The sequence below is a fragment of the Alkalihalobacillus sp. NPDC127517 genome, from assembly GCF_050276055.1.
GTDB lineage: Bacteria > Bacillota > Bacilli > Bacillales > Bacillaceae_D > Alkalicoccobacillus.
In genome coordinates this window covers 1-93802 of record NZ_JBNNQX010000013.1, presented here as the reverse complement: position 1 = coordinate 93802, position 93802 = coordinate 1, and the positions used below count along the sequence as shown (strand labels likewise).

Genomic DNA, 93802 nt, shown 5'->3' with positions numbered 1-93802 from the left:
TGCGTACGCAAGATATTGAACCGCCGTATACGGAACCGTACGTACGGTGGTGTGAGAGGTCGGATAATCAATTAATGATTATCCTCCTACTCGATGGGGTTGGGGTGTTGGAACGGGGATTGGTGTGTTAGGCGCGGGATTCATGTGATCGAGGACAGGAATGATGCGATAGGAGCGTGATCCGTGTGATAGAGGTCAGGATCCATGCGATAGGAGCGTGATCCATGTGATAGAGGTCAGGATTCATGCGATAGGGGTGGGATTCATGTGATAGAGGTCAGGATCCATGCGATAGGGGTGGGATTCATGTGATAGAAGGCAGGATCCATGCGATAGGCGAAGGATTCATGTGATAGAGGTCAGGATTCATGCGATAGGAGCGTGATCCATGTGATAGAAGGCGTGATTCATGCGATAGGAGCGTGATCCATGTGATAGAAGGCAGGATCCATACGATGGGAGCGTGATCCATGTGATAGAAGGCGTGATTCATGCGATAGGGGTGGGATTCATGTGATAGAGGTCAGGATCCATGCGATAAGCACGTGATCCGTGTGATAGAGGAAAGGATCCATGCGATAGGAGCGTGATCCATGTGATAGAGGTCAGGATCCATGCGATAGGGGTGGGATTCATGTGATAGAAGGCAGGATCCATGCGATAGGCGCGTAATCCATGTGATAGAAGGCAGGATCCATGCGATAGGAGCGTGATCCATGCGATAGAAGGCAGGATCCATACGTTAGGCGGGAAATCGTATGGATAGAAAGAGAAATGAAAGAATAAAACGTAAAAGAGCTAAACCAATTGAATTGATTCAGCTCAGTTCCCATAGTTATTATTCAACTACAATTAATTTAGCTTGCTCATAATCCTTGTCATACCTAATTGGGACCTCATTCGATTTTTTCCCGTCTGCTAGTTCAAAGGTGGATATTTCACCATTGATTTCAGAATTTGAGTTGTCATACGTTAGGAAAAATAGTTGATTTTCACCTACATATAAGTCCACAAATTTATCAAAATCGGCATCTATAGTAAACTCGTTTACCTCGCTGTAGTCATCATCCAATACTTTGGCACTGCCAGACTCGTTGATGATCATTAATGTATCTTGATAAGGAATAAGAGCGATTGGACGAAATGAGAGGGGAAAGGTTTTGACCACTTCTACCGTGCCTGTTCGCCAATCAAAGGATACCAGTTGAGTGTCTTTACTTTGATCCCCGTCAGAGAAAGACATCATGATTTGATCATTAAAAATCGAATAGATTTTATTAGATGTGTTAGTTGGAAATATATTTTCGTCAATGTCTAAAACCATTTTATCCTTAACTTCACCTGTTTCTTTATTGATGATAAAAAAGTTATGGAAATATTCGGCTTCTAAATGATCATCGTCTCCGCTGATTTTTTCCGACTCTGTATACACATAAAATTCATCTTCTATTAAAAAAGCAGTATGAATAGTTCCTTCCACCTCGGTTACAATTCGATCCTCTTGATTTTCCTCGCCAAAAACGAAATAGCTAATATACTTCCCGTTACTGTCCTCAGTGGCACCTGCATTTACATCATAAAACAAATATCCACTATCAACATTCATTTGGTAGGCTCCACCCCATCCATCTGCTTTTTCTGGATGCTTAAGGACAGAAAGGATACCTGTTGAACGCTCAATTTCTGCATGTTGATACCCTCTATGACCAGCGATGTAAAGTCTATCTTCTGACGCCACACTGTCAGAGAGGTTTAATCCAGGAAATTTCAGATCCTCTAACAAATCTCCTTCTTCATTAAAAAGAGCGATTTTACTTCCAGGATCAATAATGTCAGAAAAACCGATTACATATTTACTGTTGCCAAGTTCGGAAAATGTACCGATCTCCTCTCCGGAAAGGGGTTTGGAGCAAGAGGCTAGAAATAGTAAACAACTGAAAATGACTAGATTTCTTTTAATCATACGATCCCTCCAAAACGGCTTAAACAGTACTTATGAAATTCGTCTTCATGATCATGAATCCTCCCGCTATTTTTGTTTGTGCACCACCACACTTTTACACCACCACGTCACAGAAATAAAGTATCATTTAAATTATCGTAACAAATCCTGATAGATCAAGGGTTTCTCACTTCATTCCATCAGCAAACATCTGCAACCCTCTGTTGCTTGCCCGTCTTTAATTTGGTATAGTTTAAAGTATTGTCAACATGCGATTTTGGAGGTGTAATGAGATGTCTCGAATCTCAACAGATCAAGTGAAACACGTGGCACATTTGGCACGTCTTGCGATTACGGAAGAGGAAGCTCAAATGTTCACAAAGCAGCTGGATGATATTATTTCATTTGCAGAGCAGTTAAATGAATTAGATACAGAAGGTGTAGAGCCAACAACTCATGTTCTTAACATGAAGAATGTTCTGCGCGAGGACAAGCCTGACGCTGGTTTACCAGTTGAGGAAGTCTTGAAAAACGCTCCTGACCATGAGGATGGTCAAGTGCGAGTGCCGTCTATAATGGAATAGCAGGGAGGATCCAGAATGTCTTTATTTGATCATTCAATGAAAGAGCTTCACACGAAGCTTGCGCAAAAAGAAATAAAGGTAACTGACCTTGTAGATGAATCCTACAAGCGTATTGCAGAGGTCGATGGAAAAGTTCAATCATTCCTGACACTTGATGAAGAAAAAGCTCGTGCGTATGCAAAAGAGCTAGATGAGGTAGCAACACCTGAAGGCTTACTTTTCGGTATGCCAATTGGTGTAAAAGATAATATTGTAACGAAAGACCTTCGTACAACGTGTTCAAGTCGTATCCTTGAAAACTTTAATCCGATCTATGATGCAACAGTTGTTCAAAAGCTGCGTCAAGACCAAGCGGTAACAATCGGTAAGTTAAACATGGACGAATTTGCAATGGGTTCTTCGACTGAGAATGCAGCCCTTGCAAAAACAAAGAACCCATGGAATCTTGACTATGTACCAGGTGGATCAAGTGGTGGTTCAGCAGCCGCAGTTGCAGCTGGAGAAGTACTCTTTTCACTAGGTTCTGATACAGGTGGTTCCATTCGTCAACCTGCAGCTTACTGTGGTGTGGTTGGATTAAAACCTACATATGGTCGTGTGTCTCGTTTCGGATTAGTCGCATTCGCTTCTTCTCTTGATCAAATCGGACCCGTTACACGTCGTGTAGAAGATAATGCGTATCTACTACAATCGATCTCAGGCGTAGATCCAATGGATTCAACGTCCGCTCAAGTGGATGTTCCTGATTTCTTATCTGGTCTTACTGGCGATGTAAAAGGGCTTAAGATTGCCGTTCCTAAAGAATACTTAGGTGAAGGTGTTCAACCTGAAGTGAAACAATCGGTTCTTGATGCGCTTAAAGTGCTAGAAGCACAAGGAGCGACATGGGATGAGGTCTCTCTTCCACATTCTAAATACGCGCTTGCAACGTACTACCTTATCTCTTCATCTGAGGCTTCAGCTAACCTGTCTCGCTTTGATGGAGTACGTTATGGTTACCGTAAAGATAATGCAGACAATCTGCTTGAGATGTACAAGCAAACACGCGCGGAAGGCTTTGGTAATGAAGTCAAACGTCGTATTATGCTTGGTACGTTTGCTCTTAGCTCAGGCTACTATGATGCGTACTACAAGAAAGCACAACAAGTTCGTACATTAATTAAAAAAGACTTTGAAGATGTCTTTGAAAACTACGACGTCATTGTTGGACCAACCACTCCTACACCAGCATTTAAGATCGGTGAAAAGACGGATGATCCATTAACGATGTATGCAAATGATATTTTAACCATTCCAGTAAACCTTGCAGGGGTACCAGCGATCAGTGTACCGTGTGGATTCCAAGATGGACTTCCACTAGGCCTACAAATTATTGGAAAGCACTTTGATGAAAAGACTGTGTATCGTGTAGCCCACGCCTATGAGCAGGCAGCGGATTTTGCCGATGCGAAGCCAGCGTTGTAAAGGGGGTCCATTGACATGACAAATTTTGAAACGGTAATTGGACTAGAGGTTCACGTAGAATTAAAAACGGACTCAAAGATTTTCTCAGCGAGCCCAAATCACTTTGGAGCAGAGCCAAATGCGAACACAAGTGTAATCGATCTTGGTTACCCTGGGGTGCTTCCAGTTTTAAATAAAAAAGCAGTGGAATTCGCAATGAAGGCTTCTATGGCATTGAATTGTGAAGTCGCAACAGATACAAAGTTCGACCGCAAAAACTACTTTTACCCAGATAACCCGAAGGCTTACCAGATTTCTCAATTTGATAAGCCAATCGGTGAAAACGGCTGGATTGAAATTGAAGTAGAAGGTAAGAAAAAGCGTATCGGTATTACACGCTTGCACCTTGAAGAGGATGCAGGGAAGCTAACTCACTCAGCTGGTGGCTATTCACTTGTTGACTACAACCGTCAAGGAACGCCACTTGTTGAGATCGTATCTGAGCCGGACATTCGTACGCCAGAAGAAGCGTATGCATATCTTGAAAAGCTCAAAGCGATCATTCAATACACAGGCGTTTCTGATTGTAAAATGGAAGAAGGATCGCTTCGTTGTGATGCAAACATCTCTCTTCGTCCAGTTGGACAAGAAGAGTTTGGGACAAAAGCTGAGCTGAAAAACTTGAACTCCTTTAACTTTGTTCGCAAAGGATTGGAGTACGAGGAAAAACGTCAAGAACAAGTTCTTCTTTCTGGTGGGATCATCGAACAGGAAACTCGCCGTTTTGATGAAGCAGGTGGAAAAACCCTTCTGATGCGTGTAAAAGAAGGATCTGATGACTATCGTTATTTCCCAGAGCCAGATTTAACAGCTTTACACATTGACGATGAGTGGAAAGAACGCATCCGTGCGGAGATTCCAGAGCTTCCAGATGCTCGTAAACAACGTTATGTGGAAGAGCTTGGCTTACCAGCATATGATGCGAAGGTTCTAACGCTGACAAAAGAAATGTCTGATTTCTTTGAAGCAACGATTGAACTTGGAGCAGATCAAAAGCTTGTTTCAAACTGGTTAATGGGTGGCGTATCCGAGTATCTGAATGCTGAGCAGAAGGAGCTTGCTGAAACAGCCATCACACCTGAATCATTAGCCGGCATGATTAAGCTAATTGAAAAAGGAACGATCTCTTCTAAAATTGCGAAGAAGGTATTCAAAGACCTGATCGAAAAAGGCGGAGACGCAGAGAAAATTGTTCAAGACAAAGGGCTTGTTCAAATCTCTGATGAAGGCGAAATCCGTAAAATGGTCGTTGATGTATTGGATCAAAACGAACAATCCATCATTGATTTCAAAAACGGAAAAGATCGTGCCGTTGGCTTCCTTGTAGGTCAAATCATGAAAGCTTCCAGAGGAAAAGCGAACCCGCAACTGGTGAACCAATTCCTAATGGAAGAAATCAATAAGCGCTAATACAGATAAGGAGCTTGCCCCAAGTGGCAGCTCCTTTTTACATGCATACGAAGACTATCAGAAGGGTACAGTTTAGAGTAGGAGGGGTTTGATGTGGCGTTTTAGTACAAGCGAAGTCAGTCTCGGGATACTAGCGATTCTACTCTTTGTAGCTAGCCTGTTTCAGCCATGGTTTATCATTGGGATGAATGCGGTGTTTGTCCTACTCCTAACAGTAGGAGTGATTGCGGGCTTTAAAGGGAAGGAAAGCAAATATAATCGAGTGGTACTTATTTTAATGATTGCCGTTGTGGCAAATGGATTGATTCGTGCCGTTCTTTAATAGAAAAGCCAAATTCCTGCGTAGAGGAATTTGGCTTTTTTTATAGGGCTGGAATGAGTATTTCATTGTCCGAGCCATTAATGATACTTTTAAATGAATAGACGGGTTGATAGAAGCCTTTTGAATCTAGGAAGTAAGTAAGCTCGACGTCTTTCACTTCAATCTTCTGAATAGCTTCCAGTGCCCAGTCAAATGATCCATCCATTAGTTGATTAAATGCTTGTTGCTTAGTCTTAATTGGTTTGTCAGTCACTTTTTCGTATGTAATCATGGAATGGTTTATTGTTTTGATGGTTTCATCTGAGAAATATTCAACAGATAATGTGCCATCAATTAGTTGATTACCCGTTTCATATAAATGAGTTTTCCATTCATATTCACCTGGTCCTAGATGGACGAGTTCAACAGTTTCTGGAAGGGTGATATCAAATCGGTTAAGTTCATTTAATAAATTTGATTCGTCTGTATCTATAGGGTGTATATTATCTTGAGAAAAGTAATTGTTTAACCAGTAACTACCATTCTTAAACTCAAACCAAAGTGAGTAACCTGGATCCCCTTGAACGTAAAAAAAGCCGGTCTCAGCATCTCTGTTTACATCCATGTCACTTGTGTCTAGATCTATTTGTTCAAAGAAGGTTTCAGCAAATGCTTTTGCTTCCTGCACCGAGTATGGCGTGACTTTATAAACAGGAACAGGAAAAGTACCTTCCCCCTCAAACACCACATCAAGAATCACAGTCACCTCATTCATATCCACCTTGTGATTTGGCACAATACTAAGGTTTCCAAATTCTTTTAAGGAATATGTGCCAAAGATGATGCCAAATGCGAGTGAAGTCAGGAGTAATGGCGATAGATAACCGACTGCCTGCAAGAGTCTCTTATTCCACAACTTCAGAATACTCATAGTCAATCCATACCCAATGATGGCACCTAACGTGTTATTAAATAAATCATCGAATTCAAACACACCAAATCCAGTGAAATACTGAAAGGTCTCGATCGATAAAGTAAGCAGCAGAGCGCCTGCGATGGTCCAGATGGCCTTCTTAAATCGATCATGAAGCAGAGGTAAAAGAATTCCTAAAGGAAGAAACATGACGATGTTTAAAATGACATATTGCCAGTTCTTTACACTGAAGTTGTTCCAAGCTTCAATATATGATCCGAACAATGTTAAGTCCATGCTCCCTTGCATATAAGGACTTCTATTGAAAATGGTTACACCAGCCACCATCATCAAATAACCGATCAGCATAAAGGTAACAATGGTTGGCTTTATGGATAGGCTTGTCGTTCCCTTTAAAAGCTTTTTGTAAATGATAAAATAAAGGATAGAAAATAATAAAGCTAACAAGATAATAAAAAATAATGCGGTAATGAAGTGATCTTTGATGATAGATAAAACAGTGTCTGCAGTCATAACGCTAATGTGATCTTCCTTTCCTATAAGTTCACATTCTATTATCTACCAATATGGAAAATAAATCTAGATAAGACTGAGAGACGTTTAGGAATTTGTTCGGTTGGTACGATAGGAGAAGGATTAAAGGGATCGAGCGCAGGATCGATGCGATGGGAGAAGGATTAAAGGGATAGCCCGGTGAATCAATGCGATAGAAGAGTGATTGAAGGGATAGAGCGTTGGTACGATAGGAGAAGGATTAAAGGGATAGCCCGGTGGATCAATGCGATAGAAGAAGGATTGAAGGGATAGAGCGCAGGATCGATGCGATGGGAGAAGGATTGAAGGAATAGAACGTAGAATCAATGCGATAGCCCCATACCACTACGCTACCCTTTCACTTAACCAAAGGTTTATCCCATTTTATAAAGGGAAAAAACTACATAGAGCGACTGATTTAATAAGACTTAGACTTTTAATCATTTCTTAACATGAAGTCAAATCGTCCTTAACTTTTGTAACAATTTGAGAAATAGGCAGAAAGGATTGTTTTTCGTCTTTTTTGCGATACAATACAAAGTAGAGATTCTGAACGGTATACCTTTAAGCAAAGTGGGAGAGCCAAATGAAAACAGCACGTTTAATTTATAATCCAACCTCAGGACGCGAGCAGATCCGTAAGAATTTAGCTTATGTGTTAGATCGTTTGGAGAAAGCTGGTTATGAAACGTCAGCACATGCGACAACGCCAGAAGAGGGTTGTGCCAAGCGAGCAGCGAGACGCGCGGGTGAGCAGGGATATGATCTAGTGATTGCAGCCGGTGGAGATGGTACGATTTTTGAAGTCGTAAATGGTTTGGCAGAGCTTGAGAATCGTCCGATGCTTGGAATTATTCCAGCTGGAACAACAAACGATTTTGCGCGGGCTCTGGGGATTTCAAAGGATATTACCAAAGCGTGTGATGTATTATGTGGTGATCACATTGAGCCGATCGATATAGGGAAAATTAATGACAAATACTTTGTGAATATTGCTGCGGCAGGTGCGCTTACTGAACTTACGTATGAAGTTCCAATCAAGCTAAAAACACTTGTTGGTCAGCTTGCTTATTACATTAAAGGTCTTGAAAAGCTACCTCAAATTTCACCGACTTCTGTTCGGATTGAATACGATGGAAAGCTGTTTGAAGGCGATATTATGATGTTCCTGATTGCAAATACGAATTCTGTGGGTGGCTTTGAAAAGCTTGCACCACGAGCGTCACTTCAGGATGGGATGTTTGATTTTCTTATTGTGAAAAAGACGACGTTTGCGGAGTTCATTCAAGTTGGTGGGCTAGCCTTACGTGGTGAACATATTAATCATCCAAAGGTTATGTACATTCAAGCCAATCGAATTAAGGTTGAAGTGCTGGACGGCAATGCCGAAATGAAGCTGAACCTGGACGGCGAACGAGGCGGTAGCTTACCGGCTGAGTTTGTGAACTTATATAGACATTTTCAAATGCTTACGCCAGCTGCGCGTGATCAAAAGAAGCTTGAAAATGGAGAAACCGACCAATAAGTGGCCGGTTTCTTTTTTTATGCTTTTACATGGTAACGTCCTCTTGGAACAACTAATGGAGTATGTGAAACAGGGTCAGGGATCACCGTGCAATCTAATCCGTAGATTTCTTTGACAGACTCACTTGTAATTACATGAGTTGGTGCCCCTTCAGCAATGAGCTGACCTTTTCTGAGGGCAAAGATATAATCTGCGTACCTGGCCGTTAGATTAATATCATGTAAAACCATCACAATTGTCGTACCATGCTTCTGATTCAAATCAGTAAGGAGATCTAAGATTTCAACTTGATAGGTAATATCTAGAAACGTGGTTGGTTCATCAAGGAACAGGATGTCGGTTTGCTGTGCTAAGGCCATGGCGATCCAGACACGTTGTCTTTGTCCACCTGAAAGCTCGTCAATACTTCGGTTTGCAAGTTCCGTTATATTCATCATGTCCATGGCTTCTGCTACGGCCGCATAGTCTTTTTTTGACCAGGTTCCAAGCAGGGACTGGTGCGGATAGCGACCACGTCCAACTAGGTCAGCGACTGTGATCCCTTCTGGAACAGTCGGTGATTGCGGTAGCATACCGATGACTCTTGCAAATTGTTTAGGAGAAAAAGACGCAACAGACTTCCCATCCAGTGTTACCATGCCATCTGAAGGCTTAAGCAAGCGAGCCATCGTCTTCAGTAGGGTGGACTTCCCACAGGCATTCGCACCAATAATGACATTGATCTTGCCATGCGGTATGGACACATTAATCTCATTTAAGATGATTTTATCGTCATAACCCGCACTAATTTGTTCCGCTTGCAATGTATGAGTAGGTTTCATTATAAACTTCCCTTTCGATTCATGCGGATAAGTAAGTAAATTAAATAGGGTGCACCAAGCAACCCAGTGATAATTCCAACAGGGAACCGGACTTCAAAGGCAAATTGACCAATTAAGTCAGCTGCAAGAACGAGGTTTAATCCAACTAAACCAGCAGGCAAGACATTGGAGTAGCCAGGTCCGACTAGACGTTTTGCAATCGGGCCAGAAAGAAACGCAACAAAGGCGATCGGTCCGGTTGTTGCAGTAGCGACAGCAATCATCGCAACAGAGCTTAAGATGAGTAGCATTCTCGTTTGGTTTGTGTTTAGTCCAAGTGAGGTAGCTGACTGTTCGCCAAGTTCTAACAGGCTTAACTGACTACCAAGAAGCATGACGATTGGTGCGCAAATCACAACGGTAATCATTAATGGAGTGATCGCTTGAAGCTGAGCTCCGTTCAAGCTGCCACTTAACCAACGTAAAGCCGTTGCTAGATCCTGCTGTGCTCCTATTAATAGAAGATATGAGATCACAGCACTGAGCATGGCTTGAATGCCGATTCCTACCAAGATGAGTCGACCGACTGAAAAAGACTTCCCTTTTGCCAAAATATAAATGACAACGACCGTAGCTAGACCTGCAAGGACCGAAGCGATCGAGATCGTCGTATTGCTTGTACGAAACACAAGGATACAGATAAGCGCAGCGACACTCGAGCCAGCTGTAATTCCAAGAATATCCGGATTCGCAAGCGGATTACGTAACATGGTCTGAAACGTATTTCCAGCAATACCAAAGGCAATCCCGGCAAAAAGTCCAGCAAGCATCCGTGGAAGACGTATGGTATTCACTGCAAAGGTTGCGCCATCCACTGATTCGCCCAGTAGTACACGAATGACATCACTTGCAGGATAGATGGTATTTCCGATCATTAGCATTGCGATACAAAGAACACAAGCAAGTAGAATCAACGCACTATTAACAAGAATCCAGCGTCTCCGCCGATTACGCCTACCACTTTTAATTTGATTGATTGTATGGTCTCTCATAGTGATCGCACTTTCATTCGAGTGGCAAGATAGATAAGTATTGGAGCGCCTAAGAAGGCTGTTAGTACTCCTGCCTCAAGTTCTCCAGGACTTCCAAGCAATCTTCCGCACACATCGGATATGGTTAAAATGCCTGCCCCTGATAAGGCGGACATTGGGATAATAAATCGTAGATCGGCACCGAGCGTTAATCTCATGAGGTGCGTGGCCAATAACCCAACAAAACCAATTGGGCCAGCAAGTGCTGTGGCAGCCCCACAAAGAATGACACCAGCAAAGGCAGCAACCAGTCTTAATACGCCTGTCCGCACGCCCTGACTTGTCGCAACTTCATCTCCAAGTGCCAGTGCATTAAGGGCAGGCGCTGTAATAATAGCAAAAATCACACCAACAAGTAGGAAAGGGATAAAAAGGGTATTAGAACTCCAATTTGCCGAGCCTAGGCTACCAACCTGCCAAAACCGAAATTGATCCATCACGTCTGAGCGAGGTAGCATAATGGCGCTCACTAAAGAGGAGAGGGCAGCACTTGTCGCTGCACCTGCAAGAACAAGCTTAAGAGGTGTCGGACCTGATCGTCCCATAGACCCAACACCATAAACGAAAATGGCTGTTAGCATCGCACCTGTAATGGCTAGCCAAATATACTCACCAGCTGTGCTAATGTTTAAAAAGGCAAGACCGGCTACCACAAAAAGGGAAGCACCTGTATTTACACCTAAAATACTTGGATCTGCAATCGGATTTCGTGTCACGGCTTGCATTAAAGCACCTGATACGCCGAGAGCAGCCCCGCAGAACAAACTAAAAATGGTTCGCGGAATACGCTCACGAACAACACTTGCCCCGTACGATTCATACTCAGGTTGAAACAATCCAGCGAACAGTTCCTCTCTTGTGACAACCCTTGAACCAAAGACAAGAGAGGCGATCATACAGGCAAAAAGAAGGATAAGAGAAAGAAGGAGCACCTTCCAAAAATGCTTTGGAAGATGCACGTCTGATTTCGTATGTGTACTCACAAAATTAGTCCTCGTTTTTTTGGATCGCTTCATCAATAAGATCAACGTACTGATCAATTGTATAAGAGATAGATAGTGGATTCGGTGTACCCGCAGCAGCTAAATCAGAGTTGCCGTCAATAAACACAACCGCACCACTTTCAATGGCTGGGATTTGCCCTAAACGAGAATCATTTTGAAGAGTTTCAAGCAATGCATCGTCTCCGTACCCAACTATTACATCTGCTTCATTTAGTGCATCCGCATTTTCAGCACTTAGATTAAGAGAGTAAGCCGTATCGTCTTCAATCATGTCCGATACATTATCCGGGAAAACTAAGCCTAACTCTTGTAAAAAGGATACGCGCGTATCTACAGGCGTGTAAAGATGAAGCTGTGATAAATCATTAGCAGAAAAGTTTACCCAGAGAACATTTTTCCCTTCAATCTCAGGATGGTCTGCTACCGTTTCATCAATTAATGCTTCAGTATCTTCAACAAGCTCTTCACCCTCAGCTTCCATGCCCATTCCCTTTGCATTAAATGTCACTTGCTCTCTCCATGTCGTTGTCCAAGGAGATGTAGGATATGCGACAACTGGTGCAATTTGAGTTAACAAATCATAATCCTCTTGTGAAAGACCAGAATAGGCAGCGAGAATGACATCTGGATTTGAATCGGAAATCGCTTCGAAATCAAGACCATCTGTATCCTGATACACATTTGGATCTGATTCTCCTAGCTCTTCCACTTTCTCTGCCGTCCAAGGAAGCATTCCTTTGTCATCAACAATACCAAAGTTTGCAGCAGAGAATCCAACTGGTACTGTATCAAGCGCGAGTGCTATATCCTGGTTACCCCATTGAATCGTAGCCACTCGTTCAGGCTTCTCTTCTAAAACGGTTTCACCAAAAGCATGCTCAATCGTAATTGGGTAGTCAGCACTTGTTTCCTCTGATGCTGTTTGGGTATTCGTCGATTCTGATTTTTCTTTCTCGCTTCCAGAGGTTTCAGAAGACTGACTTCCGCATCCTGCTAAAGCAACCGTTAATGCAGCCGAACCAATTAACCATTTGAATTTCATAAATAACCCCTACCGATCTATTTTTTTATTATGTATCCAATAACAATAATCATTCTCAGTTACTCAGTTAGTGTATAGGTAAATGAGAGTGTTTGTCAATTGAATTTTAGTTTTATTATGACAATTTTAGTGGGGGAGGTAACAAAAAGAATAAAAACGAAGCGATCACTTAAAAGGGTCGCTTCGTTTTTGGTCAGATCACTTTAAATTTTCATCTTAATCGTCATGAATTAGAATTCTTGTTACAGAATGTTGAGTAGGAGGTAAAGATTCTTCTATCACCGATCCGTCATGAAACACTGTTACTTTATCATTTACAGCAAGGTCTCTTTCTAATGTATCCTCAATTGAGCTAATTGGAAAGATGACAGTTGAGTCTTCTTCATTTTCATTACTAGACTCAACTGTAATTCTCGTACCTGGTGTATGATCAGCTTCACCAATCTCAATAATGGTCCCCTCATAACTGTATTCATTCTCAGCACGTTCAACTGGATCTTCAACCGTTTCATTTCCACATCCAAGTAAAATAAAAGAAAGGGGTATGATCATTTGTATTAAACGTTTATACAAGTCTATCCCTCCTATTTGTTTATAAGATTAGCAGTAACATAGCGACATTTTATAAGCTCTTATAATCGGATATTAACATCGAACTTTTCTTGTATAACGTGGTTTAATTTATCTCTTTCTTCTAAAGGGAAATCCTTCGGAAACTTAGGAAACATCACCGATTTTTCACAATCATTTGTGTACATATAAACGTACAAGTCGTCTGTATCCACAATCGTAAACTCAGTCCACTTATATTGCTTTTCATTAATCTTTATCAACTCTTCATTGTATGTAAAAGTACGTTTCCCTACAAAATCCTTATATATGTGTTTTTTATAAGAGGTTCTTTTCTTTGTTTTTACAAGAAATTCATTAATAAGTATATAACCAAGACCCACTACAGTAACGACTACAATATTGGTAAACAAAAGATATAAATATACGCTAGGTACCAGCAGACTTAACAAGATAGTGAAGACTGTATAACCACCCGCAAGTAGTATAGAGAATACTAAACCAATGAGTTTACGTTTCTTATAATGTGGATGGTGCCTTACGAGATTCTCTACCCGTCTTTCAAACGCTTCGTTATCTAAATCAAAAGTAAAAATTCCTTTTCCCTCCTAATTTTTCAATAATCCCAGTGTAACATGAATCAACCACATGAGATTGCCGAGAATGATAGCTCCTAGTAAGGTGTCTAAAAGCTATGTGATACTTGTGTAAATAGACTAAAATAACAACGTTTTTCTGTATGTAATCCTTGCAAAAAAGAACAATGATATAAAAACCATCATTGTCCACACGAATAGGTTCATTTAAATGGGCATAAAAATTACTTAATCCATTCCCATAAACTCGTCACTGTCAACAAACTCTAAATCCAGACTGTCTATAACTTCTATGAATGACCCTGATAAAATTTTGTGATCTTTTCCATCATTAACAAAATGCTCGTCATCATAATTATAGTAATAGCTATCAGAAAAAGTGTGAACGGTCATCATAACCTCTAATTCTCTAGTGCCTCTTCGAAACTGTCTTTGTAAAGAAATGCCCCTCATGTCATCGATTGCATTCTTTATAATAATTGGATCTTCTATTTTCGCCCATAAAAATTCATTACTCTTACTATCTCTTGTCTGTATTGTTATATGTGTGATGTCTTCTACACTACCTATTTTGTTTTTCAGGTTTTCTTCAAATGTAGTCCTCATTAATGATTGGTAAACAATCACGCCTACTATGATAAACAAGATGGCTGAAAAGGAGAAAATACACATTTTCTTTTTCAATAATATCCCTCCTTTTAATAAAATCATATCATACACACATCATATCGCACTCCTTGTGAGTACGAGGATTAAAACCCCCATTACATACACATGTACCCGAAGATATCAAGGAAACGTCATTAGCAAAACCGCCACAATAAATTGCTTTTGCGTCGGTTTTTTTCTTTGAATGAATCCTCTTATTTGTAGGGCTCTATTTTTACGCCGTCATATAAAGGCATGTTCTCCCAAAGCTCAACTGCTTCACTCCATTTTTTATAATAGTGGAGGAGTACGGGGTGCTTTGTGAGCTCATAAAAATGGTGGAGGCGGTTTAGGTGAATATGATGGTACACATTATGCCAGTCGCTTCCGAATTGTTTAAATGTCGTTGCTCTGGCGACGTTTTCTAATGGTTTCCAAGGTAGTTTAACTTTAATTAGATTGATCCCTTTTGTAAGGGGTATGGGTTTTAATTCATGGTAATCCGGTTTCTGTTTGTCTACCTCTCGTTTTGGCGTGTACCGTGGAGCGAGAATGCTTAATTTTAAAAGTGTATCTTTGGGGCTATACACTTCCATGTGAAGTTCATTTTCAACAGGGTATGAGTAACGACTGGTGAGTAAGCTTAGTGTGGCACGTCTATCTTTTGTGAGAATAGCATCATTTCTCTCTTTAATAGTGGAAGCGATTATAATGTTTTCGTATAGGTTCTTTTCAGCGACATGAAACGTTGAATTTCCTTCCTCTGGCACATAAAGTTCTACCTTTTTGAATTCGATGTCTGTGTGCTGAACCTTAAGTTTAATCGTTGCAATGCCGTTAAGCGCATATCTGGAATTAGCTAGAAGGGGAGCGTCGTATAAAGGCAACATCTTAATCAATGTTTCTAAGTTGTCACGCCAAAACACCTCTGCATCAGTATCTGCGGCGATGCTCGCGTATGTGCTAACCGCGGATATCGCAGAGAACCAACCATTTAAAACATAACCGTTTGGAGACATCGGATATTCTTGGATACTCGGTCCTTTTGTGGATAGGTGCATGACACCTCCATTTTGGACAGGGATTTTCAAGCTACGGTATACACGTTTGGCTGCTTTTAAGAAACGGTCTTCTTGAATCGTTTCATACACTTGAGCAAAGACTTCAGCATAATACGATTGCGTTAAAGCGGAATAATAGGATTTACTTGTAGAGTTAAAAACGGAATCATCTTTATACCAGAACACAAGCGTATCTTGAAATTCTTCCATCCGATTTATTGCGGCTTCGGCTACTTGAATAACTGCTTGTTTAAAGCGTTCTTCCTTTGTTTTCTTAAATTGATAGAGATAGTCGCGGATAACATAAATCCCGTAAATGGGATGAAGTTCTACTTTTTCTCCAATTATCTTCCCAGGATATCCGTCGGGCAAAAATGAAATCTTATACCTGTCTTTGCTTATTTTTGATAAGCGTGGGGTAAAGGGCGGCATGTGCATCTTTGAACACTCCTTTAAAAAAATCATTAGTTGGTCCTATTTTATGTTGGAAGGTCAGTGCCCGATAAAGACAAGTAACGGCAGGGATTTGTCTATTATATGCAGATGAAAAGAAGGTAAGGGGAAGGTAGAGACGAGTATGGTAGAGATTATTTGTACTGCGATCTTTATCTTTTTTATCATTACAAGGAAGACCATGCTCGATCATTAGACAATTAGATTCATTGAATGGCGTCACCTGCATTATTGAAGAAGAGTTTATCCTTTTACACCATTTTTCGGATTCCATAGCCCTTGTAACTTCCGAATATAAAGAATTTGCCCAGTATGGTAAGTGGTATGAATTGTAAGATGAGCAAGTTCAGATGCGCTGTCCTCGAGTTTTTGCACTTCAGTCTCCTCTACAACGGTCTTCCATTCAGTCATAATAGTAGTTAACCTCTTTAGATTGTCACTCCAGTTCAAGTCTTCAATATTCTTAAAGGTATTGTTATCAACCGATTGTTCGTTTGATATGTGTTTAAACCTGTTTAAGTAACGTTGATTATAAAATAATAGGTGATTAACTATTTCAGAAATGGAATTGGACGTCTCACTTGGTTTCCAATTCGCTTGCTCTTCAGTAAGTCCATCAATTGAGTTGAGTAATGATACAAACCAAGTATTTTCATGCATAGAATGAAATTGTGCTAATAAAACATCTTTCACATTCATTTTCTTTCCTCCTCTTTGGTAAGTAATCCTTCAATATGACCCTCTTTGTTCAAATAGAAAATTCTTTATTATGGTGATTTTACAGGTGGTAGAAGTGATAAATTGACGGTTTGTTGGTGAATCTCACTGCTTCATTTGTACTACATCCATTTAAATCTTTTGAAGAGGTTATTAACAACCCCATAAAAAAATCCTGCTCCAACTCCTAGTAGGATTAGTTGAAATCCTCTTATAAGCATCTCTACATAAGAAGATTTCTCTATTGATACAGATTCATAAAATATCAAGCCTCCCATAAAAATTAAAGCAAATAGGGTGTGTAAAACAATGGAAAGCCAAGCATACCTAAACTCAAATATCTTCTCTAATACATAATCAATAACTATTGAAGAGACAGTTCCATATATCAGTACAATCGGAGTCATATAAAGAAAGAGGAGCCATATGGTTCCTGCAAAACCCCAAGACGAATCGGAATAGATCAATCCAGCAATAAATAGTACTGTTATGATCGTTAAAATGCCTATTACTAATTTTCTTTTAATGAGCATTTTGTCACTCCTTCTTTTATGTGAGCTACAGCCGACTCCACTAACTTGTCTTCAATCTAACGCGGCCCTCATTTAGTGAGGGGCAGGTTTTATGAATATCCGCTTCCATTTAATTCAGGAACAAAACCAGTCCGATTATAACCAAACCAATAACCAAAATACTTATATCCTTAGGCCAATCATCACGCCACCTTTTTGCATCAACAGAAGAAGAGACGTTTTGGATCAATAGCAGCTTTTGATAAAAGGAGTGATAATAAAGAAGAAAAACAAGCCACAGTAAAAAGTAAAAGCTGAACGTACTCCAATAAATAAAATAGTAGTCAGTGAATTGAAACATAATAGCGAGTGCAACAAATGCAATTATTAAGCCAAATGACGTATCACGAAGTCGTTTAACAACAACCCGATTCCAGCTATCTTCTTGTTGTTCTTTGTCCCACCTAAGAGTGACAAAAAAAGGGATGAGAGTGAGCACAGTAATTAGGCTTACAAAGACAATGGCAAAAAGGTCTGTAATTGAAAATCGTATGATCTGTATGGATGCCATACTTGAAATGAGATATAGCATATGAAGCTTACTTTGCTCATCGTAGTAAGGAATCGAATCATTTTTACCCATATTCTTCACGTCCTCTCATTTAAAAGACCCAATAAAACATCACAAAAATAAAGATGATATACGCACAAGCTGCAGTAATAAGATACCAGTAAAATGTTTTTTTATTATGCTTGTCGTTTAAGGCAGAAGCATTTTGTACGATTAACAGTCGCTTATAGACTATACGACTGACAATGCCAAAGAAAATCCAGAAGCCAACTGAAAGGATTCCAGCCACTAGCCGATCTAAGGTTAGTTCAATCGTTTCATGGAATAAGCCAATGAAGATAGATGTGAAAAGTAAGGCGGCCATTGTAAATGCAACTTCAGATGCTTCCTTTGTAGCCAGACGTCTACGCTGCTCGTGACTTTTGCGAGCATGCCAAATAGAGAGCAGGGGAATCAAACCTGTTATCATGCCGATGATTGTGAAAATAAGTACATCGGATCGGTTACTCTCTAAAATAAATCCATTATTCATAAAAATGGCAATACCTACGATAAGAAAAGTAGACCAGTGCTGTCGTTCTCGAGCCCTCTTTCGATTTTCTTTTCGTTGTTCCTTGTTCGGCCACATCCAATCAACTCCTTAAAATTCCAATACCTTCAAACAGACAGATTTAAACTCAAATTTATAGTTGAAAATAATTCTCATTCTCATTAGAATGAAGATAGCAAAAAAGATAAGGGACGGTGAGTCGATGTCTAAAATTGTATTAGTCTTTGCGAGTATGTCAGGAAATACAGAGGATATCGCTGATTTAATAACGGGGAAATTACGTTCAAACGGGTTTGTTGTTGATCAAGAGGAGATGGAGGAGTATGATCCGGCCAATCTAAGTGAATATGATGGTATCATCATTGGTTCTTATACATGGGGAGATGGAGACTTACCGTATGAGGCAGATGACTTTTATGCAGCAATGGATGATGTGGACTTAACGGGAAAACAAGCTGCTGTATTTGGTTCGGGTGATACGGTCTACCCAGAATTTTGTGAGGCCGTACATACATTTGAAAAGAAGTTAGTTGAACGTGGAGCTGCTCTTATTACTGAAGGATTAAAGATCGAGTTTACACCTGATACAGAGGAAGATTTTCAGGCATGCGACAGATTTGTAGAAGAGTTTATTAAAAAGACGAAGATACACCCTTCATTTTCTAGTTGACGAACCTGTGACTGTCGGGTAATATGCAAGTAACTACTTGCATTTCTTTAAAGGATGGACAGATATGTCAGCAAAGGATAAGACAAAGAAGCGAATTCTCAGTGCTGCACTTGAGCTGTTAAAGGAGCATGGGTACCAGGGAACAACCACTCGTTTAATTGCTGATAAGGCAGGGTGCAATGAGGTCACACTCTTTAGACACTTTGGAAATAAGCAAACAATCCTTGAAAAAGTCGTTGAGGGACAAACGTTTGGTCCGGATCTAAAAGGAAGCATTGATCAGTCGATTGTGTGGGATCTTGAGGCTGATCTTTATAAGATTGCGAAAGGCTATCTTGACTTTATGCGGAGTATTGAGGATTTTGTGATGCTTGGGTTTAAAGAGTTTTATAAGATTGAGGAATTAAATGATGAAATTTCAAAAGGTCCAGTCGAATTTAAACATTACCTAACTCAATACTTTGAAAAGATGAAGGATAGAGAACTTATTATCCCTATTGATTGCGAACAATTGGCGCTTCAATTTATCTGGATGAATTTTGGTTATTTTATCTCAAAGGCAAGATTTGGTGATCGAGTAACGGCTTTGCCTGATGAGGCCTTTCTAAAAGGAAGTGTTCAGCTTTTTGTAAGAGGTATCTCGCCTTAAAAGCATTCAAACGAATGCTTTTTCTTAAGAAAATAAATGCAAGTAAGTACTTGCATTACTAGTTAGGATTGGGGAAACAGAATGAATACGTTTAAACAGTTACTTAAGCTTCCACAAACAAAAGCAGGAATAGTCACAGCACTCGTGTTCCAGCTTGTCTTCTTTTTTGTCTGGTTAACAGCTTATGACGGGGTACAGGAGAGAATCACGGAGCTTAACGTAGCACTCATAAATGAGGATACACAAGCAGGACAGATGGTGGCTGAGCAGATTGAACAGAACTTACCGCTTACCATCGATACATCCATGTCAGCGGACGAGGCAACAGAAGCCTTAAACAATCGTGAGATACAAATGGTTGTTCATATTCCAGACAATTTTACAGACATGTTGAGATCAGACGAGAAAGCTGAAATCACATACTCTATTAACCAAGCATCTGCTACGGTTGGAAAGCAAGCACTCGAGCAGATTGCAACGAAGTTTACAACAACAGTCAATGAGCAAGTCGCAAAACAACAGCTTGTTATGGGTGGAGAGCAATTGGCCACACAGCTTGAAGAAAGCGGGTTTCCGGAGCAAGCAATTGCGGCAATTGGCGGAGAGCTTACAACAGCATTAGAAACAGTTGATGTTGCTCCAATTCAAGCGAACATAAACAAGATTAACGATACAGAAGGTTTTGCAGCTACGATGATTCCGATGATGTTAGTCCTTGCTTCATTTGTAGGGTCGATGACGATGAACATGCAGATCCAGATTGTCGACATCACGCTTAACCGTCAAGGCTTTAAAAAATGGAATGTGTTCTGGTCACGTCAATTATTAAATGTACTTGTAAGTGCAGGACTCGCTTTCTTAACGTACGGACTGATTGCGTTATTTGATATTCAAGTCACCCTTCCATTTTGGACAGTGTGGTTCTATCAATTCTTAGTCTTCTTATCTTTCTTAATCGTTTCGCAGGTCTTCTTAATCTTATTCGGGCCAGCTGGAATGATGGGGAATATTGTTTTACTTTCCATGCAGCTTGTCACATCAGGTGTCATCGTACCGATCGCGATGCTTTCAACCTTTTATCAAACAGTATCTAGTATTCTGCCGGCAACCTATGCAGCCGATGGATACTTCACTGTTATCTTTGGGGGTACGGGTGTGACACAGGAGTTTATGCCTCTAATTCTAATTATGGCAGTGGCCCTTGTGATTTGTATGGCTAGAATCGCATTGAAAAAACAAGCGCCAGTCGCTACAACGAAATAAAAAGTGGACACTGGGACATAACTGAAAATCAACTTGAAAAGGCGAATGATTCGATTGCAGAATCATTCGCCTTTCGTGATTTTATTAGAACAAGCGAGAGATTCTTCTGTAGCGGGTTATTTGCTATATTCGCATGTTATGTCCCGCCCTCTTTATTTGTAGGCCAATTCTGGCGCGATTCCGATGTAATCGACAGAGAATCAGATGTATCCTAGCTCAAACTGGATGTATTCGCATGGAACTCGATGTATTTCAACTCAATTTCTTAGTGTATAGTCTTTCTTTCTTGCTTAGTGAGCCAATAGATCACGAACGATATCATCCCCATCATATTCAGATGGATAGTACGTAGGCCAATGCGTCACTTCATTGAGAAGTTCTGCGCGATCATCACCCCAATATAAGTGATAGTGGGTAGACTCGGTCGGGAAAATGATGTGATCACTAAACTGGATGTATTGAGGGAGGTTATCGGACTCACTACCGTCCTTTAGCTTGTAAATAAAGCGAACACCACGATTTCCTTTTTCATATGTCAATATCTCATAGCCGTCGGATACATACTCTCCTGATGCTTCTTCGCCATTTGTGTAGAATGTGACATTTCCATTATCTATCACAATACGTTCAACATCTGTTTCATATCCTACAGAGTAATAGTCTTTATATTCTTCAGCCGACATGTCTCCATGCTCTGCCTTATGTTCGAATACTTCATCAAGCTCTCCATCCTCAAGATATGGGTAAACAGACTGCCAATCACCTTCCCAATCCGATAACTCACGATCTTCCACTTGATCATCTTCAAAGTATCCTTGATAAATTTGCTTACTTTCCTCGTCATGACCATGGTGATCATCAATAGCGATCGTCACAGGATCTGATTCTGCAAACACCTCATGGTCATTGTCATAAAGAGTTGCTTTGATATGTAAACCATCCGTTGCTGCTTCTCCAGAGTATGTTTGACCTTCTTGACCCGAAGCGGCAACCCAGTCATCTCGATCATCTTCCTTCGTGTACCAATGCCAATGATCATAATCAACGTTCTCACTAAGGGAGGCAGTGAGCTCCACCTGATCTCCGGTATGATAATGATCAGCCAAACCCTCGATGTTAATCTCAGCAGTTTCTGGTGCTTGGGATTCCACAGAGGATGACGTACGATCCTCCTCGGCGGTAGTTGTGGGCTCAGCCTCAGAACCGCAAGCAACAAGAGCTACTTGTAAGGCAAGTACAAATGATACTAAAGATAATTTTTTCATATTAGTCTTCCTTTCTATTTTTTTAATCGTAATGGTTACGATCGTAATGATTACGTTTTATAGATTATAGAGATTATCTCATATTGTCAAGAACTCTTTTTAAGAAGATACAGGTAGCTATTCGTAAAGAGAGGATGGGTGCAACAGAATAGTGTGATATTCTAATAGAAAAATAAAGAATAGAGGAATGTTATGGCAAAGAAGATCTTCTACCTAACGTCTGTTCTTTTTATCATCAGTTGTAGTCTTACCATCTATGCGTACAACACCTGCAATAATGTGTTTCAAAATAAATTATTGGATTCAAGCTTCAGTTCAGTGGTTGTTCATTCAGATCAAGATGAAATGATCATATCCGACTCGGATAAGATAAAAAGATTTATTAAAAAAGTGAATCAATGTCCTAGAAGTGAAACATATGAAATGTCATTTGAAGATCCAGGACTACCGATCATCCTCCTACATGAAGAGAGCCAGTCAACTGAGGAACTCTATTATTTAAACCCTAACAATATGGACCTTTTGTATAAGGATTACATCATTGAAACGGATTTGAATCTTGAGGAATGGTTATTTGATTGATTTATTCGGAACTCATTTACGAAGAAGAAGAAAAGGAGAGGCATTATGAACAGGAATATCTTCATCGTTGAAGACGATACTCAGCTTTTACAAGCATTAACAGAGGGGCTGCGGCAATGGAACTTTACGGTTAGTAGCCCAAGTGATTTCTCGAATGTAATGGAAGACTTTGTTGCGAGTAAGCCGCATCTTGTGATGATTGATATACAGTTACCTCAGTTTGATGGGTTTCATTGGTGCAGAGAGATTCGGGCGGTGTCTAAAGTGCCAATCCTTTTTCTTTCGTCGAGAGACCATCCGATGGACATGATTATGGCTATGAATTCTGGGGCAGATGATTATGTTCAGAAACCCTTTCATATGGACGTTTTTCTTGCAAAGGTGAATGCGATCCTTCGTCGAACGTACACGTATGAAGATGCCCAGACTGATGTCATTGAATGGAATCAAGCAATGATTGATTTAAAAAGAGGCGACATCTATAAGGATGGAACATCTGTTGAATTGACGAAAAATGAGTTTTTTATCCTTGCCGTTCTCGTCAAATCGACGAATCAAATCATTTCGCGTAATGAGCTGATGAAAATGCTTTGGGACGATGATCAATATATTAATGACAATACGCTCACTGCCAATCTAACGCGCCTACGGCAAAAGCTTTCTACGATTCATTTATCTGATGGAATTGTGACTAAAAAAGGGCTTGGCTATATGGCTATAACGCTTTAGGAGGGTGTGTATTGTTTGTTTCTTATCTCATTTATAAGAAGAGTTGGATTGGTTTCGTAGCATTACTGCTTCTACTGACCAATACCCTATTATTCATTGACTCAGGGATTCAAGTAGATTTTCATTCGGTCCTTTATTTAAATGGGTTGTTTCTACTTTTCTCAGGTGTATTCTTGCTCGTTCGATACAAAAAAGAAACGAGCTATTACAAAACCTTGACCTCGCAAATGAATGAGGTAGACGAGGGCTGGTTTGAAGGTATTCCGTATCCTAAAAATCGTTTTCCTGAAGGAGCACTCTATTCCATTCTGCAAAACGTTCATGAGTACGAACATACGAAACGTTACGAAAATGATGCGACAAATCAAGCCAGCCAGACAGATCTTGCAGCTTGGGTTCACGAAATGAAAACACCCTTAACGGCAATGAAAATTACATTGGATGCCCACCAATCAAATGAATTAGCCCAGCGTCTTCAAGCCAATTGGTTGAAGGTGCATTTATTATTAGACAGACAGCTCTACATATCAAGGCTCACAACCTTGGACACGGATCTAATCCCAGAACAGCTTGAAATAAAAACACTGTTACAAATGGAAATTCGTGAGTTATCGAGTTGGTGTCATGATAAAAACTTAGCGATTCAACTAACAGGAGAGTCTTCGTCCAGTGTCTATACGGATAAAAAGTGGTGTGGGTTTGTGATCAGGCAGATTTTAACCAACGCGATAAAATACAGCCCGGTTGGTGGTACAATCACCATGCACACGGAGCAGAGCGATGAACAATCTGTGATTGTCAAAATAAAAGACGCCGGACCAGGGATTAAAGCTCATGACTTACCTCGTATATTTGATCGAGGCTTTACAGGTGAAAATGGACGTGTACAGCACGGGGCGACAGGAATGGGTTTGTATCTTGCACGAGAGATTAGCAAGAAGCTGCAGTTTCAGCTTCACGTTTCGTCCGGTTTAGATGAAGGCACATCTGTCTCCATGATTTTCGCCAAGACACATTCGTTTGATCAGATCAGACGATCATCTATGTAACATACATCTAGCAGGAGTCAGGTCACTCGTATGGCCTGGCTCCTTTTTTATATAACGTCAACGTGACAAAAATATCACATTAGCTTCGTTTTTATCATCTAATTGATGCGATTTCAAGCCAAATTCCATTTACACTGTTTATAGATCAACTTGATTGGAGTGTGTAACATGCATACACAGAAATCACCACAGACTGTTTTACTTGCAGAAGGTGTGCGTAAATCCTTTGGTACAAAGGGCAGTGCACAGCAGGTATTAAAGGGGATAGACCTCCGAGTGTTAGAAGGTGAATTTGTTGGCATTATGGGTCCATCAGGATCAGGTAAAACAACCCTTCTAAATACATTTGCGACAATTGATCGTGCCACAGAAGGACAGATCTTTATCAATGACCATGAGATTTCAAAGTTGAAGGATCGACAACTATCTTCCATTCGTCGACGACACTTAGGCTTTATTTTTCAGGATTATAATTTGCTTGATACATTAACAGTGAAAGAGAATATCCTATTGCCTGTTTCACTTACAAAGATAAGTAAAGATCAGGCAGAGAAAGAGTTTCAAGCAATTGCAGGCTTACTGGGAATCTCAGATCTAGCAGATAAGTATCCTACCGAAATCTCTGGTGGGCAAAAGCAACGAACTTCTGCAGCACGAGCTCTTATTCATTCGCCTTCTCTTGTTTTTGCTGACGAACCAACGGGTGCTCTAGACTCTAAAGCAGCTTCAAACCTACTTGAAAACTTACATGAGATTAATTACGTACGAAAAGTAACGATTGTGATGGTTACACATGATCCACTCGCCTCGAGCTATTGCAACCGAGTGATCTTCTTAAAGGATGGGCAGATCTTTTCAGAACTTTACCGTGGAGAAAAGACAAGGGAATCCTTTTTTAAGGACATCTTAGACATGCAAGCCGTCCTTAGTGGGGGTAAGTAGACATGAATACACAGAAGCTAATCTTTCGAAGCATGCGAAAGAATATCAACATGTATTATCTCTATTTTTTCGCGATGATTATTAGCATCAGCATGTATTACATCTTCTCTACTCTTCAAAATGACCAATTGATTATTGAGATGAATCAAGCAAGTATGAACTTTTCTACAAGCTTTCAGGTAGCAGGAATTTTACTTATCTTGATTACCATTATATTTACGATGTATGCAACGAATATCTTTATCAGGAGGCGTAGTCAGGAAATTGGATTGTATCAACTAATTGGCCTGTCTAAGGCTTGGGTTGCGCGAGTATTCATTACAGAACATGCTATTCTTGGACTGTGTGCCTTAGGTATTGGTTTAATCGTTGGTACAGTTCTCTCAAGACTTTTTATGCTTCTCTTCATGAATATGATTGGTCTTGAAACAGTAATTGGCCTTCCTTTCTCAGGAAGAGCAGTCATACAAACGCTTGCTGTTTTTACTTGTCTGATTTTACTTACCTCCCTGCAGTTGCTTTGGACGATTTATCGTAGTACGTTGCTACAGTTATTTCAGGCGAGTCATAGAAAAGAGAAAGTGGTTAAGCAGCCAAGTTTCATATCCATTCTTCTTGGAATAAGTGGGGTTGTGCTAATTGGGTTTGGCTATTATGTATCTACTTTCATTGTAGAGCATGCAGATCTATTAATGTTTCTCATGCTCATTGTGTTGGCAAGTACCATTCTTGGAACCTATTTGCTCTTTCATACAACCATCAGTTGGTTATTCAACTCATTTCGAAAGAAGAAAAATGGTCACCTTGGCTTGTATCATAGCCTTTCAGTCGCATCTTTTATGCACCGGATAAAAGGACACGCTAATTCGTTAACGCTCATTACGGTGCTTTCTGCTATGACCGTTACGATGATTTCTCTTTCATATTCTTTGTATTATTCAACCGAAAAAGATGTCAGGCTTGCGATGCCATTTGACTTTGCCTTGGAAAATATGCAGGAGGAAGCCGAACGAATATCCGTTCAATTAGAAGAAGCAGGGATTGAATATGAGACCGGTCAATTAGATGCTTTACGGTTCGAAGGTACATGGCTTAACCCGGATTCAACTCTTGATCGAGCATTCATGCTTTTCTCTGCTGAGCAGTTGATACAGGCAGGATTAGATGTTGACATTCCAAACTCAGGGGAGGCCATTCATTATAATACGAGAGCAATTATTGAAGGAAATGACATGTCTTTACCAAAATCTATTGAATACGCAGATGCGAGTCAAATGGTTGTGACTGAATTTAAGCTTGAGAATGTAATGAACTACCGATTTTATGGGGAGCAGATTGTTGTTTCTGAGGAAATGTTTAGAAGCATAGAAAATGAGCTTCAGAAGCAAGCGCCGACCGTTTCATCGAGCTTTGACATATTTCAGTTAGAAGATAAAAAAAAGGCTGAAACCGCATCTTCTATCTTTTTATTAAATGTGGATCCTGACGTATTCATTACAGACTTCTATTCTGCATACGAAGAATCTCGACAAACCTTTGGTCTCCTTATTTTTATTGCAGGGTTACTTGGTTTTGTATTTATTCTTTCAACGGGTAGTATATTGTACTTTAAACAAATGACAGAAGCCGAGCAGGAAACTGGCCACTACCGAACACTCAGGCAACTTGGGTTTCAAGTAAGTGACATCCTTCAAGGGATTATCCGTAAACAGTTCTTTGTTTATGTTATACCTTTAGCTGTTGGATTGGTCCATGCAGCTTTTGCATTAAATGTAGGTTCTGTTCTCATGGCGACAAGCATGATTGCCCCCATTATCATAAGTATGACAGCTTACATTGTAATCTACTTACTCTTTGCACTCTTCACGATCGAGTATTACAAACGAATTGTTAAGCGTGCTCTATAGAAAGGAGAATGTATGATGAGAAAAGTGTTAATAACGGCTTTAATTTTGATTATAGCAGTAGCAAGTGTATACCTTGTCTTTCGCGAAACCTTTGATCGATTTAATCCGCTTATTTCCAAAGAGTATGTCTATGTGGAAATTCAAGAGGCACCAGCAGATGATAATGGACGATACAAATATCATCTGCAAGGTGTAAATGAAGAGGGAGAGACTAAACGAGTGGTGTTTAGCACGAGCGCAATACTTGATCATGGAACCTTTGTTAAGGTGTTGGCTAAAGGATCTTATACTGAGGAATACGAGTTGATCGATAAAGAGAGTATGCCATAAAAGAGTCAAATCTTCCTCTAACAGCGAAGGAAGCACTTTCAAAAATGACTTTTCCACGAAAACAGAAGAATTACTTTGTCTATTCTGTGAGAATACATGGTAGAATGGAATCATAAAATAATTCCATGCTTCTGTGCTAGTCAATTGAGTGTTTAGCCAAGGTTGGAGGAGAATGATGTATGATACGATTTGAAAACGATTATAGTGAAGGTGCCCACGAGAGAATACTTAAACGAATTGTGGAGACAAATGAAGAGCAAACCGCTGGATACGGAACAGATGAGCATTGTGAGAAAGCTAGAAATGATATAAGAAAAGCGTGTAAAGCAAGCGATGCTGATGTTCACTTTTTGGTTGGGGGAACTCAAACAAATACAACAGTCATCTCATCTATTTTACGACCTCATCAAGGTGTGATATCTGCAACAACAGGTCACATTGCCGGTCTCGAGACAGGAGCCATTGAATCGACGGGTCATAAGGTGCTTACTGTACCAAGTGAGGATGGTAAAGTCCGTGCGACTCAGGTGAAAGAGATGTATGATGCACATATGAGTCAAGGGACGCCTGAGCATCGGGTTCAACCAGGGATGGTCTACATTTCACATCCGACTGAAATGGGAACCACCTACAGCAGGACAGAACTTGAGGAATTACAACGAGTATGCCAAGAGTGCGAGCTGCCGTTATTTTTAGATGGAGCAAGGCTTGGTTATGGCTTAGTCTCTGAGGGGACGGATCTCACGTTAGAAGATATCGCGAGACTCTGTGATGTTTTCTACATAGGGGGAACGAAAATAGGCGCATTGTTTGGTGAAGCCGTTGTGATTACAAATGAACGTCTGAAGAAAGATTTTCGTTATTTAATCAAACAACGAGGCGGCCTACTGGCAAAAGGAAGATTACTTGGAATCCAGTTTGCAACCTTGTTTGAAGACGGCTTATATTTAACTATTTCAAAGCACGCTGTTGATATGGCGTTAATGATCCGAGAAGCATTTGTTGAAGCTGGATTCTCTTTAAAGTATGACTCTAAAACGAATCAGCAGTTTCCGATTTTACCAAACGAGGTCATTGCTGAGCTTGGCAATCACTACTCTTTCTCCCTTTGGGAAAGGATTGGGGAGACCCATAGCGTGGTACGGATCTGCACAAGCTACGCGACCAAAAAAGAACATGTTGAAGCATTTATTCAAGATATAAAAAAATCTCAGTTAACTGCGGTTCATTAAGTGAATGCTAAAGGCGGCGAACGATCTGGTTGAACAGATTGTTTGCCGTTTTTAGTGTGATTCGTAAAATAAGAGGGTAAAATGATCTGCATAGCAATAAAAGGGAGTGGGCGTATGAAGATTCTTATCTTAGGTGCAACAGGTCGAGTGGGCGGCGAACTGCTGCAACTAGCATTAAAGGACCAACATGATGTTACAGTACTTGCGCGGGATTTAGAGAAGTTGCAAAGAACAGATGAAAACCTGCACGTTGTCCAGGGAAATGTGTTAAACAAAGAAGACCTTCAGAAAGCTATAGCAGATGCAGAGATCGTAATCAGTGCACTCAGCACAGATGGAACAACTACCTTATCTGCAAGTACGCCGCTGATTCTAGATGCGATGGAGGATGCAGGAATCAAGCGAATCATCACCATTGGCACTGCAGGCATTCTGCAAAGTCGAACTCACCCAGAGCTTTTACGCTATCAATCACCTGAATCAAAGCGTAAAACAACTCGTGCGGCTGAAGAACATCACAAAGCGTATCAGACTCTTGAGCAATCGAATCTTGAATGGACCATTGTGTGCCCAACCTATTTGCCTGATGGAGAACGGATAGGGAAGTACAGAGTAGAAAAGGACTTCCTGCCAAATCAAGGGGTAAAGATTTCAGTTAAGGATACAGCCGAATTTGCGTATGATCAATTGACGGATCCATCGTATCTACGTGCGCGTGTGGGGATTGCTTATTAAGGATGGTTGGGGGAATTCTTACAATGGAGCAGCAGAAGGCATTTTACCTCTTTATAAGTATGATCTTTTACTTTTGCTTTATTGGTGGGGCCTTATTCCTTCTGATAAAGGAAAGGGAAATTTTGGAATACGATGTTAGTGCCGGAGCTGTCCCCTTTATCACCATTTTAAGCTTGATATCTGCCATATTTTATACGTACCGCTATAAGCAATTGCGATAGCAGGTACTTCACGACTTTATCTTGATCAGAAATTGACGAACAGAAATCAGTGCAACGGCTTTTTGTTCCTCTGTGAAGTGATGGCCGGCTCCCTTGATGAGCTGCAGGTGACACTGCTCAGGTGCGTAGGCATCACGAGCTTTGACTGCATATGAATAAGGGACAGTAGCATCGGCTGTTCCATGTATGAGAAGGACGGGTCCAAGATAAGGAGTAATCTCTTTATATGGATCCATCTCTACCACTGTGTCATGAAACACCTTTCCTAGAAGCATCTTGCCACAATCGATCTCCTCTGGCACCTGATTAATATCATAGGACGAGCCGGCGAGTGCACCACTTCTTGCGTGATCAGGAATGCATAAAGCCGGATAAAACAAGATAAGTGATTGAATATCGTTGGGGCGCTTCGCAGCGGCAAGGGCTGAAACAAACCCACCTTGGCTGAATCCTAAAAGAGAAATTTGTTGCTGATCCACATAAGAGTTGGTTTTTATATAATCGATTACACACAACAAATCATCTCTTTCAGTAAGTATAGTCGTATCTGTTGTTTGCCCATCACTGCGACCTTTTCTAGGAACAGACCCACCACAAAAGTCAAAGGAATAAACGACATAGCCTAAAGAAGCTAAATGCGCGCAATCGTTTACTAAATCATCTCCATTTCCACCAAAGCCATGACTGATAATGATGGAGGGAAGATCGTCGCCCTCTGGTTTGAATTCCTTTCCTCTGATGGTTAATCCACCACGCTTACACGAGAAATGACTAACTGTATATATATCCGTTTTCAATTACGTCGTCTCCTTTTAATTAGTGCTCTTTGACATGATTATAAACTGAAGGAAAGAAAGTACATAGAGATATTGCGTACAAATTTTTTAGGTTAGATAATACAGGGAGATTAGGATGACGTTGGGAGTTGGAATGTAATGTTGAAAGGAATATATGAATATGTGAACAACAAGCATTTAGGAGGATATGCAGAGCTAGCTGTACGTTTAGGTGTAAACGTACAGAAGGATCAATTAGTCATCATTCATAGTGATATAGAACACGCTACGTTTGCACGTTTAATTCAACGTTTTGCTTATGAGTCTGGCGCTTCAAATGTCTGGATTGACTGGGCAGACCAACAATCGACAAACGACTTTTATATACATGCAGCAGAGAAAGCGATGGATCATATTCCAAATTGGCAGCTGGATCGCTTTAGTGAGTGGAACGACAAGGGAGCCGTATATATCCACATTCGTTCTGAGAGCTTTGAGTACGTTGTAGATATCCCCTCTGATCGGATAAGCCGATATGAGAAAGCGTATCGTACCAAGCTCCAACATCATTATGCAAAGATTAGGTCACACGAAATACGATGGTGTATTCTTGCTGTACCGTCATTCTCTTGGGCAAATAAAGTATTCCCACACTTACCGAGAGAAGAGGCTTTGCAATTATTATGGCAACAGATGCTACATGGAGCTAGGGCGGATGGAGACAACCCAATTAAGGATTGGGAAAGTCATAATAGAGAAATTGAGCACAGAAAAAACAGTTTAAATAAAAGTCAATTTACAGCCTTGCATTTTAAAAATGCAAGAGGAACTGATCTAACAGTGGGATTACCAGAAAATCACATCTTTTTAGGTGGAAGTGCGATGGATCGAGAAGGCATTCCGTTCTTTCCAAACATACCTACAGAGGAGATCTTCTCCGCTCCACATAAAAATAATGTGAATGGCAAACTGGTTGCAGCAAAACCACTAATCTATGGTGGGAGTATTATTAACGACGTTTCCATCGCCTTTAAAAATGGTCGAATCATCGATTATGATGCTGCTTCGGGGAAAGACGTGTTACAGAGCCTTATAGAAACAGATGAAGGGTCACAATACTTAGGGGAGATCGCCTTGGTTTCTAATCAATCGCCCCTTGCTCAGACAAACACTCTTTTTTATAACACGTTGTTTGATGAAAATACAGCCTGTCATATAGGCATTGGCAATGCTTCTCCTTCTAACCTACATAATGGTCAATATCTATCGTCAGAAGAATTGGAAGCAGTGGGTCTTAATACGTCTATTTTGCATGTCAATGTAGCATTTGGTACGGAAGATATGAATGTGATCGGTGTTTATGATGATGGAAAAGAAGTTCTGCTAATGAAGCAAGGGAAATTTCAAGTTTAATTAAATTGTAGTTAAATATAATCTGATCATATTAAATTGCCATTTTATATGCACGTGTAGGAAAATTAAAAACGCAAGAAAAGCTTCTAAAACCAAATTTTGTTGATATACTATTCTTACAATTAATGAAGGGAGTGATGGCAGAAATGAATAATTTAATGAAGATAACCTTGGAGAATTATCTTTGTTGCCAGGCACTCACACGGATTAAAGTAACTGGGTGATTTTTGAAAGTGCCGGAAATAATGAAATCAGCTTAGGTCTATGAGCCACAGGGTTATGTTTTTAACCTGTGGCTATTTGTGTGGATTTATTACTATATCGCGTAGGAGGGTAACTGGGACATGTTAAAGTTAAAGTTTCTTTTTAATAATGAAGAGCTGGCGAACATGCTTTTGGAAAATTGGTCTTTACCTAACCTGGAACTTGACCTGTTTAAGTATTACAGAATATCTTCAAATGCTATTTATCCATTCCGAACCGATGGTCAAACTCAGTTTCTAAGATATTCTCCTAAAGAAGAAAAATGTAAAGATCATCTATTCGCTGAATTAGATTTTATATCTTTTCTGCGTGCAAAGAAATTTGGTGTGTTAGAGGCCTCTGTATCAAAAGAAAATCAGAAACTAGTTAGTGTTGAAACACCTTGGGGCGACTACTACGCGTCAGTATTTAGGAGAGTAGACGGCGTCCAATTAGATAAAACGGAAGCAAGTGATAAAATCATTTTTAGTTATGGGAAATCACTGGGTAAACTCCATCGACTCTCCAGTGATTATGCCCCCAAAACGTTTAAACGATGGACCTATTACGATGTTTTTAATTGGATTGAGCAAACGCTTGAGAAGTTTCCTCACGAGAAAGCAGCTCAACATGAAACGGTATTACTACGTTCGCTTTTTAATACAATTGCTATTACGGAGAAAAATTATGGTCTTATCCACTATGATTTTGAGTACGATAATATCTTTTATGATAAGGCAACCAATACTTGTAACGTAATTGATTTTGACGATAGTATGTATCATTTGTATGTGATGGATGTGGAGAAGGCATTAGAGAGTATGATCGATTACATTCCAACTGACCAAGTTCAGCATAAAAAGAATTGCTTTTTAGATGGCTATCGTTCTGAATTTGAGATTGAGAATGATATGTTGCAGCTGATGCCTTTATGTAGAAGGTTTGCCAATCTGTACGGATATGTACGGGTATTAAGAGCGATAGATGAGAAGTGGAATCATGAACCACAATGGATGGCTGAATTGAGAATGAATCTAACAAATTTTTTGGAATCTACTGCTTCTGGCTTTGGAAAGGTTCTTTAATTAAGTAAATATGTATGAGCCAAATTGCGGCCGATTACGTAATTTGGCTTTAGGAGTTAACACCTGCCACAACAAAGCACAAATAGACAGGATCCATTTTCTATTCGTTGCTAAGATGACTTTAAGGAGTTGAAAGCCATGGCATGGGTGGAGTCAATACAAAAGGCAATTGAGTATATGGAAGAAAATATATTGGAGGATATGACGATCGACAATATTGCTAAACAAGCCAATGTGTCACCTTTTCATTTCCAACGAACCTTTTCAGTGCTGACTGAATGTTCGGTTGGTGAATACATAAGGCGACGGAGATTAACATTGGTCGGTAAAGAACTACTAACATCAGACACAAAGATTATTGACCTTGCCTATAAGTATGGCTATGACACTCCTGAGGCTTTTTCAAAAGCACTTCGTAGACAGCACGGGGTTACTCCAAGTGAAGTGCGCAATCAAAAGGGGAAACTACAATCCTACAATCGACTGGTCATTCAGGTAACGTTGAAAGGGGCAGAACCAATGAAGTATAGCGTGGTGGAGAAGAATGAGTTTCAAATTATTGGCGTGAAGCGAGAGTTTTCAAGTGTGGGGGAGGAGGAGAACATAAAGGGCATTCCGGAGTTTTGGGAAGAGGTCAATCAAAATGGAACAAGCGACATGCTGTTTCAATTGAATGATGGGGTAGTAAAAGGAGTGTTAGGAGTTTGTGGAGAAGTCAGTGAGGAACAGAAGAAGGATAGTGTGTTTGAATATTGGGTGGCAACCTCTCATGCTGGGAAGGCTCCAGAAGGGATGGCAAGCTTAAGACTTCCTGCTTCCAAATGGGCAGTATTCGAAGTGCATGGACCTATGCCTACTGCGATGCACCATGCATGGAAACAAATCTACTCCGAATGGTTCCCTTCCACTGGATACGTACATGCAGGTATACCAGAATTTGAATGTTATACAGACGAGGATCCGAGTAGCCCGGATTTATACTCTGAGATCTGGATCCCGATTAAATAAGTGCTTTGGCACACGAGCATACGTCATAAAGCCTAATTTCTCACTTATACTGCTGAGAGGTTAGGCTTTTTTACTATTTAGTCGGTCAGTTCACTTCGTGGCTCAATGACCAGAATCTACAACATCGATCAACACTTGAAAACATTCCTTGGTTTGACTCGACTCTTCTTTATTCAATTGAAAAGAACCTAATTCAATGATCTTACTTAAATGTTTATAACGAACAATCACATGATCTTGGAACTCAAGACTCGTATCCAAAAACAGAAGATCTCTGTTGGGATAGCTTATTTTATTTATACCGATTTGATTCGAAAACGAAAAGAGAACGGGAAGCTTTCCTAAAAATGTTGTGTACTCCTCAGTATTGTGACCAATGACTAGAGTTTGGTTCTTGATCCCATTACTAAAATGAAATTCAATCGTAGACATCGTCATACATGTTTCCTCCATTCTTTCACCAGTTACCTTATCATTCTATGATACGCTTATACCATTAACTAAACTGATCTTATTTAGACTAGAAATAGATTCAGCTACTAATTTTCATGAAGGATCATCACGGATAAAGTGGTCTAGAAGAACTGGGGGGAGCCATGAAAGTAAATGAAGAGATCGCAGTGAAAAACAATGTATACGTTTCAAATGTGCACGTAAAACATTTTAAGTTTGGGAGCGAACGCACTTACATGAGGAACATGCATAGTTACTGCATGATCTATATGAAGCAGGGGCGTGGTTATTTTTCAATCAACCATGAGCTGGTTTCAGTGAGAAGTGGCGATTTAATTATCCTTACACCTGGTATGAACGTGAAGTGGGACTCAGATAAGGATACCCTAGTTGAATGTGTAGCCATTTTCTTTCATTGTGCTGAACTAAGTAGAAAGAATAAGGAATGGGTGGTCACTTTACCTACATATCCGATCCTAGTCGATCCTTCTCCTGATATAAGGTTGGCTTCTAATGGGTTGTTTTATCTTTGTACGTATGAAAAGCATAATCTGTTGAAGGTGAAACAGGTCTTAGGTCAGCTTTTATACCATATAAAAAAGAAAGCACAAATGACTACCATTCGATCGATGGAAGATGTCAAAGTCTATATGGACAAACACTTTACAGATAACCTGGCAGTGTCATTCCTAGCATCTTATTCTGGTTACAGCATCACACAATTTAGTAAACAATTTAAACAAACGTATCATATCACTCCCACACGTTATCTAACGGAAAAGAGAATGAAGCTAGCGAAGCAATTATTGTTCTCAAGAGTGAAAGCGAAAGATATTGCAGCTTACTTAGGGTATACCGATGAATATTACTTTAGTAGGGTATTTAAAAAAGTAGAGGGTGTAGCTCCGTCACTTTATATGAAAAAGAAGAACTTGAATATCGCTTCAGTATATTACGGATTTGATGATCATCTTTCTGTACTTGGACTTAATCCGGTATCATCCCTTTCATATAAGCAAAGAGTGTCACAAAGTGTGATCAATAACAGTCAACACGGCATATTAATTGATAGTGTGATCCCAAACTACTTTAAACTAAAAGATGCGAATCCAGATATTATCTTAGCTAGTGAGTCATTTATTCCATCGACTGAGCTAGACCATATTGCTCCAATTATCATTTTGCAAGAAACTAAAAATTATCAAGACGTATTAGTAGAATTGGCTTCTGTTTTTGGCCGCGAAGCTCAAGCTGCGAATTGGATTAATCAATTCGAAAAGAGAAAAGAAAGAGTAAAACATCTAATACATGAGTCATTAGGGAATAAAACGGTTTGTTTCATTAGGGTAGGGTCTCGAGGATATCGAATGTACGGTGAGATGAGTCAAATGGGACATTTATTATACAAAGACTTAGAACTTAATCCTTCTGAGCTAATAACAGGGACGCATATAGAATTTGAATTGGAAGAGCTTAACTCAAGTCTTGCCGATTATATTTTTATAATGGTTGATTCAAATGATGAAGCACATCAGAAAATGAAAGCTTTTAGAAACAGCTTAAATAAAAAGAACCAGGTGATAGAAGCTCACGATTTGTTCTATCAGACCTTGGGACCTAGAGGATATCAGTATTCAATGGAGTTTATCTTTAACCGCTTAATCGAGCCATAATGCATGCAGAAAAAATGTCCATCAAAACATGCAATAAAATCTATTGATTGAAACATATTCTTAGGTCATTATAATGATAATTATTATCATTATGGGGTGGAGAATATGAACAGGAAAACAAATGCAGTTATTTTAACATCGTTAATCGGGTCTCTAGCGATTATTGGTGCGTGTAGTAATCAAGGTGAGGTTGCAGAAGAACAGGGTACAACGGGTTTAGAGGAGACTCAAACAATTACGCATCTTAGAGGAGAGTCAGATGTTCCTTTAGAGATTGAAAAGGCCGTTGTGTTATCAGCATCATACATCGACCATATGTTAACTATTGATGAAAAACCTTATGCAGTAAATGTGGAGGCTCGATATGGTGGAGACTACCCAGCTTATCTCGAAGATCAATTAGATGGAGTGCATCTAGTTGGTTCGGCAGATGAACCTAATCTAGAAGCCATTACAGCATTGGATCCAGACGTCATCCTCGTTGAGAGTAGAACACCAGATGACACCTATAATTTATTAGAGCAAATTGCACCTACGATTGTTCTTGGTAATGAGTGGCTTGATTATGATGATGATCCTGATTTCTGGACAGAAGATTTATTAGCGATTGCTGGTATGTATGACAAAGTGGATCTTGCGCAAAAGAAAATAGAGGAATTAAACCAAAAAACAGAAGATGCGAGAAAGACGATTGAAACATTAGAGGATCGAAAGCTTGCATACCTACGCTTAAGAGATGATATGGTTCAGATATACGCCGAGGGCGGGCACCCCATGAATACACTTTTGTATGAGGATTTAAATTTTGTGCCTTCGCAAATGACGCCGGTTGATCAACGAGAAGATCTTTCCTTGGAAACCATTCCAGAAATTGACGCAGATTATATCTTTTTAGAAGGTGATGTGAACAGCTCTGAAACAGTAGAAGAAATGAAACAAAACGAGCTTTGGAACTCAATTCCCGCATCCAAAAAAAACCAGATTTACGCAACGGATTCATACTGGCTATCAAAAGGGTGGGGAGCCATTGGAAGAGGTCAGATCATTGATGAAATATTGAATGACATTGAGTGATTCACGGAGGGTATCGGAAATGATCGTACCTGATGAGACAAAACATTTTTTGTCACAGTTTTATATATCTGTCACTCGAAATTCTGAAATCGAATATCCATTCACCTTAAGTAATTATTTCGATTCAGCCAAACGAAAAGAAATCCTGGATATACAATCCACTCTTTTAGATACACCTCCTGCAATCGTGGTCGGCTCGTTATTTGCAAAACGGTTCTCAGTATTTGTGACTGCTGCAATGATTACAGTTAGTTTATATGATCTTAAGCTTCCTTTAGCACCTAGCTCTACTCACTTTAATATCATAAGGCAAGCTCAATTTACCTACAGAATGAATGAGAGTGATGTTAAGTCTCTCACCTATAAAAGTTTGTCTGAGAGAGATCGTTTGGTGGACAGTTTTCTTCAGGATTTTATTGTTCAAGTTGAACAAATCATAAAAGCCGTATCATCACATACAGGGTGTAAACCGACAATCATGTGGTCACTGATATGGCATAATGTATTAAATTATTATTTAAATGTCAAAACGAGATACAGCAACGAATTAAGCTGTGATAAACTAAACGTACTCTTACAGGATGAAAAACGTCTCCATGATAGTTTATTTATCCCTAATCAATACAAACGGCTTACCCTTTATAAGTACTCAGATAAAGAAACTTTTTATCTGCGGAAGCATTGTTGCTTAGCATTTAAGCTTTCCACTGGTCACGGGTATTGCACAACCTGTCCGAAACTAACTGAAAGTGAAAGAGATAAGCTGGTAAAGGCTTAGGAAAGAGGAGGAATAGCTTATGGATCTCCGTTATCCAATTGGGCCATTTGTGGAACCAACAGTCATAGATTCAGAGCAGACTTCGAATTGGATTAAAGAAATGGAGATGGCTCCAATCAACGTCAGAAAGGCAGTAGAAGGATTATCTGATGCACAGCTTGATACCCCTTATCGCCCAGATGGATGGACTCTTAGACAGGTTGTCCATCACATACCTGACAGCCATATGAATTCATACATTCGTTTTAAATGGGCTCTCACTGAAGAAGTACCAACGATACGTCCTTATTTTGAAGATAGGTGGGCAGAGTTGCCTGACTCTAAGTTACCGATTGAGTGTTCATTAGGTCTACTCGATTCTCTACATGAACGCTGGACAAAACTGTTGTATTCGCTTGATTCAAATGAATTAAATCGTTCCTTCCTTCATCCTGATAGTGGTGGAGTGAAATTGTCTGCTGCAATTGGAATGTATGCTTGGCATGGCAATCATCATATCGCTCATATTACAGCTTTGCGAAAACGCATGGGCTGGTAGGGGGAAACGTGATGGATCAAAACATGTTTAAGAATTTTATGTACGGTAGTGTTGTCCTGATCATTCTAGGATTAATCTTCATATTAGCCAGTACGAATATAGGACTATGGATGTCAGATACTTGGTTAAATAGTTACGTAGATAGATTTCCAGAAGACGGCGTGGATTTTAGCGAATTTGAATTGCGAAGTTCTACTCACATCCAGCAGATTTTGGTTATTGGGTCAATCCTATTCTTTGTTGGGCTGATGGCTTCGTTTATTACGCTGTTTAAGCGATTTGTTAAATAAGAAAAAGAAGCAATCATGTGGGTTATTCACACGATTGCTTCTTTTTATAAGTTCGGAATCACAAAAAGCTCCTTAAACTTTCGATCGTCGACTTTCCACACGACAATGATCTCGAATTCCTTTACTTCCTTTTGATTACTAACAGGCATACCTGAAAAGGAGAAGGTCGCATCTTCTGCGGCGACTCCGATATCATCGCCAAAACTCAAGCCATAATCATATGATTTATTTGGCTCATTTCTAAAGGAAAAGATTTGCACATCGTTTTTCTCTTTACCAGTATTCAAGAGCTCAATATCAAATAGCCTGTACTTGTCTGATTTTTCATCCTTCACCAATTCATACGTTAAAGACCACTCATCCGTCTTGATTGTCTTTTCTTTTCCAAATGCAATTGGGTTAAGTTGGGGTGAAAGCAAAGCAACGATTAAGGTTAATGCTATCATGATTTTTTTCAAAATAAATCCCTCCGTTTTTACTTAGTATCTTTAAATAGAGAGGAGTTATTCAGAAAAAGAGGCAGTGTTAATAGCATCAATTAATTCATTTCTCACGTTCCAACACCGTTTAGAAAAATATCAATCATTTTTCTAAGAAGAGTATGTGATTCAATCTCGTTTCCGTAGTATTCTTTATAATTTATACTCACAAATTGAGACATTAATATAAATCCTAAGACTTTTGGATCTTCCTTCCGGTCAATCAGATCAGCTTCTTGGCAGTCCTTTACTAATTCTGTATAGAAATTTAGATAAGTCTCATCAATCTCTTTCATTCTCGCTGTTGTTTGTTCCGAGTTAAATGAACTAGCATAGAACTCTTCTGTTGCTTGATGGAAAAAGCTGTTTAGGCTGTTTTTTGAGAAGAATTTGGCGAGTGTATATAATACATTTTTCTCTTCTGATTTGTTGTATTTCTGCCAGTCATTTAACCATTTGTTCAAGTCTTCTTCCAATATGGAGAGGTAGAGTGTCTCTTTATTTTCAAAATGGTAGTATAAATTACCTTTACTTGTGTTTGCTTTTTTGATTATTTCACTCATCGAGGTCTCAGAATACCCTTTTGAGTTAAATAGCTCTCGAGCAGCTAATATGATGTTATCTTTCAAATTCACCTTTTTGTCCATTTAACCTCAGTCCTTCATATATGTCCTTATAAGAACAGCCACATTCTTATCGTATCAAATGTGGCTGCTCATAACTAGACTTTGCGAGTTGTTAGCTAACTAATATGCTTAAACTCTTTTCCTCTCCAGAAGATAATGGCGGTAGCAGTAAGTCCAATGATACTAGACACCAGGAGAACGATCTGTATGTTTAGTCCAGTCGCAACAAATCCACTAACCATTCCATAAGCAATTGGATCAAATCCATTCATCGCGAGAAAGATGAGGCTCATTACCCTACCCATTAAATGCTCCTCCGTATTCTCTTGGGCCAGTGTAAATACAGGAATGAATACAAACGCCATCGAGAAACCAATGACAAACAAGAGGATCGTTAGTAACGTTAAGTTGGGAAGTAAACTAAAAATGAAAAAGAAAGCAAGGGTAGAGAATAAACCGATGAGTGAAGCGAATCCTTTTCTTTTTATTTTTATAAAGCTCAGTATGAGAGTACCAACTACCATGCCTACACCTAAACTAACTTCCATATAGCTTAAATTGATCGGGCTTCCACCATGTACATCGACTAGTAACGGAATTGCAATGTGCAACGACCCAAAAACAAAGAAATTTAAAACGACTAATACAAGAATTCCAGTTACCAAAAATCCCGAAGAGCGTACAAAATGAAATCCCTCTTTTAACTCTTTAAGTGGACTTTGTCTTTGAACCCATTCAACGGCTTTTTCTTTAATTAATGGAGGGAAGACAAAAATAGCTGAAACAAGTATTAAGACCGTTGCTACAAAGTAACTATCAGAAACGCCTCGTGTTTCCATCATTATTCCAGCAAGAATGGGTCCAATGATAAAGGCAATTTGATCCACACCTTGAAAGTAGGCATTCGCTTGTTGCAACTGACTCTTCGGAACAATCTTCGGAACCATCGATGAGCTAGCAGGTCCGAAAAATGCATCCAGCATGCCGAATATGGCAGCAAGAACAAGCAATAAAGATACAGTCATAGAATTATTCGCAATCAGCAAGTAGATCACGAACATAAGGATGGCTTGAATTAAATTTGTGCTGAACATAATCGTTGTTTTCTTATATTGATCTGCTAGCACACCGCCATACGTAATCATAATTAACCTTGGAACAGTGGCTGCTATTAACACAATGCCTAACATACTTGGCATGTTCAGTTCGGTGACGACATACCATGTGGTTGTTGTTAAGAACATGCTAAAGCCCATCACTGCAAAGATCCCTGCCAACAGTATTAATACAAAGGTTCTATTTTTAAATAATGACTGGTTTGTGTTTGTTTCCATATCTATATCCCTTTCAACAAAAACCGACTGATCGGTCTATGAGGTGTAAATTTTTATTAATAGTTTATGATTCAAGCTTTATTTTCTCAATAGCGATACGATCAACTATTTTATATACCTCGGTCCCATTTTTAATTGAGGGAAGGAATAGTCCGTTCTCAAAATCAGTTGAAAGTCTTCTAAAATAAAGTCCAGAATTCTCATTAGGTTTATGCGTGCAAACTAATGTAAGATCACCATTCACCTCTTCATTCAAATAAGCAGTTTTCCCAGATTCAAATTCGTCTTTCTTAAATGGTAGTAGATCAATTGAAAGGAGATGCAAATCACTTTCTGGAAAATGCCTTTGAACCATTTGACTCACAGAACCATAAATCATGGTATCTAGAAAATGTTCTTCCTCGTTTACCGACAGGAGTTGAGAATACGCTTTGAGCTTGTATTTCTCCTTCAAAATCTTTAGATAGTCTGACTCACTCCTTAACTCTTCAAACCAAATATCCTTAGTCACTTGACTAGTAGTTGAGAAGCTTTCTAGTTCACTTTGAATAAATTGTAATTCGTCTTCTTGATCTTCCTCATACACATCAAACATAATCACAATATCTATCGTTGTGTTAAAGGCCTTAGCTAAATTTTCTGCTTTCTTCAACACAAGAGGGTTATAATGATGTTTTTCCAAAAAAACAAGCAGGTTTTTGGTCGTTTTAGTCACTTTAATCATCCTTTTTATATTATACCGACTGATCGGTCTGTATTTCAGATCATACATAAAAAGAAGATCGTTGTAAAGCTTCTAGACTTATATTAATTTAATGTCAAAATTGGCGGTTATTGGACAAATTTCATCGACATACCATAGTGGGAAGGAGGGGGAATGATGTCAAAAAGCAACAAGGATCAAACCGTGTTTTACAGTATAAAAGGTTCAACCATACGAAATTTCATCATTATCGATTGTATTTCTGGAACAGGAATTTATTATGTGGCTAAAATAATGACGACTAGTATTGTTATTGGCATGATAAGTAGTATTGTAGGTACAGTTGAAATGAAGAAGCTCTCAAAAAGGAAACTCCTTAAAAATCCATAAGTTCCCGATTGATGAAATGGAATCCTACGCTATATCAACGGATTTCCATTCATGCTAAAATAACGATACGATCAAATTTAGAAGTAAAGGAATTAACATAGATGAGTAAAATCACACCACCCGTACAAAAGAATCAAACACTAGATGTAACCATAACTGACTTAAGTCACCAAGGAGCAGGGGTTGCCAAGCATGAGGGGTACACATTGTTTATTCCTAAAGCATTGCCCGGTGAAACCTGTGAAGTAAAGGTTACAAAAACAAGTAAAGGCTATGGATTTGCACGTTTGATGCAGATTCATACGCCAAGTCCTGACCGGACCGAAGCACCCTGTCCAATCTACGACCAGTGCGGAGGCTGTCAGCTGCAGCATATGTCCTACGCTGGTCAGCTGCGCTATAAGCAAAAGCAAGTTCAGGATGCTCTTGAACGATTAGGAGGTATCACCGACGTTCCCGTTCTTCCAACACTCGGAATGGACGAGCCTTGGCGCTATCGTAACAAATCACAAGTACCAGTCGGTGAGCGTGACGGAGAAGTTATCGCAGGATTTTACCAGGAGCGAAGCCACCGCATTGTTGATATGGAAGAATGTATCATTCAAAACAAACATAACGATGAGATTGTACAAAAGGTAAAAGAACTAGCTAATCAGTATGGTATCCGTGGATATGACGAAGACAAACACCGTGGCACCTTAAGACATGTGGTTGTTCGCTATGGTCGTCAAAGTGGCGAATTAATGGTGGTTTTTGTGACCCGTGATGAAGCTCTACCAAACAAAAAGAACCTCATCGAAGAAATCCGTTCAGCTTTTCCATCAGTAAGGTCGATTGTGCAAAACATCAATCCAAAACGCACAAACGTTATTTTTGGAGATAAAACAAAAGTTCTTTGGGGCGAAGAATACATCTACGATTCCATTGGAAACATCAAATTCGCGATCTCTGCCAGATCCTTTTATCAGGTCAACCCAGAACAAACCAAAGTCCTTTACGACAAGACCTTAGAGTACGCAAATCTAACCGGATCAGAAACCGTGATCGACGCATACTGCGGCATTGGAACCATCTCGCTGTTCTTAGCCCAGCAAGCAAAGCATGTCTACGGAGTCGAAATTGTTCCTGAAGCCATCAGCGATGCGAAGCGCAACGCCGAACTAAACGGATTCACAAACACCGACTTTGCAGTAGGCGAAGCCGAAAACGTCATCCCATGGTGGGCCGCCCAAGGCATCCGCCCAGACGTCATGGTTGTTGACCCACCACGAAAAGGCTGTGACGAAAAGCTACTCAACACCATGCTTCAAATGAAACCAGAGCGAATTGTCTACGTCAGCTGTAACCCAGCTACACTAGCACGAGATTTGAAAGTGCTTGAAGAAGGTGGATATAAGACAAAGCAAGTGCAGCCGGTGGATATGTTTCCGCAGTCGACGCATGTGGAGTGTGTGGTGGAGATGGAGCTGTCTAACTAGAAACAATTAATTTCATCAAGAATGCCGCTCCCGATTGTAATTCGGAGTGGCGTTTTTTGATTAAAGATGAACAAGAGGAGGATTAAATGAAAAAAATCCACATCATTGGCTCAGTAGGAAGTGGTAAAACAACTTTTGCAAAGAAACTGTCCACGCAAACAGGCATCCAGCATTACGAACTCGATAATATGGTATGGCAACGAGTTGAAGGTAGTGGAGATATAAAAAGAAGCATGGAAGAAAGAGATACGTACCTATCTAACACTTTACAGTTAGATCAATGGATTATAGAAGGTGTCCATCATATATGGGTGAGACCGAGTTTAGATCAGGCGGACCTTGTTATCTTTTTAGACACACCTTACTGGATCAGGAATTACCGAATTATTAAACGGTACATTCGACAAAAAGTAGGAGTCGAGAAAGCAAATTATGATCCTACAGTGAAGATGTTTTTGAATATGTTTAAATGGAATATCTATTTTGAGAAAGAGAGTAAGCCAAATATTTTGATTTTACTAGAGCAGTATAAAGATAAAGTAGTGATTCTTAATAGTAATGCTGATGCGAGGGATCTTATTGAATCGAGGCTAAGGAAATGAGGGATCGTGGATCTGTTGTGCTTATTAATGATAAAAAGGTTGCTCTAATTAAACGAATAAAAGAAAATGATACATATTATGTGTTTCCAGGTGGGGGCATTGAAGAACGTGAGACATCAGAGGAAGCTGCGGTAAGAGAAGCATATGAGGAGCTAGGTTTAGTGGTTCGTATTAAAGAACTTATGGCAACTGTTGAGTGGCAGGGAACGCAGTACTTCTACTTAGCAGAGATGGTTTCAGGTACGTTTGGCACAGGAAGAGGTGTTGAATTCACGAATAAAGTGAAGGACAAAGGTCAATATGTTCCTTTGTGGGTTTCTATAGATGATCTGGATAAACTTGATGTGAGGCCAAGAGAGGTTGCACGAAAGGTTCAATTATTAGGAATTTCATCCGATACTAACAATGATCACTGCTATTGAATATGTGGAAACAATGTTAGATCATTGGAAGGGATGACAGATGACATTAATAGATGAAGAACTTCGCATCACACCTCTGAAACATTTACTAAACATGCCTATAGCAATTCCTACTTATCAGCGCCCATATTCATGGAGCGTAAAATCTACAAATCTATTATTTCAAGATACATATCAAGCATTTAGGAATGGGTTAGAGGAGTATCGGTTGGGCTCCGTCATTTTGCATCAGGATCGTAATCGATACAATATTGTTGATGGGCAGCAAAGGTTAACTACATTATCTATTCTCTTATACTGTCTTACAGAGGAAGGGAAACTGGAACTGAAACTGTTAGACGAGAAATTCAGCGGCTCAGCAAAGTCTATTCATTTAAACTTTCAAATCCTTAAGAATCTAGTGAATGAACTACATTTGAATGAACGAAAGGCTTACAAAAGGTATTTGCTGGATAATGTAACAACCGTGCAAATTGTGACAGATAATGAACAAGAAGCCTTTCAATTTTTTGATTCACAGAACTCTCGCGGGAAAGCGTTAGCCCCTCATGATCTCCTAAAATCGTATCATTTAAGGGAAATGAATGATGTGAGAGTAGTCGAGAAGATCGATATCATTAATCAGTGGGAACAAATGAATCAAGCGGACTTACATATTCTATTCACAAATTATTTATATCCGTTATCTCGGTGGTACAGAGGAAAAAGTGGCTTATATTACTCAACGAATAAGATTAATACATTCAAAGGGACTAAGCCAAACGCTCTGTATCAATACGCAATGTATCATAAATCAAGTCACCTTTTTGTTGAACAGTTTAACTCAAACGGTAGTCGTGAGCTGCTTGCAACAGATGCCTTAAACCAATTCCAACTCACTCAACCGATTCTAGCTGGGAAACGCTTTTTTCACTATGTGAATCATTATAGTAAGTTGCTTGAACAAGTACGTATGCTTATTCGTAAAGAGTTTACAAATGACGAAATTCTTATCGGCGGAACGGGAAATCTCTACATAAAACAATTATTCGAGTGTTCCCTATTGTTTTTCGCAGATCGTTTTGGTTTGGATCATTTAAACAAAGGAGTTATGCGTAAGCTGTATACGTGGTGTTATTCATTAAGAGTGGTGATGACCGCTGTGTCCGTAAAAACGATTAATAAATATGCTCGGGGAAGACATGATGAAGTGAATAAAGGACTTGATCTGTTTGCGAGAATGAACGAGATGGATCAGCCAGGTGAGCTGCAATTGGTCGTGTTGAACCGACCAAAGTGGATCAACGATAAGTATAAAGATCTCTATGAAATACTTAGAAAATGGAATGGGTGGTTGCCTAATGAATAAACAGTTAGAAAAGACACCTGTCTCCGATGTATTCACTAATATACGGTATGTGGTTCCGGTTTATCAGCGCAATTATGCGTGGGGAGCATTGCAAATTGAACAGTTAATAGAAGACATTGTAAATGCTGAAGGCACATACTTTCTTGGAAATCTAATTCTCAACCAAAGGGATCACCAGGAGTATGAGGTCATTGATGGCCAACAAAGGTTGACGACTCTGTATCTATTACAAACCTATCTTGAAATGAAAGTTGCTAAAGGTACATTAAGCTTTGAAGCCCGGGAGCGATCAAATCGTACGTTAAACTTATTGAAATCAGAGGGGGATATACCAGATGAATTAATTTCCTCGGAAATGGTAGAAGGCTATCACGTCATTGAACATTATTTTAAAGTGAATCAGATTAATAAGGATGAATTTATTAAAAGACTGGAAAAGGTCTTTTTAATTCAAATTCAAGTCCCACGAAATATTGATTTGAACCATTATTTCGAAGTGATGAATACACGTGGAGAGCAGTTGGAACTTCACGAAATTGCAAAAGCAAAGGTCCTGGAAGCATTAGATACAGAGGATGAGAAGAATACGGGTGCGATGATTTGGGATCTGTGTTCTGATATGGACTCTTATGTGCAGATGAATGTACGATCAGAGTTACGGAAAAAGATATTTACAGATGATTGGACGAGCCTGAATCATTCAATCAATCAGTTTGGTTCAATCAATGAAATCCTGGCGAGCTCTGACGAGGATCAATCATTCCGTTCACTTAAGGATATCTTAGAGGGCGGTATAGAAACTCATTCTGAGAAAAAAGAAGATATTGATGAAGGAAATGAACGCTTTGAATCAACCGTTTCCTTTCCAAACTTTTTGCTACATGTCAGTAATGTGTTGTATAGACAGAGTGATGGAGACTCATCGCTTGATGACAAGCAATTCTTAGATCATATCTCGACTGCTTGGACAAGTGCCGAACATGCAAGAGCGTTTCTCTTCCACATGCTAAAGCTTCGAGTGCTGTTTGATAAATACATTTTAAAACGAGAATACGCTAGAGACTACAAAGAAACAGGAAGATGGTCGCTTCAAAGGATTAAGAGAAACGGCAAAAAGGCGGCTTATGTTGCGACTTTTGGTGAGGATGATGGCCAGAACAATAAACAATTGCGTACGCTACAATCATGTTTGCGTATTACCTATACATCTCCAAAAGCGATGCATTGGATTTCAGTTGTTTTAGCAGAACTTTTAGAAGATGAATCTGCTGATTTGACTCATCTTTTAGAGTCGTATTGTGATAGAAGAGTTAGGCAGTCAAAGATTATGCAAACAAATGGTTTTGGTTATGATCGTATTGCGTTCTCGTATCTAGATTATCTTTTATATCGAGATGGTTATAAACTAGGTGAAAAGGAAATCATTCAACCGATGCGTGATGACTGGCAGTTTCAGTTTAGAAATTCCATCGAACACTTTTACCCTCAAAATCCATTTGAAGGAGAGCGTTGGGAGAAGGAAGATCTTGATGGGTTCGGAAATCTTGCGTTAATTACGGTTTCGGGGAACTCAAGGTTTTCAAACTTGCCGCCAGGAGGTAAGATCAACTCTTATCCTAAAATGATTGAACAGAGTCTGAAGCTAGTCATAATGAAAGAACTAATTCATCTCAACGATGGAAACTGGACAGAAGAAGTTGCGGCTCAACACAAAAATGGAATGTTCAATATTTTAATGAAGAGTAAAGAGTCGTAAAGACACTTACTATCCAAAAAACACTTGCGAGACACACCCTGATTTCGGTAAAATCGAATTCGGGGTTCTTTTAGTGAAACCCGCTTTGTGATAGGATTATGAGAGTTTGATACAATCGATAAATGCACAGCTTCATAGATGAAAGGATCTGAATGAATCAATGAGTACAAATTTCTGGCGTGACTTACCACGACCATTTTTTATATTAGCACCAATGGAGGATGTGACGGATGTTGTGTTCCGTCATGTTGTCGCACATGCCGCTGCTCCTGATGTGTATTTTACGGAATTCACGAACTCTGAAAGCTACTGTCATCCAGACGGAAAGCAGAGTGTTCGCGGGCGTTTAACGTTTACCGAAGATGAGCAGCCGATTGTTGCGCACATTTGGGGAGACAAGCCTGAGTACTTTAAGCAAATGAGTATCGGTATGGCTGAAATGGGCTTCAAAGGCATCGACTTAAACATGGGTTGTCCAGTGGCAAATGTCGCTGGGAACGGGAAAGGCAGTGGCCTCATCCGTCGTCCTGAGGTAGCAGCAGAGCTGATCCAAGCAGCTAAAGCCGGTGGTCTGCCTGTCAGTGTGAAAACAAGAATTGGCTATACCTATGTAGAAGAGTGGCGTGACTGGTTAACACACATCTTCAAACAAGATATTGCGAACCTGTCTATTCACCTTCGTACGCGCAAAGAGATGAGTAAGGTGGATGCGCACTGGGAGCTTATTCCTGAAATTAAAAAGCTCCGTGACGAGATTGCGCCAGACACATTATTAACGATTAATGGGGATATCCCGAACCGTCAAGTGGGAATGGAGCTTGTTGAGAAGTATGGTGTCGACGGTGTGATGATCGGGCGTGGGATCTTCACCAACCCGTATGCGTTTGAAAAAGAACCGAAAGAGCACACAAGCGAGGAATTGCTAGGGCTTCTTAGAATGCAGTTAGATCTTCATGATCAGTATCATGAAATTGAATCACGCGCGTTTAAGCCGCTGCATCGTTTCTTTAAAATCTACGTTCGCGATTTCCGCGGGGCAGGGGAACTGAGAAATCAGCTTATGAATGCAAAATCTACAGATGAAGTTCGTGTGTTATTGGATGCATTTAAAGTAGAAGAACAGAAGGAAGTCTTACAGGATTAATTGAAACAGCGTACCCAAGTTGAGGGTGCGCTGTTTTTTTTAGGAAGAGGAATAAATACGTTTATGTGGAATAAGAAGTAACATATGTTGATGGGAGGTAGCAAGAGCCATGTTATACGTGATATATGGAATCGTCGTTGTAACGATATTTACGCTTTTACAGGTTGTTTTAACTTATTTCGGTCTCTTCGGAAATATTTTGTTAACGCTTGGAGCGAGTTTCATTATCTGTACACCAATTACTTTGCTTTATCTGATTTGGCTAGAGTTGGTCGAGCTTAAAGAGCTGAAGGAAGAGGAAATACGCGAGAAGCAGAGGCTGTTGAAGAAGGAGAGATTGGAAAGAGGGAGTTGATGGGGTATAGGATGCGCAAAAAAGCTGAGAATGCGCAAAAAAGCATGTGCGATGCTCAAAAAAGCTGAGAATGCGCAAAAAAGCATGGCCGATGCTCGAAAAAGCTGAGAATGCGCAAAAAAGCATGGCCGATGCTCGAAAAAGCCGAGAATGCGCAAAAAGGCATGGCTGATGCTTAAAAAAACTGAGAATGCGCAAAAAAACATGGCCAATGCTCAAAAAAGCTGAGAATGCGCAAAAAAACATGGCCGATGCTCAAAAAAGCTGAGAATGCGCAAAAAGGCATGGCTGATGCTTAAAAAGCTGAGAATGCGCAAAAAAGCATGGCTGATGCTCAAAAAAGCCGAGAATGCGCAAAAAAGCATGGCCGATGCTCAAAAACCACACTCCATGCTCAAAAAAACTCAGAATGCCCAAAGCCCACGATTACTTTCTCAATCCTACTTCTCCCGCTCAACCGACTTCCAGCCATGCGCAGCTAAATGCTCCTGATATTCCTCATACGAAATCTCTTGCAGCTCGATAGCCAACGGCGACAGGGAAACAAGACATTCGTTGTTAGAGTAATCAATGGTAACCTTCGAAACTTCATAGCCATTATGAAACTGCGGGTGGAACCCGGGATCATGTATGATATCTCCTACTACTGGGCGAATGTCTGATTGATACGTTTTGCTCATGAGCTCCTGCTTTGCGTTATCGATCGAGTGAAAAAATACGAGTAATGTAATGTTCATCGTCATTAGCCTCCTCTATTTTTCTGCTTTCTCTATCTTCGCTTCTAGCTTTACTTCTACATTTCCTTGAATGGCACGACTAATCATACAAGAGGTTTCTGCTTTTTCTGCAAGCTTGTGAGCAAGCTGAATGTCTTTATCGGTGGCTTCTGCAGTTAGTACAACTTCTGGTCTATGAATAATAGTTTTGTAGGTAATAACGCCTTTTGTGACATCTACAATTCCCTCGGATTCCATAGTGAGAGAGGCTTTATCCAGCTTACTGCGCTCCAGCATGGCAGCGAGTGTAATAATGTAACATGTGGCTGCGGCACCAAGTAGCATTTCGTCAGGGTTTGTCCCAATTCCGGGGCCATCCATTTCAGGAGGGATAGAGATTTTCGTCACGAGATTTCCTGATTCAATGTCTCCTACATCATTACGTAAGCCTGGCCAGTTGGCTTTTAAGTGAAAGCTATGTTCTGCCATGTTTATGCCTCCTTCATTCTCATCGTTCAGTACGTTCAGTTTATCATATTAGAAATGAAGAGGAAAAAAGGCGAATCCTATCGAATAGTTTATAGATATTGGGGTGAGTGAGCCAATGTAGATTAAGGACTGGATTAGTAAGGAGAGGAAGAGATTGTGGGAGTTGTATCTCCCTTGAGATGATTCAGACCAGTATGAGAATGGGTGGGTGGACGTTAAAGCGGCCAATGGAGTTCTAACCTATGAGGCTGAGATGAAGAAGCGTCGTCTGAAATCAAGACAACGCAATAATTAAGCACAAGATAAACAACAGTCCCGACAAAGGTGTCATAACTACGCGTTCCTTTTTGCTTTGAGAAAATAGGTTACCCATCGTATTTAAGGCAAGAAACCCTGTGAACATCCATGCTAGAACTGTGTTAGGAAGGAAGTTAAGAGTGTCTAAGTCCTTAGCTTTCATCAGAAACACCGCTCCCATAAAGAGTAGCACAATACCGTTTACCACACTCACGATTCGAAGTTTAGTAGGCAAAGTCCGATGATAGCCACCCATAGCATATTCTCCAAGGGGGAATCCAAATGCAAGAAGGAATTGGAAGACGGCAACTAGAATAAATAAGCTCATAACAATAATTGCTAGTGCACTTGATAAATCCAAAGGACAGCTCTCCTTTAATCTACTATTGAAGGGATAAGACAAATGAAAAGAGTACTCTACCTTCCATTTCTCATCTTTATTTTAACTGGATGCCAATTTTCTGACGAGACGCTCCCTAAAAAGATGCCAGATGATTTTGCGTTCTCGTTAAAATATGGGGTCGCTCTTAAGAACGAGCTTAATACGTACGATCATACTTATATAAAGGATCTGATCTCGAATGGAACAGCCGAAACAGAACTTACGTTTACTGAAGAAGAACTACTACAGACATATGATCTATTTAAAGACTCAAATCTTTTTGAACTGTCAAAGGCTATTGGTCCTTTATGTAAAGAACCATATGATAAATATGAGCTAAAGATGACTGTTAATGAGCAAGAGCATCATCTTAGCTGGAATACATCTTGTCATGCAGAAGAATTATTAGAGTGGGAAAAAGTCATGAAAGAATTACATAAGGAAATTATCCATAAAAAACCTGAGTATCAACAGTTACCAGAAGCGAGTGGTGGGTATTTGTAGAAGGAGTGTGGACCATGTTTATTTTAAATATATTAAAAGAAATGACTCTTGATTTGTTCGCCATGGCAAAGGGTTTTCTTTATGGTTTTGTGATGGTTGGTGGTTTTATCTTAATAGCAGGAGCCTTGCTGTATGCCTTCCTCATGTTATTTTAAACAGTTGCACGTTTAATTAACTCAAGCTCAATCTCATGCCTTGTCACTTCAGACTCTAAGGCTTGTTTAATAAGCTGTTCCCCTATTTTGTTAAAAGGAATCTGCACAGTGGTCATATCCAGGGCTTTGGAGATCGATTGATTATCAAATCCAATGATAGCAAGATCTTTTGGAACGTTCCATCCTGCACGAACGATTGCTGTGTAAAGTCCAGCAGCTACTTGGTCATTTGTCACTAAAAAGGCAGTTGGACAAGCAGCAGATTGTATCAGATGATTGGCTAGAGTTGTGCCATCCTCAAGGTACAAACAGTCAGTCACAATATCTTGATCTAAAAGTGGGACCTGATGTGCATCTAGAAAATCAGCAAACGCTTTTTTGCGTTGCAAGCTGCTTGTACTACTCTCTCTATTGAGGCAAATCCCAATTCGTCTATGACCATTTGCATATAGATAGGCTAAGGCAGCATAAAACGATTCATAGTGATTCATGTAGGTACAGCTAACACCCTCCATGTGAATATCCTCTAACAGCACTATTTTCCCACTTTGACTGTAGCTTTCTAATACATCCACCTGAACACTCCGCGAGCAAAAAATTAAACAATCAATTTGCTTTGTTTTTAAGAGCTCTAGCGCTTCAAGCTCTTTTTCTTCAATATATTGAGTTTGAATGATTAATAAATGATAGTCCGTTTTGGAAATAGCTTTGGCAATTCCATCTATAAGCTGGCTGAAATAAATTTGATCCATAAACGGTACGACAATCCCAATGAGATTGGTTCTGCCTTTTTTTAAATGGACCGCATGAATGTTTTTTGTGTAGCCCGTCTCGTTAATGGCTCGTTGCACCGCCTTAACAGTTTCATCATTCACGTGCGGATGATGATTTAATACTCTAGATACCGTTGTAGCAGAAACACCAGCCATCTTAGCAATGTCATGAATGTTCGTCACAAAAAACATCTCCTACGTCCTTTAATAAGCTTTATTTTACCTCAACTAACGACGCAAAAACCACTAGTCGTTACGCTTCTCAAGGAATCTCGCCGACTAGTGGCACCTTGAGCATACGATATGAAATGCATTTCAGGTCAACAGATTTCTGAAAAGGGATTCTCCTTGATTTGTCGAATAGTAGGAGGGAGATGGCATATGGGAAAATTAGCAAGGGGAATGGTAAAGAAATTACGCTAATCTAGCTAGAATAATAATAGATTAGAAACAGCACTAAAAAGATTGGAGAATGAACAACAATGATCACATTTAAAAAAATTACCTGGGAAAACCTTGATCAATGTTTAAAGCTTGAAGTGGCAGAAAATCAGAAAACCTTTGTTGGATCAAATGAATATAGCTTGGCGCAAGCGTATGTGGCTTTAGAAGAAGGGAAGCTAACCGTTATGCCTTTTGCGGTATACGCGGGGGATACGATGATTGGCTTTATCATGATGACGTACAGCGAGAAGCATGAATTTGGAGGAGGCCCGAGTTACACTATTGCGAGACTGATGCTAGATAAACAATTTCAAAGCAGGGGCTACGGAATGCTTGCGACTCATGAAGCGATAGACTACATTCGCACATTTCCAAAAGGCGAAGCGAGTACCATTTATCTTTCTTATGAGGCAGACAATAAAGTAGCGCGAGCATTGTACACCTCGTGTGGGTTTGTTGAAACAGGAGAGATTGATGAAGACGGGGAACTTGTAGCTGTGTTGAACTTAAAAGGGGCTGAATTAACATCAAAATAAGACCATATCAACCATCAGATGAACTGAGCTGGCTTCGTTGCAGAGTACTTGCCTTTCTGGATACTGCGTACTTTGACAATGTCCTAAAGAAGAAAGAAACGTATGAGCATCCCTCGATTGAGTTGGTGGCAGTTAAAGATAATCAAGTCGTGGGTCTCATTGATGTGGAATATGAAGTCGAAGAAAAAACGGTATGCTCTAGAGGGGAAGGATTAGGCGGGATGATCTGGCACATCGCTGTTCACCCGGACTACCGGAGAATGGGCATTGGCAATCAATTGCTAGCAGAAGCAGAGAAACTGGCATTTAAAAAGGGACTTAACCGTTTTGAAGCATGGACAAGAGATGATGTTTGGGTGAGTGAATGGTATGTAGAGAGCGGATTTATGAAAGTAGAATTCTACTATCACGTTTTTGTAGACAAAAACGATCAAGTCTCTTTGAAGACAGAAGGATTACACTTTATTCAAGGGTTCGCACACTATACGGGAGACGATCTTGAGCAGATCAAGAGCAGCTACGAAAGGGTTCATGAATGTAGGTGCTATGAGAAAAAATTAATCTAAAAAGGAGTCGTAATCAATGTCCAGCCATACACATCCTCTTATGTCCTTCTTTGAAGGCTACGTCCGAAATTTTCGTCGTTTAAATCTGTCTTCCTTACATAATCGTTCGATGTTCACAATTAGAGAAATCGATTATTTTGCCTGTTTAGGAGAATGGTTAGGGTTTGATGCGTATGTAGTGGATTCAAAACGAAATGATTTAACCGGTCGTTCAAGACCAATGGACTTATCCTGGTGGAAATGGGATACACGATTCGATAAAGAAAATTATATTTCTCTTTCGCTTCATTTAGAACGTGAGTCATTGCCTCAAAAGGCGGAGGACACGATTGAGAAACTTTTTACTGAGTCAGCTGAAGGCTATCATCCTGAACATGTGATAGGTATTCAATATGTAGATTCATTGGCTGATATTGATCAACTGAATGATAAAATTCTTACTCTAAACAAATATCAGAAATCGCAGGTTCTTATGATTTATCGTGAATTTGATCGTAAAAGTCAATTTGAGAGAATCAAAGCATTTGAAGGGAATAGTGAGGGATGGATCGAAACGAGAAACGCTGTTGCTTTACTTGATCCTTCTTATTATTGGTATATGTGTTTTGAGGAAGAGTGGGAGGGTAAACAGTGAACTTTAGTTACACCGCGCCAACAATAGCCAGATCCTCTGACTCCTTTCCAATCTACCATCATCAATCAAAGATTGGCTCAATGGAGAGGTTTTTTACAAAACAAACACGTAAGCCGATAGATGATGTGAACATTCGTGCATTTGATGAAAGCAATCAGGATACATACACAATTACTCAAATAAAGAGCAAGTTACTGGGTGAGACGAAGTGGGAGATTAGTAAGAACGAAGAGAAAATCGGTGAAGCTGAATACCCAAAAGGTTTTTTTAAAGCGCACCAAGTGGTAGTGAATCTAGCGGGCCATCCAACCTTCACTTTTAAAATTAAAATGGACCGGACTGCAGTTATTCTGAATGATAACGAAGCACAAATCGGGAATACCGAGCGTACGACCAACATCAAACATACTTATGAAGGAGAAGTGGACGATCATTTTTTACAGATGCCGCTTATCCTTTTCTATAGTCTTGTCCATACATTTTGGTGCTCCTCCCACCTTAGTTGACTGGAAAAAGTAAAGTATACTCAGCGCGGAAAAATGAGTAGAATAATGGGAGAGTATGATGCAGAAAGAGGGACACACATGACGATCCTAGTTGTAGAAGATGACCGAGCCATTGCTGAGGGATTAAATTATTCTTTGAAACAAGAAGGCTATGATGTTCGGTTATGTGAGAATACGAAAAGAGCAAAGCAAGTCATTGAGCAGGAGCTTGAGACGATTACACTTTGTTTATTAGATTTAACGCTCCCTGATGGAAGTGGGTATGAGCTTTGTCAGCTTGTCAAAGGCAAAGCAGATCTTCCTGTTATTTTCTTAACAGCGATGGATGAAGAAGTGAATGTGGTAATGGGGCTCGATATGGGAGCTGATGATTATATTACAAAGCCTTTTCGAGTAAGAGAGCTCACTTCACGGATTAAATCTGTGCTTAGACGATATTCCAAGCAAACGAAGTCGCCATCGACACAAACGAACATTGTTTCAATAGGGACAATTGATATCCATACATTAGAAGCCAAGGTATATAAACGTGGTGAGGAAATTGTGCTGACTGCTCTGGAATACAGACTGCTTATGATTTTTGCAGCTCATCCTGGACAGGTCCTTTCACGTGCTCAGCTTCTGGACCGGATTTGGGATGTAGGTGGGGAATTTGTAAATGATAATACGTTAACAGTTTATATAAAGAGACTTAGAGAAAAGCTTGAAGATGATCCGCATCAACCTGAGTTGATTCAAACGGTACGAGGCATTGGTTATAAGGCAGGTGACGGCCATGCTACGTCATAGAGAAGTAAAGGGTTTGCTGGTTTATTTTGCTTTGGTTATGGGTGGTGGTGTGCTTTGCGTTATGTTTCTCCAGGTACCTGCGTTTTTGCTTGTTCTTATTCCTTCTATTCTTATAGTAGGAGGTTTTTTTGTTTTCACGAATAGGCGGTATAAGGATATTGAGCGGTTATCTGAATATGTGCGGAGTATCGCCGCTGGAAGTGAATCGCTTGATATTCGGGATAACGCGGAGGGGGAGCTGAGTATCCTCAAAAATGATATCTATCGTGTAACACGAATGCTCTCAGAGCAAAGCGCTGATTTAGAAGGAGAAAAAAATAAGCTAAGCGACGCGATCTCAGACATTTCACATCAGTTGAAAACACCCCTTACGTCTATGACTGTCATGGCTGATCTTTTGCATGAGCCAAAAGTGAATGATGATAAAAGGCGTGAGTTTGCACGTCATCAGCTTGTCCAGCTTGAACGAATGGAATGGTTAGTGACTTCACTCTTAAAGCTCTCAAAGATGGATGCCGGGGGAATTGTATTTAAAAATGAAGAGGTTTTGGTAGAGGAACTCATTGAGCGCTCGCTTCACCCCTTGCTCATTCCAATTGAGTTAAAAGAAATCCACGTTGATATTAAGGGAAACCCTGATGTTCAGTATGTAGGTGATCTGCATTGGAGTATGGAAGCGGTCGGGAATGTGTTAAAGAATGCGGTGGAGCATACGCAACCGGGTGGAAAGCTAACGATCACCTACACAAGTAACATTCTATTTACTGAAATTCAGATTGCAGATAGCGGAAGTGGCATTCCAAAGCAGGAGCTTCCTTATATCTTTCAGCGATTTTACAAAGGAACACATGCTAAAGAAGGAAGCGTCGGCATTGGTTTGGCCTTAGTTCAGCAAATGATTAAAAGTCAAAATGGAGAGGTTGACGTTCAGAGTAAAGAAGGAGAAGGTACGGTGTTTCGCATTACATTTTATAAGCAAAGCCGAAAGTGACTAGATTGTCACCTGATGAGTCATTAAAGCGTCATCTTTTCTTTGTACACTTAGGATATCAACTGCTGGAGGGAATTATATGGAATTAGTAAAGGTTGAAAACCTGTCAAAAGTGTATGGCAAGGGAGAAACAGCTGTTAAGGCATTGGATAACGTCTCATTTACTGTGAATAAGGGAGAGTTCGTGGCGATTATTGGTCCCTCTGGATCTGGTAAGTCTACACTTTTGCACTTGCTTGGTGGGGTGGATCGTCCTTCAAGTGGGAATGTGTTGATCGATCAAACAAATATTTATGATTTAAACGAGACGCAGCTGGCGATCTTTAGACGACGTCAGATTGGACTCATTTATCAATTTTATAATTTAATCCCGATCTTAACGGTTGAAGAGAACTTAACGTTGCCTCTTTTATTAGATGAGCACAAGGTGGATCAGCAGCATTTCACAGACTTGATTGGACAGCTTGGCCTAGATAATCGGTTAACGCATTTACCAAATCAATTGTCAGGAGGACAACAACAGCGGGTATCTATCGGGCGTGCGTTGATCAGTCACCCTTCGATCATGCTGGCTGATGAACCGACTGGAAATCTTGATAGTAAAAACAGTAAAGAAATTATTGATCTACTTAAACGATTTAACCGAACATATAAACAAACGCTAATTATGATTACCCATGATGATCGGATTGCCCTGCAGGCGGATCGTGTGATTACAATTGAGGATGGCAAGATTGCTAGTGATGAGGTTATCCGGCCATGAACATTGTGAATAAGCTGACGGTTCGTCATTTAAAAGAAAATAAAAAACGAACATTAGTGACAATCCTCGGAACCATTATCTCGGCAGCAATGATTATGGCCGTTGCAACGATTGGTGTGTCTTATGCTGACTTATTGAAAAAGGAAGCGATCGAGAATAATGGAAATTGGCACATTTCCTACAAGGATATAACAACTGATCAAGTTGATAGTCTGCTACAGGATGAACAAACGCGGTCACTCTCACTAATTCAAGATCGTGGATACGCTGAGCTTGATGAACCTTCAACAAACTTTAAGCCGTATTTGTGGGTCAGAGGAATGAACGATGACGCATTTAGCCAATTTGGCGTGCAATTGCTTGAAGGGCGCTTACCTAAGACGCAAAATGAACTGATTGTAAGCTCGTCTCTAGAGGAAGAAGAGGTTACTTGGTCCATTGGTGATGAAGTGACGCTTGCTGCTGGAAAGAGATTCACTGAGGCAGAGTGGGCGGAGGCGCAGGACGGTTTATTAACAAGTGAAGATAGTCTGGAGCGGGATGAAGATGGCGAATCAAACGAAACCCTCATTGATGTCAATGAAACCTCATACACAATCGTCGGTACATTCGAACAGCCTGGCTGGGAACGGATGTGGTATCCAGCTTACATGGCGCTCTCCTATTATGATGAAAGTGATGAGCAATCCCCTTTGGATAGCTTTGTATATGTAGACAAACTGAATCGATCGATTTATGACCATGCGGATGAACTCTCTGAAATGCTTGATATCACAAATGTGCAATACAATAGTGATCTCTTGCGCCATTCAGGAATTACCGCAAGTGACAGTATTGATCGATCGATGAATGGAATGCTAGGTGTCATTATTGTTGTCATTATCGCGGGATCAGTTGCATTAATTTTTAATGCATTTGCGATATCTGTTTCGGAGCGTTCAAGATACCTTGGTATGCTTTCAAGTGTTGGGGCAACGAAACGTCAAAAGCGCAATTCAGTATTCTTTGAAGGATTTATTATTGGGGTAATCAGTGTTCCAATCGGGATTGTCGCTGGTATTGTTGGAATTGGAATTACGTTTTTAGCGATTAATCCGATGCTTGATTCCATTGGACTTGAGCAGCAGCTGAGCTTAACTGTTACGCCTTTTTCCATTCTCATCACCATTGTATTATCTACCTTAACAATCTTTATCTCTACTTGGTTCCCTGCGCTCCGTGCTTCTAGAATTACAGCATTGGACGCAATTAGGCAAACACATGATATCAAGCTTAAAAACAAATCCATACGCACATCTAAATTAGTACGACGACTGTTTGGCATTGAAGCTGAACTCGGACTCAAGAATCTAAAGCGCAATAAAAAGAGATATCACGTGACGGTACTGTCTCTCATTGTGAGTATTGTTCTGTTTTTGAGTGTCTCTTTTTTCACTGATAGTCTAAAACAGTCCTATGAAATTGCAGAGTCTGGAGAGGCTGTGAGTTATGATTTGGAGGTTTACTCAGACGACGCTGAGTCGGTGAGTGAATTAAGAGAGAGTATGGAAAACGCTGAAGAAGTAACAGACGTTTTAACTCAACGAGAAATGAGTGTCTCTTTGTATTTAGATGAATCAGAGGTGGCACCTGAGCTTCTTGAATCTGGTGGTTACGATCGAATGGAGGATGGACAGTATAGGTATTATGCCAAAATCACCTCCTTTGACAAAGATAGTTTAGATGAATATGTGGATGTTGCACAGATTCCTGGTGATTGGGATGATGACCCGATGTCTGCAATTGTTGTTGATACAATCACTTATGAGGATTACGAGCAAAGTAAATATGTTCAGACAAATTCAATTATCACAAACATCAACGATTCGTTAAACATCATAGAAACCAATTGGGAGACAGAAGAGATAAAAGAGTTACCTTCGCTGACAGTCACAGCTTTAACTGACAAAACACCAATGGGAAGTCATAATGCGTACTTAGGATCCGTAGACATCTTTGTGTCCAACGAAACGTTTGAAGCAATATTAAACGAGTCAGATCTAAAAGAAGAGAATAACTTAATGTACGTAAAAAGTGACGACCCAATGGCAACTGAACAAACACTTTCGGACATAACAAATCACTCGATAAATAACATGTATGATTATCGAACACAAGGCGAGCAAATGATTGCCGTTCTATCCGTGTTCACCTATGGATTCGTCACATTAATTACACTGATCTCCCTAGCAAATATCCTGAATACCATTTCAACAGGCGTTGCCTTACGTAAACGAGAATTTGCGATGCTTAGGTCAGTCGGACTGACAAACAAATCATTTAAAAAGATGATGATGTTTGAGAGTGCCTTTTACGGAGTAAAGGCTCTGCTTTACGGGTTACCATTAAGTGTGTTGGTTATGTACATCATCTATCGTCAAACTCAGTATGCTTTCTCATACAGCTTCACGATCCCTTGGCTTCATATTCTTGGAGTCATAGTCGGAGTGTTTGTCATTGTAGGGCTAGCGATGCTGTACTCCTTAGCCAAAACCAAAAATGAAACGATCATTGAAGGCTTAACCCAAGAAAATCAATAAAGGATAAAAACCAGCTGACATTGGAGTGTCAGCTGGTTTATTGAGGGAAACATATCAATCGCATTGTGGTCTTGCTATTTTTTGCTAACTTCTTGCACAATTTTACCGTTTTATGGTCAAAAACGTCTACAGAGATTTTGCTTCGTTCGACACTTCAAAAGAATTCCAGATCCCCTTACCATTTTATGTGTAGATCATTTTTCAAACTTTTTAGGAGGTTTTAAATGATGAACAGGATGAGTTTTCTTTCGGTTATGAGTGCGGTGTTGCTGGTCACCTCTCTTATCTTTCCAGCAGGGCAGGCTTCTGCAGCTTCAGATGATGAGCCGTTGCAATTTTCTCCAGAGGCTCTTGAAGCATTAGAACGTAGTGTGTATGTAGACACAAATGCAAGAACGGCACACATTGATCAGGAAAAAGCACTAGAGCTTTACTCGTTTACGGATGAAGAATTTACGCTTATTCAAGAACGACTTGATCAACTATCAGATGACCAAATTCAAGAGATGATTAACTACGCGACACCTGATTCTGGAGACATTTCAACGCAAGTCGCTCCCGCCATTATTTGGGGTGGCATTGCTATCATTGGAATCTTCACAGGGGCAGCACTGTATTTTTCTTCAAAGTATATGAATCACCAAGAGAAACAAAACTTGATTAATCGCTGCTACGATATGGGAGGTTCACCATCCATTGATTCAGGCGATCTAGGTGGCATGGGGGGAGAACCTCAAAAGGCATGGTGGAAGATGTCAAATGAATACAGTTTTGAATGTGTTCAGTAGCATGAACCCTACAGAAAAGAGGTGATACCATGGATTTACTTGACCTATTTATGTGGCTTATCATGGGCGTCATTGTATTTAGTCTAGGGATGCTGACGTATTCAACATTTAAAGATCAGAAAAACAAATAAGATATAATGGAAGAGTTGAGCATATACTGGTTCAACTCTTTTTTTCTGTATAATTACTTGAAGGATTTTGACGTTCGGAGCGAGAAGTTCTTTAAGGAAGAGGGGGATATAAAAGAATGGAAAGAGAGAACACACAGGAAACACGTGGAAAACGCTTAGCATTAGGCTCTATTGCGTTAATGCTTATTAGTATGACCATTTTTTACACTCAATTAATTGCAGATGCGGGCATTTATACAGAAATTATACTATTTGCTGTACTATCGATTGCTGGTATCACACTCGCTTTTTATTCAGGGAAAGCCTCAAAACGTTCCAAGCTATTTGTTGTTGGTGTCGCTGGAAATAGCTTTATGTTGATGATCAGTGGATTCTTATTTTTAGTTATGTTGATGGTTGAGTCTGGCACGTAAAGAGGGGGACGTCGCATTGAATAAACACGGAGTAGGTAGATTGAGTGGAATCGTGTCACTTATGTGTATTGTTTTATATGTGATTAGTTTCTTTGTGCTAAGAGGCCCAGATGCAAATGTGAATATGATGATCATCATTGGAGTAGCACTCTCACTGATTGGAATGCTTTTAGCCATCGTATCTGCCATTCTCTCAAAAAGGTTTGTTTATCTAATTGTTGGTCTCTTAGGGAATGGAGCTGTACTTGCTTATTCATCCTTGTTATTCTTAGCAATGGGCATTAGTGAGCCTTAAAAATGGTAAAGCGAGGAACTTGAATGAAAAAAAGTATGATGATTGCTATATTGTTTTTAAGCATCGGCGTGTTAGGTGCTTGTAGTCAACAAAAGCAACCCAATCATGGAGTGCAGGAAATTAAGCTGTATGAGTTGGTAAATGGAGAACAAGTTGAAGCAGAATCGATTGAAGAATGGACAGAAAAGGAAGCCATAGATCAGATGATGTCCGTTTTACAATCGGCTAAAAAGATGGATGGGATTCTGGACATTGAACCCGCACAATACCGTTTAGATCTCATCGAACAAGAAATAAATCCAATGTATCTTTGGTTAGATGAAGAGACGACTGAAGCCATTTTAATGGAGCGAACAGAAGACGGGAATGAAGTATACTATACGTTACTTGAAGAAGAAACATCGAGCTTAAAGGAACTGTTTCATGAGAAGGGAGTATTAGATGGAGAATAAACCAGCAATTCATGTCTCTCCCAGGCATGGGTTAATCGATGAATTGACAACGATTACAGTGTCAGGCTGCATGCCAGTTGAGAAGCTTGAGGTTGAATTGAGACTGATTGACCAAAAGAAGAATGAATTTCAGTCATCCGTACATATTGAAGTAAATGAAAAAGGTGAACAAACTCTTCCTCAACCAGATGTGGAAGGGTTGTTTTGGTCTGCAGAAAAAGTGAATACGGCACATGGTGATTATTTTTATAAATCGGATGCGGCTGAGCTTGAAATGGAGTGGACCTTGAAGCGTGAGGGGAAAGAAGTTGGTCAGGCTACAGCCATAAGAGCATTCGATCTTGAGGATGTAAGTAGAGAGGTTGTTCGTGAAGATGGGGTTGTGGGAACACTTTTTTACCATCAGGAAGATATGGCAAGGCCAGTGGTGGTTGTTTTAGGAGGTTCGGATGGGGAGATTCAAGAACATGCCGCCGCACTACTTGCTACTAAAGGGTACAACGTGTTTGCACTAGCTTATTTTGGTCAAGAGGGTGTGCCAAAGGATTTGGACCAAATTCCTTTAGAATATTTTAATGGAGCTTTTCAATGGGTGAAGGAACGATTCAGTGTTGAGAGCGTGACGCTCATCGGTTACTCAAGAGGCGCTGAAGCAGCACTTTTGCTCGCCTCTGTTTATCCTAATGAATGTAAGGCGGTTGTGGCAGGTGCACCAGGTGCCTATGTAACCTCAGGTTTAAAAAATACGATCTATGCCCCTATTCCTTCCTGGACACTCAGAGGAAAGAATGTATCGTATCTTACCTTTAAGTATCGACCTGCACAAATGTTCTCAATGCTTGGAGGGATGATTAAACGTAAGCCTGTTTCCTTTTTATCTATTTGGGAAAATAGCTTATCTAAGCCTGAGAAAGTTGAAGCAAGCCGAATAGAGGTCGAACATATCAAAGCTCCCGTAATGCTTATTGCCGGTGGCCAGGACCAAGTGTGGCCTTCAGAAAGATTTGCGAGACAAATTGCGGAGAAAACGGACGCTGAGACAAGCGAACTATATTTTGAGGAAGCTGGACATTTTCTCGCGTTCCCTTACGCATTACCAGGGATGCCAGCGAATGTACTCATGCATGTGGGCGGCAGGATGATTATGGATTTTGGTGGGACAAAGGCAGCAAATGCAGAAGCTACAAAGAAATCGTGGAAGGAGCTGCTTTGTTTCTTGGAGGAGTTTGCGTGAGTGGAGGGGAACTACTAGAGCGTCGGGATCATAGGGGAGAGTAATCAACATAGAGAGCAGGGAATCAACAAAGAGCTCAAAGCATCAACAAACAAGCTCCCTCATCATCATGAGAGAGCTCACCAAATCCTTACGCTTAAGCCACTTTCCTAAAAGGTGCGTTTGAACATTTTCTCCAAACCCATTCAAGCGGCCCGGTCCCCAGATACTTCACAAACAACTGAGCGACAATCATCATAACGGCTGTAATTCCTACCCAGGCGGCTAGTACTTGATAGACATCTACAATGGGTGCGAGACCAAGGCCCCAGCTGTAAAATAAAATTGAGCCCAAAATGTTTTGCAGGACATAACAGCTTAAGGCTGTTTTGCCGATCATTTCAAAGCGTGCCAGGATCCACTTTAACACATTCTTTTCTAGGATAAAGGCAAGAAGTCCAATGTATCCAAGCGATAGCACCGGGGCGAAGAGATAGCGACTAGCTAGATCAAAGACGTTTCCAGGTACAAAGACAAGAGCATTTAATGGAATACCTAGTCCGAGTCCCCAGATCATTAATCGTCTGCGGATCGCGCGTCCTGTTTCGTTTTGGCTAAATGCGCCCGCACGATATAAACGAATACCTAAAAGATAAAGAAACAAGTTCATACATATAATGGCGATTGCTTCAAAGCGTAATCCGATAAAATCGGAGAGTCTGTACTGAATTTGTTCCAGATATGTACCGGTTGTATACACCGCTTCTGTTTCCTGGAACGAACCAATGAGCTCTTCAAGGATGCCCTCTGCGTTCATGATCCACACCCAGACAACGGAGATTAACATAAGACCAATAATATGAATGGTTGCGGCACCTGCCATAATCCAGTTTAATGTTTGATGGCGAAGACCCACAAGAAATGCGACGATGATTCCGGTGAACGCATAACTCATTAAGACGTCGTACTCAAAGACAAAGACAAAGTGCAGTAACCCGTCTAAGCCAAGCAAGATCATCGTCCAGATATACATGCGGAGCCAGGGACGACCAGTACGTAACGATTTCTGATACTTCAGTTCAAGTCCAATTCCAAACATGATAGTCAGGAGTCCGAGGAATTTCCCATTAGTGAACACGGCAAGAAAGCCATGTACCCATGCGTCGGCTGTGCCCATTCCTTCTTGCATGGTTAACAATGAAAGTGCTGCACCGGGATCGGCAAATAACCAGATGTTTGTTCCGAGTGTGCCAATGATGGCAAAGCCTCGGAGTATGTCTAATAAACGAATTCGACTTCCTTTTGAGTTGGTACTTATGGTTTCCACTCTATCCCCCAATAGTTATGACTTCTTCCATATATTCGGTTGAAACGTAAAAAAGTTTCAACATCTACCCATTGAAATGGTATGCGCCATTTAGATATAATAAAGCTAGAAATATTCGAAAAAAACTGCCCCCACGCTAATGGGAGCAGGCAGCTGATCTTTTTTGAGACTGGCGCAATAGAGCACAAATAAGCTCCGTGAGCGGTCAACTCATATACGGGGCTTATTTTTCATTTCTGAAAGACAGAATGGCAAGCACGAGCATGGAAAATCCGATCATGGTCGTTATTGCCTCATAAACTGTCATGTATGGCCTCACCCCCTTTTTGAAGAGGTGCTGCCAGCCCCGTATGAAAAGATCTGCTAGGGTAAGTATACATAGATGTAGGGTGAAGAAATAGATAACTTTTGTCCCGTTTTCTGAGGGGGAACTTGACTTTTGTTTAAAAAGCCTTCAATGTTAGTCTATTCGATTTAAAAAAGGCAGGTGTCATTCTGCAACTTAGCAGGGTTAACTATGAAAGAACAATGGTCTTCTAAATTAGGATTTATTCTTGCGTCAGCCGGAGCAGCTATAGGGCTTGGTGCCTTATGGAGATTTCCGTATTTAACGGGAACCAATGGTGGTGGCGCCTTTTTCTTGCTCTTTATCTTTTTTACTGTACTTATTGGAATGCCACTGTTAATTGCTGAATTTGTAATTGGTCGTGGGTCAAAAAGGGAGGCAGTTTCGGCATACAAAAAACTATCCGCCACTGGTTTGTGGAAATGGATTGGTCACTTTGGTGTAGTCGGATGCTTTTTGCTACTTACTTTTTATGCCGTCATTGGCGGATGGGTCCTCACATATACATTCCTTTCTCTCACTGGCTCGATTTTGGAATCGGGAAGAGATTACGAAGTCTTATTTGGCTCTATAGTTGGGAGCCCGTTAATTAGTGCGGTCGGTCTCATCGTATTTATCGGATTAAATGTCATTGTCCTTTCGTTTGGAATCAAAAATGGAATTGAACGAGTAAACAAGTATTTAATGCCGCTTTTGTTTGTCTTTTTACTCATTATCATTGTAAGAGGGTTAACGTTAGATGGGGCGATGGAAGGAGTCAAATTCTTCTTAAGTCCAGACTTCTTCAGCATTACAACGGCAGGTACGCTTGAGGCACTTGGACAGTCGTTCTTCTCTCTGGCAGTCGGATTCTCGTGTATGGTGACCTACAGCTCCTATCTTGGAAATGAACAAAGCCTTCCAAGGTCAGCAGGCTCGATTGTGATTTTAAATCTTCTTGTTTCCTTGCTAGCAGGACTTGCCGTTTTTCCGGCAGTTTTTGCGTTTAACCTTAGCCCGGATTCAGGACCAAATCTTTTATTTATTGTTCTGCCTACTGTATTTGAACAACTACCTTTCGGAGGACTATTCTTAAGCTTGTTCTTATTGCTTTTCTTTTTTGCGACACTAACGTCTTCATTTAGTTTGATGGAGATTATGATATCAGCGTTTACGCAGAACAAAAAGCATAAGCGTAATCGTGTGGCACTAATCAGTGGGATCCTGGTGGTCATTGCTGGAATTCCAGCGGCATTATCCAACAATGTTCTGGCTGATGTGCTCATTCTTGATCGAACAGTCTTTGATCTGACAGACTTCTTTGTCTCAAATATCATGCTACCGCTTGGGTGTTTGTTTATTGCTTTATTTGTAGGCTTTAAAGTAAAGAAAAGCCTTTTGATCGAGCAGTACCGGATGGAAAGCGGCAATCTTAGTGGAACCGCAAACTTGTGGTATCTTCTGATGCAAACGATCGTTCCATTGGTTATTGTGATTGTGTTTATATTTGGACTGTTTTAAAACTAAGAATGGTCTGGATATTACATTATTATGGATATCCAAACACGAACATAGCACGATATCCACTGCAGGAGAATCCCTCCCACCCGCCGGGTACGGCCTCAGCCTCTTACGCGGAAAACCGCCGCTACAGAGTCTTCACCGCGTACTTATCCACAGGAGTGTCGGGTTCTCCTTCCGCTCATAGTGTAAAAAATAAAAATGGCGAGTGATTCAATCGTTGAATCACTCGCCATTTTTTATTGATTTTTAGATTCGTCTCTGCCAAGATTAGTCCATTCGCTAACTCGTAAAAAAGTTCTCCGTGTAATAGGGTTGTGATTGTTCGTTAAAGGCAACCCCTACACCAAGGCGCATAAACCGGTCCTGTAGAATGTTTTCCCGATGTCCTTGTGAGTTCATTAATCCTTCATGTGCAAAAATACTACTCATCTGGCCGTAAGCTAAGTTCTCGCCAGCTGTTTTAAACGAAATATCATCCTGCTCCATGCGATCAAACGGAGATTGACCTTGAAGGTTAGTATGACTAAAATACTGATTTTCAGCCATATCCAAGCTGTGATTACGCGCAGTCTCTCGTACTTGCTCATCCCAAGTTAAGACTCCCAGCCCATGGTTTACACGAGATGCATTTGTTAAATCAAACAGTTGATACTCAAAGCCTTCTTTAAGCTCATCACTCGACTGTGTATATAAATCTTTCTTCGCTTGTTCAAGGTTCGCATCTATCAGTTGAATCGCTGTAACCATATTATTCTGATGTTTGTCATAAAAGACAGTCACATAGCTATCTTCTAACTGAAACAAGTCATACTCCTGATCTTGATTCACCTCATAGCGATACAGACCTTTCCTCATATAAGCCTCAGGTTCTCCTAATTGTTCACGTACCTGGTCCTTTGGAGTGCCATATTCAATAGGAGTTGTAGAGCTAATTAGATCCTGATTTGTATAAAGGCCTTTCACTGCATCTTGTGTGTCATACGCAACCATCACAAACTCGTGATAGTCATCATGGTAAGCTACCCAGTCTATGCCATACTCATTTCTTGAGGTTCTCATCGGTTCTCCAAGTTCGTTTTCAACATCTGTCCGAGAATCACCAAGCTCCGTATTATGTACAGAGAATAGTTGGTCTGGCGTATCTAATTCCGGTGCGACTCTTTCTATTTCATCGTCCTCGGCTTGCGAAAGGCTATATTGATTTGGAAGAATCGATTGAACAAGATCAGATAAATGATCAACCGAGCTGTCCATATCACGTTGAATCGGTTCGATAATAGAAGCAGGCAGAAGTTCTTTTGCAGGTTCCATCCATATATGTCGAGTGGTGAATGCAATAATCACCACGGCAATGACTAAAATAAAGCGTCTCATCTGTCACATCCCTTTTTGTTCGGTGTGTCTGTAAATTATACGTGGTCAAGGGGCACAGTCAAATCTTTTAATGTGGAAAATAGTGAAGCTTATGTGTCTGACGTATTAGTCCAGGTTTCATCTAAATGCGCTGCATAAAAGGTTAAAGCCTTCTTGTAAGTCTGTAACCACTCATTTTTTGGCTCTTCCATTAGCACTGTCAAAAGGCGTTGGGTCGATTGACGAGTGTGTCCAAGATTATACTCCGTAATCGCTAGAAAGACGGACAACGCTGCATTTTCGGGAAACTCTTTCAGTCCATTATGGAAGATTTTTTCAGCTTCTGCATATTTACCGATGCAACGTAAGCTACTTCCTAGCTGAATAAACGCTTTTTCATAATGGATGCCAGTTAAACCGAGCTCAATCGCTTGCTGGTAATGAGGAATAGCTTTCGTTTCCTGACCAAGTCCGTCATGAGACGAGGCCAAATAAAAATGTAGGTCGGGATCTTCCGGCTTCTCTTTTATTAAGGCGAGTAAAAGAGTCTGAGCCTTCATGTAATCGCCATGATCCAAGTGAGTTATCGCTTCTCTAAACAATCATACACACCTGCCTTTATTGATATTACGAATCTAGTTGATAGAATGGGGTAAAGAAATCTTGCTTCCTGTCTAATCGTAATGCTTTATACAGCTTTGACATGCATTGGCTAGCTGATACATCGTCCATCCATTGGATATCTATAATGTCTTGATCCGGATCGTTATTTAGCAGGCGGCCGCCTACGATCTCAGCGTAAAATGTGAAGATGGTGGCATGCTGACCTCTTTCTTGAAAGGTTCTCTCACGTACAGAGTGGAGTTCACCCACTTGCACGTGGTAGCCTGTTTCTTCAAACACCTCACGAATAACAGCTTCTTTAATCGTTTCACCCGGTTCAACGGCACCACCAGGAGTACTCCAATATGTCTTTAATTCTTTTTTATTTTCCACTAGCAGAATTCGTCCATCTCTGTCATAGATAATAGCAGAGGCAACATCAACGCGTTTCAAGATCGATCAGCTCGTTTCTCTCTAATATATACAAAGTTTACTAGTTCTAATCAAACAAATCTACAGCAAAAGGATGAGAGGTATGATCATTAGAAATCAACAGCTTCATATTGGCCCCCTTGTAAAAGAGGACGCGCCATTACTTGTAAAATGGTTATCAGACCCGGCTGTTTTAGAATTTTATGAAGGAAGAGACAATCCGTTTGATCTAAACAAAGTCTTAGAAACGTTTTATAAACAAGAAGGTACCACAATCAGGTGCTTAATTAAATGGGAGGATCAAGCAATTGGTTACATTCAGTATTACGAAATTGATGATGAAGAGAGGAGCAAGTACGGACTTCAGGAGGTAGAAGGAACGATATATGGCCTAGACCAATTCATTGGTGAAGAGGGGTACCGTGATAAAGGGATTGGAACCATGTTGATCCAGACAATGATTGAGTATCTAAAGAAGAAAGAACATGTGCATTCCATTGTGATGGAACCTCAGGTACAGAACCATCGTGCATTAGCGTGTTATGAAAAGTGTGGTTTTACTAAACAAAAGCTTCTGCCATCACATGAATGGCATGAAGGAGTATACCGTGATTGCTGGCTTATACAATACACGGTATGATTAATTGGAACAAAAATACGGATCTAATATATAGACTAGGCTAAAAATCACTACTCACCATACTGCTCCTGCAGAAACTCAATTGACTGAGTAATCAGTTTACGTAAAACATCTTCATCTACATCAGCAAGCTTGTTAATATACACGCATGCTTTTCCAGTCGTGTGCTTACCAAATGCATCAAGCAGCTTATCTCGTTCTATTTCGCCAGTTACAAAGTAAAGACTAATCTTTGCTTTTCGTGGAGAGAAACCGACGAGTGGGGCTTCACCTTCATGTCCAGTTTCATATTTATAGTGATAGCGACCAAAACCAATAATAGAGGGGCCCCACATCTTGGCCGAGTATCCGCTCGTCTCTGTGAATAAATCTAAGAGCTTGTATGCATCCTCACGTTTTCGGGGGTGTTCCACTTGTTCAATAAATTCAATGACACTTTGATCCGTTTCCTGTGTTTTTAGCCTGTACATACAATCTCTCCTTTTTATGTTTGAGAACGAATAGAGATGGTAAAGTAAAGTATAAGTTCATTATGAGGGAGTGAGCGCATGAAATCTATTTATTTAATTCGTCATTGTGAAGCGGATGGACAGGAGCCAACTGCCTCATTAACTGCAAAAGGGAAGCAGCAAGCGCTAGAGCTAGCTGAATTTCTCACACATGAAGAAATTGATCGTGTCATAACAAGCCCTTATACACGTGCTGTCGATTCGATTAAGCCATTTTGTGATCAAGAAAAGGTAGAATTAACGCTTGATGAACGGCTAACGGAGCGTGTACTAAGTAAACAACCGTTAGATGATTGGTTAGATAAATTAGAAGCATCTTTTTCTGATATGGAGCAAGTGGTAGGCGATGGAGAATCCAGTCAGATAGCTCAGGACCGAATTGTTACGGTCGTAAAAGAGCTTCTAGCCGATGATTCCTCACAAGGGATTGCGATTGTTTCTCATGGGAACTTGCTCTCATTACTCCTTCATTATGTTGATTCAAGATTTGGGTTTAGAGAGTGGAAGCAGTTGAGTAACCCCGATGTTTACTTAATTACAGCAGAGTCTGATGAATCGTTATCCATGACAAGGCTATGGAACTCGTGAGGAGGAAACAATGAGCAAAAAACATCTTATTTTTTATGATGACACATGTCCATTATGTCAATCCATCAAGTCCATTATTATGAAGTTAGATTGGTTTCACCGATTAGAATGGCTTCCAGTACAGAAAATCCATCAAACAAATTACCGGTTTCTACGCAATCGAAACCTTTATGATGAAATTCATATGATTACGTCCACAAATGAGATCAAGGCTGGCTTCTATACGGTTAGAAAGATCCTTATGAATGTACCGTTAGCGATTCCTTTTGCCTGGATTTTGTTTCTCCCACTGGCAGATAAGCTTGGTGTACCATTGTATCAGTTCGTCTCAGAGAATCGATACGAGTGGTTTGGTCGACTGGAAGAAAATCCATCCTAGCTGATGGATTTTTTCTTTGCAGTCCAACCCTAAAAGGCGTATACTATTAGAAAAATCAGAAAATAACCAAGGGGAGGACTTTTCGATGATGAACCATCTAAAAGGACAGAGAGACCTAGTATCGTTTTCAGGATTTATCCGTGATCAAAACTTACAGCAAGTAGAATGGTCACAAACAAAAGTAAAAGAGAGAGACATTCGTGACGTTGTGTTTGAAAACTGTCGTTTAAATAACGTGGCCATTGAGAATTGCGACATCCAAGGATTAACCATCAACGGGATCGACGTGCAGGATTTATTAACTAACTATTATGAAAACAAAGCACCGTTAATTGATATGGCTCGAGAATTATAAAGAATCTGGGACAAAACTAGAAGTTAATGAAAGATGACGAATGATTCTACCTTCGAATCATTCGTCCTTCGTTTTTTTGTGCTTTTTATTAAGACGAGCGAAAGGAGAACCCGAGACTCCTGCGGAATAGGACGCGGTGAAGACACTGTAGCGGCGACTTTCCCGCGGAAGGGGCTGAGGCCGTCCCCGCGGAAAGCGAGGGATTCTCCTGTAGCGGATATTGTGCTATCTTCATGTTTTGGTATCCGCATTAATGTTAGTCTCAGCTCTTCAAGTTAAAGTTAAATAAATGAACGTAACAAAGAAACAAATACAAACACCACATGAGTAAAGATATGAGCAATCATAGCCGCTTCAAGACCTTTACGCCAATAAAGCCAACCAAAGATAAGACCTCCAAACCCATTTAAAAAGATCATACGTAGAAAAACGAGTGGAGTCATCTCAGTTAATGAGGCTGTTGCTCCGTAGTGACCTAGACCAAAGAGTAGAGCTGAAAGAATAATTCCTGTCCATACAATGGCTGGGGTTGGTTTTGTTTTGCGACGTTGAAAGATCTTCCACATGAGGAATACAAGAAGGGTCATGACTCCGAAGCGGAGCATAAGTTCTTCAGCGACGCCGCCATATAAAAACCGTGTGCCAAGGTCAAAAAATGTAATCGATACGTCTTCAGAGGAAGCATGTAATTCTTTAGGCAGGTAAGGAAGAAGTAAGAAATCAACAAGTAGGATCGTGATACCCGTAAGCATACCAAACCCAACTGCTGATGGAAGCATGAATTTCAAACGACTAAAAAACGGCGTCCCATATCGATCTCTTTCATAAATCAATGATGAAAAACCAGTTTTCTCAGCCAAGAAATGACCGATTGTTAGACCGATAATAATAAAAAGTAGGGGATTGATTAATGACAAAGCTGTTAAAAGCTTTAACGGAAGTTCAATTGAAACCCCAAGATCATTTAATTGCGCACTGATTTGCTCAAGGAGCATCGGATAAAGGGTTAGAACGGCTACGATTCCAATAAATAAGAAACATAAAAATGAACGCCATGCTTTTCGTTTTTGGTGCACTTTATCAACTCCTATACAATTCATTAAATATTATGTAAATAGTTAGCGCATTAATACTCATGGTAAGACAGTAATAATATATAGTCTACCTTTTTCAGGAAAATAATGCAGACAAAAAACAGGCAGCCCCAACACGGAGCTACCTGTTTTTAAATGGAACTAATCAATCAAATCCGTAACGCTCTTTAAAGCTCTTCGCATACACATCAACTGCTTTAATGGCTTGAACCACGTCATCTGCAGTTACTTTTTGAGGAAGGTTGTGGATCGTTTCTCCTTCTTGTGTAGCCAATTCAGCGATCTTCAGTAAGTCTTCATCAGATGCATCTTGAAGGTGCATTTCTTCAAGTGTTACAGGTAAGCCTAGCTGAACATAAAGCTCTAGGTAGCGATCAAGCTCATCTAATGGCTTGTTTTCAAGAATAAGCTGAGCAATTGTACCATAAGCAACCTTTTCACCATGAGTTAGGTTGTGAATGTCACCGTGGATCGCTGTGAAACCATTATGAATAGCATGTGCTGCAGCAAGTCCAGCTGTTTCAAAGCCTAGTCCACTTAAAAGTGTGTTTGCTTCAATCACTGCTTCCAGTGCTGGTGTCACGAGTTTATTCTTATTGGCTTCCACTGCTTGAATGCTGTATTCAAATAGCACTTCTTCAGCTTTTTCAGCGATTGCTTGACCAGCAATCGTTGGTTGACCACCAGACATAATTTGTCCATTAGATTGTTTAACGGCACGAGCTTCAACCCAAGTAGCTAATGCGTCGGCGATACCAGATACTAAGAAACGTGGTGGAGCACCTGCGATAATGGCAGAGTCTACAATGACTAGGTCTGGGTTTTTATCGTAAAAAGAGTACGTTTCAAATACACCTTCATCAGAGTAAATAACAGATAGGCCAGAAGTTGGTGCATCTGTTGAAGCAGTTGTTGGAATGATTACCACTGAATACCCTAGCTTGTCCGCTACCCCTTTTGCAGTATCAAGTGTTTTACCTCCACCTAATCCAATGACAACATCAACAGAGCTTTCTTTACCAAGCTTGATGATCCGATCGATTTCATTTAGTGAAGATTCTCCACCGAATGTGACTTTTTCTGCTTCAATTCCATCTTGTTTTAAAGTGTCGACTAATTGATTTCCTGCCATATCCCATACAAACTCATCTGCAATGAGTAGAGCGTGTTTACCTAACTTCTGTATGTAGCTGCTTGCGCCACTTTTAAGAATGTTTTTTCCTTGTACATAACGGCTTGGACTAATAAATACTTTTTCCACTTTTGTTACCCCCTAAATGATCGTTCCTTTATCTATTCCTCATAGATAAGGACTTAAAACCTACAAACACCCCTTATAACGTCTCCAAAATGAAGGAGTATTATGTGAAAATGTAGACTTCCATTAAAAGTCTTCTGGATTCTAGGCTTCATTTCTGTTAAAATAATGCCGGTCAAGGAATTAAGATTAGAGAGCCTACACACATAGGCAAGCCTAAGATTTGTATCCTGCAAATATAAATGAATAGGTGGTTTATTAAATATGAGTGAAATGAAAGACACTACGTATCAGGTATTACTTTACTATCAATATGTAACAATTGAAGATCCAGAGGCATTTTCTGCCGAGCACCTTGCCTTCTGTAAGGAGATTGGGTTAAAAGGAAGAATCCTTGTAGCGTCAGAAGGGATTAATGGAACGGTTTCTGGTAGCATTGAACAAACAGAGGCATACATGAAAGCCATGCACGCTGATGATCGTTTTAAGGATACGGTTTTCAAAATTGATGAAGCAGACAAGCATGCATTTAAGAAGATGCACGTACGTCCTCGTTCTGAGCTAGTGAACTTATCACTAGAAGACGACATCAATCCGAAAGAGCAAACAGGTAATTACCTGGCTCCAAAAGAATTTTTTGAACAAATGCAGGATGAAAATACAGTGATCATAGATGCACGAAATGATTATGAATATGAGATTGGTCATTTCCGTGGGGCCATTAAGCCAGATATTCGTACATTCCGCGAACTTCCGGAATGGGTTCGTAACAATAAAGAGATGCTTGAAGGTAAGAAGCTATTAACATATTGCACAGGCGGCATTCGTTGTGAAAAGTTCTCTGGCTGGTTAAAACGTGAAGGCTTCGAGGATGTTTCTCAGCTTCATGGAGGGATTGTCAGCTACGGTAAAGACCCTGAAGTACAAGGTGAGCTTTGGGATGGACAGTGTTACGTGTTCGATGAGCGTTTAACGGTTCCAATCAATCAAAAAGAGCATGTTGTTATAGGACGTGATCATTTTGACGGTGAGCCATGTGAGCGTTATGTGAATTGTGCAAACCCAGAGTGTAATAAACAAATTATTGCATCTGAAGAAAATGAACATAAATACATGCGTGGATGCACTCCAGAGTGTCGCGTACACCCACGTAACTTATATATCAATAAAGAACACAATCTTTCTGAAGCGGAGATTGATGCAAGACTTGCAGCAATCGGTGAGAAAAGAGAAGTAAACGCATAGAGCGCACGAGAACGTGGGACTTTCCTTAAGGGGGAGGGACCACGTTTTTTTATGTTCTTAGAGAATTGGATACATAACCTTTTGTAAAGCGGGAATAGGGAAGGGAGGAGGGTCTGACATGGAAAATATGCAAGAAGAAATCCTTGAATATCTAGAGAAGATCATAGAAGAAGAAAAACAGCTTGCACGAAAAGGTGAGATCCCTGATTATATTGAGAATGTGGATAATAATGACCATGGAGCTGTAACGGTTTCACTGACCTCAACGAGTGGAACAACCGTGCGGGCTGGTGATTATGAAGGGCGTTTTTCCTTACAAAGTATTGCTAAGCTCTTTCCGCTAGCAATTGCTTTGATGGATCATGGAAGTGAGGAAGTATTTAAATATACCGGGAAAGCGCCAACCGGTAACGTTTACCACTCCTTGATCCAAATGGAGATGCAGGAGAAGGAAAAGCCGCTGAATCCGTTAGTAAATTCAGGAGCTATTGTTATGTGTGGGTTAATGAAGGGAAAGGACGCCGATGAAAAGGTGGAGCGTATCTTATCCCTCGCTAGAAAGGTGACTGGTAACCCTGAATTATCCTACAACGAAAAAGTGTATCAAGCAGAGGATCAGGACCTAAACCGCGCACTCTTTTATTATAATCGACATAATGGCTTTATCGAAGGTGAGTTTGAAGACACACTCCCTGTTTATTGGAAGATGACTGCGATCGAAGTGACCATTGAAGAGCTTTCAAACATGGCTGCTGTCATCGCTAATCATGGAATCTGTGTGCATTCTGGAGAAGAATTAATACCACCAGATGTTGTAACGACTTTAAAAGCATTTATGACTACGTGCGGTATGTATGATGAGTCAGGCTCCTTTGCTTTAGAAGTTGGAATTCCAGCCAAAAGTGGCGTATCTGGAAGCATCGTAGCCGCTATACCTGGGAAGCTCGGGATCGGAGTTATGGGACCGGATTTAAATCAATACAGTAATAGTATCGCAGGTATCCGGATGTTGAAGAAGATATCAGATAAATGGCAGCTAAGTATCTTTAGTAAAGACGATACAAAATAAGAAAAGGAGAATCCTAGGTTGTTTTAGGATTCTCCTTATTTGTTGATTAAGCTGAAATAGCCCTCTGGTACACGTATTTCGTTAGTAGATAATAAAATACTTGGAATACAAAGTAGATACTAATCACAAGCAGTCCACTTCCCCAAAGCTGGATGGAAAGAATGCTCCCAAGCATGGCATAGGCAAAGGCTGCATGAATTGAACCAACAACAAATGGAACAAAAAACAAGAACTGAACCTGGCGATTAATGATGCGGGCTGATTCTTCTTTTGTAATACCAATTCGGTGAAGGGAACGAAGCTGTTGCTTTGTATCCTCAATTTCTGTGAATAATTTGAGGTAGATCATACTTCCTTGAACGATAAAGAAGAGTAAGCTAATGAATACCCCTATAAAAATGGTCAGAGCAGATGCCTGGATAAGCATTTGATACTCTGGAGCTCTTGTTTGTAACGAATAGGCGAACGCTGGGTTTACTTGTTCTTTGATTTCATGCGATGCGTCTATTGCATCCTTCCAGTTCTTTAGCTCAAAGCCCATAACCCTCATCATCTCAGACTCACTATAGGAGCTTGCCAGTGTGTCGTACATGGAATCATTTACAACGATCGTAGAGCTAGCGGGCCCAGACGAAGAAAAGAATGCTTCTCCAAATATCTCAGAAACAATGTGGACAGGCCAGTCTTGATCTTTAACATAAAGCGTTTCGGTTTGATTGTCATCCCCAATCATAGCCATCGTTGAAAAAGGGGTATTTAATAGGATTTCCTCTTCTTGAAGTGAAATAGGATCTAAACCTTTTTGCTGAGCTGTTTTGTTAAAAACACTTTGTGAAACAATCATCACTTCAGTGTCTTGAACCAAATTTGAATAAGGTACAGGCAAAGACATTTGACCAGGTAAAGCTAATGTATTAACCGTATATTCAATTTCTTGATTAGCTGATGCAAGTGTCGACTTAACGTCTGAAGGATCGATTACTTGATACTGAGTGGCATCCTCTTCAACCCATGAAATCGCCTGAGGTACAATTTTTGTGCCTTGATCGATAAAGGTTTGAAAGAACATATATACAGTCCCACCTGCTGTTAACAGAACCGCACTAATAATGGATGTGAGAAATAGCATTCTTGCATGATCTTTTAAACGAAAAAGAATGTTTGTACGTGTCAGTAAAGTGGTGCCTCTGAATAAGCTGTTTTTATTTGCGTATAGACGTTTAAATAAAGCAAGCATTCCTTGAGTAAACAAGAAATAGGTTCCGATCATCACAAGAATAACAATTGGAATGACTAAGAAGAATGCACTAAATAAGTTAGCCGTTGCAGCAAATGTATAGCCGAACGCTAACGTTGATATGGATAATAACGTTAACCACTTTGAAGCAATTGGCATTGGCTTTGGTTTCTGCTTTGCACGAATCAGATCAATGATGCGTCGACTCTTTAAACGGAATAGACCAAAGAAGGTAAGAGCCTGAAACAAAACAAAAAACAGTAGACCAGTTTCGAGAAAAGCACGTGGAATAAGCTGAAACTGCATAGGTGCATCAACGGCTAGAAGCAAGTTCATCAGCATTAAAAATAGCTTTGAAAATAACAGTCCAAACCCAATCCCTGCGCCAATCGCTGCAAGAGAAAGAATCGTTTGCTCCAGATAAATGAGTTTCCGGAGTTGATTGTTCGTCATACCAAACAAAGAAAGTAAGCCAAATTCTTTTTCTCTTACTTGAAGAAAAGCTGAATTGGAATAAGCGATAAAAAATATCGAAAAGACAATAATTATTAATTGAGCTGCAATCATTCCGATTCGAACAAGATCTGCAGCAGGAATCGAACCATTTACAACTTCTGGGTGGAGTGTGAAAGTCGCATACGCAAAATAAATGGTCACAGCAAAGGAACAACTTAAGAAATAAGCAAGATAACGCTGAAGGTGTCCCATTAGATTTCTACGAGCGAGGGTGCTGATGTTCATGAAAATCTCCTCCCAAAAGTCTAAGTGTATCAAGAATACGTTGGAAGAAATCTTCTTGGTTTGCCCCTTTAAATATCTCAGAAAATGGCTGTCCATCTTTAATGAAGATCACTCGTTTACAGAAGCTTGCTGCTGTGGGGTCATGAGTGACCATGAGAATGCTTGCCTCTTTATCTTCATTAAGAGAAGCAAGAGTGTTCATTACCTGTCTTGCGGACTTTGAATCAAGATTCCCTGTAGGTTCATCAGCTAAAATAATTGAGGGGTTATGGATGATGGCTCTTGCACAAGATGTACGTTGCTGTTGTCCACCTGAAAGCTCATATGTTCGTTTTGATAGAATATCTGAAATGCCTAATAGATTTACGAGGACCTCAAGCCTTGTTTCCATATCCTTCAGTGATTTCTTATCTAATGCGAGAGGAAGTAAAATATTTTCTTTTACGGTTAACGTATCAATTAAGTTAAAATCTTGGAACACAAACCCAAGTTCTCTCCTTCTAAACAAAGAAAGTTTGGCGTTCTTTAAATTGGCTGGATTGGTTCCATTAATTAAGATTTCTCCTGATGATGGTTCATCAATGGTGGCTAAAAGATTAAGCAGAGTCGTTTTTCCACTTCCAGAAGGTCCCATAATCGCCGTGAACTCGCCTTTTTCTACACTGAGATTTACATTCTTTAATGCTTGATAAGATACCCCTTCTTTTTGTGGAAAATAGGTTTTAGATAGATTGGTTACTTTTAAAATTGACATGATTGCTCCTCCTCATATTCTCTATTTATAGTATAAGGAAGGCTTTATCCTGCTCCCATAGAACTAACTTTCATTTGTGGGTCACTGTCTTACAAAATTGTCATGTAAGGTTGTCGTTGCAAAGATTAAGGTAAAGGTAGTGCCTATATCAAGCTTAGACTCTACCTCAATACGATGACCAAGCTTCACGCAAATCTGCTTTACTAGGTATAGTCCCATACCTGTAGACTCTGTGTGCGTTCGCCCATTATCACCAGTGAAAAAAGGATGAAAGATACGAGGGATATCATGAGACTCTATTCCTATTCCCTCGTCAATTACTTTAAGTGTGGTTTGGCCAGATTGTGAAGAGACATGAAAATAAATTAAAGCCCCTTCCTGCTGTTTAGAGTACTTTAATGCATTAAGAAGAAGCTGATTACAAATCACATGTAGCCATTTTGAATCACTTGTTACAACAAGCTGGGACGTGTCTGGAGTGACTACCTTTGGATAGATTTTTCTACGAATAAATTGTTTCTTTTCTTCATTGATGACTTTATGAATGACCTCTTCAAGATTCACAGATTCTGATTTTAAATCAACGGAAAAATGATCAAGACGTGCCAGTTGAAGCATTAATTCAAGTCCATGGCGAAAACGTTCATTTTGTTCATGAAGATCCTCTAAAAAAGTATGGGTTGTATGATTTCCATCTGTTTGTTTTTCTTGTTGGATCATTAAAGAAATAACAGAAACAGGTGTTTTCATATGATGAACCCACTGATTAATAAATTCGGTATGCTGTTCTCGGTCTATTTCTTGTTGGCTGATGTCCTGTTCATAAGTAAAATGCTGCTTCTTTATAACGGATTGCCAAAGTCTCGCTTCAGAGGAGTAGGTTCTCATTTCAATTAATTCTTCAACTGTTCTGCGTTTAATAGAAGTTGTTTGTCCCGTATGAATCAGACGTTTTAACATGTTTCGTTTCCTGATCCAATCATAAGATAACCAAACAAGCATAAAGAACAAAGAGAGAATAAATAAGTAGAATAAGTTTGAAAAAGAAATGATCGCGCCAGCTTCACGGATCATTAGAAATGTCGTTAACATGAGTACGAATGTCTGGATCAGAAAAAGTAGAATGAAGTTTGCTTGATCCCTTATGTATGCTTTCATAAAGTTGACTTCCAACTCACTAAGAGTCTATACCCTTGTCCTCGCACAGTCTGGACAGCATTTTCTATACCGATATCGCCCAACCGTTTTCGCAGTCTTGTTACATTAACAGTCAAGGTGTTGTCATCAACAAAATCCACGTCATCCCAAAGAGCCTCCAATAGATCATCTCGTGTAACAATTCGCTCAACCTGTTCAGCAAGTTTATGAATGAGTCGATACTCTTTGTTTGTTAGAGAAACCTTTTGATCTTTCCACACAATTTCATGCTTATCCTGATAGAGGAACAGTCCTGATACATCGAACGTGGGCTGTTGAAAGGAGTTAAGTGCATATTCACCATATGTCCGTCGAAGTACGCTTTTTATTTTTGCTACAACAACATCTAAGTGAAACGGTTTAGTTATATAATCATCTCCACCGTTTTCAACGGCCATGACTTGATTCATTTCATCGGTACGAGCTGAGATGAAGATAACTGGCACATTTGAAATCGAACGAATCTGTCTACACCAGTAAAAGCCATCAAAATAAGGCAGGTTAATATCAAGCAAAACTAGATCAGGGGAGTGTTTGATAAATTCCTCTTTAATATGATTAAACTCATTAATAAGTTCAACTTGATGTTCATATCTCATTAAATATTCTGAAAGAATGGATGCTATTTTTGGGTCATCCTCAACCATTAAAATCTGATACAACGAAATCACCTCATCTTAAACATAGCAAACATTGACAATTAGTCCAATCAAAAAAAGCAAATCCGTGTGGTACACACGAATTTGCTAACATCTTAATAACCCTTTCCATAATCAACAACATTGATCGTCGGTTTCTTACCTTCTACATAGTTCTTCAGGTTAGGTATGAAGATGTCCTGAATGACGCGCTCCTGGTAATGCTCTGTCGCCCCAGCCGTATGTGGGGTAATGATGACTTCATCCATTTCCCAAAGTGGGCTTTCTTCTTCTAGGGGCTCTTTCTCAAATACGTCGAGTCCGGCTCCGGCAATTTGTCCGGACGTTAAGGCATCAACAAGATCTGATTCCTTTACAATCTCACCACGACCAATATTGATAAAAAAGGCGTTTTCTTTCATAGCCGAGAATGCATCTTTATTAAAAAGGTGATGAGTTTCACGTGTTAATGGAAGCGTAACTACAACGTAATCGCAGGCTGGAAGCATTTCCTGAAGTTGATCTGTTTTGTACATTGTATCTACATACTCATTTTCTTTCCCGGAATGACGCACTCCAAGCACATTCATTCCGAACGCTTTGGCTATCTTTGCTGTCTCTTCACCAATCGCACCAACACCGATAACTCCAATTGTTTTGCCATGTATCTCAAGCTTTAAGCCTTCATTTTCCCATGTTTTTGTTTGTTGATTGCGTACATAAGAATGAATCTTGCGTGTGAGTCCGAGCATTAAGGCAAAGATGGTTTCAGAGATCGGATAGGCATGAACACCATTCGCGCTTGTTACAGTGATTCCGCCTTGATCCATCTTTTCAAGAGGTAAGTAATCCACTCCCGCACTCCACGTTTGCAGCCAGTCAAGCGAACTTGGTTGACTGAAGTTTAGACTCTTTAGCTCCTTTTTCCAGCCTACGATTACACTTGCATCTTCAATCTTAGATTCCCAATTCTCAGGGTCTTTTCCATAAGCAATCGACCAATCAGGAACGATTTCCTTAATTTGTTGAAGCGATTCCTCTGATAAATTATGTGTAATGACTAATTGTTTGGATTGTGGCATCGTTAGTCCTCCGCATCTGCTTTTTTATTTAGTGTACCAGAATAAACAGAGAATTTCGTTGATTTTACCTTAACTCACAATTGGAGAGCGTCGCACATAGAAAACGATGCTCGCTAAAACAAGTAGCTCGGCAATAGGAATAGCAAGCCAAACTCCATTCACACCAAGTACGTAAGGAAGTGTGAATAAGATGATTAGCATAAATAATATTTCGCGCGCAAACGTAATCCAGGTAGCCATTTTTACATTTCCAATGGATTGATAATAAGTCATCATGACAAAGTTGGCTCCCATAAATAAATACGCAAAAAAGAATAGACGAATACCGGTTGTGGCGAGGCCTGTGACTGTTTCATCAAAGTCTCCAAAGATGCTCACAATTGGTATGGCACCGAGCTGACCAATGAAGAAGAACACTAGACCGGCAATAGCTGCTGTGCGTATAGCAATCTTAATCGTCTGACGTTTGCGATCGTGCCTGCGTCCTCCATGGTAATAACTTATCAAAGGCTGAATGGCAGAACCCATCCCAAGGAACATCAGGAGCATGACACCATGGACATAATTTAAAACGGAGAAGGCTGCAACACCATCGGTTCCTGCCAACCTTTCTAATGTCACGTTGTGCGATACGGTAAAAACAGAAATACCAACCTCAGCAAGAAAGCTAGGAAATCCTAGCATAATAGCTTGAACGAGTAGCGGACGCTGTAGTTGAAACTTGACTAATTTTAGCTGATTGTCTTTTCTAAAGAAATGCAGGCTTAAAACGCCAACTCCAAGTGCAGCAGAAATAATCGTACCGTACGCCGCTCCTGCCACACCTAAGTTTAATACGTATAGAATAATATAGTTCAGAATCACATTTGTTACAGCCGTTACAATCAATGCGCTCATTGCGAGCGTTGGATTTCGGTCATTTCGAACAAAGACGCTTGTCACATTCTCTATGGTAAATACAAATCCAAAGAGAAGCATGACATTTAGGTAAGCCGATGCGTAAGGGTATGTTTCTTCATTTGCACCGAGGGCATAGACAAGCGGTTCCCTGAAAAAAAATGCAATAATACCAATCACAAGCGTAGCTGAGAAAATAACAATCAATGATTGGGTAAAAATGAATTGTGCTTTTTTAGGATCTTTGGCTCCCATTGCTTGTGAGAACAACGTTGCGCCCCCAATTCCAATCCATAAGGACATGGCAACAAATACCGTATAGACTGGACCGGCAATTCCAACACCAGCAAGCGCAACAGGTCCCAGTCGGTTTCCGACCATGATTCCATCGGCAACAAAGTTTAATGCCATAAGTAACATCCCCACAAGAGAAGGAACGAGATATTTCAAAAAGATCTTTCCAACTGGTTGGGTATCTAATGGATTCGTGAAAGTATCTTGAGTAGTCATGTAAGCATCTCCATCATAAAATCAAATTATTTAACGACACCACGCCAGAAAATGGACCATAGTGCCTTTAACTTTATCTGTGCTCGTTCTTTATTTCCGTAAACGAGTTCTATAAAAATCGCATCGACCATGGAAAGGTAAGCTAAAACACCTGATCGAGCATCCTCTATTTCCATCAAGCCTTCGGATAGAGCTGCTTGAAACCTAGGTATAAAAGCTTCCTCAAATTTCGTCTCATACTGCGCAACTTGTTGCATTACTTTTTCATTTAAGTGAGAAGGAGGAAAAAAGGATATTCGTAATCCAAAGCGGTAGCTATCTTCCTCATTAAATCGTCGAAGTAATAAGTAAAGATGTTCTTCTAAGAGATCATGCATAGAAAGATCTTGTTTTTGATCGATCCAATGAATAAGAAACGACAGATCATTCTTTAATGAATCTTCAAGCACCGTTAGAAAAAGGTCGTCCTTGTTTTTAAAATGTGTATAGATTGATTGTTTCTTTATGCCTACTTCGTCAGCGATTTGAGCTAGTGATGCACCTTCAAATCCATTCTGTCCAAACGAAAACAAAGCAGCTTTTTTAATCTCATCAGCTGTCATATATTATCCACCTTCCGAACGTTCGTCAGTTCATCCTAACAAAGAACGTTACTCGTGTCTATAATAAGAATGAGAGACTCCTTTGACACATAATTGTCACATAATAATATGGAAAAAGTAGGACTATTTCTACTAATTTTTGATTATACTAATACTAGACAAAAATCGAGTTTCATAACATAAGAGAAGATAGAGAGAAAAAAGATTAGGAGGAATGAAAGACGTGAAGGGCGGTCTCGGCATTAAAATTATTTCAGCAGTATTTCTAGTGGGTGTAGTCGGAATGATGATCATGGCTAGCGTACAAGTATCTTCATAAGAAGGTAGATCATATAAAGAGCTCCAAGCGCAGGAATGTAGCGTTTGGGGCTCTTGTTTATTTTGGATATGGCACGAAGGAAGGAGTTGGGGATCGAGCAGAAAGAGAGGAGGGGTCGCGTAAAAAGAGGGTAGGTCGCGCGCACCTGACCTAAAGTCGCGCAAAAAAAGAGAGAGGGCGCGCATACATGAGCCAAAGTCGCGCAAAAAGAGATGTAGGCCGGGCATACTTAAGCCAACCGCACTCCTCTTCCCATACTTACATCCCTGTAAGGTTCTTGAAAGTATAATCGATAGGTGCAGAATTGTTTGCTTCTTATACTAGGGGTATACTAAATGAACGGGAGATGGACGGAATGAAGGGAAGTTTAGGGATTAAAGTGATCTCAGCAACATTTATCATTGGGGTTATCAGTATTTTATTGATTGCAGCGAGCGTTCAGGCTTAAGAGGAGGGAAGTAAGATGCTAACAGTGAGCCATGTTTCCAAGACGTATAGTGGAAAGGTTGCTTATCGTGCGCTTGAGGATGTTTCGTTTGATGTGGGCGATGGGGAATATGTTGGGATCATGGGACCCTCTGGTAGTGGGAAGACGACTCTTCTCAATATCATGTCAACGATTGATTCGCCAACGTCCGGTTTTATTCAATTGGACGGGGACGTTCCTCATACATTAAACGAAAAACAGCTGGCTTCCTTTCGGGCGAAAAAGCTGGGATTTGTGTTTCAAAACTTTCAACTGCTGGATACGCTAACAGTGGAAGAAAATATGGTCCTGCCTCTTACGCTTGATGGAGGTCACTCCATTCAAGAGATGCAAAGTCGGATTCAGCAGCTGGCAAAGAAACTTGGGATTCACGAAATTCTTGATAAACGAATCTATGAGTTATCAGGTGGACAAATTCAGCGCACGGCAATTGGACGAGCGTTAATACATAAACCGAAGCTTTTGCTGGCAGATGAACCTACGGGGAATTTAGATTCCAGGGCAACAAGTGATGTCATGGAGCTTTTACATAAGATGAATAAGGAAGAGAAGACAACTATTCTGATGGTGACACATGATCCAGTTGTCGCGAGTTACTGTGATCGGATTTTGTTTATTAAGGATGGTCAGCTGTTTAACGAATTGTATAAGGGGGAGCACCGGGAATCCTTTTATCAAAATATTGTTCAGGTTCTTTCATTGATGGGAGGAGACAATCGTGACCTTTCGTCAGTTCGCCTACCGTAATATTATTCGCAACAAACGAACGTACTCTGCTTTTTTACTTAGCTGTGCGTTTTCTGTGTTTGTCTTTTTTGTGTATGCTGTATTTGTGTTTCATCCGAGCGTTGGTGAAGGATTGATTACAGAGGTTGCAGTTGTTGGAATGACTGTATCTCTTTATGTGATCTTTGGATTTTCGTTCTTATTTGTGCTGTATTCAATGGGCACCTTTTTAACATCGAGGAAACAGGAATTTGGCATTCTAGTGCTGCATGGCTTAACGAAGAAAAAGCTAAGGCAGCTGCTTTTTTTTGAAAGCTGTTTAATTGGATTTGGGGCTATCCTGATAGGGGTATGTGTAGGGCTAGCATTTGAAAAGCTGTTCTTAATGGCCATTAGTAACGTCATTTTGTTGGACGAGATGCCATTTTACATGCCATGGAAGGCTCTTGGGTTAACCATAGGTGTTTTTATTTTATTATTTGCAAGTATCTCATACTTTACGTCCTTTATCGTGCGTACATCAAAGGTTCGTGAGTTACTTCAAGGGAAGGAAAAGCCCGAATCCTTTCCAGTGGCATCTCCATTTCTTAGCATTCTCGCGCTCGTTTTAATTGGTGGAGGATATCTTCTGGCGTTTACCGCCGAATCAGAGCAAGTGGTTGTTCGCTTTTTCCCAGTAACGTTGATGGTGGTTGTAGGTACCTATTTCTTCTTTACACAACTAAGTGTATTTGTTATGAGGCGACTTCAACAGAACCCGAGGAAACATTGGAAAAGTTATAAGTTAATTAGTCGGTCTAATTTAATTTATCGATTGAAGGATCATTCACGTGTTTTTTTCCTGGTCTCTATTATTTCAACAATTGCTATTTGTGCTACAGGAACCATTGCGACCTTTGGAACAACAATGGATCGCGAGTTCGAACAGCCTATGGCGATGACGTATATCAGTCTAGATCAAAAGGATGCGAATCAGGTTCGACAGCAGTTATCTGAGGAATTAATGGAAAAGCAGATAGACTATCAAGAAACGAGCCTCACGTTAAAAGAGACAGAAGGCAAACTTCAGAGCTCTAAATGGGAAGTGGACTATGCTTATGATTATACTCTAGTTTCGATAACAGAGTTCAATCAACTTGCGAGTATGTTAAATCTTCCAAAACTTAATTTAACTGATCAACAAGTGCAACCACTAGCTACTTATGAAGGGGAATGGGAAAATAGTAGAGAAGAAGAAACATTACTATTCGAGGGACAATCTCCTTTAGTTATAGAGGATATGTACCCTTATCAAGTATTTGGTACTTCCTATTTCTTGAGCGTTAATCCTGTGGTGGTATCAGATTCTGTTTATAATGATGTTCAAAGATTTAAAGAACAGTTTTTTGTCGGTTACACGATCGCTGATTGGGAGAGGACAGAGTTAATAGGACGAGATTTATACGAAAACGAATTGCAACTGGAACGTGCGTACTTTCAGGATAGGAGTAACCCTGTTCCAACCTTTAGCTTCCATTCAAGTGGACTCTTTTATTTACAAGCAAGTAGCCTGTACCAGACCACGTTACTGATCGGCTCGGTGATAGGAATAGTCTTTTTTATCGCAACGGGGAGTTTCCTTTATTATCGCCTGTACACCTATTTACCAAGAGACGCTGAGCGGTTTATTATATTAAGGAAACTAGGTTTTACGTTTAAGCAAATTAATCGCGTTGTGACTACCGAGATGAGTTTGTTATTTTTCATTCCGTTTGTTCTATCACTTATTCATGCAAGTGTTGCCTTTGTAGCGCTTCAATCAATGTATATGCAAGGAAGAAATATCATTCATTCAGTAGTTCTAGTGATTGCTGGATTTGCAGCTGCGCAGGTAATTTATTTTCTATTAATGCGCAAACAATATATTCAAAATCTACGCCATCTTATAGAAAAAGCATAGGTCAGGAGGCGAGTGAACTTGGCAGAAACGGTATTAATCATAGAAGACGATGAGAAACTGGCTTCCGTCTTAAAAGAAAAGCTCGTGCGTTATGGATTTACGGTGTTTACGCATAACGGAGAGGCAGATCTACTTTCTTTTTTTGAAAAAGCAGATCCAAGTATTATCTTACTAGATATTAACCTTCCGACCTTTGATGGATTTTATTGGTGCCGTCAAATTAGACAACGTTCAACGTGTCCTGTCATTTTCATCTCCGCACGAAGCAGTGAGATTGATCAGGTAATGGCTTTGGAGCATGGTGGGGATGACTATCTTCCGAAACCTTTCCATACAGATGTACTGGTAGCGAAAGTAAGAAGCCATATTAGGCGCGCGTATGGAGAATATTCTACGGCACCTGAAGAGAAGACGATTGAGCTTAATGGTCTTGTGTATCATTCAGAGCGTATGGAGCTTTCTTTTGAAGAAGAAACAGTTATGCTTTCTAAGAAAGAATGCCAATTGATTGAGTTGCTGATGAAAACCTATCCGAATGTGGTTACACGACAAGCTATTCTCGATAAGCTTTGGGATGATACACATTTTATAGATGAGAATACGGTGAATGTAAATATGACAAGAGTCCGTAAGCAACTACAGTCACTAGGAATTCATGATGCAGTCGAAACGATTCGTGGAGCAGGCTACCGGTTACATGTGACTTGGGGTCGTTCAACATGAGTTTATTTTGGAGAGATCATCGACTTTTAGTCATTATACAAATCATTCAAGCTTTAATGATTGGTTCCATTCTTTATCTTGATCCCGATGCTCAAGGCTCAAGCCTTCTTTACGCCATGTTTTTGTCCATGTTACTAATGGCCGTTTATCTGGTCTACAGATACATTGTATTAGCTCCTTACTATAAGAAATTAACGAACGAAACCACGGGTCATCACGACTTTAAGATTGAAGGAGACCACCCGCTCATTCGAGCACATAACCAATTACTTGGACGTTATTACAATCAGCATCAAGCAGAACAGCACCAGCTTGAGATTCGTAAAAATCAGCAGGTTCAGTTTATGACACAGTGGGTGCATCAAATGAAGACACCTGTTTCTGTTATGAACTTAATTACTCAAAATGAAGCAGATTTTCACGAATATCCTGCCCTCAGAACTGAATTAAAACGATTAGAAAAAGGGCTCGACCTTGCTTTGCATACGGCCAGGTTCGAACAGTTTGAACAAGACTTCCGCGTAAAGTCGGTTCAGTTGAAAACGCTTGTTCAACAAGTCGTTCAAGATAATAAGAGATTGTTCATCTTAAAGGAAATGTATCCGAAAATTGATGTTGATGAGGCTATCACTGTATCCTCAGATCCTAAGTGGCTTGTGTTTATGTTAGATCAGTTAATTGTGAACGCGATAAAGTACACAAAGGACTCGGGAAAACAGCTTCTAATCTCGAGTCAATTAAATGGACAAGTTCCAACACTTCTTATCCAGGATCAAGGAGTAGGGATTCAAGCATCAGACTTACCAATGATCAGCCGGCCCTTTTATACAGGAGAAAATGGTCGGAAATACGGCGAATCAACAGGTATGGGATTGCATCTTGTTTATGAATTGTGCGAGAAACTTACTATTCAAATTAAAATGGAATCAGAAGTTGGGGTAGGTACGAAGGTTTACCTCACCTTTCCAAGTTCGTAGTGGCCTTGCCATAATTAAAAATCAATAATTAAAAGGGCAAATGATTAGGTAAATAAATCATTTGCCTTCGTGTTTTCATGGAACAAATGGAGGGAGGATGCTTTAATCATATATCTCAGACTAAAGAAGGGTTATCCAATTAAATCATCATCAGTAGTCATAATCGTCTTCATGAACGAAATAAGATATAATTAGATTAACGAAATAGATGCCGGGGTTGAGGTTAAGGAGTAGATCAGATGAAACATGTATTTTCATATATAAAGCCTTATCGAATAGCTGTATTTATCGCCTTGGTTTTAATGCTACTTGAGCTTACTGTCGAGTTAGCTTCACCGTTAATTTTAGCTCGAATGATTGATGACGGTGTTGTAGCTGGGGACTTAAACGTTATTTTATTTTGGGGATCTATACTCATGGGAGGCTCTATTATTGCTTTCTTTGCAGGGGTCATCAATTCATTTTTTGCAGCCCATGCGGGTCAGAGTACAGGACTCGATCTAAGGTCATCGATGTATCGACGTATTCAGTTATCCTCGTTTGAAAAGCTTGAGAAATTCTCAACCTCTTCATTAATTATGAGACTAACAAACGATGTCACCCAAATTCAGAATACTGTGTTTATGGGACTGCGTATTATGATGAGAGCTCCACTTCTGATTATCGGAGGAATAACCTTATCATTTTTTGTGAATGTTCAGCTAGCACTCGTATTCGCTGTTGTGATTCCTTTACTTGTGTTAACGATTACGATCTTAATGAGAAAAGGGGCCGTGTCGTTTGGTTGGGTTCAACGAAAGCTGGATCAAGTGAATCATAGTATGCGAGAAAACTTGTTGGCCATTAAGCTAATCAAGGCTTTTGTACGACGAGGTCACGAAGCTAAACAATTTGTCACAAAGAATGAACAATTAAAGGATCAGACGATGCGGGCATTGCGTTTAATGGAGGTTACCCAACCGATTCTATTACTTCTAATGAATGCATCAATTATTGCTGTATTGTGGTTCGGAAGTGTTCAATTAGGTACGGGCGGAGCTCAAGTTGGAGAAATTGTAGCCATTGTGAACTACGCTACAAGAATTACAGGTGCCTTAACCGTTCTTTCTATGATTATTATGGTTGTATCAAGAGCAAAGGCTTCTGCGGAGCGGATTGAGGAAGTACTAACGGAGTGTAGTGGGGATGAGGAACAAGCGATTCAGAAGGAAGGATCATCGTATACTCAACATGGCGATATCACGTTTGAGCATGTATCATTTGCTTATCCCGAGGCCAACCATGAAGCGATTCACGACCTATCCTTTCATGTATCAGCTTATCAAACAGTTGCGGTGATTGGCGCAACAGGTTCTGGGAAATCATCTCTTTTTCAATTAATCCCTCGCTTATATCAACCGACTAGTGGACACATATCCATTGATGGAACAAATATCAATGAGCTTGATTTACGTACATTAAGAAATACAATCGGGTACGTTTCACAGCAAACGATGCTTTTTTCTGGTACGATCCGCGAGAATATTTCTTGGGGGAAGCCCGATGCAACCATAGAGGAAATCATTCAGGCTACAGAGGCGGCACAAATTCACGAGACGATTTCCAAATTGCCGGATGGGTATGATACACGAATTGGACAACGGGGTGTGAATCTTTCTGGGGGCCAGAAGCAACGTATTGCGATTGCACGAGCACTTCTTAGAAAGCCTGCCATTCTACTATTAGATGATAGTACGAGTGCACTTGATAACAAAACCGAGGCCGCTTTTTTTAAAGCCTTAAGGCAATACCCATGCACAACGATCTTAATTACACAAAAGCTCTCGACTGCAATGGCTGCAGATTCGATTCTGCTTCTTGAGCACGGGGAATTAGTTGACGAAGGAAAACATGAGCATCTTCTAGCTACATCAGCCTTCTATCAAGAGTTGTACTATTCGCAGTATCGAAAGGAGGCCTAGGGTATGGGATCCCCTCTTAGAGAGCCGTTTCAATATGAGAAAATAAAGATTGATCATTCAAAGAATAACAAAAAGAAAAACAATAAAAAGGCGAAGGACTGGAAGGGAACACTCCTTCGAATATGGACGTTTTTATCAGTTTACCGGTTGAAATTATTCCTTGTTATCACGATGGTTGTCATTAGCTCCGTTTTAAGCTTACTTGGGCCATTTCTTGTGGGAAAAGCCATTGATGATTATTTTATTGCTGGAAATTTGGGTGGATTGCCGTTACTACTACTTGCGTTAGCAGTCATTTATCTTGGCTTATCACTTGCCACATGGTTTCAAAACTATTGGATGATTGGGGTGTCTCAGCAGACCGTTCAAGAAATGAGAACTCTTTTATTTCTACAAATTCAGCGGTTACCACTAGCCTATTTTGATAAACGACAGCATGGTGAGTTAATGAGTCGAATGACAAATGATATGGAGAATGTCAGTAACACCTTAAATAGCTCGATTATACAGCTACTTTCCAGTGTCATTACGTTTATTGGGATTTTAGCTGTAATGCTTTGGTTAAGTCCATTGTTGACCGCTGTCACATTGATGGTGGTTCCATTAATGTTCATCGGTTTAAGATGGATCACCAAACGAACCTCTGTCTTTTTTAAGGAACAGCAAAAAAATCTTGGGAACTTAAATGGCTATATTGAGGAAACGATTGCCGGCCAAGCGATGGTTAAAACATTCTCAAGAGAAGAACCAATTATTCAAGACTTTGAAGAGAAGAATCAAAAACTTCGAACATCAGGATTTTGGGCACAAACGTATTCGGGGTTTATCCCTAAAGTAATGAACGTGTTAAACAATGCTAGTTTTGCGATTATAGCAGGAGTTGGTGGTTTGCTCGCCTTAAATCCAGCTTCTGGTGTGACGGTCGGAACCATTGTGATCTTTGCGGAGTATTCAAGACAATTTACAAGACCACTTAATGACTTAGCCAATCAGTTTAACACGTTACTTTCGGCCATTGCTGGTGCAGAGCGTGTGTTTGAGGTCATTGATGAACCGTCAGATGAAGATCACGAAGGGGCTGCTCCTATTGAATCTATCAAGGGCGATGTCAGCTTCGATCATGTATCTTTCTCATACGACAATGAACTGATCTTAAAGGATGTCTCCTTCTCTGTGCAATCAGGTGAGACCGTTGCGTTTGTCGGTCCTACAGGTGCTGGTAAAACAACGATCATTAACTTACTCTCATATTTTTACGAAACCGATCAAGGTCACATTTTCATTGACGGTATCGATATGAAGAAGATTCAAAAAGAAAGCTTGAGGAAAAAAATGGGCTTTGTTTTACAGGATTCCTTCCTGTTTCAGGGAAGTATTCGTGAAAACATTCGCTATGGACGATTGGATGCAACGGACGAAGAGGTAGAAGAAGCAGCCCAAAAAGCAAATGCTCATGACTTTATCGTAAGGCTTCAAAATGGATATGAAACAGAGTTAAAACAAGATGGTGGAGGAATAAGTCAGGGGCAAAAGCAACTTCTTTCAATAGCGAGAGCCATTCTTGCTGATCCTTCTATCTTAATTTTGGACGAAGCCACTTCAAGTATTGATACAATTACTGAAATGCGGATTCAAGAAGCACTTCAACGATTGATGAAAGGGAGAACAAGCTTTATGATTGCCCACCGTTTAAATACGATTGAGCAGGCTGACCGTATTTATGTCTTACAGGATGGTGAGATTACGGAGCATGGATCCCATGAAGACTTAATGAATCAGCAAGGATTTTACTTTGGGTTACACCAAAAACTTGAGCAACAGCAAACCGGATAACGTTACTAGGCTGAGACAAAACTAAAAAATGAATGAAAAAATGGCGAATGATTCAACAATTGAATCATTCGCCATTGGTGTGTGCGCCCAGCATGGGTGATAACTTGGTGGTGAAAGTCCACTACAGGCTTGGCAGTAGGAACTGTTAGCTGACGGCAAGTGTGTCCATCGC

99 protein-coding genes are annotated in these 93802 nt (G+C 40.1%); 60 read left to right on the top strand and 39 right to left on the bottom strand.

Annotated features, from left to right (window positions below; translation table 11 throughout):
• Nucleotides 1–838: 838 nt before the first annotated feature.
• Nucleotides 839–1963: a hypothetical protein gene (locus ACQKKO_RS17350; RefSeq protein WP_498649423.1), complete on the bottom strand. Its 1125-nt coding sequence runs from the start codon at nucleotides 1961–1963 to the stop codon at nucleotides 839–841.
• Nucleotides 1964–2235: 272 nt separating this feature from the next.
• Here ACQKKO_RS17350 and gatC point away from each other — a divergent pair, with 272 nt between their 5' ends.
• From gatC to ACQKKO_RS17330, 4 genes are all read left to right on the top strand, one after another.
• Nucleotides 2236–2526, top strand: a complete 291-nt coding sequence (gene gatC / locus ACQKKO_RS17345) for an Asp-tRNA(Asn)/Glu-tRNA(Gln) amidotransferase subunit GatC (RefSeq protein ID WP_498649421.1) — start codon at nucleotides 2236–2238, stop codon at nucleotides 2524–2526.
• A gap of 15 nt (nucleotides 2527–2541) precedes the next feature.
• Entirely contained in the window at nucleotides 2542–3990 is a 1449-nt protein-coding gene (gene gatA, locus ACQKKO_RS17340) for an Asp-tRNA(Asn)/Glu-tRNA(Gln) amidotransferase subunit GatA (RefSeq protein WP_498649419.1), read from the top strand.
• Nucleotides 3991–4005: 15 nt separating this feature from the next.
• On the top strand, nucleotides 4006–5439 hold the full coding sequence (gene gatB / locus ACQKKO_RS17335) for an Asp-tRNA(Asn)/Glu-tRNA(Gln) amidotransferase subunit GatB (RefSeq protein WP_498649417.1): 1434 nt from the start codon (nucleotides 4006–4008) through the stop codon (nucleotides 5437–5439).
• 91 nt (nucleotides 5440–5530) lie between these two features.
• Complete coding sequence (locus ACQKKO_RS17330) at nucleotides 5531–5761, top strand: hypothetical protein (RefSeq protein WP_498649415.1); 231 nt, start codon at nucleotides 5531–5533, stop codon at nucleotides 5759–5761.
• A gap of 40 nt (nucleotides 5762–5801) precedes the next feature.
• On the opposite strand, the gene ACQKKO_RS17325 is transcribed toward ACQKKO_RS17330, so the two are convergent.
• Nucleotides 5802–7187, bottom strand: coding sequence for a VanZ family protein (locus tag ACQKKO_RS17325; protein ID WP_498649414.1), 1386 nt, complete (start codon nucleotides 7185–7187; stop codon nucleotides 5802–5804).
• Nucleotides 7188–7794: 607 nt separating this feature from the next.
• Here ACQKKO_RS17325 and ACQKKO_RS17320 point away from each other — a divergent pair.
• Complete coding sequence (locus ACQKKO_RS17320; protein ID WP_203090537.1) at nucleotides 7795–8733, top strand: diacylglycerol kinase; 939 nt, start codon at nucleotides 7795–7797, stop codon at nucleotides 8731–8733.
• 17 nt (nucleotides 8734–8750) lie between these two features.
• Here the strand turns inward: ACQKKO_RS17320 and ACQKKO_RS17315 are convergent, their stop codons facing one another.
• The 11 genes from ACQKKO_RS17315 to ACQKKO_RS17265 all read right to left on the bottom strand — a co-directional run bounded on the left by ACQKKO_RS17315 (nucleotide 8751) and on the right by ACQKKO_RS17265 (nucleotide 18426).
• A complete protein-coding gene (locus ACQKKO_RS17315; RefSeq protein ID WP_498649412.1) occupies nucleotides 8751–9554 on the bottom strand; it encodes an ABC transporter ATP-binding protein in 804 nt (267 codons plus the stop codon).
• Entirely contained in the window at nucleotides 9554–10585 is a 1032-nt protein-coding gene (locus ACQKKO_RS17310; protein ID WP_498649410.1) for a FecCD family ABC transporter permease, read from the bottom strand. Before ACQKKO_RS17310 ends, ACQKKO_RS17315 begins: the two co-directional genes overlap by 1 nt.
• A complete protein-coding gene (locus ACQKKO_RS17305; protein WP_498649409.1) occupies nucleotides 10582–11640 on the bottom strand; it encodes a FecCD family ABC transporter permease in 1059 nt (352 codons plus the stop codon). The genes ACQKKO_RS17310 and ACQKKO_RS17305 overlap by 4 nt, the downstream gene beginning before the upstream one ends.
• Nucleotides 11612–12670: an iron-siderophore ABC transporter substrate-binding protein gene (locus ACQKKO_RS17300; protein WP_498649407.1), complete on the bottom strand. Its 1059-nt coding sequence runs from the start codon at nucleotides 12668–12670 to the stop codon at nucleotides 11612–11614. Before ACQKKO_RS17300 ends, ACQKKO_RS17305 begins: the two co-directional genes overlap by 29 nt.
• Before the next feature lie 216 nt (nucleotides 12671–12886).
• Complete coding sequence (locus tag ACQKKO_RS17295; RefSeq protein WP_498649405.1) at nucleotides 12887–13243, bottom strand: hypothetical protein; 357 nt, start codon at nucleotides 13241–13243, stop codon at nucleotides 12887–12889.
• Nucleotides 13244–14064: 821 nt separating this feature from the next.
• Complete coding sequence (locus ACQKKO_RS17290) at nucleotides 14065–14520, bottom strand: hypothetical protein (protein ID WP_498649402.1); 456 nt, start codon at nucleotides 14518–14520, stop codon at nucleotides 14065–14067.
• A 179-nt stretch (nucleotides 14521–14699) separates the two neighbouring features.
• A complete protein-coding gene (locus ACQKKO_RS17285) occupies nucleotides 14700–15983 on the bottom strand; it encodes a D-glucuronyl C5-epimerase family protein (RefSeq protein WP_498649400.1) in 1284 nt (427 codons plus the stop codon).
• Nucleotides 15984–16241: 258 nt separating this feature from the next.
• On the bottom strand, nucleotides 16242–16697 hold the full coding sequence (locus ACQKKO_RS17280; RefSeq protein WP_498649398.1) for a DinB family protein: 456 nt from the start codon (nucleotides 16695–16697) through the stop codon (nucleotides 16242–16244).
• Between the two features lie 140 nt (nucleotides 16698–16837).
• Entirely contained in the window at nucleotides 16838–17248 is a 411-nt protein-coding gene (locus tag ACQKKO_RS17275; protein WP_498649396.1) for a hypothetical protein, read from the bottom strand.
• A gap of 109 nt (nucleotides 17249–17357) precedes the next feature.
• Entirely contained in the window at nucleotides 17358–17870 is a 513-nt protein-coding gene (locus ACQKKO_RS17270; protein WP_498649394.1) for a hypothetical protein, read from the bottom strand.
• Nucleotides 17871–17889: 19 nt separating this feature from the next.
• The gene (locus ACQKKO_RS17265; RefSeq protein ID WP_498649393.1) at nucleotides 17890–18426 is read right to left on the bottom strand and encodes a hypothetical protein; all 537 of its coding nucleotides are present in this window, start codon (nucleotides 18424–18426) and stop codon (nucleotides 17890–17892) included.
• A gap of 124 nt (nucleotides 18427–18550) precedes the next feature.
• On the opposite strand from ACQKKO_RS17265, the gene ACQKKO_RS17260 reads away from it, so the two are divergent.
• The 3 genes from ACQKKO_RS17260 to ACQKKO_RS17250 all read left to right on the top strand — a co-directional run bounded on the left by ACQKKO_RS17260 (nucleotide 18551) and on the right by ACQKKO_RS17250 (nucleotide 20930).
• On the top strand, nucleotides 18551–19018 hold the full coding sequence (locus tag ACQKKO_RS17260; RefSeq protein WP_498649391.1) for a flavodoxin: 468 nt from the start codon (nucleotides 18551–18553) through the stop codon (nucleotides 19016–19018).
• Between the two features lie 64 nt (nucleotides 19019–19082).
• Nucleotides 19083–19667 (top strand): TetR/AcrR family transcriptional regulator, encoded by a 585-nt coding sequence (locus tag ACQKKO_RS17255; RefSeq protein WP_498649390.1) that lies wholly within the window; start codon nucleotides 19083–19085, stop codon nucleotides 19665–19667.
• An 81-nt stretch (nucleotides 19668–19748) separates the two neighbouring features.
• Complete coding sequence (locus ACQKKO_RS17250; RefSeq protein WP_498649388.1) at nucleotides 19749–20930, top strand: YhgE/Pip domain-containing protein; 1182 nt, start codon at nucleotides 19749–19751, stop codon at nucleotides 20928–20930.
• Nucleotides 20931–21220: 290 nt separating this feature from the next.
• Here the strand turns inward: ACQKKO_RS17250 and ACQKKO_RS17245 are convergent, their stop codons facing one another.
• Entirely contained in the window at nucleotides 21221–22195 is a 975-nt protein-coding gene (locus ACQKKO_RS17245; protein ID WP_498649386.1) for a ZinT family metal-binding protein, read from the bottom strand.
• A 192-nt stretch (nucleotides 22196–22387) separates the two neighbouring features.
• Between ACQKKO_RS17245 and ACQKKO_RS17240 the strand changes: the two genes are divergently transcribed.
• From ACQKKO_RS17240 to ACQKKO_RS17205, 8 genes are all read left to right on the top strand, one after another.
• The gene (locus ACQKKO_RS17240; RefSeq protein WP_498649384.1) at nucleotides 22388–22777 is read left to right on the top strand and encodes a hypothetical protein; all 390 of its coding nucleotides are present in this window, start codon (nucleotides 22388–22390) and stop codon (nucleotides 22775–22777) included.
• A 45-nt stretch (nucleotides 22778–22822) separates the two neighbouring features.
• Nucleotides 22823–23506, top strand: coding sequence for a response regulator transcription factor (locus tag ACQKKO_RS17235; RefSeq protein WP_498649382.1), 684 nt, complete (start codon nucleotides 22823–22825; stop codon nucleotides 23504–23506).
• A gap of 11 nt (nucleotides 23507–23517) precedes the next feature.
• Nucleotides 23518–24555, top strand: a complete 1038-nt coding sequence (locus ACQKKO_RS17230) for a sensor histidine kinase (RefSeq protein WP_498649379.1) — start codon at nucleotides 23518–23520, stop codon at nucleotides 24553–24555.
• A gap of 168 nt (nucleotides 24556–24723) precedes the next feature.
• Nucleotides 24724–25497 carry an ABC transporter ATP-binding protein gene (locus ACQKKO_RS17225; RefSeq protein WP_498649374.1) on the top strand — a complete coding sequence of 258 codons (774 nt, stop codon included), beginning with the start codon at nucleotides 24724–24726 and terminating at the stop codon, nucleotides 25495–25497.
• A gap of 2 nt (nucleotides 25498–25499) precedes the next feature.
• Nucleotides 25500–27404 (top strand): FtsX-like permease family protein, encoded by a 1905-nt coding sequence (locus ACQKKO_RS17220; protein ID WP_498649372.1) that lies wholly within the window; start codon nucleotides 25500–25502, stop codon nucleotides 27402–27404.
• Nucleotides 27405–27419: 15 nt separating this feature from the next.
• Nucleotides 27420–27734 (top strand): YxeA family protein, encoded by a 315-nt coding sequence (locus tag ACQKKO_RS17215; RefSeq protein WP_498649370.1) that lies wholly within the window; start codon nucleotides 27420–27422, stop codon nucleotides 27732–27734.
• A 179-nt stretch (nucleotides 27735–27913) separates the two neighbouring features.
• Nucleotides 27914–28966 carry a threonine aldolase family protein gene (locus tag ACQKKO_RS17210; protein ID WP_498649368.1) on the top strand — a complete coding sequence of 351 codons (1053 nt, stop codon included), beginning with the start codon at nucleotides 27914–27916 and terminating at the stop codon, nucleotides 28964–28966.
• An 81-nt stretch (nucleotides 28967–29047) separates the two neighbouring features.
• On the top strand, nucleotides 29048–29701 hold the full coding sequence (locus ACQKKO_RS17205) for an NAD(P)-dependent oxidoreductase (protein WP_498649366.1): 654 nt from the start codon (nucleotides 29048–29050) through the stop codon (nucleotides 29699–29701).
• Nucleotides 29702–29930: 229 nt separating this feature from the next.
• On the opposite strand, the gene ACQKKO_RS17200 is transcribed toward ACQKKO_RS17205, so the two are convergent.
• Nucleotides 29931–30719: an alpha/beta hydrolase family protein gene (locus ACQKKO_RS17200; RefSeq protein ID WP_498649364.1), complete on the bottom strand. Its 789-nt coding sequence runs from the start codon at nucleotides 30717–30719 to the stop codon at nucleotides 29931–29933.
• Nucleotides 30720–30857: 138 nt separating this feature from the next.
• Between ACQKKO_RS17200 and ACQKKO_RS17195 the strand changes: the two genes are divergently transcribed.
• From ACQKKO_RS17195 to ACQKKO_RS17185, 3 genes are all read left to right on the top strand, one after another.
• Complete coding sequence (locus ACQKKO_RS17195) at nucleotides 30858–32111, top strand: aminopeptidase (protein WP_498649362.1); 1254 nt, start codon at nucleotides 30858–30860, stop codon at nucleotides 32109–32111.
• 344 nt (nucleotides 32112–32455) lie between these two features.
• Nucleotides 32456–33439 carry a phosphotransferase enzyme family protein gene (locus ACQKKO_RS17190; RefSeq protein ID WP_498649360.1) on the top strand — a complete coding sequence of 328 codons (984 nt, stop codon included), beginning with the start codon at nucleotides 32456–32458 and terminating at the stop codon, nucleotides 33437–33439.
• Between the two features lie 138 nt (nucleotides 33440–33577).
• Nucleotides 33578–34447: a GyrI-like domain-containing protein gene (locus ACQKKO_RS17185; RefSeq protein WP_498649358.1), complete on the top strand. Its 870-nt coding sequence runs from the start codon at nucleotides 33578–33580 to the stop codon at nucleotides 34445–34447.
• 102 nt (nucleotides 34448–34549) lie between these two features.
• On the opposite strand, the gene ACQKKO_RS17180 is transcribed toward ACQKKO_RS17185, so the two are convergent.
• On the bottom strand, nucleotides 34550–34885 hold the full coding sequence (locus tag ACQKKO_RS17180; RefSeq protein WP_498649355.1) for a hypothetical protein: 336 nt from the start codon (nucleotides 34883–34885) through the stop codon (nucleotides 34550–34552).
• 158 nt (nucleotides 34886–35043) lie between these two features.
• On the opposite strand from ACQKKO_RS17180, the gene ACQKKO_RS17175 reads away from it, so the two are divergent.
• The 5 genes from ACQKKO_RS17175 (at nucleotide 35044) to ACQKKO_RS17155 (ending at nucleotide 39253) form a co-directional block, all read left to right on the top strand.
• Nucleotides 35044–36573 (top strand): AraC family transcriptional regulator, encoded by a 1530-nt coding sequence (locus ACQKKO_RS17175; protein ID WP_498649353.1) that lies wholly within the window; start codon nucleotides 35044–35046, stop codon nucleotides 36571–36573.
• Between the two features lie 105 nt (nucleotides 36574–36678).
• The gene (locus ACQKKO_RS17170; protein WP_498649351.1) at nucleotides 36679–37647 is read left to right on the top strand and encodes an ABC transporter substrate-binding protein; all 969 of its coding nucleotides are present in this window, start codon (nucleotides 36679–36681) and stop codon (nucleotides 37645–37647) included.
• Between the two features lie 19 nt (nucleotides 37648–37666).
• Nucleotides 37667–38425, top strand: coding sequence for a (2Fe-2S)-binding protein (locus ACQKKO_RS17165; protein WP_498649349.1), 759 nt, complete (start codon nucleotides 37667–37669; stop codon nucleotides 38423–38425).
• A gap of 19 nt (nucleotides 38426–38444) precedes the next feature.
• Nucleotides 38445–38963 (top strand): YfiT family bacillithiol transferase, encoded by a 519-nt coding sequence (locus ACQKKO_RS17160; protein WP_498649347.1) that lies wholly within the window; start codon nucleotides 38445–38447, stop codon nucleotides 38961–38963.
• A gap of 11 nt (nucleotides 38964–38974) precedes the next feature.
• Entirely contained in the window at nucleotides 38975–39253 is a 279-nt protein-coding gene (locus ACQKKO_RS17155) for a hypothetical protein (RefSeq protein WP_498649345.1), read from the top strand.
• Between the two features lie 44 nt (nucleotides 39254–39297).
• On the opposite strand, the gene ACQKKO_RS17150 is transcribed toward ACQKKO_RS17155, so the two are convergent.
• The 4 genes from ACQKKO_RS17150 to ACQKKO_RS17135 form a co-directional block, all read right to left on the bottom strand.
• Nucleotides 39298–39711, bottom strand: a complete 414-nt coding sequence (locus tag ACQKKO_RS17150) for a YozF family protein (RefSeq protein ID WP_498649343.1) — start codon at nucleotides 39709–39711, stop codon at nucleotides 39298–39300.
• Between the two features lie 92 nt (nucleotides 39712–39803).
• Nucleotides 39804–40379 (bottom strand): TetR/AcrR family transcriptional regulator, encoded by a 576-nt coding sequence (locus ACQKKO_RS17145; protein ID WP_479826139.1) that lies wholly within the window; start codon nucleotides 40377–40379, stop codon nucleotides 39804–39806.
• 95 nt (nucleotides 40380–40474) lie between these two features.
• Nucleotides 40475–41692 (bottom strand): MFS transporter, encoded by a 1218-nt coding sequence (locus ACQKKO_RS17140; protein ID WP_498649340.1) that lies wholly within the window; start codon nucleotides 41690–41692, stop codon nucleotides 40475–40477.
• A gap of 64 nt (nucleotides 41693–41756) precedes the next feature.
• Nucleotides 41757–42407, bottom strand: a complete 651-nt coding sequence (locus ACQKKO_RS17135; protein ID WP_498649338.1) for a hypothetical protein — start codon at nucleotides 42405–42407, stop codon at nucleotides 41757–41759.
• 165 nt (nucleotides 42408–42572) lie between these two features.
• On the opposite strand from ACQKKO_RS17135, the gene ACQKKO_RS17130 reads away from it, so the two are divergent.
• The 8 genes from ACQKKO_RS17130 to ACQKKO_RS17095 all read left to right on the top strand — a co-directional run bounded on the left by ACQKKO_RS17130 (nucleotide 42573) and on the right by ACQKKO_RS17095 (nucleotide 49890).
• A complete protein-coding gene (locus tag ACQKKO_RS17130) occupies nucleotides 42573–42785 on the top strand; it encodes a hypothetical protein (RefSeq protein WP_498649336.1) in 213 nt (70 codons plus the stop codon).
• A gap of 101 nt (nucleotides 42786–42886) precedes the next feature.
• The gene (rlmD, locus tag ACQKKO_RS17125) at nucleotides 42887–44263 is read left to right on the top strand and encodes a 23S rRNA (uracil(1939)-C(5))-methyltransferase RlmD (protein WP_498649334.1); all 1377 of its coding nucleotides are present in this window, start codon (nucleotides 42887–42889) and stop codon (nucleotides 44261–44263) included.
• Nucleotides 44264–44349: 86 nt separating this feature from the next.
• Nucleotides 44350–44865, top strand: coding sequence for a P-loop NTPase family protein (locus tag ACQKKO_RS17120; RefSeq protein ID WP_498649332.1), 516 nt, complete (start codon nucleotides 44350–44352; stop codon nucleotides 44863–44865).
• Nucleotides 44862–45287 carry an NUDIX hydrolase gene (locus tag ACQKKO_RS17115; protein ID WP_498649330.1) on the top strand — a complete coding sequence of 142 codons (426 nt, stop codon included), beginning with the start codon at nucleotides 44862–44864 and terminating at the stop codon, nucleotides 45285–45287. The genes ACQKKO_RS17120 and ACQKKO_RS17115 overlap by 4 nt, the downstream gene beginning before the upstream one ends.
• A gap of 40 nt (nucleotides 45288–45327) precedes the next feature.
• Nucleotides 45328–46635 (top strand): DUF262 domain-containing protein, encoded by a 1308-nt coding sequence (locus tag ACQKKO_RS17110; RefSeq protein ID WP_498649328.1) that lies wholly within the window; start codon nucleotides 45328–45330, stop codon nucleotides 46633–46635.
• Nucleotides 46628–48391, top strand: coding sequence for a DUF262 domain-containing protein (locus ACQKKO_RS17105; RefSeq protein WP_498649326.1), 1764 nt, complete (start codon nucleotides 46628–46630; stop codon nucleotides 48389–48391). The genes ACQKKO_RS17110 and ACQKKO_RS17105 overlap by 8 nt, the downstream gene beginning before the upstream one ends.
• Nucleotides 48392–48551: 160 nt before the next feature.
• Complete coding sequence (locus ACQKKO_RS17100) at nucleotides 48552–49535, top strand: tRNA dihydrouridine synthase (protein WP_498649324.1); 984 nt, start codon at nucleotides 48552–48554, stop codon at nucleotides 49533–49535.
• A 109-nt stretch (nucleotides 49536–49644) separates the two neighbouring features.
• Nucleotides 49645–49890, top strand: coding sequence for a hypothetical protein (locus ACQKKO_RS17095; RefSeq protein WP_498649322.1), 246 nt, complete (start codon nucleotides 49645–49647; stop codon nucleotides 49888–49890).
• 440 nt (nucleotides 49891–50330) lie between these two features.
• Here the strand turns inward: ACQKKO_RS17095 and ACQKKO_RS17090 are convergent, their stop codons facing one another.
• The 3 genes from ACQKKO_RS17090 to ACQKKO_RS17080 form a co-directional block, all read right to left on the bottom strand.
• Nucleotides 50331–50627, bottom strand: a complete 297-nt coding sequence (locus tag ACQKKO_RS17090) for a hypothetical protein (RefSeq protein ID WP_498649320.1) — start codon at nucleotides 50625–50627, stop codon at nucleotides 50331–50333.
• 15 nt (nucleotides 50628–50642) lie between these two features.
• Entirely contained in the window at nucleotides 50643–51095 is a 453-nt protein-coding gene (locus ACQKKO_RS17085; protein WP_498649318.1) for an OsmC family protein, read from the bottom strand.
• Nucleotides 51096–51369: 274 nt separating this feature from the next.
• On the bottom strand, nucleotides 51370–51753 hold the full coding sequence (locus ACQKKO_RS17080; protein WP_498649317.1) for a hypothetical protein: 384 nt from the start codon (nucleotides 51751–51753) through the stop codon (nucleotides 51370–51372).
• 42 nt (nucleotides 51754–51795) lie between these two features.
• Between ACQKKO_RS17080 and ACQKKO_RS17075 the strand changes: the two genes are divergently transcribed.
• Together ACQKKO_RS17075 and ACQKKO_RS17070 are read left to right on the top strand one after the other, a co-directional pair.
• Nucleotides 51796–52278, top strand: coding sequence for a hypothetical protein (locus ACQKKO_RS17075; protein WP_498649315.1), 483 nt, complete (start codon nucleotides 51796–51798; stop codon nucleotides 52276–52278).
• A 14-nt stretch (nucleotides 52279–52292) separates the two neighbouring features.
• Nucleotides 52293–52433: a hypothetical protein gene (locus ACQKKO_RS17070; protein ID WP_498649313.1), complete on the top strand. Its 141-nt coding sequence runs from the start codon at nucleotides 52293–52295 to the stop codon at nucleotides 52431–52433.
• Here ACQKKO_RS17070 and ACQKKO_RS17065 read toward each other — a convergent pair.
• Entirely contained in the window at nucleotides 52430–53389 is a 960-nt protein-coding gene (locus tag ACQKKO_RS17065) for a LacI family DNA-binding transcriptional regulator (RefSeq protein WP_498649312.1), read from the bottom strand. The genes ACQKKO_RS17070 and ACQKKO_RS17065 overlap by 4 nt on opposite strands.
• Before the next feature lie 299 nt (nucleotides 53390–53688).
• On the opposite strand from ACQKKO_RS17065, the gene ACQKKO_RS17060 reads away from it, so the two are divergent.
• The 13 genes from ACQKKO_RS17060 to ACQKKO_RS17000 all read left to right on the top strand — a co-directional run bounded on the left by ACQKKO_RS17060 (nucleotide 53689) and on the right by ACQKKO_RS17000 (nucleotide 64327).
• Entirely contained in the window at nucleotides 53689–54186 is a 498-nt protein-coding gene (locus ACQKKO_RS17060; protein ID WP_498649310.1) for a GNAT family N-acetyltransferase, read from the top strand.
• Nucleotides 54171–54752, top strand: a complete 582-nt coding sequence (locus ACQKKO_RS17055; RefSeq protein ID WP_498649427.1) for a GNAT family N-acetyltransferase — start codon at nucleotides 54171–54173, stop codon at nucleotides 54750–54752. The genes ACQKKO_RS17060 and ACQKKO_RS17055 overlap by 16 nt, the downstream gene beginning before the upstream one ends.
• A 16-nt stretch (nucleotides 54753–54768) precedes the next feature.
• Nucleotides 54769–55386, top strand: a complete 618-nt coding sequence (locus tag ACQKKO_RS17050; RefSeq protein ID WP_498649308.1) for a hypothetical protein — start codon at nucleotides 54769–54771, stop codon at nucleotides 55384–55386.
• A complete protein-coding gene (locus ACQKKO_RS17045) occupies nucleotides 55383–55892 on the top strand; it encodes a tubby C-terminal domain-like protein (protein ID WP_498649306.1) in 510 nt (169 codons plus the stop codon). Before ACQKKO_RS17050 ends, ACQKKO_RS17045 begins: the two co-directional genes overlap by 4 nt.
• A gap of 78 nt (nucleotides 55893–55970) precedes the next feature.
• Nucleotides 55971–56681, top strand: coding sequence for a response regulator transcription factor (locus tag ACQKKO_RS17040; RefSeq protein ID WP_498649304.1), 711 nt, complete (start codon nucleotides 55971–55973; stop codon nucleotides 56679–56681).
• Complete coding sequence (locus tag ACQKKO_RS17035) at nucleotides 56668–57672, top strand: sensor histidine kinase (RefSeq protein WP_498649302.1); 1005 nt, start codon at nucleotides 56668–56670, stop codon at nucleotides 57670–57672. The genes ACQKKO_RS17040 and ACQKKO_RS17035 overlap by 14 nt, the downstream gene beginning before the upstream one ends.
• Before the next feature lie 79 nt (nucleotides 57673–57751).
• On the top strand, nucleotides 57752–58435 hold the full coding sequence (locus ACQKKO_RS17030; RefSeq protein ID WP_498649300.1) for an ABC transporter ATP-binding protein: 684 nt from the start codon (nucleotides 57752–57754) through the stop codon (nucleotides 58433–58435).
• The gene (locus ACQKKO_RS17025) at nucleotides 58432–61014 is read left to right on the top strand and encodes an FtsX-like permease family protein (protein WP_498649299.1); all 2583 of its coding nucleotides are present in this window, start codon (nucleotides 58432–58434) and stop codon (nucleotides 61012–61014) included. The genes ACQKKO_RS17030 and ACQKKO_RS17025 overlap by 4 nt, the downstream gene beginning before the upstream one ends.
• Before the next feature lie 227 nt (nucleotides 61015–61241).
• Complete coding sequence (locus ACQKKO_RS17020) at nucleotides 61242–61802, top strand: hypothetical protein (protein ID WP_498649297.1); 561 nt, start codon at nucleotides 61242–61244, stop codon at nucleotides 61800–61802.
• Between the two features lie 247 nt (nucleotides 61803–62049).
• The gene (locus ACQKKO_RS17015; RefSeq protein ID WP_498649295.1) at nucleotides 62050–62346 is read left to right on the top strand and encodes a hypothetical protein; all 297 of its coding nucleotides are present in this window, start codon (nucleotides 62050–62052) and stop codon (nucleotides 62344–62346) included.
• Nucleotides 62347–62362: 16 nt separating this feature from the next.
• Nucleotides 62363–62641, top strand: a complete 279-nt coding sequence (locus ACQKKO_RS17010; protein ID WP_498649293.1) for a hypothetical protein — start codon at nucleotides 62363–62365, stop codon at nucleotides 62639–62641.
• Between the two features lie 23 nt (nucleotides 62642–62664).
• Complete coding sequence (locus ACQKKO_RS17005; RefSeq protein ID WP_498649292.1) at nucleotides 62665–63093, top strand: YhfM domain-containing protein; 429 nt, start codon at nucleotides 62665–62667, stop codon at nucleotides 63091–63093.
• The gene (locus ACQKKO_RS17000; RefSeq protein WP_498649290.1) at nucleotides 63083–64327 is read left to right on the top strand and encodes an alpha/beta fold hydrolase; all 1245 of its coding nucleotides are present in this window, start codon (nucleotides 63083–63085) and stop codon (nucleotides 64325–64327) included. Before ACQKKO_RS17005 ends, ACQKKO_RS17000 begins: the two co-directional genes overlap by 11 nt.
• Nucleotides 64328–64463: 136 nt before the next feature.
• Here ACQKKO_RS17000 and ACQKKO_RS16995 read toward each other — a convergent pair whose 3' ends face one another.
• A complete protein-coding gene (locus tag ACQKKO_RS16995; protein ID WP_498649289.1) occupies nucleotides 64464–65633 on the bottom strand; it encodes a DUF418 domain-containing protein in 1170 nt (389 codons plus the stop codon).
• A gap of 223 nt (nucleotides 65634–65856) precedes the next feature.
• On the bottom strand, nucleotides 65857–65940 hold the full coding sequence (locus ACQKKO_RS16990; RefSeq protein WP_479826201.1) for a putative holin-like toxin: 84 nt from the start codon (nucleotides 65938–65940) through the stop codon (nucleotides 65857–65859).
• 210 nt (nucleotides 65941–66150) lie between these two features.
• Between ACQKKO_RS16990 and ACQKKO_RS16985 the strand changes: the two genes are divergently transcribed.
• A complete protein-coding gene (locus tag ACQKKO_RS16985; RefSeq protein WP_498649287.1) occupies nucleotides 66151–67479 on the top strand; it encodes a sodium-dependent transporter in 1329 nt (442 codons plus the stop codon).
• Nucleotides 67480–67761: 282 nt separating this feature from the next.
• Here the strand turns inward: ACQKKO_RS16985 and ACQKKO_RS16980 are convergent, their stop codons facing one another.
• The 3 genes from ACQKKO_RS16980 to ACQKKO_RS16970 form a co-directional block, all read right to left on the bottom strand.
• Complete coding sequence (locus ACQKKO_RS16980) at nucleotides 67762–68856, bottom strand: CAP domain-containing protein (RefSeq protein ID WP_498649285.1); 1095 nt, start codon at nucleotides 68854–68856, stop codon at nucleotides 67762–67764.
• An 89-nt stretch (nucleotides 68857–68945) separates the two neighbouring features.
• The gene (locus tag ACQKKO_RS16975; RefSeq protein ID WP_498649282.1) at nucleotides 68946–69437 is read right to left on the bottom strand and encodes a tetratricopeptide repeat protein; all 492 of its coding nucleotides are present in this window, start codon (nucleotides 69435–69437) and stop codon (nucleotides 68946–68948) included.
• Nucleotides 69438–69462: 25 nt separating this feature from the next.
• Nucleotides 69463–69891, bottom strand: a complete 429-nt coding sequence (locus ACQKKO_RS16970) for an NUDIX domain-containing protein (RefSeq protein ID WP_498649280.1) — start codon at nucleotides 69889–69891, stop codon at nucleotides 69463–69465.
• 82 nt (nucleotides 69892–69973) lie between these two features.
• On the opposite strand from ACQKKO_RS16970, the gene ACQKKO_RS16965 reads away from it, so the two are divergent.
• Nucleotides 69974–70510: a GNAT family N-acetyltransferase gene (locus ACQKKO_RS16965; RefSeq protein WP_498649279.1), complete on the top strand. Its 537-nt coding sequence runs from the start codon at nucleotides 69974–69976 to the stop codon at nucleotides 70508–70510.
• Nucleotides 70511–70560: 50 nt separating this feature from the next.
• Here ACQKKO_RS16965 and ACQKKO_RS16960 read toward each other — a convergent pair whose 3' ends face one another.
• Entirely contained in the window at nucleotides 70561–70980 is a 420-nt protein-coding gene (locus ACQKKO_RS16960) for a DUF1801 domain-containing protein (protein ID WP_498649277.1), read from the bottom strand.
• Nucleotides 70981–71058: 78 nt separating this feature from the next.
• Here ACQKKO_RS16960 and ACQKKO_RS16955 point away from each other — a divergent pair, with 78 nt between their 5' ends.
• The 3 genes from ACQKKO_RS16955 (at nucleotide 71059) to ACQKKO_RS16945 (ending at nucleotide 72341) form a co-directional block, all read left to right on the top strand.
• A complete protein-coding gene (locus ACQKKO_RS16955; RefSeq protein WP_498649275.1) occupies nucleotides 71059–71607 on the top strand; it encodes a histidine phosphatase family protein in 549 nt (182 codons plus the stop codon).
• Nucleotides 71608–71617: 10 nt separating this feature from the next.
• Complete coding sequence (locus tag ACQKKO_RS16950) at nucleotides 71618–71986, top strand: thiol-disulfide oxidoreductase DCC family protein (RefSeq protein WP_498649273.1); 369 nt, start codon at nucleotides 71618–71620, stop codon at nucleotides 71984–71986.
• 85 nt (nucleotides 71987–72071) lie between these two features.
• Complete coding sequence (locus tag ACQKKO_RS16945; protein WP_498649271.1) at nucleotides 72072–72341, top strand: hypothetical protein; 270 nt, start codon at nucleotides 72072–72074, stop codon at nucleotides 72339–72341.
• 281 nt (nucleotides 72342–72622) lie between these two features.
• Here ACQKKO_RS16945 and ACQKKO_RS16940 read toward each other — a convergent pair whose 3' ends face one another.
• On the bottom strand, nucleotides 72623–73417 hold the full coding sequence (locus tag ACQKKO_RS16940; protein ID WP_498649269.1) for a CPBP family intramembrane glutamic endopeptidase: 795 nt from the start codon (nucleotides 73415–73417) through the stop codon (nucleotides 72623–72625).
• A 163-nt stretch (nucleotides 73418–73580) separates the two neighbouring features.
• Nucleotides 73581–74696 (bottom strand): glycerol dehydrogenase, encoded by a 1116-nt coding sequence (locus ACQKKO_RS16935; protein WP_498649268.1) that lies wholly within the window; start codon nucleotides 74694–74696, stop codon nucleotides 73581–73583.
• Nucleotides 74697–74966: 270 nt separating this feature from the next.
• On the opposite strand from ACQKKO_RS16935, the gene trhO reads away from it, so the two are divergent.
• Together trhO and glsA are read left to right on the top strand one after the other, a co-directional pair.
• The gene (gene trhO / locus ACQKKO_RS16930; RefSeq protein WP_498649425.1) at nucleotides 74967–75938 is read left to right on the top strand and encodes an oxygen-dependent tRNA uridine(34) hydroxylase TrhO; all 972 of its coding nucleotides are present in this window, start codon (nucleotides 74967–74969) and stop codon (nucleotides 75936–75938) included.
• Nucleotides 75939–76056: 118 nt separating this feature from the next.
• On the top strand, nucleotides 76057–77007 hold the full coding sequence (gene glsA, locus ACQKKO_RS16925; protein WP_498649266.1) for a glutaminase A: 951 nt from the start codon (nucleotides 76057–76059) through the stop codon (nucleotides 77005–77007).
• Between the two features lie 46 nt (nucleotides 77008–77053).
• Here glsA and ACQKKO_RS16920 read toward each other — a convergent pair whose 3' ends face one another.
• The 7 genes from ACQKKO_RS16920 to ACQKKO_RS16890 form a co-directional block, all read right to left on the bottom strand.
• The gene (locus ACQKKO_RS16920; protein ID WP_498649264.1) at nucleotides 77054–78985 is read right to left on the bottom strand and encodes an FtsX-like permease family protein; all 1932 of its coding nucleotides are present in this window, start codon (nucleotides 78983–78985) and stop codon (nucleotides 77054–77056) included.
• A complete protein-coding gene (locus ACQKKO_RS16915) occupies nucleotides 78960–79739 on the bottom strand; it encodes an ABC transporter ATP-binding protein (protein WP_498649262.1) in 780 nt (259 codons plus the stop codon). Before ACQKKO_RS16915 ends, ACQKKO_RS16920 begins: the two co-directional genes overlap by 26 nt.
• A gap of 81 nt (nucleotides 79740–79820) precedes the next feature.
• Nucleotides 79821–80897: a sensor histidine kinase gene (locus ACQKKO_RS16910; protein ID WP_498649260.1), complete on the bottom strand. Its 1077-nt coding sequence runs from the start codon at nucleotides 80895–80897 to the stop codon at nucleotides 79821–79823.
• Nucleotides 80894–81598 (bottom strand): response regulator transcription factor, encoded by a 705-nt coding sequence (locus ACQKKO_RS16905; RefSeq protein WP_498649258.1) that lies wholly within the window; start codon nucleotides 81596–81598, stop codon nucleotides 80894–80896. The genes ACQKKO_RS16910 and ACQKKO_RS16905 overlap by 4 nt, the downstream gene beginning before the upstream one ends.
• A 92-nt stretch (nucleotides 81599–81690) precedes the next feature.
• Nucleotides 81691–82656, bottom strand: a complete 966-nt coding sequence (locus ACQKKO_RS16900) for a D-2-hydroxyacid dehydrogenase (RefSeq protein ID WP_498649255.1) — start codon at nucleotides 82654–82656, stop codon at nucleotides 81691–81693.
• A gap of 69 nt (nucleotides 82657–82725) precedes the next feature.
• A complete protein-coding gene (locus ACQKKO_RS16895; RefSeq protein ID WP_498649252.1) occupies nucleotides 82726–84063 on the bottom strand; it encodes an MATE family efflux transporter in 1338 nt (445 codons plus the stop codon).
• Between the two features lie 26 nt (nucleotides 84064–84089).
• The gene (locus tag ACQKKO_RS16890) at nucleotides 84090–84665 is read right to left on the bottom strand and encodes a TetR/AcrR family transcriptional regulator (RefSeq protein WP_498649250.1); all 576 of its coding nucleotides are present in this window, start codon (nucleotides 84663–84665) and stop codon (nucleotides 84090–84092) included.
• Between the two features lie 782 nt (nucleotides 84666–85447).
• Here ACQKKO_RS16890 and ACQKKO_RS16885 point away from each other — a divergent pair.
• The 6 genes from ACQKKO_RS16885 (at nucleotide 85448) to ACQKKO_RS16860 (ending at nucleotide 93630) form a co-directional block, all read left to right on the top strand.
• A complete protein-coding gene (locus ACQKKO_RS16885) occupies nucleotides 85448–86218 on the top strand; it encodes an ABC transporter ATP-binding protein (protein WP_498649248.1) in 771 nt (256 codons plus the stop codon).
• A complete protein-coding gene (locus ACQKKO_RS16880) occupies nucleotides 86190–88136 on the top strand; it encodes an ABC transporter permease (protein WP_498649246.1) in 1947 nt (648 codons plus the stop codon). Before ACQKKO_RS16885 ends, ACQKKO_RS16880 begins: the two co-directional genes overlap by 29 nt.
• An 18-nt stretch (nucleotides 88137–88154) precedes the next feature.
• Nucleotides 88155–88859, top strand: a complete 705-nt coding sequence (locus tag ACQKKO_RS16875) for a response regulator transcription factor (RefSeq protein ID WP_498649244.1) — start codon at nucleotides 88155–88157, stop codon at nucleotides 88857–88859.
• Complete coding sequence (locus ACQKKO_RS16870; protein WP_498649242.1) at nucleotides 88856–89836, top strand: sensor histidine kinase; 981 nt, start codon at nucleotides 88856–88858, stop codon at nucleotides 89834–89836. The genes ACQKKO_RS16875 and ACQKKO_RS16870 overlap by 4 nt, the downstream gene beginning before the upstream one ends.
• 239 nt (nucleotides 89837–90075) lie before the next feature.
• Nucleotides 90076–91797, top strand: a complete 1722-nt coding sequence (locus ACQKKO_RS16865; RefSeq protein ID WP_498649240.1) for an ABC transporter ATP-binding protein — start codon at nucleotides 90076–90078, stop codon at nucleotides 91795–91797.
• Between the two features lie 3 nt (nucleotides 91798–91800).
• The gene (locus tag ACQKKO_RS16860; protein WP_498649238.1) at nucleotides 91801–93630 is read left to right on the top strand and encodes an ABC transporter ATP-binding protein; all 1830 of its coding nucleotides are present in this window, start codon (nucleotides 91801–91803) and stop codon (nucleotides 93628–93630) included.
• The last annotated feature ends 172 nt before the right edge of the window (nucleotides 93631–93802 follow it).

Coding starts and splice junctions, on each gene's coding strand:
- ACQKKO_RS17090 (WP_498649320.1), bottom strand. CDS start 50,627: ATGAACATTACATTACTCGTATTTTTTCACTCGATCGATAACGCAAAG.
- ACQKKO_RS17220 (WP_498649372.1), top strand. CDS start 25,500: ATGAATACACAGAAGCTAATCTTTCGAAGCATGCGAAAGAATATCAAC.
- gatA (WP_498649419.1), top strand. CDS start 2,542: ATGTCTTTATTTGATCATTCAATGAAAGAGCTTCACACGAAGCTTGCG.
- ACQKKO_RS17105 (WP_498649326.1), top strand. CDS start 46,628: ATGAATAAACAGTTAGAAAAGACACCTGTCTCCGATGTATTCACTAAT.
- ACQKKO_RS17060 (WP_498649310.1), top strand. CDS start 53,689: ATGATCACATTTAAAAAAATTACCTGGGAAAACCTTGATCAATGTTTA.
- ACQKKO_RS17160 (WP_498649347.1), top strand. CDS start 38,445: ATGGATCTCCGTTATCCAATTGGGCCATTTGTGGAACCAACAGTCATA.
- ACQKKO_RS17040 (WP_498649304.1), top strand. CDS start 55,971: ATGACGATCCTAGTTGTAGAAGATGACCGAGCCATTGCTGAGGGATTA.
- ACQKKO_RS17240 (WP_498649384.1), top strand. CDS start 22,388: ATGGCAAAGAAGATCTTCTACCTAACGTCTGTTCTTTTTATCATCAGT.
- gatC (WP_498649421.1), top strand. CDS start 2,236: ATGTCTCGAATCTCAACAGATCAAGTGAAACACGTGGCACATTTGGCA.
- ACQKKO_RS17325 (WP_498649414.1), bottom strand. CDS start 7,187: ATGACTGCAGACACTGTTTTATCTATCATCAAAGATCACTTCATTACC.
- ACQKKO_RS17015 (WP_498649295.1), top strand. CDS start 62,050: ATGGAAAGAGAGAACACACAGGAAACACGTGGAAAACGCTTAGCATTA.
- glsA (WP_498649266.1), top strand. CDS start 76,057: ATGGAAAATATGCAAGAAGAAATCCTTGAATATCTAGAGAAGATCATA.
- ACQKKO_RS17185 (WP_498649358.1), top strand. CDS start 33,578: ATGGCATGGGTGGAGTCAATACAAAAGGCAATTGAGTATATGGAAGAA.
- ACQKKO_RS17170 (WP_498649351.1), top strand. CDS start 36,679: ATGAACAGGAAAACAAATGCAGTTATTTTAACATCGTTAATCGGGTCT.
- ACQKKO_RS17020 (WP_498649297.1), top strand. CDS start 61,242: ATGAACAGGATGAGTTTTCTTTCGGTTATGAGTGCGGTGTTGCTGGTC.
- ACQKKO_RS17305 (WP_498649409.1), bottom strand. CDS start 11,640: ATGAAGCGATCCAAAAAAACGAGGACTAATTTTGTGAGTACACATACG.
- ACQKKO_RS16890 (WP_498649250.1), bottom strand. CDS start 84,665: ATGACAGCTGATGAGATTAAAAAAGCTGCTTTGTTTTCGTTTGGACAG.
- ACQKKO_RS17075 (WP_498649315.1), top strand. CDS start 51,796: ATGAAAAGAGTACTCTACCTTCCATTTCTCATCTTTATTTTAACTGGA.
- ACQKKO_RS17005 (WP_498649292.1), top strand. CDS start 62,665: ATGAAAAAAAGTATGATGATTGCTATATTGTTTTTAAGCATCGGCGTG.
- ACQKKO_RS17280 (WP_498649398.1), bottom strand. CDS start 16,697: ATGAATGTGAAAGATGTTTTATTAGCACAATTTCATTCTATGCATGAA.
- ACQKKO_RS17130 (WP_498649336.1), top strand. CDS start 42,573: ATGTCAAAAAGCAACAAGGATCAAACCGTGTTTTACAGTATAAAAGGT.
- ACQKKO_RS17320 (WP_203090537.1), top strand. CDS start 7,795: ATGAAAACAGCACGTTTAATTTATAATCCAACCTCAGGACGCGAGCAG.
- ACQKKO_RS16865 (WP_498649240.1), top strand. CDS start 90,076: ATGAAACATGTATTTTCATATATAAAGCCTTATCGAATAGCTGTATTT.
- gatB (WP_498649417.1), top strand. CDS start 4,006: ATGACAAATTTTGAAACGGTAATTGGACTAGAGGTTCACGTAGAATTA.
- ACQKKO_RS17260 (WP_498649391.1), top strand. CDS start 18,551: ATGTCTAAAATTGTATTAGTCTTTGCGAGTATGTCAGGAAATACAGAG.
- ACQKKO_RS17210 (WP_498649368.1), top strand. CDS start 27,914: ATGATACGATTTGAAAACGATTATAGTGAAGGTGCCCACGAGAGAATA.
- ACQKKO_RS17085 (WP_498649318.1), bottom strand. CDS start 51,095: ATGGCAGAACATAGCTTTCACTTAAAAGCCAACTGGCCAGGCTTACGT.
- ACQKKO_RS17285 (WP_498649400.1), bottom strand. CDS start 15,983: ATGCACATGCCGCCCTTTACCCCACGCTTATCAAAAATAAGCAAAGAC.
- ACQKKO_RS16990 (WP_479826201.1), bottom strand. CDS start 65,940: ATGACAGTTTATGAGGCAATAACGACCATGATCGGATTTTCCATGCTC.
- ACQKKO_RS17095 (WP_498649322.1), top strand. CDS start 49,645: ATGTTATACGTGATATATGGAATCGTCGTTGTAACGATATTTACGCTT.
- ACQKKO_RS17270 (WP_498649394.1), bottom strand. CDS start 17,870: ATGGGTAAAAATGATTCGATTCCTTACTACGATGAGCAAAGTAAGCTT.
- trhO (WP_498649425.1), top strand. CDS start 74,967: ATGAAAGACACTACGTATCAGGTATTACTTTACTATCAATATGTAACA.
- ACQKKO_RS17235 (WP_498649382.1), top strand. CDS start 22,823: ATGAACAGGAATATCTTCATCGTTGAAGACGATACTCAGCTTTTACAA.
- ACQKKO_RS16965 (WP_498649279.1), top strand. CDS start 69,974: ATGATCATTAGAAATCAACAGCTTCATATTGGCCCCCTTGTAAAAGAG.
- ACQKKO_RS17000 (WP_498649290.1), top strand. CDS start 63,083: ATGGAGAATAAACCAGCAATTCATGTCTCTCCCAGGCATGGGTTAATC.
- ACQKKO_RS16895 (WP_498649252.1), bottom strand. CDS start 84,063: ATGACTACTCAAGATACTTTCACGAATCCATTAGATACCCAACCAGTT.
- ACQKKO_RS17245 (WP_498649386.1), bottom strand. CDS start 22,195: ATGAAAAAATTATCTTTAGTATCATTTGTACTTGCCTTACAAGTAGCT.
- ACQKKO_RS17180 (WP_498649355.1), bottom strand. CDS start 34,885: ATGACGATGTCTACGATTGAATTTCATTTTAGTAATGGGATCAAGAAC.
- ACQKKO_RS17275 (WP_498649396.1), bottom strand. CDS start 17,248: ATGCTCATTAAAAGAAAATTAGTAATAGGCATTTTAACGATCATAACA.
- rlmD (WP_498649334.1), top strand. CDS start 42,887: ATGAGTAAAATCACACCACCCGTACAAAAGAATCAAACACTAGATGTA.
- ACQKKO_RS17255 (WP_498649390.1), top strand. CDS start 19,083: ATGTCAGCAAAGGATAAGACAAAGAAGCGAATTCTCAGTGCTGCACTT.
- ACQKKO_RS17035 (WP_498649302.1), top strand. CDS start 56,668: ATGCTACGTCATAGAGAAGTAAAGGGTTTGCTGGTTTATTTTGCTTTG.
- ACQKKO_RS17250 (WP_498649388.1), top strand. CDS start 19,749: ATGAATACGTTTAAACAGTTACTTAAGCTTCCACAAACAAAAGCAGGA.
- ACQKKO_RS17265 (WP_498649393.1), bottom strand. CDS start 18,426: ATGTGGCCGAACAAGGAACAACGAAAAGAAAATCGAAAGAGGGCTCGA.
- ACQKKO_RS17195 (WP_498649362.1), top strand. CDS start 30,858: ATGTTGAAAGGAATATATGAATATGTGAACAACAAGCATTTAGGAGGA.
- ACQKKO_RS17100 (WP_498649324.1), top strand. CDS start 48,552: ATGAGTACAAATTTCTGGCGTGACTTACCACGACCATTTTTTATATTA.
- ACQKKO_RS16955 (WP_498649275.1), top strand. CDS start 71,059: ATGAAATCTATTTATTTAATTCGTCATTGTGAAGCGGATGGACAGGAG.
- ACQKKO_RS17030 (WP_498649300.1), top strand. CDS start 57,752: ATGGAATTAGTAAAGGTTGAAAACCTGTCAAAAGTGTATGGCAAGGGA.
- ACQKKO_RS17165 (WP_498649349.1), top strand. CDS start 37,667: ATGATCGTACCTGATGAGACAAAACATTTTTTGTCACAGTTTTATATA.
- ACQKKO_RS17140 (WP_498649340.1), bottom strand. CDS start 41,692: ATGGAAACAAACACAAACCAGTCATTATTTAAAAATAGAACCTTTGTA.
- ACQKKO_RS17205 (WP_498649366.1), top strand. CDS start 29,048: ATGATCTGCATAGCAATAAAAGGGAGTGGGCGTATGAAGATTCTTATC.
- ACQKKO_RS16980 (WP_498649285.1), bottom strand. CDS start 68,856: ATGAGACGCTTTATTTTAGTCATTGCCGTGGTGATTATTGCATTCACC.
- ACQKKO_RS17145 (WP_479826139.1), bottom strand. CDS start 40,379: ATGGACAAAAAGGTGAATTTGAAAGATAACATCATATTAGCTGCTCGA.
- ACQKKO_RS16960 (WP_498649277.1), bottom strand. CDS start 70,980: ATGTACAGGCTAAAAACACAGGAAACGGATCAAAGTGTCATTGAATTT.
- ACQKKO_RS16985 (WP_498649287.1), top strand. CDS start 66,151: ATGAAAGAACAATGGTCTTCTAAATTAGGATTTATTCTTGCGTCAGCC.
- ACQKKO_RS17350 (WP_498649423.1), bottom strand. CDS start 1,963: ATGATTAAAAGAAATCTAGTCATTTTCAGTTGTTTACTATTTCTAGCC.
- ACQKKO_RS16920 (WP_498649264.1), bottom strand. CDS start 78,985: ATGAACATCAGCACCCTCGCTCGTAGAAATCTAATGGGACACCTTCAG.
- ACQKKO_RS17190 (WP_498649360.1), top strand. CDS start 32,456: ATGTTAAAGTTAAAGTTTCTTTTTAATAATGAAGAGCTGGCGAACATG.
- ACQKKO_RS16900 (WP_498649255.1), bottom strand. CDS start 82,656: ATGCCACAATCCAAACAATTAGTCATTACACATAATTTATCAGAGGAA.
- ACQKKO_RS17115 (WP_498649330.1), top strand. CDS start 44,862: ATGAGGGATCGTGGATCTGTTGTGCTTATTAATGATAAAAAGGTTGCT.
- ACQKKO_RS17330 (WP_498649415.1), top strand. CDS start 5,531: ATGTGGCGTTTTAGTACAAGCGAAGTCAGTCTCGGGATACTAGCGATT.
- ACQKKO_RS16945 (WP_498649271.1), top strand. CDS start 72,072: ATGATGAACCATCTAAAAGGACAGAGAGACCTAGTATCGTTTTCAGGA.
- ACQKKO_RS16860 (WP_498649238.1), top strand. CDS start 91,801: ATGGGATCCCCTCTTAGAGAGCCGTTTCAATATGAGAAAATAAAGATT.
- ACQKKO_RS17215 (WP_498649370.1), top strand. CDS start 27,420: ATGAGAAAAGTGTTAATAACGGCTTTAATTTTGATTATAGCAGTAGCA.
- ACQKKO_RS17225 (WP_498649374.1), top strand. CDS start 24,724: ATGCATACACAGAAATCACCACAGACTGTTTTACTTGCAGAAGGTGTG.
- ACQKKO_RS17120 (WP_498649332.1), top strand. CDS start 44,350: ATGAAAAAAATCCACATCATTGGCTCAGTAGGAAGTGGTAAAACAACT.
- ACQKKO_RS17050 (WP_498649308.1), top strand. CDS start 54,769: ATGTCCAGCCATACACATCCTCTTATGTCCTTCTTTGAAGGCTACGTC.
- ACQKKO_RS16885 (WP_498649248.1), top strand. CDS start 85,448: ATGCTAACAGTGAGCCATGTTTCCAAGACGTATAGTGGAAAGGTTGCT.
- ACQKKO_RS17155 (WP_498649345.1), top strand. CDS start 38,975: ATGGATCAAAACATGTTTAAGAATTTTATGTACGGTAGTGTTGTCCTG.
- ACQKKO_RS17025 (WP_498649299.1), top strand. CDS start 58,432: ATGAACATTGTGAATAAGCTGACGGTTCGTCATTTAAAAGAAAATAAA.
- ACQKKO_RS16870 (WP_498649242.1), top strand. CDS start 88,856: ATGAGTTTATTTTGGAGAGATCATCGACTTTTAGTCATTATACAAATC.
- ACQKKO_RS17315 (WP_498649412.1), bottom strand. CDS start 9,554: ATGAAACCTACTCATACATTGCAAGCGGAACAAATTAGTGCGGGTTAT.
- ACQKKO_RS16915 (WP_498649262.1), bottom strand. CDS start 79,739: ATGTCAATTTTAAAAGTAACCAATCTATCTAAAACCTATTTTCCACAA.
- ACQKKO_RS16950 (WP_498649273.1), top strand. CDS start 71,618: ATGAGCAAAAAACATCTTATTTTTTATGATGACACATGTCCATTATGT.
- ACQKKO_RS17070 (WP_498649313.1), top strand. CDS start 52,293: ATGTTTATTTTAAATATATTAAAAGAAATGACTCTTGATTTGTTCGCC.
- ACQKKO_RS17110 (WP_498649328.1), top strand. CDS start 45,328: ATGACATTAATAGATGAAGAACTTCGCATCACACCTCTGAAACATTTA.
- ACQKKO_RS17300 (WP_498649407.1), bottom strand. CDS start 12,670: ATGAAATTCAAATGGTTAATTGGTTCGGCTGCATTAACGGTTGCTTTA.
- ACQKKO_RS16910 (WP_498649260.1), bottom strand. CDS start 80,897: ATGAAAGCATACATAAGGGATCAAGCAAACTTCATTCTACTTTTTCTG.
- ACQKKO_RS17310 (WP_498649410.1), bottom strand. CDS start 10,585: ATGAGAGACCATACAATCAATCAAATTAAAAGTGGTAGGCGTAATCGG.
- ACQKKO_RS17175 (WP_498649353.1), top strand. CDS start 35,044: ATGAAAGTAAATGAAGAGATCGCAGTGAAAAACAATGTATACGTTTCA.